Source organism: Alkalinema pantanalense CENA528 (assembly GCF_050753345.1).
Taxonomy (GTDB): Bacteria; Cyanobacteriota; Cyanobacteriia; order Leptolyngbyales; family Leptolyngbyaceae; genus Alkalinema; species Alkalinema pantanalense.
Genome location: NZ_JBLZFX010000004.1, coordinates 1 through 115,343 on the forward strand (window position 1 = coordinate 1; position 115,343 = coordinate 115,343).

At 50.2% G+C, this 115,343-nt stretch carries 102 protein-coding genes (1 of these 102 running past the window's edge); 48 read left to right on the forward strand and 54 right to left on the reverse strand.

Features of this window, described 5'->3' with window-relative positions; translation table 11 throughout:
- The 3 genes from ACN4EG_RS02065 to ACN4EG_RS02075 form a co-directional block, all read left to right on the forward strand.
- The coding region (locus ACN4EG_RS02065; RefSeq protein WP_431627487.1) for a circadian clock KaiB family protein at nucleotides 1–307 on the forward strand (307 nt) is incomplete at its 5' end.
- Nucleotides 308–381: 74 nt separating this feature from the next.
- A complete protein-coding gene (gene cofH, locus ACN4EG_RS02070) occupies nucleotides 382–1,530 on the forward strand; it encodes a 7,8-didemethyl-8-hydroxy-5-deazariboflavin synthase subunit CofH (protein ID WP_431627488.1) in 1,149 nt (382 codons plus the stop codon).
- Nucleotides 1,531–1,778: 248 nt separating this feature from the next.
- Entirely contained in the window at nucleotides 1,779–3,527 is a 1,749-nt protein-coding gene (locus ACN4EG_RS02075) for a DUF3352 domain-containing protein (RefSeq protein ID WP_431627489.1), read from the forward strand.
- Nucleotides 3,528–3,677: 150 nt separating this feature from the next.
- On the opposite strand, the gene ACN4EG_RS02080 is transcribed toward ACN4EG_RS02075, so the two are convergent.
- Entirely contained in the window at nucleotides 3,678–4,658 is a 981-nt protein-coding gene (locus ACN4EG_RS02080; RefSeq protein ID WP_431627490.1) for an energy-coupling factor transporter transmembrane component T family protein, read from the reverse strand.
- Nucleotides 4,659–4,802: 144 nt separating this feature from the next.
- Between ACN4EG_RS02080 and ACN4EG_RS02085 the strand changes: the two genes are divergently transcribed.
- On the forward strand, nucleotides 4,803–5,009 hold the full coding sequence (locus tag ACN4EG_RS02085; RefSeq protein ID WP_431627491.1) for a hypothetical protein: 207 nt from the start codon (nucleotides 4,803–4,805) through the stop codon (nucleotides 5,007–5,009).
- Entirely contained in the window at nucleotides 4,981–6,309 is a 1,329-nt protein-coding gene (locus ACN4EG_RS02090; protein ID WP_431627492.1) for a PhoH family protein, read from the forward strand. Before ACN4EG_RS02085 ends, ACN4EG_RS02090 begins: the two co-directional genes overlap by 29 nt.
- A gap of 271 nt (nucleotides 6,310–6,580) precedes the next feature.
- On the opposite strand, the gene cobA is transcribed toward ACN4EG_RS02090, so the two are convergent.
- The gene (gene cobA, locus ACN4EG_RS02095; protein WP_431627494.1) at nucleotides 6,581–7,360 is read right to left on the reverse strand and encodes a uroporphyrinogen-III C-methyltransferase; all 780 of its coding nucleotides are present in this window, start codon (nucleotides 7,358–7,360) and stop codon (nucleotides 6,581–6,583) included.
- Nucleotides 7,361–7,509: 149 nt separating this feature from the next.
- Nucleotides 7,510–8,517 carry a sirohydrochlorin chelatase gene (locus ACN4EG_RS02100; protein WP_431627495.1) on the reverse strand — a complete coding sequence of 336 codons (1,008 nt, stop codon included), beginning with the start codon at nucleotides 8,515–8,517 and terminating at the stop codon, nucleotides 7,510–7,512.
- 426 nt (nucleotides 8,518–8,943) lie between these two features.
- Between ACN4EG_RS02100 and ACN4EG_RS02105 the strand changes: the two genes are divergently transcribed.
- The 5 genes from ACN4EG_RS02105 (at nucleotide 8,944) to ACN4EG_RS02125 (ending at nucleotide 14,596) form a co-directional block, all read left to right on the forward strand.
- Nucleotides 8,944–10,875 carry a serine/threonine protein kinase gene (locus ACN4EG_RS02105; protein ID WP_431627496.1) on the forward strand — a complete coding sequence of 644 codons (1,932 nt, stop codon included), beginning with the start codon at nucleotides 8,944–8,946 and terminating at the stop codon, nucleotides 10,873–10,875.
- 124 nt (nucleotides 10,876–10,999) lie between these two features.
- Nucleotides 11,000–11,314 carry a DUF6825 family protein gene (locus ACN4EG_RS02110; protein ID WP_431627497.1) on the forward strand — a complete coding sequence of 105 codons (315 nt, stop codon included), beginning with the start codon at nucleotides 11,000–11,002 and terminating at the stop codon, nucleotides 11,312–11,314.
- A 54-nt stretch (nucleotides 11,315–11,368) separates the two neighbouring features.
- Nucleotides 11,369–13,060, forward strand: coding sequence for an ABC1 kinase family protein (locus ACN4EG_RS02115; protein ID WP_431627498.1), 1,692 nt, complete (start codon nucleotides 11,369–11,371; stop codon nucleotides 13,058–13,060).
- A 69-nt stretch (nucleotides 13,061–13,129) separates the two neighbouring features.
- On the forward strand, nucleotides 13,130–13,867 hold the full coding sequence (locus tag ACN4EG_RS02120) for a Stp1/IreP family PP2C-type Ser/Thr phosphatase (protein WP_431627499.1): 738 nt from the start codon (nucleotides 13,130–13,132) through the stop codon (nucleotides 13,865–13,867).
- A 525-nt stretch (nucleotides 13,868–14,392) separates the two neighbouring features.
- Nucleotides 14,393–14,596: an NblA/ycf18 family protein gene (locus ACN4EG_RS02125; RefSeq protein ID WP_431627500.1), complete on the forward strand. Its 204-nt coding sequence runs from the start codon at nucleotides 14,393–14,395 to the stop codon at nucleotides 14,594–14,596.
- Nucleotides 14,597–15,274: 678 nt separating this feature from the next.
- On the opposite strand, the gene ACN4EG_RS02130 is transcribed toward ACN4EG_RS02125, so the two are convergent.
- From ACN4EG_RS02130 to ACN4EG_RS02140, 3 genes are all read right to left on the reverse strand, one after another.
- Nucleotides 15,275–16,150 (reverse strand): lipase family protein, encoded by an 876-nt coding sequence (locus ACN4EG_RS02130; protein WP_431627502.1) that lies wholly within the window; start codon nucleotides 16,148–16,150, stop codon nucleotides 15,275–15,277.
- 286 nt (nucleotides 16,151–16,436) lie between these two features.
- Nucleotides 16,437–17,885 (reverse strand): Asp-tRNA(Asn)/Glu-tRNA(Gln) amidotransferase subunit GatA, encoded by a 1,449-nt coding sequence (gatA, locus tag ACN4EG_RS02135; RefSeq protein ID WP_431627503.1) that lies wholly within the window; start codon nucleotides 17,883–17,885, stop codon nucleotides 16,437–16,439.
- Nucleotides 17,886–18,011: 126 nt separating this feature from the next.
- Entirely contained in the window at nucleotides 18,012–18,701 is a 690-nt protein-coding gene (locus tag ACN4EG_RS02140) for a rhomboid family intramembrane serine protease (protein WP_431627504.1), read from the reverse strand.
- Nucleotides 18,702–18,907: 206 nt separating this feature from the next.
- On the opposite strand from ACN4EG_RS02140, the gene ACN4EG_RS02145 reads away from it, so the two are divergent.
- Together ACN4EG_RS02145 and ACN4EG_RS02150 are read left to right on the forward strand one after the other, a co-directional pair.
- Nucleotides 18,908–20,086, forward strand: a complete 1,179-nt coding sequence (locus ACN4EG_RS02145; protein WP_431627505.1) for an acyl-CoA dehydrogenase family protein — start codon at nucleotides 18,908–18,910, stop codon at nucleotides 20,084–20,086.
- Nucleotides 20,087–20,089: 3 nt separating this feature from the next.
- A complete protein-coding gene (locus tag ACN4EG_RS02150) occupies nucleotides 20,090–20,656 on the forward strand; it encodes a hypothetical protein (protein WP_431627506.1) in 567 nt (188 codons plus the stop codon).
- A gap of 78 nt (nucleotides 20,657–20,734) precedes the next feature.
- On the opposite strand, the gene ACN4EG_RS02155 is transcribed toward ACN4EG_RS02150, so the two are convergent.
- Nucleotides 20,735–21,238, reverse strand: a complete 504-nt coding sequence (locus ACN4EG_RS02155) for a bifunctional nuclease family protein (protein WP_190569886.1) — start codon at nucleotides 21,236–21,238, stop codon at nucleotides 20,735–20,737.
- Between the two features lie 438 nt (nucleotides 21,239–21,676).
- On the opposite strand from ACN4EG_RS02155, the gene ACN4EG_RS02160 reads away from it, so the two are divergent.
- Nucleotides 21,677–22,381 carry a riboflavin synthase gene (locus tag ACN4EG_RS02160; RefSeq protein WP_431627507.1) on the forward strand — a complete coding sequence of 235 codons (705 nt, stop codon included), beginning with the start codon at nucleotides 21,677–21,679 and terminating at the stop codon, nucleotides 22,379–22,381.
- A gap of 109 nt (nucleotides 22,382–22,490) precedes the next feature.
- Here the strand turns inward: ACN4EG_RS02160 and serS are convergent, their stop codons facing one another.
- Both serS and ACN4EG_RS02170 read right to left on the reverse strand, forming a co-directional pair.
- Nucleotides 22,491–23,768, reverse strand: coding sequence for a serine--tRNA ligase (gene serS / locus ACN4EG_RS02165; RefSeq protein ID WP_431627508.1), 1,278 nt, complete (start codon nucleotides 23,766–23,768; stop codon nucleotides 22,491–22,493).
- A 211-nt stretch (nucleotides 23,769–23,979) separates the two neighbouring features.
- Nucleotides 23,980–24,369: a winged helix-turn-helix transcriptional regulator gene (locus tag ACN4EG_RS02170; RefSeq protein ID WP_431627509.1), complete on the reverse strand. Its 390-nt coding sequence runs from the start codon at nucleotides 24,367–24,369 to the stop codon at nucleotides 23,980–23,982.
- Between the two features lie 120 nt (nucleotides 24,370–24,489).
- Here ACN4EG_RS02170 and ACN4EG_RS02175 point away from each other — a divergent pair, with 120 nt between their 5' ends.
- Nucleotides 24,490–25,074, forward strand: a complete 585-nt coding sequence (locus ACN4EG_RS02175) for a cupin domain-containing protein (RefSeq protein WP_431627510.1) — start codon at nucleotides 24,490–24,492, stop codon at nucleotides 25,072–25,074.
- A gap of 8 nt (nucleotides 25,075–25,082) precedes the next feature.
- Here ACN4EG_RS02175 and aat read toward each other — a convergent pair whose 3' ends face one another.
- A complete protein-coding gene (gene aat / locus ACN4EG_RS02180; RefSeq protein WP_431627511.1) occupies nucleotides 25,083–25,682 on the reverse strand; it encodes a leucyl/phenylalanyl-tRNA--protein transferase in 600 nt (199 codons plus the stop codon).
- Nucleotides 25,683–26,008: 326 nt separating this feature from the next.
- On the opposite strand from aat, the gene ACN4EG_RS02185 reads away from it, so the two are divergent.
- Complete coding sequence (locus ACN4EG_RS02185) at nucleotides 26,009–26,368, forward strand: hypothetical protein (RefSeq protein WP_431627512.1); 360 nt, start codon at nucleotides 26,009–26,011, stop codon at nucleotides 26,366–26,368.
- A 238-nt stretch (nucleotides 26,369–26,606) separates the two neighbouring features.
- Here the strand turns inward: ACN4EG_RS02185 and rpsN are convergent, their stop codons facing one another.
- The 5 genes from rpsN to ACN4EG_RS02210 form a co-directional block, all read right to left on the reverse strand.
- Nucleotides 26,607–26,909 (reverse strand): 30S ribosomal protein S14, encoded by a 303-nt coding sequence (gene rpsN / locus ACN4EG_RS02190; protein ID WP_190569872.1) that lies wholly within the window; start codon nucleotides 26,907–26,909, stop codon nucleotides 26,607–26,609.
- A gap of 157 nt (nucleotides 26,910–27,066) precedes the next feature.
- Entirely contained in the window at nucleotides 27,067–27,777 is a 711-nt protein-coding gene (gene nth / locus ACN4EG_RS02195; RefSeq protein ID WP_431627513.1) for an endonuclease III, read from the reverse strand.
- Nucleotides 27,778–27,916: 139 nt separating this feature from the next.
- The gene (rseP, locus tag ACN4EG_RS02200; protein ID WP_431627515.1) at nucleotides 27,917–28,993 is read right to left on the reverse strand and encodes an RIP metalloprotease RseP; all 1,077 of its coding nucleotides are present in this window, start codon (nucleotides 28,991–28,993) and stop codon (nucleotides 27,917–27,919) included.
- A gap of 207 nt (nucleotides 28,994–29,200) precedes the next feature.
- On the reverse strand, nucleotides 29,201–30,502 hold the full coding sequence (locus ACN4EG_RS02205) for a M23 family metallopeptidase (protein ID WP_431627516.1): 1,302 nt from the start codon (nucleotides 30,500–30,502) through the stop codon (nucleotides 29,201–29,203).
- Between the two features lie 71 nt (nucleotides 30,503–30,573).
- On the reverse strand, nucleotides 30,574–31,566 hold the full coding sequence (locus ACN4EG_RS02210) for a biotin--[acetyl-CoA-carboxylase] ligase (RefSeq protein WP_431627517.1): 993 nt from the start codon (nucleotides 31,564–31,566) through the stop codon (nucleotides 30,574–30,576).
- Between the two features lie 142 nt (nucleotides 31,567–31,708).
- Here ACN4EG_RS02210 and pgeF point away from each other — a divergent pair, with 142 nt between their 5' ends.
- The 6 genes from pgeF to ACN4EG_RS02240 all read left to right on the forward strand — a co-directional run bounded on the left by pgeF (nucleotide 31,709) and on the right by ACN4EG_RS02240 (nucleotide 36,614).
- Entirely contained in the window at nucleotides 31,709–32,530 is an 822-nt protein-coding gene (gene pgeF, locus ACN4EG_RS02215; RefSeq protein WP_431627518.1) for a peptidoglycan editing factor PgeF, read from the forward strand.
- A gap of 203 nt (nucleotides 32,531–32,733) precedes the next feature.
- On the forward strand, nucleotides 32,734–33,672 hold the full coding sequence (accD, locus tag ACN4EG_RS02220; protein WP_431627519.1) for an acetyl-CoA carboxylase, carboxyltransferase subunit beta: 939 nt from the start codon (nucleotides 32,734–32,736) through the stop codon (nucleotides 33,670–33,672).
- A 291-nt stretch (nucleotides 33,673–33,963) separates the two neighbouring features.
- A complete protein-coding gene (gene psbV / locus ACN4EG_RS02225; RefSeq protein WP_431627520.1) occupies nucleotides 33,964–34,452 on the forward strand; it encodes a photosystem II cytochrome c-550 in 489 nt (162 codons plus the stop codon).
- Nucleotides 34,453–34,726: 274 nt separating this feature from the next.
- Entirely contained in the window at nucleotides 34,727–35,242 is a 516-nt protein-coding gene (gene psbV2, locus ACN4EG_RS02230) for a photosystem II cytochrome PsbV2 (RefSeq protein ID WP_431627521.1), read from the forward strand.
- A 126-nt stretch (nucleotides 35,243–35,368) separates the two neighbouring features.
- The gene (gene petE, locus ACN4EG_RS02235) at nucleotides 35,369–35,773 is read left to right on the forward strand and encodes a plastocyanin (RefSeq protein WP_431627522.1); all 405 of its coding nucleotides are present in this window, start codon (nucleotides 35,369–35,371) and stop codon (nucleotides 35,771–35,773) included.
- A 346-nt stretch (nucleotides 35,774–36,119) separates the two neighbouring features.
- The gene (locus ACN4EG_RS02240) at nucleotides 36,120–36,614 is read left to right on the forward strand and encodes a c-type cytochrome (protein ID WP_431627523.1); all 495 of its coding nucleotides are present in this window, start codon (nucleotides 36,120–36,122) and stop codon (nucleotides 36,612–36,614) included.
- Here ACN4EG_RS02240 and ACN4EG_RS02245 read toward each other — a convergent pair.
- Nucleotides 36,586–37,281, reverse strand: coding sequence for a DUF1997 domain-containing protein (locus ACN4EG_RS02245; RefSeq protein ID WP_431627524.1), 696 nt, complete (start codon nucleotides 37,279–37,281; stop codon nucleotides 36,586–36,588). The genes ACN4EG_RS02240 and ACN4EG_RS02245 overlap by 29 nt on opposite strands.
- 354 nt (nucleotides 37,282–37,635) lie before the next feature.
- Between ACN4EG_RS02245 and ACN4EG_RS02250 the strand changes: the two genes are divergently transcribed.
- On the forward strand, nucleotides 37,636–38,295 hold the full coding sequence (locus tag ACN4EG_RS02250) for an NAD(P)H-binding protein (RefSeq protein WP_431627525.1): 660 nt from the start codon (nucleotides 37,636–37,638) through the stop codon (nucleotides 38,293–38,295).
- A gap of 33 nt (nucleotides 38,296–38,328) precedes the next feature.
- Here the strand turns inward: ACN4EG_RS02250 and ACN4EG_RS02255 are convergent, their stop codons facing one another.
- Nucleotides 38,329–38,778 carry a metal-sensing transcriptional repressor gene (locus ACN4EG_RS02255; RefSeq protein ID WP_431627526.1) on the reverse strand — a complete coding sequence of 150 codons (450 nt, stop codon included), beginning with the start codon at nucleotides 38,776–38,778 and terminating at the stop codon, nucleotides 38,329–38,331.
- A gap of 369 nt (nucleotides 38,779–39,147) precedes the next feature.
- Nucleotides 39,148–39,777 carry a hypothetical protein gene (locus ACN4EG_RS02260; RefSeq protein WP_431627527.1) on the reverse strand — a complete coding sequence of 210 codons (630 nt, stop codon included), beginning with the start codon at nucleotides 39,775–39,777 and terminating at the stop codon, nucleotides 39,148–39,150.
- A 404-nt stretch (nucleotides 39,778–40,181) separates the two neighbouring features.
- Between ACN4EG_RS02260 and ACN4EG_RS02265 the strand changes: the two genes are divergently transcribed.
- The 3 genes from ACN4EG_RS02265 to ACN4EG_RS02275 all read left to right on the forward strand — a co-directional run bounded on the left by ACN4EG_RS02265 (nucleotide 40,182) and on the right by ACN4EG_RS02275 (nucleotide 45,793).
- Nucleotides 40,182–41,453, forward strand: coding sequence for an HhoA/HhoB/HtrA family serine endopeptidase (locus tag ACN4EG_RS02265; RefSeq protein ID WP_431627528.1), 1,272 nt, complete (start codon nucleotides 40,182–40,184; stop codon nucleotides 41,451–41,453).
- Nucleotides 41,454–41,756: 303 nt separating this feature from the next.
- The gene (gene argF, locus ACN4EG_RS02270) at nucleotides 41,757–42,695 is read left to right on the forward strand and encodes an ornithine carbamoyltransferase (RefSeq protein WP_431627529.1); all 939 of its coding nucleotides are present in this window, start codon (nucleotides 41,757–41,759) and stop codon (nucleotides 42,693–42,695) included.
- A gap of 479 nt (nucleotides 42,696–43,174) precedes the next feature.
- A complete protein-coding gene (locus ACN4EG_RS02275; protein ID WP_431627530.1) occupies nucleotides 43,175–45,793 on the forward strand; it encodes a M1 family aminopeptidase in 2,619 nt (872 codons plus the stop codon).
- Nucleotides 45,794–45,905: 112 nt separating this feature from the next.
- On the opposite strand, the gene ACN4EG_RS02280 is transcribed toward ACN4EG_RS02275, so the two are convergent.
- The gene (locus ACN4EG_RS02280) at nucleotides 45,906–47,093 is read right to left on the reverse strand and encodes an NAD(P)/FAD-dependent oxidoreductase (protein ID WP_431627531.1); all 1,188 of its coding nucleotides are present in this window, start codon (nucleotides 47,091–47,093) and stop codon (nucleotides 45,906–45,908) included.
- A 223-nt stretch (nucleotides 47,094–47,316) separates the two neighbouring features.
- On the opposite strand from ACN4EG_RS02280, the gene ACN4EG_RS02285 reads away from it, so the two are divergent.
- Nucleotides 47,317–48,219, forward strand: coding sequence for a M23 family metallopeptidase (locus tag ACN4EG_RS02285; protein WP_431627532.1), 903 nt, complete (start codon nucleotides 47,317–47,319; stop codon nucleotides 48,217–48,219).
- A 57-nt stretch (nucleotides 48,220–48,276) separates the two neighbouring features.
- Here ACN4EG_RS02285 and ACN4EG_RS02290 read toward each other — a convergent pair whose 3' ends face one another.
- From ACN4EG_RS02290 to plsX, 7 genes are all read right to left on the reverse strand, one after another.
- Nucleotides 48,277–49,125 (reverse strand): helix-turn-helix domain-containing protein, encoded by an 849-nt coding sequence (locus ACN4EG_RS02290; protein WP_431627534.1) that lies wholly within the window; start codon nucleotides 49,123–49,125, stop codon nucleotides 48,277–48,279.
- Nucleotides 49,122–49,913, reverse strand: a complete 792-nt coding sequence (locus ACN4EG_RS02295; RefSeq protein WP_431627535.1) for a pseudouridine synthase — start codon at nucleotides 49,911–49,913, stop codon at nucleotides 49,122–49,124. The genes ACN4EG_RS02290 and ACN4EG_RS02295 overlap by 4 nt, the downstream gene beginning before the upstream one ends.
- Nucleotides 49,914–50,542: 629 nt before the next feature.
- On the reverse strand, nucleotides 50,543–50,830 hold the full coding sequence (locus ACN4EG_RS02300; RefSeq protein ID WP_431627536.1) for a DUF2288 domain-containing protein: 288 nt from the start codon (nucleotides 50,828–50,830) through the stop codon (nucleotides 50,543–50,545).
- A gap of 319 nt (nucleotides 50,831–51,149) precedes the next feature.
- Nucleotides 51,150–51,821 carry a lysophospholipid acyltransferase family protein gene (locus tag ACN4EG_RS02305; RefSeq protein ID WP_431627537.1) on the reverse strand — a complete coding sequence of 224 codons (672 nt, stop codon included), beginning with the start codon at nucleotides 51,819–51,821 and terminating at the stop codon, nucleotides 51,150–51,152.
- A 47-nt stretch (nucleotides 51,822–51,868) separates the two neighbouring features.
- Nucleotides 51,869–52,762, reverse strand: coding sequence for an ACP S-malonyltransferase (gene fabD, locus ACN4EG_RS02310; protein WP_431627538.1), 894 nt, complete (start codon nucleotides 52,760–52,762; stop codon nucleotides 51,869–51,871).
- 167 nt (nucleotides 52,763–52,929) lie between these two features.
- The gene (locus tag ACN4EG_RS02315) at nucleotides 52,930–53,937 is read right to left on the reverse strand and encodes a beta-ketoacyl-ACP synthase III (RefSeq protein ID WP_431627539.1); all 1,008 of its coding nucleotides are present in this window, start codon (nucleotides 53,935–53,937) and stop codon (nucleotides 52,930–52,932) included.
- A gap of 51 nt (nucleotides 53,938–53,988) precedes the next feature.
- Entirely contained in the window at nucleotides 53,989–55,026 is a 1,038-nt protein-coding gene (gene plsX / locus ACN4EG_RS02320) for a phosphate acyltransferase PlsX (RefSeq protein ID WP_431627540.1), read from the reverse strand.
- Between the two features lie 160 nt (nucleotides 55,027–55,186).
- Between plsX and ACN4EG_RS02325 the strand changes: the two genes are divergently transcribed.
- The gene (locus tag ACN4EG_RS02325; RefSeq protein ID WP_431627541.1) at nucleotides 55,187–56,599 is read left to right on the forward strand and encodes a DUF2079 domain-containing protein; all 1,413 of its coding nucleotides are present in this window, start codon (nucleotides 55,187–55,189) and stop codon (nucleotides 56,597–56,599) included.
- A 466-nt stretch (nucleotides 56,600–57,065) separates the two neighbouring features.
- A complete protein-coding gene (locus ACN4EG_RS02330) occupies nucleotides 57,066–57,548 on the forward strand; it encodes an FHA domain-containing protein (protein ID WP_431627542.1) in 483 nt (160 codons plus the stop codon).
- 226 nt (nucleotides 57,549–57,774) lie between these two features.
- Here ACN4EG_RS02330 and ACN4EG_RS02335 read toward each other — a convergent pair whose 3' ends face one another.
- The 3 genes from ACN4EG_RS02335 to rpmG form a co-directional block, all read right to left on the reverse strand.
- Nucleotides 57,775–59,805 carry a ribonuclease catalytic domain-containing protein gene (locus tag ACN4EG_RS02335; protein ID WP_431627543.1) on the reverse strand — a complete coding sequence of 677 codons (2,031 nt, stop codon included), beginning with the start codon at nucleotides 59,803–59,805 and terminating at the stop codon, nucleotides 57,775–57,777.
- Nucleotides 59,806–60,043: 238 nt separating this feature from the next.
- Nucleotides 60,044–60,259 (reverse strand): 30S ribosomal protein S18, encoded by a 216-nt coding sequence (rpsR, locus tag ACN4EG_RS02340; protein WP_190569818.1) that lies wholly within the window; start codon nucleotides 60,257–60,259, stop codon nucleotides 60,044–60,046.
- 184 nt (nucleotides 60,260–60,443) lie between these two features.
- The gene (gene rpmG / locus ACN4EG_RS02345) at nucleotides 60,444–60,638 is read right to left on the reverse strand and encodes a 50S ribosomal protein L33 (RefSeq protein WP_190569816.1); all 195 of its coding nucleotides are present in this window, start codon (nucleotides 60,636–60,638) and stop codon (nucleotides 60,444–60,446) included.
- A gap of 146 nt (nucleotides 60,639–60,784) precedes the next feature.
- Here rpmG and ACN4EG_RS02350 point away from each other — a divergent pair, with 146 nt between their 5' ends.
- Nucleotides 60,785–62,023 (forward strand): molybdopterin molybdotransferase MoeA, encoded by a 1,239-nt coding sequence (locus ACN4EG_RS02350; RefSeq protein ID WP_431627544.1) that lies wholly within the window; start codon nucleotides 60,785–60,787, stop codon nucleotides 62,021–62,023.
- Nucleotides 62,024–62,175: 152 nt separating this feature from the next.
- Here the strand turns inward: ACN4EG_RS02350 and ftsZ are convergent, their stop codons facing one another.
- From ftsZ to ACN4EG_RS02365, 3 genes are all read right to left on the reverse strand, one after another.
- Nucleotides 62,176–63,291 (reverse strand): cell division protein FtsZ, encoded by a 1,116-nt coding sequence (gene ftsZ, locus ACN4EG_RS02355; protein ID WP_431627545.1) that lies wholly within the window; start codon nucleotides 63,289–63,291, stop codon nucleotides 62,176–62,178.
- A gap of 408 nt (nucleotides 63,292–63,699) precedes the next feature.
- The gene (locus tag ACN4EG_RS02360; protein ID WP_431627546.1) at nucleotides 63,700–64,665 is read right to left on the reverse strand and encodes a cell division protein FtsQ/DivIB; all 966 of its coding nucleotides are present in this window, start codon (nucleotides 64,663–64,665) and stop codon (nucleotides 63,700–63,702) included.
- Between the two features lie 365 nt (nucleotides 64,666–65,030).
- The gene (locus ACN4EG_RS02365) at nucleotides 65,031–65,720 is read right to left on the reverse strand and encodes a response regulator (RefSeq protein ID WP_431627547.1); all 690 of its coding nucleotides are present in this window, start codon (nucleotides 65,718–65,720) and stop codon (nucleotides 65,031–65,033) included.
- Between the two features lie 754 nt (nucleotides 65,721–66,474).
- On the opposite strand from ACN4EG_RS02365, the gene ACN4EG_RS02370 reads away from it, so the two are divergent.
- Nucleotides 66,475–68,349, forward strand: a complete 1,875-nt coding sequence (locus ACN4EG_RS02370) for an ATP-binding protein (RefSeq protein ID WP_431627548.1) — start codon at nucleotides 66,475–66,477, stop codon at nucleotides 68,347–68,349.
- Nucleotides 68,350–68,385: 36 nt separating this feature from the next.
- Here ACN4EG_RS02370 and rsmH read toward each other — a convergent pair whose 3' ends face one another.
- Nucleotides 68,386–69,360: a 16S rRNA (cytosine(1402)-N(4))-methyltransferase RsmH gene (gene rsmH / locus ACN4EG_RS02375; RefSeq protein WP_431627549.1), complete on the reverse strand. Its 975-nt coding sequence runs from the start codon at nucleotides 69,358–69,360 to the stop codon at nucleotides 68,386–68,388.
- Nucleotides 69,361–69,759: 399 nt separating this feature from the next.
- Here rsmH and hemE point away from each other — a divergent pair, with 399 nt between their 5' ends.
- Both hemE and ACN4EG_RS02385 read left to right on the forward strand, forming a co-directional pair.
- On the forward strand, nucleotides 69,760–70,821 hold the full coding sequence (gene hemE, locus ACN4EG_RS02380) for a uroporphyrinogen decarboxylase (protein WP_431627550.1): 1,062 nt from the start codon (nucleotides 69,760–69,762) through the stop codon (nucleotides 70,819–70,821).
- 55 nt (nucleotides 70,822–70,876) lie between these two features.
- On the forward strand, nucleotides 70,877–71,836 hold the full coding sequence (locus tag ACN4EG_RS02385; protein ID WP_431627552.1) for an NAD-dependent epimerase/dehydratase family protein: 960 nt from the start codon (nucleotides 70,877–70,879) through the stop codon (nucleotides 71,834–71,836).
- 171 nt (nucleotides 71,837–72,007) lie between these two features.
- Here the strand turns inward: ACN4EG_RS02385 and petL are convergent, their stop codons facing one another.
- Entirely contained in the window at nucleotides 72,008–72,103 is a 96-nt protein-coding gene (gene petL, locus ACN4EG_RS02390) for a cytochrome b6-f complex subunit PetL (RefSeq protein WP_431627553.1), read from the reverse strand.
- 213 nt (nucleotides 72,104–72,316) lie between these two features.
- Here petL and aroB point away from each other — a divergent pair, with 213 nt between their 5' ends.
- Nucleotides 72,317–73,417 (forward strand): 3-dehydroquinate synthase, encoded by a 1,101-nt coding sequence (gene aroB / locus ACN4EG_RS02395; RefSeq protein ID WP_431627554.1) that lies wholly within the window; start codon nucleotides 72,317–72,319, stop codon nucleotides 73,415–73,417.
- 321 nt (nucleotides 73,418–73,738) lie between these two features.
- On the opposite strand, the gene ACN4EG_RS02400 is transcribed toward aroB, so the two are convergent.
- The 4 genes from ACN4EG_RS02400 to radA all read right to left on the reverse strand — a co-directional run bounded on the left by ACN4EG_RS02400 (nucleotide 73,739) and on the right by radA (nucleotide 81,639).
- On the reverse strand, nucleotides 73,739–77,755 hold the full coding sequence (locus ACN4EG_RS02400) for a magnesium chelatase subunit H (protein WP_431627555.1): 4,017 nt from the start codon (nucleotides 77,753–77,755) through the stop codon (nucleotides 73,739–73,741).
- A gap of 701 nt (nucleotides 77,756–78,456) precedes the next feature.
- Nucleotides 78,457–78,834, reverse strand: a complete 378-nt coding sequence (locus ACN4EG_RS02405; RefSeq protein WP_431627556.1) for a hypothetical protein — start codon at nucleotides 78,832–78,834, stop codon at nucleotides 78,457–78,459.
- A 459-nt stretch (nucleotides 78,835–79,293) separates the two neighbouring features.
- A complete protein-coding gene (gene apcD, locus ACN4EG_RS02410; protein ID WP_431627557.1) occupies nucleotides 79,294–79,779 on the reverse strand; it encodes an allophycocyanin subunit alpha-B in 486 nt (161 codons plus the stop codon).
- 201 nt (nucleotides 79,780–79,980) lie between these two features.
- The gene (gene radA, locus ACN4EG_RS02415) at nucleotides 79,981–81,639 is read right to left on the reverse strand and encodes a DNA repair protein RadA (protein ID WP_431627559.1); all 1,659 of its coding nucleotides are present in this window, start codon (nucleotides 81,637–81,639) and stop codon (nucleotides 79,981–79,983) included.
- Between the two features lie 210 nt (nucleotides 81,640–81,849).
- On the opposite strand from radA, the gene rpaB reads away from it, so the two are divergent.
- Entirely contained in the window at nucleotides 81,850–82,581 is a 732-nt protein-coding gene (rpaB, locus tag ACN4EG_RS02420; RefSeq protein WP_431627560.1) for a response regulator transcription factor RpaB, read from the forward strand.
- Nucleotides 82,582–82,777: 196 nt separating this feature from the next.
- On the opposite strand, the gene ACN4EG_RS02425 is transcribed toward rpaB, so the two are convergent.
- Nucleotides 82,778–84,373: a cellulase family glycosylhydrolase gene (locus ACN4EG_RS02425; protein WP_431627561.1), complete on the reverse strand. Its 1,596-nt coding sequence runs from the start codon at nucleotides 84,371–84,373 to the stop codon at nucleotides 82,778–82,780.
- Nucleotides 84,374–85,220: 847 nt separating this feature from the next.
- Here ACN4EG_RS02425 and ACN4EG_RS02430 point away from each other — a divergent pair.
- A complete protein-coding gene (locus ACN4EG_RS02430) occupies nucleotides 85,221–86,024 on the forward strand; it encodes a hypothetical protein (RefSeq protein WP_431627562.1) in 804 nt (267 codons plus the stop codon).
- A gap of 359 nt (nucleotides 86,025–86,383) precedes the next feature.
- On the opposite strand, the gene purB is transcribed toward ACN4EG_RS02430, so the two are convergent.
- From purB to ACN4EG_RS02445, 3 genes are all read right to left on the reverse strand, one after another.
- Nucleotides 86,384–87,679 carry an adenylosuccinate lyase gene (purB, locus tag ACN4EG_RS02435; protein WP_431627563.1) on the reverse strand — a complete coding sequence of 432 codons (1,296 nt, stop codon included), beginning with the start codon at nucleotides 87,677–87,679 and terminating at the stop codon, nucleotides 86,384–86,386.
- A gap of 218 nt (nucleotides 87,680–87,897) precedes the next feature.
- Complete coding sequence (locus tag ACN4EG_RS02440; protein ID WP_431627564.1) at nucleotides 87,898–88,698, reverse strand: SH3 domain-containing protein; 801 nt, start codon at nucleotides 88,696–88,698, stop codon at nucleotides 87,898–87,900.
- Nucleotides 88,699–88,872: 174 nt separating this feature from the next.
- Nucleotides 88,873–89,580 carry an SH3 domain-containing protein gene (locus ACN4EG_RS02445; protein ID WP_431627565.1) on the reverse strand — a complete coding sequence of 236 codons (708 nt, stop codon included), beginning with the start codon at nucleotides 89,578–89,580 and terminating at the stop codon, nucleotides 88,873–88,875.
- Nucleotides 89,581–90,050: 470 nt separating this feature from the next.
- Between ACN4EG_RS02445 and ACN4EG_RS02450 the strand changes: the two genes are divergently transcribed.
- The 6 genes from ACN4EG_RS02450 to ACN4EG_RS02475 all read left to right on the forward strand — a co-directional run bounded on the left by ACN4EG_RS02450 (nucleotide 90,051) and on the right by ACN4EG_RS02475 (nucleotide 96,491).
- Complete coding sequence (locus tag ACN4EG_RS02450; RefSeq protein WP_431627566.1) at nucleotides 90,051–90,398, forward strand: hypothetical protein; 348 nt, start codon at nucleotides 90,051–90,053, stop codon at nucleotides 90,396–90,398.
- A 109-nt stretch (nucleotides 90,399–90,507) separates the two neighbouring features.
- Nucleotides 90,508–92,028 (forward strand): stress-responsive protein Ycf46, encoded by a 1,521-nt coding sequence (gene ycf46, locus ACN4EG_RS02455; protein WP_431627567.1) that lies wholly within the window; start codon nucleotides 90,508–90,510, stop codon nucleotides 92,026–92,028.
- A 157-nt stretch (nucleotides 92,029–92,185) separates the two neighbouring features.
- Nucleotides 92,186–92,539 carry a DUF1257 domain-containing protein gene (locus ACN4EG_RS02460; RefSeq protein WP_431627568.1) on the forward strand — a complete coding sequence of 118 codons (354 nt, stop codon included), beginning with the start codon at nucleotides 92,186–92,188 and terminating at the stop codon, nucleotides 92,537–92,539.
- A gap of 160 nt (nucleotides 92,540–92,699) precedes the next feature.
- Nucleotides 92,700–93,542, forward strand: a complete 843-nt coding sequence (locus ACN4EG_RS02465) for a 3'(2'),5'-bisphosphate nucleotidase CysQ family protein (RefSeq protein WP_431627569.1) — start codon at nucleotides 92,700–92,702, stop codon at nucleotides 93,540–93,542.
- A 282-nt stretch (nucleotides 93,543–93,824) separates the two neighbouring features.
- Nucleotides 93,825–94,523 carry a Crp/Fnr family transcriptional regulator gene (locus ACN4EG_RS02470; RefSeq protein ID WP_431627570.1) on the forward strand — a complete coding sequence of 233 codons (699 nt, stop codon included), beginning with the start codon at nucleotides 93,825–93,827 and terminating at the stop codon, nucleotides 94,521–94,523.
- 90 nt (nucleotides 94,524–94,613) lie between these two features.
- Nucleotides 94,614–96,491, forward strand: a complete 1,878-nt coding sequence (locus ACN4EG_RS02475) for a M61 family metallopeptidase (RefSeq protein WP_431627571.1) — start codon at nucleotides 94,614–94,616, stop codon at nucleotides 96,489–96,491.
- Here the strand turns inward: ACN4EG_RS02475 and ACN4EG_RS02480 are convergent.
- From ACN4EG_RS02480 to ACN4EG_RS02500, 5 genes are all read right to left on the reverse strand, one after another.
- Nucleotides 96,451–97,152, reverse strand: coding sequence for a C40 family peptidase (locus ACN4EG_RS02480; RefSeq protein WP_431627572.1), 702 nt, complete (start codon nucleotides 97,150–97,152; stop codon nucleotides 96,451–96,453). The two genes, ACN4EG_RS02475 and ACN4EG_RS02480, sit on opposite strands and share 41 nt — an antisense overlap.
- A gap of 324 nt (nucleotides 97,153–97,476) precedes the next feature.
- Complete coding sequence (locus tag ACN4EG_RS02485) at nucleotides 97,477–97,776, reverse strand: YkvA family protein (protein WP_431627573.1); 300 nt, start codon at nucleotides 97,774–97,776, stop codon at nucleotides 97,477–97,479.
- Nucleotides 97,777–97,958: 182 nt separating this feature from the next.
- The gene (locus ACN4EG_RS02490) at nucleotides 97,959–99,404 is read right to left on the reverse strand and encodes a cytochrome P450 (RefSeq protein WP_431627574.1); all 1,446 of its coding nucleotides are present in this window, start codon (nucleotides 99,402–99,404) and stop codon (nucleotides 97,959–97,961) included.
- 357 nt (nucleotides 99,405–99,761) lie between these two features.
- Nucleotides 99,762–102,203 carry a Tex family protein gene (locus ACN4EG_RS02495; RefSeq protein ID WP_431627575.1) on the reverse strand — a complete coding sequence of 814 codons (2,442 nt, stop codon included), beginning with the start codon at nucleotides 102,201–102,203 and terminating at the stop codon, nucleotides 99,762–99,764.
- A 435-nt stretch (nucleotides 102,204–102,638) separates the two neighbouring features.
- Nucleotides 102,639–104,345, reverse strand: coding sequence for a DUF1565 domain-containing protein (locus ACN4EG_RS02500; protein ID WP_431627576.1), 1,707 nt, complete (start codon nucleotides 104,343–104,345; stop codon nucleotides 102,639–102,641).
- Nucleotides 104,346–104,539: 194 nt separating this feature from the next.
- Between ACN4EG_RS02500 and ACN4EG_RS02505 the strand changes: the two genes are divergently transcribed.
- Nucleotides 104,540–104,875 (forward strand): antibiotic biosynthesis monooxygenase family protein, encoded by a 336-nt coding sequence (locus ACN4EG_RS02505; RefSeq protein ID WP_431627577.1) that lies wholly within the window; start codon nucleotides 104,540–104,542, stop codon nucleotides 104,873–104,875.
- A gap of 26 nt (nucleotides 104,876–104,901) precedes the next feature.
- Nucleotides 104,902–105,537: an alpha/beta hydrolase gene (locus ACN4EG_RS02510; protein ID WP_431627578.1), complete on the forward strand. Its 636-nt coding sequence runs from the start codon at nucleotides 104,902–104,904 to the stop codon at nucleotides 105,535–105,537.
- A gap of 42 nt (nucleotides 105,538–105,579) precedes the next feature.
- On the opposite strand, the gene ACN4EG_RS02515 is transcribed toward ACN4EG_RS02510, so the two are convergent.
- Both ACN4EG_RS02515 and ACN4EG_RS02520 read right to left on the reverse strand, forming a co-directional pair.
- A complete protein-coding gene (locus tag ACN4EG_RS02515; protein ID WP_431627579.1) occupies nucleotides 105,580–106,134 on the reverse strand; it encodes an SRPBCC family protein in 555 nt (184 codons plus the stop codon).
- 290 nt (nucleotides 106,135–106,424) lie between these two features.
- Nucleotides 106,425–106,571 carry a hypothetical protein gene (locus tag ACN4EG_RS02520; protein WP_431627581.1) on the reverse strand — a complete coding sequence of 49 codons (147 nt, stop codon included), beginning with the start codon at nucleotides 106,569–106,571 and terminating at the stop codon, nucleotides 106,425–106,427.
- Nucleotides 106,572–107,107: 536 nt separating this feature from the next.
- On the opposite strand from ACN4EG_RS02520, the gene ACN4EG_RS02525 reads away from it, so the two are divergent.
- A complete protein-coding gene (locus ACN4EG_RS02525) occupies nucleotides 107,108–107,830 on the forward strand; it encodes a hypothetical protein (RefSeq protein ID WP_431627582.1) in 723 nt (240 codons plus the stop codon).
- 214 nt (nucleotides 107,831–108,044) lie between these two features.
- Here ACN4EG_RS02525 and ACN4EG_RS02530 read toward each other — a convergent pair whose 3' ends face one another.
- From ACN4EG_RS02530 to pgr5, 5 genes are all read right to left on the reverse strand, one after another.
- Entirely contained in the window at nucleotides 108,045–109,304 is a 1,260-nt protein-coding gene (locus ACN4EG_RS02530) for a dihydrolipoamide acetyltransferase family protein (RefSeq protein WP_431627583.1), read from the reverse strand.
- A gap of 203 nt (nucleotides 109,305–109,507) precedes the next feature.
- Entirely contained in the window at nucleotides 109,508–109,936 is a 429-nt protein-coding gene (locus tag ACN4EG_RS02535) for a hypothetical protein (protein WP_431627584.1), read from the reverse strand.
- Nucleotides 109,929–110,147, reverse strand: coding sequence for a hypothetical protein (locus ACN4EG_RS02540; protein WP_431627585.1), 219 nt, complete (start codon nucleotides 110,145–110,147; stop codon nucleotides 109,929–109,931). Before ACN4EG_RS02540 ends, ACN4EG_RS02535 begins: the two co-directional genes overlap by 8 nt.
- A gap of 103 nt (nucleotides 110,148–110,250) precedes the next feature.
- A complete protein-coding gene (locus tag ACN4EG_RS02545; RefSeq protein WP_431627586.1) occupies nucleotides 110,251–110,913 on the reverse strand; it encodes a Uma2 family endonuclease in 663 nt (220 codons plus the stop codon).
- Between the two features lie 411 nt (nucleotides 110,914–111,324).
- Nucleotides 111,325–111,522 carry a cyclic electron transport protein PGR5 gene (pgr5, locus tag ACN4EG_RS02550; RefSeq protein ID WP_431627588.1) on the reverse strand — a complete coding sequence of 66 codons (198 nt, stop codon included), beginning with the start codon at nucleotides 111,520–111,522 and terminating at the stop codon, nucleotides 111,325–111,327.
- Nucleotides 111,523–111,765: 243 nt separating this feature from the next.
- On the opposite strand from pgr5, the gene ACN4EG_RS02555 reads away from it, so the two are divergent.
- From ACN4EG_RS02555 to ACN4EG_RS02570, 4 genes are all read left to right on the forward strand, one after another.
- Nucleotides 111,766–112,683, forward strand: coding sequence for a DUF2459 domain-containing protein (locus ACN4EG_RS02555; RefSeq protein WP_431627589.1), 918 nt, complete (start codon nucleotides 111,766–111,768; stop codon nucleotides 112,681–112,683).
- Between the two features lie 243 nt (nucleotides 112,684–112,926).
- Nucleotides 112,927–114,279: an acetyl-CoA carboxylase biotin carboxylase subunit gene (accC, locus tag ACN4EG_RS02560; RefSeq protein ID WP_431627590.1), complete on the forward strand. Its 1,353-nt coding sequence runs from the start codon at nucleotides 112,927–112,929 to the stop codon at nucleotides 114,277–114,279.
- A 61-nt stretch (nucleotides 114,280–114,340) separates the two neighbouring features.
- Entirely contained in the window at nucleotides 114,341–115,237 is an 897-nt protein-coding gene (locus tag ACN4EG_RS02565) for a glycosyltransferase (RefSeq protein WP_431627591.1), read from the forward strand.
- On the forward strand, nucleotides 115,237–115,343 hold the beginning of the coding sequence (locus tag ACN4EG_RS02570) for a NupC/NupG family nucleoside CNT transporter (RefSeq protein ID WP_431627593.1). The gene runs 1,327 nt beyond the window's last position; only the first 107 of its 1,434 coding nucleotides appear in the window; the start codon lies at nucleotides 115,237–115,239; the stop codon falls past the right edge of the window. Before ACN4EG_RS02565 ends, ACN4EG_RS02570 begins: the two co-directional genes overlap by 1 nt.

Genomic DNA, 115,343 nt, shown 5'->3' on the forward strand with positions numbered 1-115,343 from the left:
CCCACTCCCCCAATCTGCCACCCACCCACTCCCCCAATCTGCCAATTACGTCTTCCACCTTTATGTATCCAGTCGCAGCGGTCATGTGCAGCGCATTTTGCAAAATCTCCACCGGTTGCTAGAGCAATGTATCGATCAGCCCTATACCTTAAAAATGATTGACATTACTAAGAATCCAGAACAGGCTGAGTTAGATCAGGTTACTGCAATGCCAACGTTAGTCCGAGTGAGTCCTTTACCCATGCGACGGATTGTTGGAGACTTGGAGGATACCGATCGGTTGCTGAGCCTGCTGAGCAATCCTTAAATTTCAGCTTGAATAATCTGCTTTCTAGCTCATGCTTTTCAAATTCAAAATTGATTCATAAATTCCTGTGAGCAATGTATTTAGAAAATGATCAGGTATCCTTAGATGCTGCTTTAAACCATGCGTTAGCAGGTCATGATTTATCCCCAGATGAAGGATTGTACCTGCTGCGCCAAACCAGCTCCACCGCTGTAGAGGCTATTCGTGAAACCGCCGATCGTCTGCGTCAGCAGCAGGTTGGCAATACCGTGACCTATGTAGTCAATCGCAATATTAACTACACCAATATTTGCGAACAGCATTGTAGTTTTTGTGCGTTTCGACGGGATGCCGATGAATCTGGAGCCTATTGGTTAGACTGGGACACAATTCTGTCAAAGGCTGCTGACGCTGTGCAGCAGGGGGCAACGGAGATTTGTATGCAGGGGGGCCTCAATCCCAGTGCTAAAATCGACGATCGGGCTTTGCCTTATTACGTACAGTTGGTCACGACCATCAAATCTGCCTTTCCTCACCTGCATCTCCACGCTTTTTCACCCCAGGAAATTCAATTTATTGCGCGGCAGGATGGCTTAACCTATGCCGATGTGATCACAGCGTTGCAGGAGGCGGGGGTGAATTCCATGCCTGGAACGGCAGCGGAGGTTTTGGATGACGCCGTGCGGCGCGTAATTTGTCCAGAGAAGATTAATTCGGCCACTTGGGTCGAAATTCTACAGACAGCCCATACCTTAGGCATGCCCACTACCAGTACGATGCTGTCGGGGCATATTGAAACCCCTGTCCAGCAAATTCAGCACCTAGAACAATTGCGTCAACTGCAACAAAAAGCCCAGCATCGAGGCGATCGGGGGATTACAGAATTTATTTTGCTGCCTTTTGTGGGGCAAGAAGCGCCGAAACCATTGCGTAGTCGGGTTGGACGGGATCAGCCAGACTTAGCTGCTTCGCTACAGTTAACCGCCGTTGCCCGGATTTACCTAGGCAATTGGATTCCTAACCATCAACCTAGTTGGGTCAAATTAGGGTTACCGGGGGCGATCGCCGCACTCACTTGGGGCTGTAACGACATTGGTGGCACGTTAATGGAAGAGCACATCACCACCATGGCCGGGGCGATCGGCGGTACCTGTCAAACCGTGGAGACGTTGACCCAAGCGATTTCGAGCCTCGATCGTCCGGCCCAACAACGGGACACGCTGTATCAACCCGTCACCGCGTAAGGATCAACTCATAGATCATGGGATGTTGATGCTGAGTGGAGCACCTACTAAGGTGGGAACCCACAGGCTGAAATGCTTGATTGATCAGAGTGTTGACTGATTTTGCTTGATTAAACTACCCCAAACAATCCTCAATCAATTTTAATTTTTTCCATGGAATTGCCATTCAAGAAGCATGCAGAATTGGCAGACTCTGCTACATTGGCTGTTGGTAGATTCCACAGGCATTGCTTGATCCCGGTTAGCGCATGAACGCCAAAACGCTGTTTCAGAAGAAATCTAATTCTCTGCTGCTGCCCTTAGCAGGGGCGGCCTTTCTGATTGTGGGTGGGGGATTCGCCTTCTGGACTTTAACACGACCGAATTTTGTACCGGGCACCTTGCCAACTGGGTCAACCGTGATTCCCCAAGATGCCCTAATGGTTGTTTCCTTCACCACCGATGCTAACCAGTGGGAAAAACTACGCAGCTTTGGAACTCCCAAAAGCCAAGCTGCCTTGAATCAAAATTTGGCCCAACTGCGCGATCGTTTCCTAACGGCCAATGGCTTGAATTATGAGCAGGATATTCAGCCTTGGATTGGCTCGGAAGTCACCCTAGCCATGCTATCCCCCCAGTCGGAACTGGAACCGCCTAAGAATGGTCAACCGCCTCAGCCTGCCAATGCCCAACCTGCCATTTTGGTTCTGCCGATTAACAACGCCTTAAAGGCTAAGGAGATCTTCGATCGTCCGCGCAATCTGCCGGGTCGCCAATGGACGGAGCGGACTTATCAAGATATTAAAATCCGCGAGGCTAAGGGTGAACAGCCCTCTCAGAACGTTGATATTGCCGCGATCGATGGCAAGTTTATCCTAATTTCCAACAGTGCAAGGAGCATCGAACGGGCGATCGAGACTTACAAAGGTGGCAAGTCATTAGCGGGGACTCCGGGCTACACCGACGCCCTCGGCCAAATCCAAAAGACGGGGCGGGGTTTTGCCAGTGTGTATATGAATCTGCCGGAAATGGTGATGTCAGGGAATGCCAACACCAACCGCAATCTGTCGCAACAGAGCCTTGACCAGGTGAAGCAGAGCCAAGGCTGGGCGACGGTGGCCAATCTTGGGGACGATGGGGTGACGCTCAATAGTGTGTTTTGGCTGAAACCGGATGGCGATCGTAAATTCTCCGTGCGCAATACGGCCAAAACGATGCCAACGCGCTTACCCGGCGATACGGTGCTGATGGCCTCTGGAGGCGATTTTAAGCAGTTCTGGACAGACTATACTCGCGACTTTGCCACGATGCCCGTCAAGCTCCTCGATCCGGTCAGTTTCCGGCAGGAGGTGAAGGGCGCGCTGGGTATGGATCTGGAACAGGATTTTGTCGATTGGATGCAGGGTGAATTTTCCCTATCGTTGGTGGCGGCTCCCCCAGGTAGCCCTCCCACAACGCCGATCGGATTGGTGCTGATGGCCCAGGCTAGCGATCGTCGAGCGGCGGAAAAAGCGTTTAAGCAACTGGATGAAACGATGGCGAAAAAGTTCAGTTTCACGGTAGAAGCTGGGCAAGTGGCTGGTCAGGATGTGGTTAACTGGCGTATGCCCTCGGCGGAAGTGGGGATTACTCGGGGGTGGCTAGACGGGAATGTGGCCTTTCTGACCCTCGGTGCACCCGTCGCTTCTAGTTTTCTGCCCCGTCCTACGAATACGCTATCGACGAATCCCTTGTTTCAAAAGGCGATCGTGCCGAGTAACGACGCGGTGAGCGGTAACTTCTTTATGGATGTGAAGCGGGCAGGTTCCTTTAAATCCCTCCCCCTCCTGCGTTTTCCTGAAAGTAATCAAGTCTGGTTAGAGGCCATTCAATCGATCGGGATTACCACCGTTGTGACTAGCGATCGCACGACCCGCTACGATGTCACCTTACTGCTGCAAAAGGGCGATCGACCCGGTGAACTGCCCAGTCCTAGCCTCCCGAGTCCCAGTGCTCCTTCCCCTAGCCCATCCCAGTAATTCGCCCAGTAATTCTCCAACGTCATCCGCTCCTGTGCAGGAGCTTGGTGAGCCAGCGTACCTAGCCTTGTTCTCCTTGCTGAATTCTGGGAACGAACTCTGGATGGTGCTATCTATTCTGAAAGCGCTGACCTAGCCAATCTCCCAGACCTAAACCTCGGTGCCCCAAACCAGTCTTGCTGCCCACAGTAGGGTCAAAACGCCTAGGGAGACCCAATCCCAGATCCGTAACTGTAATTCGTGCCATTCTACCCGGTGCCGATCGGGACTGGTAAATCCCCGGACTTTCATGGCGCTGGCGATTTGTTCTGCCCTCAACAGTAAATTTTCTAACAAACGTTCCGCCACCAAGACCCAGACTTTAATGGTTCGTTTCAGTCCTAGCTTTTTCCAGTCGATCGCCCTTGTCCGAATCGATCGCACCAAATTTTGAAATTCCTCCAACACCAGTGGAATAAACCGTAGTGACAACGTCAGGGTTAATGCAATTTCAGTCACCGGAATTTTAAACCGACGCAACGGCTCCAGTAAATCTTCTAAACCCGCTGTAATTTCCTCTGGTGCTGTTGTAAGCAAATACAGCGTTGTACTATACAGCAACGTAAACAACAGCGTCGCAAACCGCAGCGCCAAATTCAACGATCGCTGGGTAATCGTCACAACCCCCCAATTTGCGACCACGTAGTGATAGTCCGTCGGTTGAGGCAATTTTGGGGCTGTCTTCGTTTCGGACGATCCACCGCCCAGAAAACGACTATACCAAGGTTGTGCGGGGGGCAGCGGGGGCAATTGAGCGGGTTGCTGGGAGAAGACCAGTTCATTTTCCGGCAGCCGGGGCTGGGGATTCACGTTCAAACCATCCGGCGCGATCGCAATCAACAGGCCAACATAGACACAAAGCAACGTTAGCCAGCCCATTTGTTGCCGCCAGACCCGCAGGGGAATCTTGCCACTCACGGTTAACCCCATCAGGGCCACTACTAAGCCAACCCGCCATTCCAGCGTCGCTAGAAAGGGGGCGGCTAAAAAACTCATTAACCACGCTAATTTCACCCTAGGATCCAACTTGTGCATCCAGGTAATCGGCTGTTCTAGGTAAAGTCCCAGGGGTAAAGAGCGCAGCAGATCCATACAAGTAAGGTGATCTAAAGAAGCAATTGGACAGACATGTGAAGGTTAGGGAGGTGAATGCAGATGAGATGCACGGCCCACAATCGCCCACGATATCTTCAATTAGTGTAGTCGGGATTGTTCAAAATCTGCTGAGAGAATGGTGTGTTTCTGCCGGTTCTCGATGACTTCTCGATCGCCCCCGATCGCTCCCAATACAAGCATTTTGGTTACACCTGTCACCGGCTTGGATGCCGCCCCTTGCATGAACAAACGCGATCGTCCGTGCAATTGACAGATTCAGAAGGGTATACTGCCATCACACATACCACTCAGCCTGTGCATGAAGAAATCCTTTGTCCTGGACACTAATGTTCTGCTTCACGACCCTGCTGCCATCCACCGCTTTGGTGCCAACAATGATGTGGTTTTGCCCATTACGGTCATTGAAGAGCTCGATCGCTTCAAGAAACAACCAGAGACAACTGGACGGAACGCACGCCAAGTGTCCAGAATGCTGGATGAACTGCGCCAGCAAGGCACGATTATTCAAGGCATTCCCCTAGATAATGGGGGGACCTTGCGGGTGGCGCTCTGCCATCGGGAAACGCTGCGGGAACTGCCTCCGGAACTGGAGGGTGATCGGGCTGACAATGAGATTTTAGCCGTGGCGCTGGAACTGCGGCGGCAATGCCAATGCCCGGTCGTTCTAGTCAGTAAAGACACGAACCTACGGATTAAGGCTGATGCGCTGGGGCTGGATGCCAGTGATTATGAAACCGATAAGGTTGATATCTCCGACCTCTACACGGGCTCGGCGGAAGTGTTGGTCGATGCGGAGGTGATCAGCCAACTGTTCCGGGAAGGCGGTGTGACATTGCCAGGAGCGTTTTTCCCAAACCAAGCCATTACGTTGGTGAATCAACTCAATCCCTCCCACACTGCGCTGGCGATCGTTGATGGCAGTGGTAAAAAACTCGTTCCCATTACCAAATTTCCCCATTCCGGGATTTCCCGCATCCAGCCCCGCAACCGGGAACAGAGTTTTGCCTTTGATTTGTTGCTAAGGGACGATATTCAATTAGTCACGCTAGTCGGCTTTGCGGGTACCGGGAAAACGTTACTGGCGATCGCGGCGGGATTGCACAAAGTTGCCGATGAGCGCTTGTATTCTCGTCTATTGATTGCGCGGCCTGTGGTTCCGATGGGTCGAGACATCGGCTACCTACCCGGTGACATTGGGGAAAAACTCGCCCCTTGGATGCAACCGTTGTTTGATAACTTCGACCTAATTTTTGGCACCCAGGACAGCACGGGTAAACCTGCCCATTGGCGCAAAGGGCACGAAGAACTGATCGAACGGGGTTTATTGCAAATTGAACCACTGACCTACATTCGGGGTCGGACGTTGCCCCAGCAGTTCCTAATTGTGGATGAGGCGCAGAATTTAACACCCCACGAGGTGAAAACCATTCTAACGCGGGCGGGCGAGGGCACCAAAATCGTCATGACGGGCGACCCTGACCAAATCGATAATCCCTACGTGGATGCGGCGAGTAATGGGTTGACCTATGCGGTGGAACGGTTCAAATCCGAGGCGATCGCGGGTCATATTACCTTGGCACGGGGTGAGCGATCGATGCTGGCAGAACGGGCTGCTGCGCTGTTATAAAACCTGCTATAAAACCTGCTTAGAACCACTGGGCGATCGAACTGTAGCGCCAGACTAGTAATTGCAGAATTGAGACTCCAGAAACTCCAAATTCTCAATTCTGCTGCGTTAGTCTCCAACCTTGAGGGATTTGCTAAGGCATAATATCCCCGATTTATTCACCTACCCATCTACCCACCTACCCACCTACCCATCCACGCAAAATTTGATTGCTACGCTGCTCCCTGCTCTGAGGTTCCCTAAAGCTGGGTCTGCCTAAAGTTGGGTCTGCCTAAACAACCACAAGTTGCGGCTGTGCTTGCGTCACCACCTCGCGAAATTGCACGACATTGCCGATCACTGCGATCGCTGGGGCGGTAAAGCCAGTGGAATCCACCGCTTGCAAAACATCACCCAACTGACTGATCAGTTCCGTTTGATCGGGACGGGTACCCCAACGGACTAACGCGATCGGTGTTGCTTTTGGCAAACCCGCATCAATTAAAGCTTCGACAATATGAGGGAGATTGTGTATCCCCATATAAACGACAATCGTTTCAGCACTGTGGGCGATCGCTGACCAATTGACGGCAGGACGATACTTTTCCACGGATTCATGTCCGGTGACAAAAACCACGGAGGAACTGTAATTGCGATGGGTTAAGGGAATGTTTGCATAAGCAGGTGCAGCAATGCCTGAGGTAATTCCCGGAACCACTTCAACGGATATCCCTGCCGCCACCAGGTCTTCCATTTCCTCGCCGCCTCGCCCAAAGATAAATGGATCGCCCCCTTTGAGTCGTACAACGATCGCGACTTGCTTCGCTTTTTTAATCAGCAAGTTTGTCGTCTCTTCCTGCAATAGAGAATGCTGGCCTTTGCGTTTTCCCGCATGAATTTTTTCCGCTTGGGGATTGATCATCGCCAAAATTGGCGGACTGACCAATGCATCATAGACCACTACATCGGCACATTCCAGGAGCGTTTTCCCCTTAAGCGTCATTAAACCCGGATCGCCTGGGCCTGCACCCACAAGATAGACTTTACCTAAGGAGACAGAACAATGCGTCATAGAGCTATCACACTGAAAACACAACGGTGAAGAAGAAAGGCAAACTCAAAAAGTATTAGAAAGAAAGGGATGAATAACAAGCAATGAATAACAATGAATAGATCATTAACTTGATTGAGAATTCATGAACTCTCAAGTTATGGATCGACTCATTCGTTATTCAACCGTTTTAAAATCAAATCTACTAAAGCCGGGTTGGCATCTAAGGTGGGTAAAAGCTGAACCTGTGGCTGATTGAAAAGATTTGACCAAGATCGTACCTGTTGCACGATCGCATCTGTAATCCCTCCTTCGGACAAAAAGTAAGGAAGAATAACCATTCTCCTGATGGGTGCTCTAGGGGGGGGGGACAAAGGTGAATTGATGGCATTGCCCGTTCCTGGGTCGGTTGTTTCCCCGTTAAGTCCACCCCTGGGACAGGGGGGTAAGCAATTATTTAGGCAGTCATTTAAGCAATCTTCTAAACTAGGTGCCATTGACCAATAGGCTACATGGGCATCTAGGTCATGGGCTAATTGTTCGACGATTGCATTCCCCCCTGGACGGCGACTACCATGGGCCAGCAAAATTCGGTATGGTGGTGGTTCTAAGGTCTGGGGTGGTTCTAGGGTTTGGGGTGATAACTGTGAGCCCAATGGCGGCGTGAGAGGAGGGACTGAAGCTTGCTCAAATTGTTGTTGGAGCAAGGGCAATAACTCTGGATTGCTGCCCAAAAAGGGGATCATTTTGAGGGTGATGGGTGTCTGGGCCGTGACTAGGGCCTGTTGAGCGATCGCCATTTCCCGAGGCAAATCTTCCATGACATGAACCCCCGGCAGCAGAAACAAGGGCACGATCGTCACAGTCTTGCCCCCTGCATTGGCGACGGTCTGGGCAAAGTGACTAATCTGCTGATGTAAAGGCTCAGGCATACATTCTAAGGCTGCCGTTCCGATCATTGTCTGCTGATTGAGAGTGGCCGATCGCATTGCCCTACGGGAAGCAGAAATGGGTTCGGCCAAACTGGAAGTGACGAAATGGGGGCGGGCAAAATGGGCTTGCGCTAAGCGATCGCGACACCGTTCAGCTAACTGCAATACGGTGCGGTGAGGACGCGGATCACGGCTGCCATGGGTTACGAATAAGTAAGCGTTCAAGGATGCATTCAACCAAGACAAGGGCGTACTCAAATTAAACCAAGCAAGACATCTGAGAAAGGTTGTAATCCGGAAAAGTTCAGTTCAATATCAGCGTCATTAAACCTTCGGATACGTGAATAGGTGGACATGTCCCACATCCATTGGAGTCATCAATTGCATCTGTAATTCATCAATATCAATTGACTCTTCAATGGCTGAGATTGAATCGTCAAGCTAACGATTCAGCAACCAGATTCAACGGTCAAGAGGAATAAACAATCAATTAAATAGTCCTTAATGATACTGCGCGATCGCCCCTCACTGTGTAGCCGATTTAGCGATTGGCTATCAATTTTTCTAAAATTTTCGATATCCTACCTTTTGGGTGAGATTCTTACCCCGATCCCCTGGAAAGGGTGCGTAAACAGTTAGCATAGGTGGGAGCAATTTCAGAGAGGCTAGGCGATGCAACTCGGGGATACGCAGGTCGGTGGTGTGCAACGCAGTGGAATACAGCTGAATGCTGGAACAACCCTTCAAAACGGCAAATACTTACTCAACCACCCCTTGGATGGGCAAGGAATTGGTCTTACCTACCGTGCCACTGTCTCTGCAACCGGGCAAATCGTGGCCATCAAAACCTTCAATCCCACCCTGCAGTCCCATCCTAAATATGCCCAATTGCGCCAACGCTTTCTCGATCGATCTCGCCTCCTTGCCGCTAGCCAGCATCCCAGTCTAGTTCGTGTTCTCGATATTTTCTCGGAAGCGGAGCAACCGTTTGTTGTCATGGAATATATTTCCGGCAGCACCCTGGCTGATCTGTTTGCTTCCCAGGCGACCCTCTCCCCTAAGGCTGTTTTACAAGCCCTTTGCCAAGCGACTGCTGCCCTGCATGTTGCCCATTCTCATCATTTGGTGCATGGTAATCTGCATCCCCGACAACTAATTCAGCGCTCAGGAAGCAATGCAATTGTCCTTGTGGGTTTCAGTACGGGACTGATTCCAGCGGCTTCTAAGTCTCTGGATCCAGCGCGATCGCTCTATTGGGCTCCGGAAATGTTGACCCAAGGCGCGACTCCGCAAACCGATCTCTACAGCATTGCCGCTATGCTGTACCATGCCCTATCCAACCACCCGCCGCTGAGCGTTGCCTCTGGAGACTTAGCTGAGAAATTTCCCCTCCTGCCCTTACTCCCTCCGGCTGTGCAAAAGGTATTGCGCTACGCAATGGCAGCGGATCCCAAGCAACGGGTTCAAACAGCCGAAGCTTTACTGCATCTATTCGGCGGTGGATCGGCTGGCTCCTCTCAAGCAGAAAATCCAGAGCGATCGCAACCCCGCACTCAGCCCAGCTTAACAACCCCAACGCTTGCCCCATCCCCCCTGGTCAGTGCCTCTGCCGCTCCACTGATGGCCGTTACGGTCGCACCTACAGAACCGACGCTGGTGCCCCCTGTTGCCTCGTCGGAAGCCATGCCGATGGTCTCCGACCGACCGGAGGTCATCGCGAGTGCTGCCCCCGCCGTGACACCCAGCAGTTCTTCGATCATCCTCCCCCGTCTGCCCCAAACTCCGTCGTCCGCCGCTGAGCCGATCGCCCAACCCCCTGCATTCCCCGATGCTCCTGCCCGACCCCCGCTAGCTCCTGCCCTCTATCGCCACGAACCTCTAGCTGAACCCGATCCAACCCCAGATCCTTCTAACTTGGACTCCGCTTCCCCCGAATCTGCCCCAGATCTTGGCTATTCTTCTGAGGCTTCTCAATCTTCTACCCCAAAGTCATCCATGCTGATTGTTCCTAAATATCCCAAGCGAGCATTTGTCCTGATTGGCGCGATCGCTGCTGCTTTTGGTCTGAGCTTTGGTTTAGCACTCCGCTTCAGTGCAGGTCAACGGCCAGGATCCAGCTTGTTCCACGCAGGTCAGTCTTTCCCCCAACGGGAATGGAAAGGCTCCGTTGAAGCGATTGAAAACTCCGACGAGATTCCCAGTGAAACCCCTAGCACTACCAATCGCTCACCCAACTCCGGTTCAACCTCACCCACCAGTGAAGTCAATGATTTTCCTGAACCGATCGAATCTCCTTTGCCGCGCCGAGAAATCCCCTTCAATCCAGTCCCTTCTGTAGATTCAACGGCCCCAGATGCTAGAGATGAAACATCGCCCCCGCCCCCGGCAAAGCCCTCCCGTCGTCAGCCGGAGGACGCGCCTCCTGCGGCATCCAGTTCAGAACCTCCCGCTAAGGCTCCCCTAGTCGAGCCAGATTTGCCGCCAGCCGCTCCCTCCCCCGCCTCATCCAAACCTCCCCGTGGGGCTGATCCCCTGCCTCCCGCTGCTTCTCCTAAAGCTTTAACAAAATCAGCGGATCCTCTGCCACCAGAACCGACTCCTTAGGGATCTGCAAGCAACGAGGGGCTGGTCACTGGGATTCCGGTGATTCACTGGGATTCCGGTGATTCGTCGGACTCTGGAATGTTAAGCAAGTTATAATTTTTGCGAACGTCTGCAAAGCATTCCCATGAGTAGTCCCTTGGTTCATGCCTTTTTTGTTGGTCGCGCGATCGCAGAAATTCTTTCTGAGCAAGCCGAGAAAGCAGTCACAAATGCCCTAAGCGAGCTGGGCAAATTTGATGCTGAGCAGCGGGAGACCCTGCGCAACTTTGTTCAGCAGGTTACGGAACGGGTAGAAGTGAATGCCAACGCCCAAGGCAGCGCTGCTCCGACGCCAACTTCGCCTCGGGGTGGAGATTTGCAAGCTATCATCGATGACTTGCGGGCTGAGATTGCCGAGGTTCGCACAGAGCTTCAACGCTATCGCAATGGAGCCAGCTAATCCTGCTAGCTCCGTTTCTCTTGATCTGTTCCTCTCTACCCCGAGAATTGCTTCATGGGCAGCCAGTCCTATCCCGATCGAGCCTATCGCTGGAATCGTGACAACTATTCCCGACAGCGGCGCTTTGTAGATATTTGGGCCTTTGTGCTGCGGTTGCTCTACGAGCACTGGCTGTTTGAGAAGCCTTGGAGTTATCGCGGTGGCATCTCGGAATCGAAAAAAGCCGTTCGTAGACGGGCCTTGGCCATCTGGGTTCGGGAAACCTTGCTAGACTTAGGGCCAACGTTTATCAAAGCGGGCCAGTTATTTTCAACCCGCGCGGATTTATTTCCCAGTGAATTTGTTGAGGAACTCTCTAAGCTGCAAGATCGGGTTCCTGCCTTTAGCTATGAACAAGTTGCCGAAATTATTCACCAGGATCTGGGCAAAGCTATTCCAGAACTCTACCGGAGTTTTGATCCAGTGCCTTTGGCTGCGGCTAGTCTAGGCCAAGTCCACCGGGCGCAGTTGCAATCGGGTGAAGAAGTTGTTGTTAAGATTCAGCGACCAGGGTTACGCAAGTTATTCACGATCGACCTGGAAATTCTCAGAGGGATTGCCCGCTATTTCCAAAGCCATCCCAAATGGGGTCGAGGTCGCGACTGGATGGGTATTTATGAGGAATGCTGCAAAATCCTCTGGGAGGAGATTGACTACCTGAATGAAGGGCGCAATGCTGATACCTTTCGGCGCAATTTTCGGGACGAGCCAGGGGTTCGGGTTCCTCGAGTCTACTGGCGCTATGCCTCTCCTCGCACCTTAACCTTGGAATACGTACCCGGTATCAAAATCAGTCACTATGAGGCGTTGGAAGCAGCAGGGCTAGATCGTAAGGAAATTGCCAAACTGGGGGCACAATCCTACCTGCGGCAAATTCTAGACAAAGGGTTTTTCCACGCCGATCCCCACCCTGGTAATTTAGCGGTGAGCCCTGAAGGTCAACTGATTTTCTATGACTTCGGCATGATGGGGCAGGTCAAGTCGGTCACCCGCGAGAAACTGTTGGGTACTTTTTTTGGGATTGCTCAGAAGGATGCCGATCGGGTGATTCAATCCCTGGTGGACTTGGGTGCGCTGACACCGACGGATGATCCAGGGCCAGTGCGGAGATCGGTGCAGTACATGCTGGATAACTTCATGGATAAACCCTTTGAAGCCCAGTCGATCAACGCCATTAGTGATGACCTGTATGAAATTGCCTACGATCAACCCTTTCGCTTCCCAGCGACTTTTACGTTTGTCATGCGGGCGTTTTCTACGTTGGAAGGGGTTGGTAAAGGATTGGATCCAGATTTTAATTTTATGGAGGTTGCAAAACCCTTTGCAATGCAACTTATGGCCAATGAAAATCCCTATTCAGAAGCGGGTAACCTATTAAATGAGCTGAGTCGTCAAGCAGCCCAAGTGAGTAACTCTGCCCTAGGACTCCCCCGACGGATTGAGGATACCCTAGATAAACTAGAGCGAGGGGACTTGCGGGTGCGGGTACGATCGAGTGAAACCGATCGTGTGCTACGCAAGCTGACAGGGGTTAATATGGGAACCAACTATACCCTGTTGACCTGTACCTTTACCCTGTCTGCAACCATCTTGCTCGTCAACCACTGGGTTTGGGCAGCGGTATTAGCTGCTTTTGCGGCAGTGGTTACAGGGGGAGCGCTCGTGCGTTTGCTAATCAAGCTCGATCGCTTTGAGCGGCTGCCGTAATCATTTCAGATCTTAACGTCAAGCTTTGTTACGACTTTTTCAACCTTGTTTGCTGAGTGCTGTCTGTTCATGAAACGTTTTTTCGCAGGAATGACTGATCCGGGGCTAGTGCGCTCGGCTAACCAGGATGCCTATCATACGGATCCTGAGGGGAGGTTTTTTGTCGTAGCGGACGGCATGGGCGGACATGCAGGCGGCCAAGAAGCCAGTCGTCTGGCGATCGAAGCGATGTATGGCCATTTCCAACGCTTTTGGGATTCGGAGGACTCGTCCCAGGATTTGTTGGAGCAAGCATTTCTGAAAGCTAATCAAGCGATTCTCTACGATCAAAAGCTGCATCCAGAACGCAGTGACATGGGGACGACGGCGGTGGCGCTGCTATTTCGTCAGGAGGAGGTGTGGTGTGCCCATGTGGGGGACTCACGGCTGTATCAAATGCGGGGAGCCACACTGGAACAAGTCACGATCGATCACACGTGGATTGCCCGAGCCGTTAGTTCTGGCACCTTGACCTTAGATCAGGCGCGTTCCCATCCCATGCGTCATGTTCTTTCCCAGTGCCTTGGACGGGAAGAAAGTTCAGACATTGATATTCAGCAGATTGAAGTCAAACCGGGCGATCGGTTGTTGTTATGTAGCGATGGACTGACGGAAGAACTCAGCGACTCTTTGATTGCCAACCATCTCAAAACCATTCGGGCCTGTGATATGGCTGCCAATACGCTGATTAATGCCGCAAAAGAGCGAGGTGGACGAGACAATATCACTGTGGTAGTCATCACGATCGACCCAGCAAATAATGCTTAAACGCAGCCCAATTCCAGAACCTGAGCCCCAGCTTGGCGGCTTGGATGAAAAAGCTGGGCTTAAAATCTGAATTGGTTAACCTGATGTTGAAATCTGTAGCAATCCGTCTGATTGATAAGCATACCCTGGCTTAAGGCGTTGAAACCCCTGCATGGCTTTCTCTCGATTCACGTTAGATTGCGATATGCCTTACAGAATTATCCTTATACTCTCTACAGAATACTGTCTAAACTATAAATTGCTGCGAAATTTTGATAATATTTCGATCGATTTTTAGCAATTTTATCGATTTAGTAATGATTAGATTTATTCATGTTTTAATCAGAACTAAATTAGTTAATTTTACTTATCAGGTAAGTTGAACGAATTCATCAATTAATCTGAGGCCGAGTAATTATTCCACAACACGAGAATCGTTACTTTAGCTACACCAAATCTTAAGTTTGCCCATCATCCTGGAAAGGTGGAGATAGCATTTGTATCTTCTCCACATTACTACTCTCTCTTATTTCAGGAATGACCATTATGGATAAGTCAATCGAGCTAACGCTGGAGCAACAATTTAATCTACGATCGTTTGCTACTTTGGTGCGGGACATGAGCCGGGAACAGGCCCAAGAGTTTTTGGTCAGTCTTTATGAACAGATGCTGATCAAAGATGCCTATTACAAGCATTTTCTGCGCCAGGAATGGGGCGTGGAAGAGCGGGGATGGGAAGGCACAAGCTAATGTGCTAGGCATGATAAAACGAAGGCTATGAGTATTTTAGTCATGGGGGGTGAGTCAGTGGAAACATTCTTACTGAGTGAAAGAAACTGGCTAATCCCTCTTTTGCTGATTAGCATTTGTTTTGGCCTGTAAATATTGATTGTATGAGCCGTTACAGGGAGTGATTATCTTTTCCTCAATGGCTTGAATTTCTTGGCTGAAAATATCAGTGTTTCTAGCTTGACAGAGGATTATTAAATTCACAGATAGATGAAATACCATCACTGGCTTCAACATGAACTTTAATATGAGAATTGTTTCTCTTCGTCCCAGGTGAAGTCCTAAAGAAAATCCTAAAAGTAATGTCTTTTTTATTTGTAAAGTCTCTATCGAACATAAAAGTTAATTAAATATAGCTCTTTGCTCGACTGATTGATACAGCAGCCTACATTAGAACAGGAAACAGGTTTCAGGTGTTGTATCTGTTTCTTATCCTGAAGCAATTTGCTGTAGTTGATGTTCAGAACTCAAAATTTTCAACGTAAATGATTATTTGAATCACAAATTTGAATTACAAGATAATCTACATGTTATTTTCCTGGTAAAGCGAGATTAAGTTTCAACTCAATTTGAGCAAGTAAAATTGTTGAATTTCATTTGCTCAAATTGAGTTAGATATACGAAGCAGATCTTCCGGATTTACCAAGTGGCTGTTGTATTAAGATTGGCTGCTAAATTGTCGATATAGAAATCAATACAGTGATCGTTAATGCAATCTAATCCAGGTTTCATGAAGTCATCCATTCCACCTTGCACGCTGTCCAAAAATTGCAGCCAAAAATAAGGATCGTTTTTGATTTCTCCTTTGGCAGTGAAGTAGAGAAATGTACCTGCATGGCTGTAGCCTATCTCCCGAGGGGGAATTCGAGTGACGGTGTCATTGTTATTCACGAACCGAAAACTCTTGGATTTAAAATCAGCATTAAAGGTGCGTTCAAACGTACGATCGCCGACTCGCGGGGAGCCAAAAGTATACAACCCATAGACAGGAATATCTTTTTCCCGTAGCCTTGCTGCTGCTAAGGTCGCCAAAGCCCCGCCTAGACTATGCCCGGTAAACCATAACGATCGGGGTTTTTGTAATTGCAACTGCTTAGTATAATCCAGAAATCGCAATTCCTCGCCTTTGCTATTTTTACCATAGCTTTTTTGCCACAGGTGATCGAGGGCGTAGCGGAAACCGGGATGAACTTTCCCAAAGGCATCTGGTACTGGCATTAGACACTTAAAATTATCAAACCAGTCATCTCGTTCGGTAGAACCTCGAAATGCAACGATGATTACTTGATCATTCATCATCAAGTACGCTTGTGTTTCCTTTTCGTTTAAGAATTGACAATCGTTAAATTGCCAGTTCTGCTTCACAAATGGAATGACCTCATCAGGCTCAAAATAGGCTATTTTAGAGGCTTTGCTTAAAGTTAGTGCAATTTTAGGATGATACTTTGCTGTTTCGTATTGAAAGTCAAAATTAGATACTTTGGAAAGAATTGTGGAAAACTTAGTGGAGGGCATAGAGCATGAACCTTGAAAATACTGTGAGCTTTAAAAATACTAGGTACCAAACTGTGGAGTCTTCTATGCATCCATTCACAGGCTATTCCCTTGATTTCGGGAACCTTTGCAAAATTTGATAGTCTTTTTCCGGTAATCCTTTAGCCCCGATCGAAAAAACTCCCCAGTCCTGACTGAATAGCCATTTGGGGAGCTTTGCTAGACCCTACTATTTACCGCCATGCCGCCACAACTGTTCGCCAAATTTGAAGAGTTGTGGCCTGAGTCGTTTTAGTTACAGCACTGATTACAGTGTTGGCCGTTTCTGGTGCCAGTCTGTAGACTGCTCATAGGCATAGGCGGTGTGAAATACCTGATCTTCCCGCAATACATTTCCAATGATCTGCAAACCGATCGGTAAGCCATTGGAATCGATGCCACAGGGCAAGCTCAGACCGGGTAATCCGGCGAGGTTTACCGGAATCGTCATTAAGTCATCCAAGTACATGCTGAGCGGATCGGACATCTTATCGCCGATCTTGAACGCAGTGGTCGGTGCCGTAGGCGAAACCAAGACATCCACTTTTTCAAAGGCCGCTTCAAAATCCTGTTTAATCAAGGTGCGTACCTTTTGAGCCTTGAGGTAATAGGCGTCGTAATATCCCGCAGATAGGGCGTAGGTTCCAATCATGATCCGCCGCTTCACCTCAGCGCCAAAGCCCTCGGCTCTTGTGCGGGTATACATCTCCATCAAGTCTTCCGCATCTTCTACGCGGCGGCCATAGCGTACACCGTCATAGCGGGCCAGGTTAGCCGATGCTTCCGACGGCGCAATGATGTAGTAGGCCGAGATGCCATACCGGAAGCGAGGGCAGGAAATATCAATGATTTCTGCGCCCAGGTCTTTGAGTTGCTGAATGGCTTTTTGGATTGCTTCCGCCACTTCCGGGTTCAAGCCTTCCCCAAAAGTTTCTTGAATGACGCCAACTTTTTTACCCTTCAGATCGGTCTTGAGGTACTGGGTATAGTCTGGAACTTCGACTTTGAGGCTGGTGGAGTCCTTCGGGTCATAGCCCGCGATCGTCCCAAGCATGATTGCCGCATCTTCCACTGTGGTGGAAAAGGGGCCAATCTGATCCAAGGAGGAGGCAAAGGCGACTAGACCATAGCGGGACACTAAGCCGTAGGTGGGTTTCAGGCCGACAATGCCGCAGAATGAAGCGGGTTGACGGATGGAGCCACCGGTATCGGAGCCGAGGGACAGTGGGGCTTCTCCAGCAGCCACAGCTGAGGCCGATCCACCGGAAGATCCACCGGGAACTCGATCGAGATCCCAGGGGTTGGCGGTTTTTTGGAAGGCGGAGGTTTCCGTGGAGCCGCCCATGGCAAACTCGTCCATGTTAGTTTTGCCCACCATGACCATGTCTGCATCCAGCAGCTTCTGGTTCACCGTCGCGTCGTAGGGCGGGACAAAGTTTTCTAGGATGCGGGAAGCACAGGTGGTGCGTACGTCTTTGGTGCAAATGTTATCCTTGACCGCGATCGGAATGCCCGCCAGTAGCCCGATTTCTTCACCAGCAGCAATTTTGGCATCCACGGCCTTGGCTTGTTCCAGCGCCCGATCGCCCGTCACCATTAAGAAACTCTGGACCTTGCCATCTACGGCTTCAATCCGATCGAGAGCTGCTTGAGTGATTTCCACCGCCGATCGTTCTTTTTTGACAAGCTGTTCGTGTAGCTCACGAATGGATGCCATTGTTATGTCCTCTATCTTCTGATGCGCGTCCAGCTTACCAGTATAGGAGGAATTGGCCTGGAAGAATCGATGCAGAACGATAGGAAACCCACCCTAATAGGGACTATCTCCTAAGTCCGTCGTTGATTAACCAATGATGAAATTTTTCCAGAGAATAATTAGCTGTTTCAGCCAGTCCTTGAAGGGGAGTAGATAATAGGCCGTGATGACCCCTCCAAAGAAACCGAAGAGATGACTTTCCCACGCTACGTTGTTGGCGACGATCGGAGTCATTCCCCAAACCAGGGTGTTGCCAAAATTCCAAGTATTTTTTTCCCCGGTCAGTCGTGGGAAAACAATCATCTCTCCAAAAAAGAAAGAAAATACAATCAAACTAAAGAAAATAGCTGAAAAGGCATCTTTAGCGACCACAATCTGGGTAAGAAGAAAGCCCAAATAGCCTGTAATAACACCACTAGCACCGATGTAGCTTGCTTTGGCTCGACCAAAACACCACCCTAAAAAACCGGAGACTAACAAAGTTGTGATTGAAACAACAGCAAAATCGCTGGGGTCGCGAAGAACTACAAGTCCGCCAAGGAGTAGATAGTATTTGGTATTGCCCACAAGATGGGCCCAATCTCCGTGGAGAAAGGGGGCGAGGGGGATGCGAAATAGACTCCAAAAATCCCGTGGATAAACGCCGAAGCGGTTGAGCTGCCAATTAAAAAAGCCACCATTGATGATGCTGACGAGCCATGCAATCACAAGAAGGTCAAGCCACAGTCTTGCTTGGGCAAACCAGTCATTAAATGAGAGATAGATAGGATTATTCATGCTTGCACCCGCAGCAGCCAGAATCTTGAGTAGTCTTGATGGAGATTGGATGGGTTGCGCAGTTATCGCGCAATTATTGCGCAGTCATCAAAGGACGATTTATTTCTACAAGCTCTAGAGAAAGAATACCCTGGATCGGCTGAAACATGCTTGACAGGCAGAGGTTTTTTAAGATTGGCTTACCCTCAGTCGATCGTTGTTTTGCTATGCACCCGCTCCTAACCCGCACAAATCAACTCTGCCAGACCTATATTGCCCCCCAAGCCCAGATTTTAGACAGTAACCCTGACGCTTTAGCCCAGGCCCTAGCCCTCCTGGGACAACAGGATCTGTTAGCCCTCAAAGCGTTCCCATCCTGGCAGGGAGCGCCGATCGATGCCCTCGTATTTGCCCAATTTCAAGAACGCTTGGCCCGATCGTCCGGGGCGTTGGCCTTTCTGCAAACTCAACATCAAAGCGCTGGGGGAATGTTGGCAAATAGTGACAATCGATCGCTACAAGCTGCTTATCTACCCAAAATGGCCCAGGGCGAAGCTTTAGTCGGTATTGCCTTTTCCCATTTACGACGGGTAGACAATCCTCCGGTAACCGCGATCGCCTTAGCTGAGGGTGAGGGCCTGAATGGCGAGGGCCTGAATGGCTATGAGATTAATGGTTCCATTCCCTGGATTACGGGCTATGGCATTTTTCAGGATTTCATTCTGGCGGCTACTTTGCCCGATGGGTCGGCAGTCTACGGCTTGTTACCGTTGAAATCGACCACGCAAGGCACAGGTGGATCCTTGCTGCTGAGTGAACCGATGGAACTCGCTGCCATGGGTGCGGCCCAAACCGTGGTAGGGACTCTGACCCGTTGGATCTTGCCGCTGAAACGAGTGGTGACGATACGGCCTGCTGGGGCAATTCAAGCCAGCGATCGGGCCAATGTCCTCAGTCACAGCAGTTTTGCCCTAGGGTGTGCCCAAGCGGGGGTAGATTGGCTTTTGGAAATGCAGCAGCGTAAGCCTTTTTTACCGATCGCGCCGATCCATGATGCTCTCGTCACAGAACTCCACACCTGTCGCACGGAGATTTCCCAAGCTTTCACTAACCAAGACTCAAGACATGATTTAACCCAGGATTTTGAGTCACAATTATCCCTACGGGTTTGGGCGATCGATCTGGCGTTACGCTGTACCCAAGCGGCGGTGGTTGCTTCGAGTGGGGCTGCCAATCAGAGCAGTCACCCAGCCAATCGTCTTTATCGAGAAGCGTTGGTCTGGAGTGTTGCAGGCCAAACGCCAGATGTGATGACCGCGACGCTCCAGCGCATTGCTGAACGATCAACCTCAATTTCAGGTTGGCAAATTCCTGGAAATCACGCTGTCGTTGGGGGCGTTATCTAGCCCATGATGGATATCGACTTGGATAAAATTCCACTGGATAAAATTCAATCAGACGCTTGGGGCATGATGCAAAAATTGCTTGCTGGAATGGTCGGGATGGTTCCTTTCTTCCTCACTGCACAGACTACTCTTGCAGGCCCGATTTTGCCTGGGCGCTGCCACATGGGTACCTGCTGGGACAGTCAGTTCATCAGTAAAACGGTGATGGAGAAAACCGATCGCGGTACCCTGTACCGTATCCAGATTGCCCATCGTTCCTGGCCCATGGAAACCGAACCATCCGATAACTTTGGTGAACCGCAAACGAACTACGTCTACTGTTCTACGCAAAAGCCTGCCTACATCTTTGAAAGTGATGGCACCGTCTATGCCCACCTGCTGAATCCCGGTGGGGACTGGTTCGGCTATAACCAAGGCGATTATCCCGTTTACTGGGCCACCTGCCATAACTTCGTCGGCCCAGACTTTTTCTCCGACGAGATGACCGAAAAAGCCCGCAGCTTGGGCTATCCCTTAGACCTTCCGTCAGAGCAAATTGAACTCACCAAGGTGACGGACATTCTGGAGTAGCATCTAGTGCCACGTACCGACCTTAGCCGCTCTCATTTAGCCGCTTTCATGTAGTCACTCTGTCTTAGGGGCTCTGTCTTAGCCCCCACTGGCGTCAAAGCGACTCCGCTCAATCAATTGAGAGGGACTTAAGTTGGCTACAAAATCCCGGAAGGCTTGGCGTTCGGCTTCATCAGCATCCCGATCGACCGGAATTGAAGCATCTGCCACCACTTCTTCCATGACCCAAATGGGAGCCCCGGCTCGGAGGGCTAAGGCGATCGCGTCGCTGGGTCGTGCATCAATTTCCCGTTTCAGTTCACCCTGTTTGACAATCAGCAGCGCGTAGAAGGTGCTGTCCTTGAGGGCATGGATGACGACGCGATCCAATGCCATATCCCAAGCATCCAGCAAATTAACAAATAGATCATGCGTTCCAGGCCGGGGCGGTGTAATATTGCGCATTACACTCCCGATCGCCTTCGCTTGATCCTCCCCAATGTAAATCGGTAACGCTCGACGACCTGTACCATCTTCGAGCAGGACGATCGGACTTCGGGTTGCTGCATCCACCGCGATCGTCGTCACTTTCATTTCGATCATAGATCTCGCCTCAAGAACACCCGTCGCAAACGAAGCTTATCTATATAGACTAATTATCAACGTTGTCTGAATCTTGCGTTGGGGGCTACGCATGGAGAGATCCTTAGATGATGAATCTATTTTCCACATCCCAGAAATCCCTGAACTTAATCCTAAATGATTCCTTAGAGAATTTGCCAAAATAAAAAAGACTTCTTACTTTCATTAAACTAAATCCAAGAAATATCAAGCGATGACTTTCTTGGGTGTGACATTAGAGCGTAAATTAAACTTCAAATTGTTTGAGCGGCATTACCAAAAGATTACATTGCCTAGGGGGCGATCGCGAAGTGGAATCCCAACAGTAACCGCAGAAAGGTCACCACCAGAAATGTGATCAAAAAAACGTGATCAAAAAAAATTGCTACGCTATTCACCTTTTGGGATCAAATCAAAATTGTGTTTACAGGATTAATCCAGGACGTTGGCACGTTACAGACCCTTGACCCTGAGCATGTGGAAATTACTTGTTCAGAGAATTCCGTGATTCTCCAAGGCTTAGAACTGGGTGACAGTGTGGCCGTGGATGGCATTTGCCTGACAGTGGTGAAAATTTTGCCGATCGGGTTTATTGCCGATGTCTCTCCAGAAACGATGCGTCGCACCGCCCTTGGCCATAATGAGGGGCGGATCAAACGGGTCAATTTAGAAACTTCTTTGCGGATCGGCAGTAAGCTCGGTGGCCATTTTGTCACGGGGCATGTGGATGGGGTTGGGTATTTCCAATCCGCTGTACAGGCTGCCACCTCCTGGGATATTACGTTTACGACCGAAAGTGACACCGTTGCCCGATACATCCTTTCCAAGGGCAGTGTGGCGGTCAATGGCATTAGTTTGACCGTAGCCGATTGTAATTTGGAAGGGACGCGCTTTAGTGTGGCGGTCATTCCCCATACCTACACCGCTACAAATTTGTGTCACCTGCAACCGGGAAGTTGGGTCAATCTGGAAGGAGATATTTTAGGTAAATACGTCGAAAAATTTCTGCGTAGCGATCGCCTGTCTCCCAATACTGCGTTGGGCCAACGATCGGGAAATGGCCATGCCTTAACTAACGATGCAGCCATTTCCACCGATTTCCTAGCAGAACACGGTTATCTCTAGGTGATCGACCAAGCAAGATAACAGCAGGGGACGATCGCGATATGTATTCGATCGTCCCCCAGTTTTCTACCGGACTACGGCTAGAACTACAACTAGAAAATGTCCTGCCCTACAGGACTTCCCGCTTGAGATAGGGCTGTAATGCTTCGGGAACTCGGATGGTGCCATCGGATTGTTGGTAATTTTCCAATACAGCAGCCATGGTACGGCCCACCGCCAGACCTGACCCGTTCAGAGTGTGGACAAACTGCGTACCCTTTTGCCCCGATTCCTTAAAGCGAATGTTGCCGCGACGGGCCTGGAAATCACCAAAGTTAGAGCAACTAGAAATTTCCCGATAGGTATTATTCGACGGCAGCCAGACTTCCAAGTCATAGCACTTCGCGGCACCGAACCCGATATCCCCCGTACAGAGTTCGATCGTGCGATAGGGCAGTTTCAAGGCTTGTAGGATCGATTCGGCGCTGGCCACCAGTTTTTGGTGCTCTTCCTCGGAGGTTTCGGGCCGCACCAGCTTGACTAGCTCAACTTTATTGAATTGGTGGAGCCGGATTAAACCGCGTGTATCCCGGCCATAGCTGCCCGCTTCCCGCCGGAAACAGGGGGTATAGGCACAGTGGTGAATCGGCAACTGGCTGCTGTCAATAATTTCATCCCGATAGAGATTGGTCACAGGCACTTCCGCCGTCGGAGCCAGCCACAGGTCATCCTCCGCACACTTAAAGCTTTCTTCTGCAAACTTGGGCAATTGGCCCGTCGCCGTTAGCGATGTGGAGTTAATCAAAAAGGGCGGCAAGACTTCCAGGTAACCCGCTGCAATGTGTTGATCCAGCATGAATTGGATCAATGCTCGCTCCAGTGCCGCTCCTGCACCTAACAACGCCACAAAACGGGTTTGGGCGATTTTAGTGGCCCGATCGGTGGTCAAAATCCCCAATTTTTCAGCGATTTCGTAGTGGGGTAGCACGGCATGGCTGGGTTTGTACTCATCCCCCCAGCGTCGCACTTCTACATTTTCCGTTTCGTCTTTGCCGATCGGCGTGCTGTCGCTGGGCAAATTGGGCAATTGCAGAACTAGGGCTTCAATTTGTGCCTTAATGTCCTTTTCACGCGGCTCCAGATCCGCCAATTGAGCCTTAACTTGGTTGCCTTCTTCCTTTAGCGCCACAATTTCTGGATCATCAGGTTTGCTGCCGGATTTCATTTTTTGGCCGACGAGCTTACCCACTTCGTTGCCCCGTGCTTGGAGGGCCGATCGCTGTTGTTCTAGATCACGACGCTGCTGATCCAAGTCTAGAATTGGCTGGATGTCATAGTTTCCCCCTCGCTGGGCCAACTTTTGGGTTACCAGGTCTGGATTTTCTCGCAGGAGCTTTAGGTCAAGCACGGGTTTTTAATCAGTAAATTTGTCCATAGAACAGGATACAAGGCGATCGGGAGAAGGCGCACGCCACAGCAGGGAATTTTGAGATTCGTGGTTCAGGTACTCCCAGTCGCGGTGCTCCACACAGAAACGATCGCAGAGCCAAATGTCCCAATTAATGAGGTGCCCAAATAGCAGTTTATGCAACCCAACTAGCTGCTTCTCAGCCCTTACTTCACGTTTCCTCTCCTACCTCTCCAGAATCTGATGCAAGCTGAGGCGTTGAAGGAGGAAGCGTTATCTGCGTTTCTGGAATATGCTTCGTTCCCCAAACCACCATGGCTTTCAACACTGGCTTGAGACTTTTACCATAGTCAGTCAAGAAATAATTCATCCGGCGAGAATGGCTGCTGTAGCGGTGTTTTTCCACTAAGCCGAATTCTTCCAGCATCTTTAAACGGTTGGTCAAAATATTTGTCGAAATGCCTTCTGGTGATTCTAAAAACTCTTCAAATCGCTGCTTGTTGAAAAACAACATGTCGCGAATGATTAATAACGTCCAACGATCGCCAATGAGATCCAAAGTACAGGCAATGGGACAGGCCGATCGAGGCTCAGGTGGCATAGGCACAGACACAATTGAACGGGATTGAACGGTTTCAGGCAAATCGCTCTCAATGACTTGCATTATACAAGCTAAGTTGATAGAGTCTAACTTGTAAATTGCAATTCAAAAGTGATCTAAATGCATTCTTCCTCCGCCACAAATCAATCCCAGGCAGACTCCCCTGATGCAAGTTCGTCTCCTGCAAATGCGTCTCCTGCAAATGCGTCTGGTGCAGAAACGATGCCTAGTGCTGTGCAAATACTTCCAGAGGCAGCTCAAACTCTTCAAGGGGACAATTTTTCAGCGTTGCTACTCGATCGGTGGCAATCTTTGGAGCAAGCGACATTTAATTTGATAACCCGCAACTTCAAGGTGCAAGGCAAGTTATTTCTAAAAGAATTGCTGGGTCTGACCGGAGCAGAAATTTCCCTGAATGTGATGCCTCCTGGTGGAGCAGTGCCCTTCTACCACAAGCATCAGCAGAGCGAGGAGATTTACCTGTTCATCCAAGGTCAAGGAGAGTTTCAGGTAGATGGAGAGTGTTTTGCTGTGCAGGCCGGCTCAGTGGTGCGGGTGGCCCCAGACGGTGAGCGGTGCTGGCGAAATACGGGGGCCGATATGTTGGTGGCGATCGTGGTGCAGGTACTACAAAAGTCCTATGAATCTATTCACACGATCGTGGATGGGGTTGCTATTGACAAGCCAGTGGTTTGGACGGACTAGAAAGTTGATTAACCCGGTTTATGGACATTCTCGCTTAGAAACTGGCAGTCCTGTTGTAGTGCTTGGTTCAGAAGGACTTGGTATTGCCGATTGTTGATGATGTAGGATCCGAAGCGTTCCAAATGGGGGTTGGTCATCTGGGCGTCGAATAGGATAAACTGCCGATCGCGCAAATGTTCTACAAGCTTGACCATCGCCACTTTTGAGCCTTCAGGAATGCGATAGAACATAGATTCACCAATGAAGGCTCCGCGAATCGCAATGCCTAAAATCCCCCCTGCTAGTTGATCGCCCTGCCAGGTCTCAAAACTGTGGGCCCAACCCGCTTGGTGCAATTTGTAATACACCTGTTTGAGTTCTTCAGAAATCCAGGTGGTTTCCCGATCGGCGCAACCCTCAACAACCTCCGTAAAGGCCCGATTGATTGCGACTGCAAAGCGATTTTGATTCAGTGCTCGTCGGAGGGATTTGGGATAGCGAAAGCGATCGTCGAGGGGAATCAGCGTGCGTTGCCGACTGACGTACCAGCCTAACTGATTATCATCATCTGCCATCAAAAAGTAGCCCTCTGCGTAGGCTTGCACGATCGAGGGCACATCAAGTTCCATGATTCAGCGAGGGGGGAATCTCAAACAATTACCTCCACAGTACAACATGCGTAAGTACAACATGCGTAAAGACAACAGGCACAAAGCAACCAGGCACAGATTGTTCTATTGCGGGAATGGCAATCCCGAACCCTCAGTTTGGAGAACACGTCAAAATGTGCGATCAATTGCGATCAATAATGTGCGATCAAACCGCTCGATCGTTGCAACCTTGTTACAAACCTCTAATTTCCCCACAGTCACAGATTGGCTAGTGTATAGTTTGGATTAGCTATCTGCTTGTGGATGGGTGGCACTACACCGCCGCCTGAAAGGAACAACCGTCCATGACTTATTGGGAAACAAATACCGATCGTGTCGAGCCCATTCCTTCGGTTACGCTGCACACAGCGACTCAGCCTGAACAGGAAGGCGAATGGCTGCGGCAAAAACTTCACCGTTGGTTAGATGAGCAGTTTATCCCAGAAGCGGTGAATGGGGAGATTGCCTATCGGGCTTCCCAAATCTTTGTGCGACAGCGGATGGAAGGCGAGAACGACTTAATTACGCTGACCCTCGCGCTGGTGACTGAATTAGAGAATTTCGATTTTTCTAAAAGTTTCTTTGGCAACTTTGCCGTCGCCAATGCTGTAAGCGAGTTGGTCATGGAAAGTTTAGGCGTCAGCGATCTGTGTTGCGGGCAATAGCAGCAACCTGTGTTGCGGGCAAGATCAGTCACCTGTGTTGCAGGCAATAGCCGGGTAATAGCAATGTAGTTTAGGCTGCGAACAGTAGTATCGCTAGTATGACCTGAGCTTACCAGCCCAAAGCATAAAAATTGGGCTCCAAGCTAGAGAGGACTGAACCTGCAACGACATCCTTTTCAACTTAGAACCCAAGTTTTTCAAACCTAACAATATTCAACCAACCAACTAGCCAGATTAACTACCAGCTAGACTTCACAACGCCAGGAAGTAGACCTTGGTGTGCCATTTCACGGAGAACGTGGCGAGACAGACCGAAATCACGGTAGTAAGCATGGGGACGACCCGTAGCCCAGCAACGGTTGTGCAGACGAATCTTTGCACTGTTGCGAGGCAGTTGCTGGATCTTGCGATGCACTTCCAGCTTCTCCATGGGATCTTCGATGCTTTCAAATTCTGCCTTCAGCGCAGCCCGCTTTTCAGCATATTTGGCAACCAGCTTTTCGCGCCTTTTTTCGCGCTCAATCATGCCTTTCTTAGCCATGAAACCTTTTGAACCGTTTTATACAGCGTTTCTGATTATATCGAACAATTCCCGATCTGTAACCTGCGATTTGTCAAACAATCTTGATAGAAAGGGGTGAGTCAGGGTCTCAATTCTGGCGTCCACCCTAGACTCAGCAAACCTGCCGATCGCCCCACTATTTGCCACGCTTTGCCAGTTCCTTTTGGCGATTCACCTTACCTGCCGAGGGACATAGATCGGCCAGTTCACAGGCTTCGCACAGGGGCTTGCGGGCATCACAAATGGCACGGCCATGATAAATCAGGTGGATCGAAGTATTTTCCCATTCCGGTTGGGGAAACAATTTCATCAAATCCCGCTCGATTTTGACGGCGTCTTGGTGCTTGGTGAAGCCTAACCGATTACTCAAACGCGTCACATGGGTATCCACCGTAAAGCCCAAATTGACCCCATAGCCTACCGCAGAGACGACATTCGCTGTTTTACGAGCCACCCCCGGTAAACGGGTTAGGGTTTCCATGGTGCGGGGCACTTCTCCTTCGAACTGCTCCAGAATCATCTGGCAGGCAGCGCGAATATTTTTCGCCTTATTCCGATAAAAGCCCGTCGATTTTACAAGCGCTTCCAACTCGTCTAAATCCGCCTCAGCGAAAGCTTGGGCGTTGGGGTAGCGTTTGAAAAGGGCAGGTGTGACTTTATTGACCCGTTCATCGGTACATTGCGCTGCCAACATGGTTGCAACCAAAAGCTGCAAGGGATTGTCAAAGTCCAACGAACAGGTCGCCCCAGGATATAGACGTTTCAAACGCACTAAAACCTCTAAGGCCCGTTGTTTTTTGGCCGGGAGACGAGTCCGATCGGTGGGAGGCGTCGCTTCAGCTTGCATGGTAGGTCGCTTTCATTGCAATCAAGACCCAAACTGTACCACAGAAGATTAACGGTTCTAGAAGGCTGATTCCTCAGAAAAATTAATGGCCCGATCGCCCATTTAATCCCAACGATCGAGCCATTGATTTACCCTAAAATCACTGCTGGATCCAGTTTGCAGTATCCCGGATAATCAGAAACACGCCAAGACCGAGGAGCAACACCAATCCGGTTTGCATAAAGCTCTCTTCGATCCGCTTAGGCACTGGTCTACCGGACAGCGCTTCAAAGAGAATAAAGACCAATTGCCCTCCGTCTAGTGCTGGCAGCGGCAGAATATTGATGACTGCCAGGTTAATACTGATCAGTGCGGCAAAGCCAAATAGGCGACGCGGATCATCCTGTGCTAACTGGGCACCCTGACGAACGATCGCAACAGGGCCAGCGACTTGATCGGCCACTTGACTGAATTTGCTGACCAACATGCCAAATCCAGCAATGGTTTGAGTGGTAATCCGATTAAACTCATCGGCGGCTAGGGTCAAAGATTCGATCGGATTGCTGGGCTTTTTGATCTCTACTTTTTCCAGCATGGGAAATAGGCCAATTCCCACCCGACCGACTTTCTTCTTTTGGTCGAGTTCGGGGGTAATTGCGATCGTCAGATTTTCCTGCTTGCGCTGCACCTGTAACTGCAATTCTTTGTTAGGGCTGGTTTCGATCGCTTGCCGTAGGCGATCGGGGGAATTGCTTGCTGCGGGAATCGGGGTTCCGTTGATCGCCAAGACAACATCTCCTGCCTTTAACCCAGCTTTTTCTGCCACGGAAGCCTGTTCCACCTTCGGCAACAGAACCCCAGGTTTAAAAATGGGCGTGGGAATTCCGACGGTTCCTGCCTGAGCGACCAAAACGGCATAGGCAAAAATCAGGTTGGCAATTACCCCAGCACTAATGACGATCGCCCGATCGAACACTGGACGATTCCGTAGCAGGTTCGGGTCATTGGGCGGAATTTCACTATCCGGATCATCATCGGGAAACCCTACAAACCCACCCAAGGGCAAGGCCCGGAGGGCATATTCTGTCTGTTTACCTTGGTATTTCCAGAGCACTGGGCCAAAGCCGATCGAAAATCGGTTGGCATAGATTCCTTGGAGCCGTGCCGCCAAAAAGTGGCCTAACTCATGCACAAAGATCAGCAAGGCGAGAATCAGAATGACCTGAAAAATTGGCATAGATTAAAGGGGAAATCTAGGACAGACAAAACTTGAGCAATCCAAAAAACAGCAATTCTGAACTAGTACATTGCTGTCAATGTTGCTTCATTGTAGATTGCTGGGCTCAAGACTATCAAACGATCGCGCAAACGATCGCAGGGAAAATGCTACGCTGCGATCGTTTGCGCGATCGGGGCATGCTGGTATACCCCCTAATCAAAAAAACTAGGGCTTAGCAGGCTGACTCACCGTGCCAGATGGGTTGGATTGAATGGGTTGAAGATTGACTGGGAAATTGGGCTGCTGGCCTTGGGCAATCTTTTGGGGCTGCTGAGCAATTTGCAGCGATTTCACCAAACTGGCCATGGCAAACTCCAATTCCTGCCCTGCATCCTGCGCTACCCAAGAGCCATCTTCAGTTTGTTGCCGTAGTTCAAAGTGTAGGTGGGGCCCTGTGGAGTTTCCGGTGCTTCCTACCCGCCCAATCACGGTTCCCTTTTGAATCACCTCACCGGGTTTGACAAAAATTTCTGATAGGTGAGCGTACAGGGTTTGTTGGCTGCCGTTGTTATGTTCTAAGGCCACGGTCAAACCATAGCCTCCTAGCAAGTCCGCCAACAGGACTCGCCCGGTTAACGCTGCCAAAACGGGGGTTCCCATGGGTGCGCCCAGATCCGTTCCGGTATGCATCCGCTGATCACCTGTGATTGGATGGATCCGCCAGCCAAAAATTGAGGTGATTTCGGTGGGAATGGCTAGGGGGAAAATCAAGCCTAGGTTGCGAATGGGAACCAGTTTGGAGAGTTTGAGGGTTTGATTGAAGTAGGGTTTAAGGGAGGGGGGCGTGAACTGGACTCCAGCGCTACCGAAACTCACAGGGCCTAACCGGACTGGAGCCGCACTCATACTTTCTGGCGTGGCGATCGCGTAGGTGGATGGTGCATTGGCTCCGATCGCGGCTTTCCCGGTGGTCGATCGCCCAGAACCTTGGGAGCCAGATACATCCGCTCCACCACAGACACTTCCGGCTGTCTTACCCCATTTCACGGATTGTTCGCAGCCTGAAGAGCGCTCGGAAAAAATGATGGCATCTGGCGCAATATAGGGGGCTTCGTTGGCTTGGCTGGGTGCTGTTTCCACGGGGGACGGCACAATTTCCACCTGCGGCACTATTGCTCTCTCAGCTTGGTGATCTTCTGCCAGCGGAGCCGCATCGATACTTGTGGAATCTTGACTCGCCGATGAGGGAGCTAAGGATACCTGGGGAGAGGGCTCCGGCAGTTCAATCTCGATCGGTAAATCATCCGCTTTCGCAGCCGTTGGTCTATCCGCTTGATTTCCAATAGACGCAGCCAGCTCGGTTGGTGCTTTTTCAGAAATCAGTAGTTTTAAAGGATCCGAGGTTTGGGCTTGGGCCACGGTGGAACCCAGCATGCTTAGGCTCCCCAAACAAAAGCCGATCGTTCGAATCAGCGAGGTTCGGCCATTGCAGTTAGGGGATGGGTTCATAGGGGGACGCTGGGTCATGCTTGTTTTTACTCCTCTACCACAGTGGCGGGTTACCACAAGGGCTCGGCCAAATGATTAAATGATTGGGATTATCGTTGTCCAGAATAGCCTAACTGCACCATTCCTGGGGAAAGGTATCGGTCTTGACTGGTCTCTGGGGCTTGACTGGAATTGGCATTAACGGCCTGTGGGAGTTCCATTTGGACTTCCATTAGAGGCATCTCTGCCTTAGACTGCAAGCGAACGTGAAGGTTCCCTTGGGCCGTCACCCCAACCACGATTCCCTGATGACTTTCCCAGGTGACAGTTTGCCCAAGGTTGACCAACAGATTTAGGTATCTAGGTAACATTGCTGTCACGCCATGGGCTTGCCAAGCGGCGTAGCCACCAAGCAGGCCCATGATGACGATCGCAGCCAAACTTTCCAAGGATTCTAAACCAGTAACGGGATTGGTGTGCAAGACATCCTGCAAACATATTCCTGGGGGAGGGGGAGAATTGCACCAGTTAATTCCGACCCCAACCACTGCCTGACGGATTTTTCCCTCTCGAAGACGAGTTTCTGTCAAAATTCCGCCGAGCTTCCGTCCTTGCAGAACCAGATCATTGAGCCACTTGACTTGTACGGGAACTTGCACGGGACTGTCTAGGGGAACCTGCTTAGAAACTTGCTCAGAAACCTGTAAGGCATCCGGCCCAGCAACTTTCTTCGCGTCAGTGGCCAATAAAACCGGAAACTCCCGCAGGGCAGTAGCAATCCCCCAGGTACTACAGAGTGTGAGTTGAGCGGCATCTTCTACAGGTAGATTAGGGGCTAGGGCGATCGAGAGATACAAGCCGCCCGTCTGAGAGTCCCACGATCGACCCCATTGCCCTTTTCCTGCGGTTTGGGTTTCTGCTAGGACGATCGTGCCCTCCGGTGCACCCTGGGCCAGCAATTCCCACAGCTTACGATTGGTTGAATCTAATTCTGTAAAGCAATGCAGCTTAAGGGATTGCAGCAAAGATGCAGATGCGAACCCATGGTTGATCTGACGCAATTGATCAAACGTTGTCTCAAATTGGGACTGATTAAAAGGCACAGGCTAAAGGGCTCAGGCTAGGCGAAATTTTCTTGCGGGGGGCGGGGCGTTAGGGTCCCTAGGGAAAACTGCCATCAACGCTACCATATTTGTGTTTATCCCAGATTGAACCCTAGACCTTACCCTACAGAACTTTAACTCTATGCATACCTGGCATTGGCAAACTTGGAATGACCTGCCCTACTTGACTTGCAGTTTGCTGGAACCGTGGCAGCACGGTTGGTTTACCCAGAAATTTGCCCCCAAGACGCCCTTTGAACTTACCGCCGAACTCTATCCCCAAGCGATCGCCTATCGTGCTAAGCAAGTTCACGGGGACACCGTTTTAGCCCCTGCGGAGATGCCCTCCCCCCTGCACGCTGATAATCTGCCCGATGGGGACGGGGTGATTTCCCAAGATTCTCACCAAGCCGTTTGGGTCTGCACCGCAGACTGTACCCCGGTACTCATTGGCGATGGGCAAACAGGACAGGTAGCCGCTGTCCATGCGGGTTGGCGCGGAACGGCTAAAAAAATTGTGCCCGTCGCGATCGAACGTTTACTCCAGCAAGGGAGTCAGTTAGCGGATTTGCGGGTTGCCATGGGGCCTGCGATCGCGGGTGAAGTCTACCAAGTGGATGCAGAGGTCGCTGTGCAAACGGCAGCCACCATTGCCCCCGAAACGGCTGAAATGGCTTTGGAGGAGGCGATCGAGTATTTGCAAGCTCTTGCTAATTCACCCGTTTTGCCCGATCCACAGGCGGGTAAGGTGCGTTTGAATGTGCGCCAAGTCAATGCTTTGCAATTGGAGCAATTGGGCCTAGCACCCGAACAAATTGCTATCTCACCTCACTGTACTTACCAGGATCCAGATAACTTTTTTTCCCACCGTCGGGCACCGCTCAGAAAAGCCCAGTGGGCTGGTATCGTTAGCCGCCGGACATCAATTCCTCGCACACAGGCAAGAGCGGGGTGCTGTCTGTGATACAGTGACCCCTACGGGTATCCCTTCAAACGTCATGTTTTGACAACCATCCCTTGCGGTTATACCCAGTGAATGCCTAGCTAATGATCGGTTATGACTTGATCGCCATACTTTTGCCGTAATGCCCCGATCGTGTAGGTGGGGTTGTGCAACTTTCATCGCTTCGTTTGTTTATCCAGTTTCTACCCAGTCGGTGAATTTCCATGTCTTTGTTTGATTGGTTTGCGAATCGGCGCAAAGAAAATCCTTCCTCCGAACCTCAGCAGGAAAGAGAGATCGCAGATGGCCTGTGGACGAAGTGTGAGTCCTGTGGTGCGTTGATGTATACCAAGGATTTGCGAACCAACCAAATGGTTTGCTTGGAATGTAACCATCACATGCGGGTGTACAGTGATGAGCGGATTCGGCAACTGATTGATGCTGATACCTGGACGGCGATCGATGAATTCGTGCACTCTGTGGATCCACTTGGTTTCCGCGATCGTAAACCCTACATCGATCGATTGCGGGAAATGCAGGAAAAAACTCAACTCGTCGATGCTGTGCAAACTGGGGTTGGACAACTGGAAGGCACTGCGATCGCCCTTGGAGTGATGGATTTCCGCTTTATGGGCGGCAGTATGGGATCTGTGGTGGGTGAAAAACTGACCCGTCTGATCGAACGGGGAACGCAACAACGCCTGCCTGTGATTATTGTCTGTGCCTCTGGAGGGGCCAGAATGCAGGAAGGTATGCTAAGCCTGATGCAAATGGCCAAGATTTCCGGTGCCCTAGAGCGTCACCGTGATCAACGCTTACTCTACATCCCGGTTCTCACCCATCCCACAGCCGGTGGGGTCACAGCCAGCTTTGCCATGCTAGGGGATGTCATTATTGCAGAACCCAAGGCGACGATCGCCTTTGCTGGACGACGGGTCGTTGAGCAAACCCTACGGGAAAAACTGCCCGACGACTTCCAAACTGCAGAATACCTGTTAGAGCACGGCTTTGTTGATTTAATCGTGCCGCGAACCCAACTCAAAAAAATGTTAGCCCAGTTGATTAGTCTTCATCAGCCTGCTCCGGCTCCTAGCGAGTTGATGCGCCATCATTTAGCCAGCGATCGGGCCGATGTGAAACCACTCAGTCATATTGAAGGGTAATTGAAGGGGCGTTGCTCGATCGTCCTTTGGGCTAAGCTCCTTTGGACTGACCTTCGATGAGCACGGGTGACGATTGCTGTCCCAAGGTTTGTTTTGGGCAAGACTGACCTGCGAGTTTTGCCTAAAATTTTCGCTGGGATCCATCCCAAAAAATGTTAATTTTAGCTTTTTGTTTCAGTTTGTAAAGGTAACTCTAAGATTGCCATCAGCGATTGTCCAATCCCGTGATATTGGTATTAAAAGACATTGTTGTGTTGTGAATCTGATCCGAGCCACTTCTGAAGGAGAACCATGCTTAAGAGATTCTTTTGGCTGGCCGTAACCGCCGTATTCTTTACTTTTCAATTCATCCAAGGGGCACAGGCAGCCGAGTTGGACGCAAAGATTCGGACAGTTCCCCTCAATTCCTCTGGGGATACTGTTACTCTAAGCCTCAAGCAGGTTTCCCAAGGGAAGCGGTTGTTCCAGTATGCCTGTGCCCAATGCCACGTTGGTGGAATTACCAAAACGGATCCCAACGTTGGGTTGGATCCTGAAGCATTGTCTTTGGCAACCCCCAACCGTAATAGTATTGAAGCCCTGATCGACTACATGAAAGATCCGACTTCCTATGATGGGACTGAGTCGATCTCGGAAGTTCACCCAAGCTTGAAGAGTGCGGATATCTTCCCCGAAATGCGCAACTTGACTGATGATGATCTGTTTGACATTGCAGGTCACATCCTGTTGCAACCCAAGGTTGTTGGCGATCGTTGGGGTGGCGGTAAGATCTACTTCTAGGAATTCAGGTAGGAATTCAGTAATAGGTTTAGGCATTCTTCAACTTAGCAACGATAGTGTTTTCGTCTAGACCGTTAAGTTGAAAGCTGTTGTTAGAGTCATCATTCAATAATTTGGGAGGAAAGTCGATTTTTGCAGATGCAGAGATCGGCTTTTCTTTCAATTTGAGGTCGATCGTTCACTGGTCAAGCTCAATTCCAGATCCATTTCATGATGCACTGTTCGTTTTTCCACCCCCTCTCCGAACTGTTTCAACAGTTCGATGCAAAAAACGATGTTGATAACATTCACAAATCGCTTACGACGCAATTGTCTGCTAGGTATTTTGCTGGCATTGATTTTGCCAGGAATCGTCCTATTTGCAACTCCAGCTCAAGCCGCTTTGGATCCCTATGTGGCGCAATATCTCAAGGTTCTGCCGAGTGGGGCTGCCAGTTTACCGATCGATAGTACTGGAGCCACCCGAGAAGTCACCTACTCAGAGTTGTTACAGGGTAAAACACTCTTTTCTCAAAATTGCCAAAGTTGCCACGTTGGCGGTTCCACTCTCGCCAATCCAGTCGTTTCTCTGGCATTGCCTGCTTTGCAAGCAGCTACACCACCTCGGGATACCGTGAATGCCTTAGTCACCTATATGCGCCATCCGCTTGCCTACGATGGCAGTGATGAAAACTTCTTTTGCCGGGAAGTAGGTGAAAATTGGCTATCCCAGGCAGAGGTGGAAAGTATTGCTGCATTTATTCTGCGTGCTGCTGAAGTTGCACCGGGTTGGGGCCGATCGCCCATGTAGCCGATCGCTTAGACAGGCGATCGCGCAGCCCAAAAAACTCGAAAAAACCTACGACAACTTGTCCTACGACAACCTGTCTAAGATATGATGGCCTATGGAACGGTTTTAGTATCCGAGGGATCGATAATGAAAGCTTTTGCTAAGGTTGGTCGTCAGCTTGTCGTTGCAGCAGTTGCAGTAGTCCTAGTTGTCGGCAGCTTCTTCTTCAGTGCTGCTTCCGCCGAAGCAGCCAACACGACGGTGAAGATGGGCACAACGAAAGGTTTAGTATTTGAACCAGCTGTTGTTAACATCAAACCTGGCGATACGGTGACTTGGGACGTCGGACAATTGCCTCCCCACAACGTGCAATTTGATAAAGTTCCTGGTGGAGACAGCGCACTGGCTGCGTCTCTGTCCCACAAGTCTTTAGAAGGCTCTGGAAAAACCTTTTCCGTGACTTTCCCTTCTGATGCACCTGCGGGTGAATACAGTTACTTCTGCATGCCTCACCGGGGCGCAGGCATGGTAGGTAAGGTTGTGGTCAACTAGTGATCAGCCCCCAAAGCATTAGGGTTTGGTTGCGCTAAGTCATTTGCCTCAAAAACTATTTCCCTGAAAAAGTCTTTGCGGTTGGATTCAGTTAACGTAAAGCACAACAAGAAACTGAAAGAGTTCTATAGGTGTTCAACTAGGAATTCGAGCAAGAAGGGAGATGCTAATCACAGCATCTCCCTTCTTTTTTGATCTGGCACCTTTTTGATCTGGCACCTGTTGGCTGGTACCGTTGCTAGAGTTGTATGGTGTGCAGATGACAGAGTAGTCGCCAGAGTTCTAGGCGGAATACACGAGTTGGTATAGTGGTTTTGTGGATTTTTTGGGTTGTGGGAGAAAGGCTGTGGGACTCTTGAAAAGACTGATCACGATCGTGTTTGCCCTGGGGTGTTTCAGTCTTGGTTGGCCGTTATCCACACCCGCCGTAATGGGTTCTCCTGCTCCATCGCCAAAACCATCCGTCAGCCCCACTCCCTCCGCAACACCTTCCCTCGGCCAAAAAATTTTCAATTCCAATTGCTCGGCCTGTCATATTGGCGGCAATAACGTGATTTTGGCTGAAAAAAATCTCCACCTCGATACCCTGCAAAAGTACGAGATGGATTCGATCGTGGCGATTAAGAACCAAGTCATCCACGGCAAAAATGCCATGCCTGCCTTTTCCGATAATTTAACCTTAGAGGAAATTGAGGCAGTGGCCCGTTATGTTCTTAGCCAAGCCGCCCAAGATTGGAAAGATAGCTCGATCGACCTCCAATCGCTACAGATGGCTAGCCCACGGGACAAGGATAAAGACAAGCCCAGTTCCGCTAAAAAAACCAACGGCGTTGGGTCTTAGGCATCGTCAATCCGTAGGTGCTGTGAAAATCTGTTTGAACCTTATGGGTCAAGCGTCGAGACACTTGGCGAATAATTTGATCGAGCAAGTGATCACCCGTAGCCTGAATTAATGACTTCGGCAAAGCTTGGATAAACTTGGGAAATTGAAGATGGACTGTCAGATCCAAATGCCATTGCACACGGGTCATTTTGGAGATTTTATCTAATTGGGCTTCATTGCCTTGGGAGCCATCGCCTAAGCTGCTCTCTGATCCATGGGCTTCGCTAGGATCGTGCTCCACTAACTCCATGGAAGCTTTGAAATCTACCTCATAGCCAGGAGCTAAAAAGCCCGGAACGGGGATGGTTTCGATGCGATAGACCCCTTCTTCCTGGGGCAATAGGTCAAGGCCAATTTTAGGCTCGATTTCATAACCCAGTGCACCGTAATGCCCAATCGTTAAAATATAGCCCGTATTGCCGATCGGATCCGCTTGCATGGGTTGGGCACAGCGACGAAACCACTCTGAATGTTTGTCCAAATAGCTAGCTACCATGGCTGCATCGGCATACATTTCCATGCAGTCCACAAAAATCGTGTGAAATTTGGTAGTTGGCTCAATGGTTGGCTCGGCCACAATATCGACAAAGGAATCAAAGGTGCGATCATTCGGCTGGGCTTGCATAATCAGTTCCGCTCAGGACACATTGTCGGGGCAGCAACAAGATTCTCCTAGACGCGATCGATCAATTAAATTTCGATCGTCTGAGGTGACTTCTTGGAGGGTCACTCATGACATCTAGAATTGCATGACGCCAGTTATGCACTTTGTAAGCAACATAACCAGTGGGTCTCAACTATCCTAGCGGCTGCCTTACCGGGTACGCTACCAGCATAACTTGGTGAATTCCGCAACGAAGGTGGAGAAATCACCGAAAAACAACCTCAAGAATTCCTGCGGTATCTTGGAAATCGGTGAGATTGCCATACTAAATCAAGATCGCCATCTTAGCAGAGGAAATTAGTTAGAGGGACAGGTATGAAGGCATTTGTGGCAGGGGCTACAGGAGAAACCGGGCGACGCATTGTACAGCAATTGGTCGATCGCGGCATTCCTGTGCGGGCATTGGTGCGAGATGTGGAAAAGGCGAAAACAATATTGCCTGCTTCGGTAGAAGTGGTGACAGGGGATGTGCTGCAAGCGGGGTCATTAGCAGCGGCGATCGGAGATGCCACGGCGATTTTTTGTGCGACAGGGGCACGGCCAAGTTTGGATCCGACTCAGCCTTACTTAGTAGATTTTGAAGGCACTAAAAATTTAGTCAATGCTGCTAAATCCCAAGGAGTTGAGCATTTCGTTCTGGTTACCTCCCTGTGCGTGTCTAAGCTTTTGCATCCGTTAAATTTATTCTGGGCTATTCTCGTTTGGAAAAAATGGGCTGAGGAATACCTGCAGCGCAGCGGCTTGGTCTACACGATCGTGCGTCCCGGTGGGCTAAAAAACGAAGACAATAGCGATGCAATTGTGATGTCCAATGCCGATACGTTGTTCGAAGGGAGTATTCCCCGCACCAAGGTAGCCCAGGTCTGTGTAGAAGCTGCTCTGGCTACGGAAGCTAAGAATAAAGTTGTGGAAATTGTGGCAAAACCCGATGCACCGCACAAGTCCTTCGGAGAATTGTTCAGTGCGATCGGGTAATCCCCAATGGCCCAGCCTGGTTCTAAACGGCCTTTAGATCAAAAAGCGATCGAGGGCTGCTTTTAGTTCGTCAATCTCGGTTTCAATATCCCCTTCCTTGGCTGCACGGGCAATGCACTCCGTCAAATGTTCATCCAGAATGATCCGACCGACTCGATCGAGGGCACCCCGTACTGCTGCAATTTGTACCAGTACATCTGGACAAGAGCGATTTTCTTGCAGCATGGTCTTGATACCCCGAATATGCCCCTCAATGCGAGATAAACGATTAACTAACCTTCGGGTTGATTCTTCGCTATGAATGTGGCTGTGGGGATGGATAGGGCTGTGGGAATGGTCAGAGTTATGGGCGGGGGGACTAGGATGATGAACGTGGGGGGGAGGCAGTAATGAATCGTGAGAAGAAGAACGGTCAGTTTGGGTCATCGATCCTTGGAAGTTGGCTGGATTTATCCTCTTAGTGTAGTGCGATCGTCTGAGCATAGGCTGTGTTCATCCCATGGGTGAGGCGATCGTGCCTGCTGGCCAATTCCGGTGGGATTCAGCCTTCAAAAATGCGTATAGAAATAATGCCTATAAAAAATAATGCTTATAAAAAAACCTCTGGCTTCGTCACACCATGCACGATCGCAGAGGTTATTGAATGCAGTGTTTTCCAAAAGTTACCAAGTGACTAACCTGGTCAGGGCGCATTCTAACGTGATTCCCCACCCACGAGCTTCATCAGTAGTGCACTTTTTGAAAATGCTTTTCCAGACGGGCGATCTCGTTTCATGAATTGCGTATCCTTAATCGTGCGTATTGATCGCAATATATTGATCATGAGCTAACCAAACCAGATGCAGGAATCGTTTAACGATCGATGGGAGGTTTACTGGAAGGTGAAGAAAGTTGGGCCGCCGGGGATTTGCCCTGCATTTCCTGCCAGTAAAAATAGCCATTCCAGCCTGCTGCGGCAATAAACAACAGCAACGATAGCCAATAACCGATCTCATAGGTTGTACCAATCATATTTTCTAGACCGATGTTGGCACCGTTACCGTTACCTGACTTTTTCAGTTGCTCCGTTAGGCCACCGTCAATTCCCAACTTAAGAAACAGTAAGAGCACGGCTCCCAAGCCTCCGATCGCGGTTTGAACCAAGAGTTGCTGCTGGATCGCCACAAAGCCAACGGCCACACCCGCACAGGCCACAGCAAAAACCACCCCAGCTAAGGCATTGCCTGGAACCGACTCTCCCTTCTTCGTGGCCCGACTTGTTGAGGGGGAATTGGGTTGAGAAGGATTCGTTGTGCTGAGGGCATCCCAATTCGGGGTGGTAATTTTTTTCCCAGTGGCCACCTCGAACCCCGTCATCTTCACTAAAGGAATTTCCTGCCCTGGGCCTTTACAGGAAATTGTGACAAACGGCATGAAAAAGCAGATTAAAACAAGTGCAAAGAGAGCCGGAGAGACTTTGGTCAGTGGGTTTTTGAGGGCCATAAAATCTTGGGTTCCATTTCTAGGCTTCAAGGTGAAGACTTTTGATTAATTTGCCTCGATCTTACGGGTTCTGAACAGAAAGCCAGAAAAGTTTATGTCATCTGGGCGCGGTTCAACCCATGCGATTGACTTTTGTTGAATCGAACCATCTGTCAAGAACAATCTCTAACAATGCGCTTTAATCATGAGATTTAGTAACAAGGTTGAATAACAGGACTAAAAGTGAGTTTTCCGAACTACCCGATACTCTATGAACCTGCCAGAATGGGCATATGGTTGGGGTCGATCGCGGTATGGTCGATTGCGTTATGGTCGCTCGAGGTAGGCTTGATCGGCTGTGTCGATTCAGGCTTTCGATCTCTGTGTCGATTCGATCTCTGTGTCGATAAGTGTCTAAGATATCTATGCAATTCGTAAAGTCCCATCGGTTACTGCGTACCGTTCGATCTCTGCTTTTAGTGAGCTTAGTATGGTTCTCTTCCCTAGGGGGATGGATCCTGCCAGCTCAAGCAGCTTCAGACTTAGCAATCTCCCGCTCTGATAGTGAGATTGCCTCTGAACGGACTGCAACTAGCCAGAGTGCGCCTGATAAGTCGATCACTAATCCGTCGATCACGCAGTCAGAACCCAGCTTACGGGAACCTAAACCGATCGAACGAGGGAGCTTTGTAGCAGCAGCCGTGCGGCGTGTGGGCAATGCTGTGGTTCGCATTGACACTGAAAAAACGATTACCCGTCGGGCTATTCCGGATCCCATGTTTGAAGATCCCTTTTTTCGGCGCTTTTTTGGGGACGAGCTATTAGCCCCTCGGGAAGAATTATTGCGGGGTCAAGGTTCGGGTTTCCTGATTGATAAGTCTGGCGTGATCCTGACCAATTCCCACGTTGTCAATGGCGCAGATAAGGTAACGGTGACCCTGAAGGATGGTCGCAAATTGGAAGGTCGGGTTAAAGGCGTTGATCCCGTCACCGATTTAGCCGTTGTCAAAATTGAAGGGGGCAATCTACCGGTCGCTCCCTTAGGTGATTCTGGTGAAATTCAAGTGGGTGATTGGGCGATCGCGGTGGGCAATCCCCTAGGTTTAGATAATACGGTGACTCTGGGGATCGTCAGTACACTCAAACGCTCGAGCGCCCAAGTGGGCATGACGGACAAGCGACTGGAGTTTATTCAAACCGATGCGGCGATTAACCCAGGCAACTCCGGTGGCCCCTTGGTCAACGATCGGGGCGAAGTGATTGGGATTAATACCGCCATTCGTGCAGATGCCATGGGGATTGGGTTTGCGATTCCTATCAACAAAGCGAAGGAATTGAAAGACCAACTAGCGCGGGGTGAAAAGATTCGTCACCCCTATCTAGGGGTTCAAATGACGACCCTGACGCCAGAACTGGCGCGGAAAAACAATGATGATCCCAATGCTGTTTTCTTGGTTCCGGAAGTTAACGGTGTGATTGTTGTGAAAGTGATGCCTGGAACCCCTGCTGCCAAAGCGGGTATCCGTCGAGGGGATGTGATTACTGCGATCGATGGGCAGCCTGTGCGATCGGCTGAAAATCTGCAAGAAATGGTCGAAAATAGCCGCTTAGGGCAATCTCTCAAGGTGGAGATTCAGCGAGGCAACCAAACTCAACAGCTTACTGTCAAGACCGGAGAATTGCAGGAAACAGCCTAAGCCTGACCTGTCCCCGATTCTGTCCAGACTGACTGGCGCAACAGGTCTGCTTTCTGCGTAATATAAATGAATGCCCTTACCGTTATGGCTGGGGCATTTTTGTTTTTAATTTTTTGACTAGGTCTCGTGTTGCATCCCCAAGTCAGTGGCTCTGAGGGAGACTGAACCTGTTGATTGCCTGTTAGTTGGATGACCTGAGAATTTGATTGCCGGCTGAGATTGCTGGTTCAGATTGCGATTGCCTGTTAGCTGGTTTGTTAATCTGTTGATTTTGAGTGTGAATGCAGTCTACCGAGGTGGGGAATGGGTAGCTTAAGTGGTTTAAAAGGTCGGGATATTTTGAGTTTGGCGGATCTCAGTCCAGTCGAGATTCAGGCTGTGGTCAATCTCGCGATCGCGCTAAAGACGGGAACGATCAATCCTCGTTTCCAAGGAAAAATTCCCACCCTAGGTCTGCTGTTTTACAAAGCCTCAACCCGAACGCGCGTCAGCTTTTCCACTGCGATGTTTCAACTGGGTGGGCAGGTCTTGGATCTGAATGTGAATGTGACGCAAATTGGCCGAGGCGAACCCCTAGAAGATACGGCGCGGGTTCTCGATCGCTACCTTGATGCGATTGCCATTCGAACCTTTGCCCAAGCCGATCTCGATATTTTCGCCCGGTATGCCAATATTCCCATCATTAATGCGCTGACGGATCTAGAACATCCCTGTCAGATCTTGGCGGATTTGCAAACCATTCAGGAAGCCTTTGGCACGTTATCTGGTCTGACGCTGACCTATCTGGGGGATGGCAACAATGTGGCCCATTCTCTTTTATTAGGCTGCGCTTCTGTGGGCATGAATATTCGGATTGCGACCCCGGCGGACTATCAACCTGCTCCAGAAATTGTCCAACGAGCAGAGGCTCTGGCAGCGGGGCGATCGAAGGTTGTATTGACCCAAGACCCGATCGCCGCAGTCACAGGTGCCCATGTCCTCTACACCGATGTCTGGGCCAGTATGGGACAAGAAGCTGAGGCTGACTCGCGAATTCCTATTTTTCAGCCGTTCCAGATCAATGAGGCGCTGTTGAAGCAAGCGGATCCCAGCGCGATCGTCCTACACTGCCTACCGGCCCACCGGGGGGAAGAAATTACCCACGAAGTCATGGAAGGCCCCCAATCTCGGTTGTGGGATCAGGCGGAAAATCGGATGCATGCTCAAAAGGCATTGTTGGCTAGCCTATTTGGGTTGGTCTAGTTTGGGGCAGTGTAGGGAACCCTGATCTGGAAGCTGTTTGCAGTCCCGTGAACTGCCGTCAAGGCCCATCTCAACTGAGTTTGCTCTCAATTAGGATCTTCATGGAGAGATCTCGCCCAGTGAGTCAATCCTGACAGGTTCGTGCGATAGCGGTTCGCAAGATTGCGAGCAAATTGTCTTGGACAGCTTGTTCTCGACGGTTTGTCTAAGTTGCGCGTTCGCAGGGCGGTGCTGAATAATCTCCAACATCATTGGAGGGGGACTGAGGGGGGATCAAGTGGCATTGTCCCTAGGAAATTTACAAACTTCATTCCTATGCTCGTTGAGAGCGATGGTGTCAATCCGTTATCAGTTTGTCTATCTATTTTTTTCAGTGGCTTGTTTCAGTGGCTTGTTTCAGTGGCTTGTTTCAGTGGCTGGATATCTCGCTGAGATGTCTGTGGGAAAGTTCTCTGAATTTATCTAAATGACTTTATTTTATGATGAACCTCGGTTTGGATACTCAGAATCACCGTCGCTTTGAATTACCAGGGGCACGGCCCCAATACACGCCCGATCGGCCTGGGCAAGTTCACCACATCTTTTTAGACTTGGTCTTGGATCTGGCTCAACGCAGTTGTTATGGGCTGTGCAAAATTAAATTGGTGCCTATTCGCAGCGGTCTGACCGGGCTGACTCTGGATGCAGTCGATTTGCAAATTCAGTCTGTGCAGGTGGATGGCAAGACTCAATCTTTTGAATACGACGGTAAACAAATCCAGATTCAGCTGCATCCGGAAACACAGGCTGAAACGCCGATCGAGCTAGAAATCCACTACGCCTTGCAAAACCCTCAGCGGGGGCTGTATTTTGTCGCACCGAATGACTCCTATCCCCATAAACCTGTGCAGGCTTGGACCCAGGGTGAAGATGAGGATTCCCGCTATTGGTTTCCCTGTTTTGATTATCCCGGCCAACTCGCCAGTTCAGAAATACGAGTTGAAGTGCCTAAACCCTATCGGGTGGTTTCCAATGGAGAATTAATTTCTATTGAGGAAAAACAAGCAACGAAGGTTTACCACTGGCTACAGCAGGAAATTCATCCCACCTATCTCATGGCGATCGCGGTGGGAGATTTTGCTGAACTGCGGGCTGAATGGCAAGGCAAACCGGTGACCTATTATGTGGAAAAGGGGCAAGAATCCGCAGCACGGTTGACCATGGGCAAAACGCCGGAAATGCTGGAATTCTTTAGCCAAACCTACGGCTATCCCTACCCATACAGCAAATACGCCCAGGTTTGCGTAGATGACTATATTTTTGGTGGCATGGAAAACACCTCCATGACCCTGCTAACCGATCGCTGCTTGTTGGATGAACGGGCTGCGATCGATAATTTCTACAGTGAAACCTTAGTTGCCCATGAACTGGCTCACCAATGGTTTGGCGATCTGGCGGTTATTAAACATTGGTCCCATGCCTGGATTAAAGAGGGAATGGCGTCCTATGCGGAGGTGCTTTGGCTTGGCCACGCCTATGGAGATGACGTAGGACGCTACTATCTTCTGGGGCAAGCGGCGGAATATCTTGACGAGGATGCTTCCCGCTATCGGCGACCGCTGGTGACCCATGTCTATCGAGAAGCGATCGAACTCTACGATCGCCACATTTATGAAAAAGGCTCCTGTGTCTATCACATGATTCGGGCCGAGTTGGGCGATGCGTTGTTTTGCAAGACGATCGCGACCTTCTTGCAAGACCATGCCCACCGCACTGTGGAAACGGTAGATCTCTTGCGGGCGATCGAAAAAGCTACGGGGCGTAATCTGCTGTTCCTGTTTGACCAATATGTCTATCGCGGCGGTCACCCAGACTATAAAGTGACCTATAGCTGGGATGGCGATAGCAACCTCGCTAAATTGACAGTTCTCCAAACACAGGTCAGCGAGGGGGAAACCGACGGCTTATTTGATCTGAAAATTCCGATCGGGTTTGGCTGGCAGAAGGGCGCGCGCCAAGATTTCACGCATCAAACATTCCCCCAAACATTCACAGTCCGGATTCAGGAACGGGAACAAAGTTTCTATTTCCCATTGGCGAAAAAACCAGATTTTGTGCGCTTTGATGTTGGAAACGCTTTCCTAAAAACGGTGCAACTGGACTATCCGTTGCCAGAACTGAAAGCGCAACTCCAACACGATCCCGATCCGATCTCCCGGATTTATGCGGCGCGATCGCTGGGCAAAAAAGAGGGTCTGGAAGCGGTCAAAGCCCTCGCCACTGCCCTGACTGAGGATCCCTTCTGGGGAGTTCGGGTCGAGGTTGCTCGTAGCCTCGGCTACATCAATCTCGATCAGGTGGTCGATGCCTTAGTTCCTGGCTTGCAGGATCCCGTTGCTCAAGTTCGTAAAGCTGTCATCGAAACTCTGGCACAGGTCAAAACTCCGGCTACTTACCAAATTCTGAAGTCCTGTGTTGCTGCTGGGGATGCCAGCTATTACACGGAAGCGGCTGCGATCGCGAGTTTGGGGACGATCGCGGCCTCCGGTTTCGCCGATGCGCCTCCAGAAGGAGAGGTATTAGACCTGTTACGATCGGTGCTGACAACGCGCCAAGGGTGGAATGATGTGGTGCCAATTGGAGCCGTCCAAGCCCTGAGTCGCATGAAACAATCTGCTGCGGCCCTCGATCTTTTGCTGGAGTGTACCGCCTTAGGGGTTTCCCAATCCCTGCGCTTGGCCGCAATTCGCGCTTTGGGTGCAATTTCCCTCGGCCAAACTAGCGCGAATGTGGATCGCATTCTCGATCGCCTTCAGGACATTCTTCGCGAATCGTTTTTCCTGACCCGAGGGGCTGTAATTGTGGCCTTGGAACAAATGCAGACACTTCGCGCGATCGGCATTCTCCAAGGTCTGTTGCAACAAACGGCAGACGGTCGGCTACGCCGCATGGCGGAAGAAGCCATCCAAGCTGTGCAGGAACGAGTGGGTACCGATCCATCGGTGAAACAACTGCGAGATGACCTCGAGCAAATCAAACGGGAAAATCAAGACCTCAAAAGTCGCCTCGCTGCCCTGGAGGCCAAAAACACGCCAGTTGCTGCGCCGCAAGCAGATTAATCGGCACAGGAAAATTCGATGGGCTCGTGATGATGCGCGATCGTTGCAGACCGATGTTTGCGACAGAATTGTTGCAACTGACATTAGTGTTAGCGCTGCCGCCTGAATTTGTTCACGGGCTAAATCGCTGGGGCGATAGACGGGCGACCAGCGGATCGGGCTGGCTGCCAAACGTCTGGGCAAAGCGACGCGCTAGGGGGGGAACCAATACCAACGGATTACTAAAACCAGAAAAGAGCTGGATCCTAGGAGTCTCTGTGATTGGGCCAATGAGAGGTAAATGATCTCGGCTAAAGGCCACGGTGCAAACATTCCAAGTTCCCGGTAAGTCGGCGATCGTGGGGAGCATCTTGCGCACCCCGTCCCGAATGATTTGTTCGCTAGTTGAGGAATCTACCCTAGGCAAAGCATTGAACGGATGGGTGATTGTGGTAATTGTTCGGCTAATTTGACCGATGCGAATGGTTCCATCTAAAAATTGGATTGCACCTGCGTCCAAAATGGGTGGCGACAGTTGGTGATCAGCTTCGTCCCAGAAATGATCCAACTCTGCCGTACTGGCTTGGGCTTCAAGGCCAAATCGTTTGATGTCCGGAGCCATGACGATCGTCCGAAGTTGTAGGCCACTGGGCGGCAGTTCGATCGACTCGGCATAGCTGAAATATTGTGGCAAATGGATTCCCGAATGTCGTAAAAGCTGGCGACTGAAGGAACCTGCGCAAATCAAGGCATTGTCCGCTTGGAAAGTCTCCCCCGCTGTGATAACCGATACTCCCGTTCCATGGATTTCCACGCGATCGACTTGGGCAATTTTGTAAGCTCCGCCCCGCCGTACCATTGCCGATCGGTAAGCTTGGCTCGCTTTGACGGGATGCACTTGGGCATGGGGAAGTTCAAAGGCTGCAATCATGGGGTCGATCGCGAGCAAAGGTTCTCGTTCTTGGGCTTCTTGAGGCGTTAGGACGGCTGGCTGAATTGCGTAGGTTGCATAGCTAGCTAGCAATTGGGGAAGATCCTGATCCGGTGCGATCGGCATCAGTAACGCCCTCTCCTGAAACTCCGTTGGGGCTTCTAATTCCTCTGATAGCTGACGATGAATCGCAATGCCCTCACCACAGAGTGTTTGGGTGAGTTCGGTATCCCCTGCCCAGTAGGCAATGCCACCATAGCTTTGTCGGGTTGCACCTTGCAGATCTGGATATTGCTCGATTAGAAGGACTTGGATTCCTTGATTGGCGAGCTCATAGCTTAGAGCTGCTCCTGTAATCCCTCCACCAATCACGATCGCATCGTAGGACATGGATTCAGCATGACAAAAAGACCTTACCCATCATGCCATTAACCTCTCTCTTGAACGATCCCGAACCAGAGATTTTACCCGTGAAAAAGAAGTGAAACAGAGATGGGGTGTTTGCTCTAAATTGATCTCCCGATTCATCGTTGGATGTTTATAGTTGGGAGGTGTTTATCGTTGGATGGATTCGTTTTCCTCACAGGAGTCCCTGCCCATGAAGTTTGCGCCTATGAAATTTGTCAGATCCCGTGTTTTATACCTGCGATCGCCTTCGCGGCAAGCTGGGCGTCTGATGCTCAGTCTGCTGGCGTTGCTTGGAATGATCTCCGCGATCGTGATTGCTCAGCCATCGATTGCTTTCCAAGCTTCGGTTACACCGAATAATCCGATTTTGGGAGATACGCTATCAGTTGTGGTGCCGGGGGTTACGGAGAGTACCATTGTTCGTATGAATGACCAAGCTTTCCCTGCTTTTGACCTGGGGAACGGACAGATGCGAGCTCTGCTGCCAACCACGCCGTTGGATAAGCCCGGTCAGCGTAAGATTCAGGTGGAAGCGGTGGGAGAGACGCAGGTTCTAGCTGTGAACTTGAAAAATCGATCGTTCCCGACCCAACGCATTTGGCTGCCGCCGGGACAGGATGGCAATGTGAGTGATTGGGAATACGATCGGGTCGATGCGTTCAAAAAAATCGTCTCGCCCAAAAAATTGTGGAATGGCAAATTTCTGCGTCCCAATAATGGGCCTGTAACGACTGGCTATGGTGTGCGCCGCTACTACAATGGCGTCTTTGCCAATGACTATTATCATCGTGGCGTAGATTATGCCGGTAATTCGGGTTCGGCGGTGATTGCTCCAGCGGATGGCAAAGTCGCTTTGATTGGCTATGAAAAAGATGGCTTTAAAGTGCATGGTAATGTGATTGGCCTGGATCATGGCCAAGGCGTCACCAGTATTTATCTCCACCTCAGCAAAATCAAGGTGAAAGAAGGGGATTTTGTCAAAGCGGGCCAAACGATCGGGACTTTGGGGAGTACGGGAGCTGCCACTGGCCCCCACCTCCACTGGGGCTTGTATGTCCAAGGTCAATCGATCGATCCTGTACCCTGGCGAGAAACCGGGTTTAACTAGCAAAGCAAAGTGGCTAACCAGAAATGGTTAGCCACCTACGCTATTACGAGCATTGCCTTAGAACCCTAAACTATCACCAGCAGCTATGGTTCCCACGGGTAATGTGGCTAACTTAGGATCGGGGGGAAACGCGACTTCCTGCACCGTTCCAGGCTCACCTAGAGGCTTGGCTTGTCCTTCATTGAACGCAGCCATTACGCCACCAGCATTGCCTGCTCGGACAACCACTTGCTTTTCGGCAGCCCAGGTGCGAGCGGTCCCTTGGGGCAACACCCCTTCAAATTCTTGTTTACCATCGACTGAAATTCGGATCCACGATTGATCCTTGAAAACTAATCCGACCCGAACTGGCTTACCTGCCGCATCGGGGGCGATCGAGCTGGTAGCTGTTGGATTGGCAGCGCGTGCCCCCAAACTAGGCCCCATGGGGACTGGAGATACAGGGAGACTTTCTTTAAATTTTTGCAGGCTTTCAGCGGTGAGCTGTGGCTGGCTAGAAGACTGATTCATCAGGTAGGACAATCCCTGCACTGCCCCGACTACCAAGGCCAAGTAAACCAAGTAAAGATGGGCAGGCCGCAGTTGTCCAAACGGGAGCCATCCCAAATTAAGGCGTTGGGGTAAAACGACTGGAGTGGTCGAAAATTCACTGGCTAAGTGAACTCCATTTAGTCCTACCGCATTGCCAAATTGGCGAATGAAACTCTGAACATAAACGGGTTCAGGAAGATCTGATAGACGTCCTTCTTCGATCGCTAGCAGCAAACGTACCTGAATGTGGGTTCTTGCAGCCACATCATCCAGACTCATTTCGCGCTGCAATCTTGCATGACTTAAGCGTGTCCCCAGCTCTGCCAGCTTCTCGGCCTGCTGTTGTTTTGCTGCTTGGAGGACTTGCTTCCTCATAACCTCTGCTCCTTGCTCGTGGCTGTCGCCCTAATCGATAGTAAGTGAAGTTGGCGTTGTAAGAAAAGAATTTCAGCTTCCGTGAGAGATCGATACTGTCCGGGAGACAGGGGGGGCTGGGCCGGTGAATCTAAGGTGATTGTTCCGATCGCCACCCGATGCAGATGAATCACGGGATGTCCTAGGAGATCAGCAACTTTACGGATTTGGCGATTGCGACCCTCCGACAAAATCACTTGTAGGAGCGTGCGATCGGAACGCTGTTTCCGAACTTCCACTTTAGCAGGTAAAGTTTTGCGTCCTTCCAACATAATTCCCTCGCGCCACCGTCGCAAGCAATTTGATGACGGATGTCCTTCTACCCACACTTCGTAGGTTTTGGGAATTTGATGACTGGGATGGGTTAACCCAAAGGTTAACTCGCCGTCGTTCGTCAAAATCAAAGCGCCTGTGGATTGAGTGTCTAGCCGTCCCACTGGATGGATTCCTTGGCCACTCTGCAAGTCGTTAGGTAGCAGACTTAAAACAGTAGGCCGTTTCTGAGGATCCCAACAGGTCGAGACAACCCCGATCGGCTTATTCAAGAGAAAGTAGAGCAATTGGGGGCGTTGAATGGGCTGTAATAACTGACCATCGACTTGAATACGATCGAGGGTGGGATCAGCCTTTTGCCCTAACTGAGCCACTTTGCCATTGACCCGAACTCGACCTTCCAGAACCATCTGTTCAGCCTGTCTGCGGGAGGCGACTCCCCATTGAGATAGTAATTTCTGTAACCGCTCTGCCATGGCGAGTGCGTCATCTCAACGAACAAACAAGAAGGTTTTTAAGGGATCTCAGTAAACTAACCATGGGAAGTTTGAGAACTGACTAGGGGTAAAAACTAGGGAGGTAAAACGACGGGTTAAAAATTGGATGTGAGTTTGGCAACTCAGTATGACTGGGGTAAATAGTAACTTGCAATGATGCAATCGTTATGGATAACAGCACCAGTAAGTAGCACAGATTCCTACAAAATATTAGCGGAATATCTTCCTTATCTGGAGAGTTTTGAGAAAATCCATCGAATCTTTTAGATTTTCTCATCCCCGTTGCAATTATTCTCTATCCAAACTGAGAGCTACTCTGTTCAAACTTGGTAAACTAGTGGGCCGACACAACAATTTTGGGTGATCTTCAATGCTTGACTGTGCCAATCTATCATAGCGAACAACCCTAGGATTCCCAAAGTCATGCGCAATACCCAATCTCATAACCTAAAGTCACACTAGATACTAACCTCCTCCCTTTATCTTCAAGTAACGTTTTCGCTTGTACCCAAGATGCGATCGTTGATCTAAGCTATGAACCTCCAAAGGATGCTTTGTTATTTTGGGCAATGGGTTGATTGAAGTTCGTATCCAATGACACTAAAGTTTCAACTAGAAATTTCTTGAACAAGTACGTAGGGTTGAACAATGAGCGCTTGAAAACGCTTGGTTTGTGGCCAGGTTTCTAATTGCTCTAGAGAGGGTTTAGTCAGAAGTTGCTCCGTAACCCAGCGTCCAACGGCAATGGAATCATCCTGGGCGATCGCTAAGCCCACCTCAACCAAGCTCAGCCCCCCCGTCACCACAATCACCACATCTCGGGCCAGATGGGGAGCTAGCCAAGCCCACTCGGCTTCATCGATCGATTCAGTCAGTTCTTCTCGTAGGGTCGCCATAAATACCTCGTCAATAGATAGGTAGAAAAGCTTGGGTAATAGATAAGAAATTTATCAAGAAAAATAGGAACTAGATTTCAAACTGTAATGCTGGAATGATGATTGAAATGATTTTGATCAATTAATGAAGCTAATCGTTAAAGGGAATGATTAGCGCAATGATTGAGATTGATTAGAAAATTAAATCAGTCATGGCCCCCAATAAGGGGGTGTGACTGAGTAAGAACGAACCGAGAATCTAGGGGTATTGCTTTACAGGCCCCTTTGTCAGGAATTGAGTTCCCTGGGAGGTCTTAAATCCAGATAGCCTTAGATCTTCTTAGCGTCCTAAGTCATGGAGACAATTGATCACGGCTGCACATTGCTGTGTTACTGTCTCTAATTCGGCCCGATCGGTGCTCGTGGGCGGCAAAATAATTTCTCCAATCCGAATCGTTAGCGGAACCGATCGGGGCCAAGCGGATTCCAATTGAAAAATCTCATGACTGCCCCAAAGGCAGACGGGCAGAATGGGAGCCTGGGTTTTAGCGGCAATCCAAGCGGCCCCGATCTTGGGGTCTTGAATGCGGCCATCCCGAGTTCGCGTGCCATCCAGAAAAATTCCTGTGGCCCAACCTTTTTCGATCGAAGCAATGGCCGATTTCATGGCAGAGCGATCGGCGGAACCGCGTTTGACCGGATAGGCTCCATAGGCTTGGATCGCCTGTTTGAGTACAGGTACCCGAAAAAGCTCCTCCTTGGCCATAAACGCAACGGGTCGCCCCACGCAGTTAGACACGATCGGCGGATCAAAGTCGCTGGCATGGTTACTCACCACTAACAGCCGTCCCCGTTTGGGAACGTTCTGTGCCCCATAGATCCGTCCCCGAAAGTAAGTGTGCAGCACTGGACTGACCACCGACCACTTGAACAAGTGGTAAAGCATGAGGCTAATCAAAGGCTCGCGATCGGGAACTTGGATCGATTGAGGGGGAGAAAGACTGTCAGACATGGGAAAAGCTACCCAGAGGAGGAGCAACGAGAGGAATTAAGGGGGGGTTAGGCCAAGGCACTAGCAGCTAAATCTTCAGCAGTTCCCACTGTGGCAAAGGTGAGATCGCCGCAGGTGCGCTTGATGATGCCGACGAGGACTTTACCAGGGCCAACCTCGACCACTCGGGTAATCCCTTCCTGGGGCAGTTGCAGAGAAATTTCTCGCCACCGCACAGAACCCGTCATCTGTTTGCTCAAGCGTGCTTTGAGGACGGTTCCATCGGTGCTGGGAGTGGGGTCGGTATTGGACAGCACAGGGACGGTGGTATCTTGGAAGGCGATCTCGTCTAAAGCCTGGTTAAATTGCGCGGCGGCATCGGCCATTAAGGGCGAGTGGAAAGCTCCGCTAACATTCAGTTTGACCGCTCGTTTGCACTTGACCGAGGCAATTACTGCATCCACGGCGGTAGGGGTGCCTGAAATCACGACTTGGCCATCGTTGTTGTCATTGGCTAGAACAACCCCTTCCGTTTTACCGATCGCGGTTTCCAGTTGCTCGCGATTAAACCCTAGGAGTGCTGCCATTTGGCCATCGGAGGCACTGTCCATTAGTTGCGATCGGGTTTGGATCAACTGCAGGCCCGTTTCAAAGCTAAACACATCCGCCGCGTAAAGGGCAGAATATTCTCCCAGGCTGTGCCCCGCGACTAAATCCGGTTTTTCTCCTGCCAATTTGAGGCGATCGGCCAGAATGGTTTCAACAATGTACAGGCAGGGCTGGGTATACAGCGTTTTGGAGAGTTCAGCTTCATCCCCTTGGATACGATCGATGACTGACCAGCCCAAAATTTCGCTTGCCGCTTCAAATCTGGCTTTGGCGGCGGGAATATCCAACAAATCCATTCCCATCCCAACGGCCTGTGAACCTTGGCCAGGAAACACCCACGCGGTTTTAGTCATGGCTTTAACTGATGTTGTGAACAAATGGTTAACGGTGCTAGCGGTCAACGTTGCAGTGCGCAACGTTACTGATTGTGGATTAGGTAAATGGCGATTGGGAAACTTTCAAACCGATCGTGTCCCCTTCGCAAAGTCAAGGAGAAACCGTGACTCGCCTCAATCGGGGTTTATTTACCCCACTGGACGATCGCGGCTCCCCAAGTCAAACCAGCCCCAAAACCGGACATTGCGATTTTGTCTCCGGGCTGAATTCTGCCATCCCGTACCGCTTCATCCAGGGCTAGGGGAATGGAAGCGGCGGAGGTATTGCCATACTTGGCTAGATTGCTAATGACTTTTTCGCGGGGAATGGAGAGCCGATCGGCCACCGCATCTAAAATTCGCTGGTTGGCTTGGTGCATCACCACCCAATCGATATCTGCCGTATCCAGTCCAGCATGGAAACAGGTTTTTTCCATGACTTCCGGCACTTTGCGCACGGCAAATTTATAGACTTCCTGCCCATTCATGGTGATGGGGCGATAGCCGCCCTGGGCGATCGTCACTTCTTCGGTGAGGGGCTTGGCCTCGCCTTGGTAGGCCAAATTTAAGCAGGCATTTTGGCTGCCATCACTGTGGAGTTCAAAGCCCAATAAGCGATCGACGGTATCTGCTTGGATGACCACTGCCCCGGCTCCATCGCCAAACAGGACACAGGTTCGCCGATCGCTCCAGTCCACCCAGCGTGACAAAATATCGGCCCCGATCAACACGACATTGCGATAAGCGCCTGTGCGAATGAACTGCGCTGCTGTCACCAAGCCAAACACAAATCCCGAACAGGCTGCCGTCAAATCAAAGGACACAGCACGGGTTGCCCCCAAGCGCGCTTGAATCACCGATGCGGTTCCGAACAAATCGTCGGGCGTTGAGGTGGCTAAGAGAAGCAAATCAACCTCCCCTGGAGCCACCCCAGCCATGTCCAAGGCTTTGGTTGCCGCTTCAGCCCCCAATTGGGCTAGGGAATAATTGGGATCTGCTAAGCACCGCTGGCGAATGCCTGTGCGAGTGGCAATCCATTCATCGGACGTTTCAACGACCTGACTCAAGCCATCGTTATCCAGGGATGCTGCGGGGGATGCAGAACCACAGCCAGTAATTGCAAGTCCAACCCGTTCCAATGTTGTTGTCTCCATGCTGACGGGATATGTGCTGATGGGAGAATCGGTTGTGCCCTAGGATAGGCCCTAGGAATTTTCAGCGATCGCGGGTACAACCGTTTCTTCGTAGCTGGAACGAATACGCTCCAAAACCTGATTCTCCACCGCTTCTTTGGCAAGGCGAATGGCACTACAAACCGTACCTGCTTTAGAGCTGCCATGGCCGATAATGCAGATGCCAGCTACGCCGAGCAACAAAGCACCACCATGCTCGGCGTGGTCGATGCGCTGCTTAATGCGTCGAAGGTTATGGCGAAGAATGGCGGTTCCCAGCTTACCACGCTTCCCGCGAGGCAATTCTTCCTTGAGAATTTGCAGGAGAATATCGCCCACTGCTTCGGCAAACTTCAAGAGAACATTGCCCACAAAGCCATCACAGACTACAACATCAAACTGCCCGGAGAGTACATCCCGTCCTTCGGCATTGCCGATGAAAGGAATGTGGGGATTGTCTCGCAGTAATTGATTGGCTGCTAAAGCGACTTCATTGCCCTTGGAATCTTCTTCGCCAATGTTCAGCAAACCCACTCGAGGTTCGGGGTTTCCCATCACATACTGGGCATAGACTGTTCCCATCAGGGCAAATTGCTCTAGATATTTTGGGCGACAATCAACATTGGCCCCGACATCTAAAACGATGACAGGTTTATTGGGAATCATGGTGGGAAAGACGGCCCCGATCGCAGGTCGATCAATCCCTGGTAAACGGCCTAGGCGTAGTAGTGCTGCCGCCATGGCTGCCCCAGAGTGCCCCGCAGAAAAGACGGCATCCGCCTGCCCCGATTTGACCAAATTCATGGAAACATTGATCGAAGCCTTGGGTTTTCGCCGTAGGGCACGACCCGGTTCCTCCGACATCTCGACCACCCCTTCGGCAGGCACGATCTCTGGTTTCCGGCTATAGGTGTGGTTTGCCAAACACGCTTCAAGTTCCTGGGGGTCGCCCACCAGTAGCACATCGACATCCCAAGCTTCCTGGGCTTTCAAAGCGCCCGCGACGATTTCCGCCGGAGCATGATCACCACCCATCGCGTCAATTGCGATTCGTACCCGCGTTGATCCCATTGGTGAATAGTGATAAAAACCTAAAGAATTTTACCAGAAGGACTTCCCAACATATAGGGCACAAACCCAGTAGGTCATCAACCAAGTCGGTCAAGAACTAAGAATTTGGCCGAGATATTCAAAAGCTCTCCAAGTAAAGCACCAATAGCATAGGGGATTCATGGGGCCTAAGACTATTACTCTTCCAAAAAAACTCATTCTTCTGACGGTTGTCAGCACGATCGGTCTTTTCTGTTGCAGCAGTTTGCGCCATTCTCTGTTTCAGTCGGGGGCGTTTGATCTGGGCTATTTTGACCAGGCGGCTTATTTAATTAGCCAAGGCCAACCGCCGATCGTGTCCTTTTGGGGCTATCACTTTCTAGGCGGTCATGGTGATTGGATCCTCTACCCGATCTCACTTCTCTATCGCATCGTTCCCTCGGTTTATTGGCTGTTGGCGATCCAAGCGCTTTCCCTATCTCTAGGTCATCTCGCCACTTGGTTCGTCGCGCGGCAGGCGGGATTAAGTGAGGCAAAATCCTGGGCGATCGTGCTGGCCTACGGGCTCTATCCCTTGGTGTTTAATCTGAACTTATTTGACTTCCACCCTGAAGTCATTGCGTTGCCACTGATCTTGCTGGCAGTGTGGGCTGCCCGAGCCGATCGCCTTTGGTTGTTTGCGGCCTGCCTAGTGGTGATTTTAGGGTGCCGGGATGCGCTTTCCATTACCGTTGCGGCGATGGGCGTTTGGCTTTGGCTATTTGAAAAACGGCGGCGGGCAGGTGCGATCGCGATCGCTTGGGGGCTCGGCTGGTTTATTTTTGTCACGCAAATTTTGATTCCCTATTTCCGACCGGATGGCGTGGAAGCGGTGAGACGCTATGCCTTTTTGGGGGATTCTCTGCCGGAAGTGATTGCCAATCTATTTCTACAGCCCGGTTTAGTCTTGGGTCGCATTTTTTCCGGCGAAACGATCGGCTACCTAGCGCTGCTGCTCTTACCGTTGTTTTGGGCTTTGACGCCACGATTCCTCGCGCCGACGATCGTAGGCTTGCCGAATTTAATCATTAACATTCTGTCGAGTTCGCCTGCCCAACGGGATTTAGTTCATCAGTATTCTCTGCCGATCCTGCCGTTCTTACTTCTTGCCGGAATTGCCTGCCTAGCGGTCGATCGCCCTATCCTGCTGCGGAAACCTCGCTGGATTATTGCTTGGTCGCTCTTTGGATTCCTCTGTTTGGCGAAATATAGCTACTTTGGCTGGAAATTCCTCGATCGTTTGGATACCTCAGCGGCAGTGCAAGCTGCCATGGCTCAAATTCCACCTCAGGCATCGGTTCTGACTACCCATGACATCGTGCCCCACCTGACCCATCGGGCCCAAATTGACTTTACTAAGGGCGATCGGACGTTGCAGGTCGATCGTTTTGATGCGGTGCTATTGAACTTAAAACATCCTGGCTTTGGTAGCGATCGACACTATGCCCAGTTCCTTCTCCAACAGGTTCAAAAGAATCACTCCTTGCGACCTCTCTTGATTCAAAACGATACTCACAATGATGTTTATCTTTTTATCCGTAATTTTCCGGATTAGTCCTAACTTTCATGTGTCTAAAGTAACTATAAATTTCGAATAATTACGGACATGATTGGGAACCCGCCTGAAGGATGTGCGAACCTCTCTAGCGTTGATATGAAGCTTTCGCAAAGAACCCCGGCCCTACGGTTGTCATGCTCAGGGCAATTAGTGTTTACTCTGAGAGTGAGAAAAATACCACTTGAATAGGTGATTGACCTTTTCTGGGATTTTGACTAACTGTAAGTCCCCTTCTTGGGATGGAGGTTAGTTCTCAAGGCAAAGGTCTACAGTTTAAAGGCTGCATTTGCCAACTGCTACACCATCGTCAGGGATGAAGTCTTCAGAGATGAAGTCTCTAGCGTAAAGAACCTGAAAGTTGACACTCGAAAGTTAACGCCTGAATGTTGACAATTGTGTTTCACTGCAAATGCATTGGGACGGAGAAGAAATGTTAAATTTAGAGTCCTCGCAGGAGGGGTACGTGCCAGAAGCCCAGTCGCTTCCAGCTTCAATTCTTAAAGTACCGAACCTCTTAAACGAAGAGATTTCTACTTTAGAGAAATCTGCGACCTACATTGGAGAAGAAGGCGATCACGACCAGCCGCTAGCTTCTGAACTTCGCTACTCCTATTACATCCAAGCTACTCGGATTGAGCATCGTGCCTTTCTGACTACTAATCTGCCCACTATGGGAGAAACTCAGGTTACGGATGTTGGTTCCACCTGGCTCATTGGTCGCAGCCGCAATTGCGCGATCGTGGTACCCGATCGATCGATTTCCCGCTGCCATGCTGTTATCAGCCATGACCCTCAGTATGGGTTCTATGTGATGGATGTGGGCAGTAGTAATGGCACATTCCTCAATCAACAGCGTCTGGCTGTGCTGAAGCGATACCCTATCAAAGATGGCGATATTTTGACGCTGTGTCATCTGCGGGCTGAGTTTTTTATGAACCCTCGCTAGTGGTCTGTTGTGAATTTCCCGCGAAGGCTTTCTATTCGACAGAATATTCCAGGCGACTGAGCGTTCGTTGATCATATTGGCAGAATTAACAACTCAGTCTCCCGAGACCTAGTTTCTCGAGACTCAGTGCCCTGAGATCCATACTCAGTATCTGATACTCAGTATCCTGATGCTCAGGGGCCCAATGCTAAGGGGTCTGATCGAGTTAAGTTAATCCTGAAGCAGGCTAACCTGCTGCTATCTGTGTAGCTTCTATTCCAGAAACTTCCTGAAGTTGGATCATATCTTCCCGAGGATCTGATCTAAGCACTTTAACCTGAAAGCGATCGCCCAGTTCGATCGTGCGGTTCAAGCGCATCGCCAGTTCCAGTCCCAAATCTTCCAGCAGAACTAAGCACAACCCTTCATGTTCGCGGAGCCAGCGTAGCATGAGGGCAGACCAGATTTCGTGGGTGTTGCGCCGGAGATACTCCAATCCCCAGTAGCGATTGGTTTGCCGCTCAACCAAGGCTGCCTCTTGCACATTGCTGGCAATGCTCAAGACTAGATCCTGCATTTGTTCCACAGAAAATGGTAGGGATTCTCCTCGCAGATGGGCCTTGATTTGGAAGTGAGCCAGCAAATCACTGTAGCGTCGGATCGGTGAAGTGACCTGTGTATAGGTATCCAGTCCTAAACTGGCATGGCGAGAGGGCGTAACGCTCAATTCACTCCGAGGCATGCAGCGACGAAGCGCACAGGCTCGAGCAGGCCCTGCTGGAACTTGCAATAGTTCTTCGTCGGAAGGGAGTTCCGGTTGCGGTTGGTTGCGGAATAACAGCGGCAGGTTATGGGCTTGACCGTAGCGAGCAGCCACTTCTCCTGCCAAAATCATCATTTCTGCCACGAGCTGCCGGGAGAAGCGATCGTCCAGTACCTGAATAATAATTTCTTCCCCATCATTTTCAACTTTGATGGTGGATTCTGGCATGTTGATGCTAATAGCCCCCTGGGACTGTCGCCAAAGTTGCCGTTGCTTAGCCCACTTTGCCAGGGTTTCCAGCTCTGGTTCTGCCGTCACTCCCAATTCCAGCATCTCGTCCACATCCGCATAGGTGAGGCGATAGGTAATTTTGATGTGGCTGGCGTGGATGCTGAAATCTTGGACTGCACCATTGACATCTAGCAAAACGCCGAAACTCAGGGCACAACAAATGACTCCTGCATTTAGACTCATAGGGCCCGTCGCCAGTTCCGTTGGAAACATGGAGATCATGCCCGTAGGCAAGTAAAGGGTTGTGCTTCGACGACGGGCTTCTAGATCCAACGGATCACCGGGCAGTAACCAACGAGTTGGATCAGCAATATGGATCCAAACCCGCTCACTCCCATTGGGTAGATACTCCACACTCAGACCATCATCAATTTCGCGCGTACTTTCATCATCGATCGTATAAACCTTCAGGTGGGTGAGATCCAACCGTTCGGAATGTAAGTCTTGCGGCGGGGAAAGGAGGTACTGATGTGACAACTCTAGAACCTTTGGCGGAAAGTGAGTAGGAATTTGACTATGGCGTAGGAAAAGGTTTTCGTGGGGACTCCATAATCCTAATTCAACCAGAAGCCGAAATGCACCTTGCGCCGTTTCAGGACGTTTGAGGGCAGCTAAAACTTCGATCGCAGCGCTTCGATTGGGGGCTTCATCGCCGAAGGCCGCAAATTTTTCTAAGGCATCTAATCTGGGCCGATCGCTCGGTTGCCAATCTTCAGCACTGTTTCCAGCCATTGCTTGCTGTAACCGCACCAAAAATCCTTCCCATTCCTGCTGGCGTTGGTTTGCAATCTGAATTTGTCGCTGAATTTCTGCAACTTGATTGGCGGGGCGAGGTTCGTAGCGATCGCCCTTCTGCTTGAAGTAGAGACGATCTTCTGCCAGGAGAAGATGGGCCGTGTAGCAAAATTCTGGCTCAGTGGAGGAGAACAATAACGTGGCCAAGGCTACTGGATCGGTAGATTCGCCCTCTTCCACTAGCAGTTCCCACGCCACTTCTAAACTCGAAGGATCTAAGGTAGACCGAACTTGCTGAGAAAAGGCGGCAATTTCGGTCGGTTTAAACGTCTGACCGCTCACTGTATATTCAATCTGACGTGGATGGATGGTCGAAGCTTGACCTCGTTCATCGATCACGACCCAATGCTTTTTGCCTTCTGGGCGATCGATCACTGCAAGTCGGCGTTCTCCGTTCACAACAAATTCAATCAGCGTTCCCTTTTCCATAGGAGGGCTTCATCCAGGCGAGCATATACGACTTGAGCAACCGAACCCGAACAGTCCCGGTGAATTGTGGGTTGGAATGCATATAACAAATGTGTTGAGCAAGCGATGCGCTTATAAGCAATACGCTTAGACAATCGGAGTAACAGTCGAAGGCAATGACCGAGGCTATAAACAGGACGAGGGATGATGGACTGTTCGATCGCTCCCATCACCCCTCCGATCTATGCCTAAGACTCGCTTAGCCTTCTTGGTTGATGAAGGGCAGCAATGCCAAAATTCTAGCTCGCTTGATGGCAACCGTCAGATCTCGCTGCTGTTTAGCGGTTAATCCTGTGATGCGCCGGGGCAAAATTTTACCGCGCTCTGTAATAAACTTCCGCAGCAGGTCTACATCTTTGTAATCGATCGGGTCGCCCGGTTTAATGGGAGAAATGCGACGACGAAAATAAGCCATGGTGTTTCACTCGATGAATTGGACAGAACGGAGATTCTGAGTTTTGTTTGGAGCGATTGCTCCCTCAAAACTTCCAAAGGATTTGCCAGGAGAACTTGTGGATCAAATCCGAGAGTTCGCTAGTTTTGCGAATCTCTAATCGTCAAGTTTGCTTCGAGAGCACTTAGGACGACTAATCTCACAACTACTTAATTTCGCGGTGAACGGTATGCTTGTTGCAGTGGGGGCAGAACTTCTTGAGTTCTAGCCGGCTGGTGGTGTTCCGACGATTCTTCATCGTGGTGTAACGGGACACCCCTGCAGAACGCTTATCTGGATTGGTACGGCATTCCGTACACTCCAGCGTAATGATGATTCTTACGCCTTTGTTTTTAGCCATGATTCACAACCTAAGGGCTGGTATTTATTCAGACACAAATAACCATTATTTCACAGGAAGGTCTAGTTTGAAAGTAATCTAAACAAGGTTTTGTCTGTTTTAGATGAATATTTTCTAGGGGTCTGTTGTCTAATCTTGTGTGGCCTATGTTGTCAGTGGAAACGGCTGAGTCGTTAATTTTTCAAACAGTTCTAGCGCCAGATGCTGCGATCGCGGTTGAATTTGTGTCGTTGGTCGAAGCCGTCGATCGGGTGCTGGCAACTCCAGTGAGCAGTGAATTAGATTTTCCCCATTGGGATAATTCTGCAATGGACGGTTACGCAGTGCGCTATGACGATGTGGTAACCGCGCAGGCCGATCGTGAAGTCGTACTAGAGGTAATCGAAGACATTCCTGCGGGGGGAGCACCCCAGCAGACGCTGCAACCTGGACAAGCTGCCCGCATTTTTACCGGAGCGATGTTACCGTTGGGAGCCGATACGATCGTCATGCAGGAGCATACCCAGCGTCAGGACAGGCGAGTAACAATCCTATCTGTTCCGCAGCAACGGGGAGAATTCGTCCGGCGGCGGGGCAGTTTTTACCAAGCAGGGCAACCCTTGCTAGCTGCGGGAACTCGTCTAGGGGCAGCGGAAATTGCGGTTCTCGCAGCTGTGCAATGTACTCAGGTGCCAGTTTACCGTCGTCCCAAGGTGGCGATTCTCTCCACTGGGGATGAACTGGTGACCCCGGAGCAACCCTTGCAGCCGGGACAAATTGTGGATTCTAACCAATATGCTTTAGCTGCATTGGTGCAACAGTCGGGAGCGGAGGTGCTGCGGTTAGGTATTGTGCCCGATGATCCCGATGCTTTGAAAGTAGCCATGGAAACGGCGATCGCCCAAGCGGATATGGTTATTTCCTCTGGAGGGGTCTCCGTCGGCGATCATGACTATGTCGATAGGATTTTGGAGGAACTGGGGGCTACGATTCAGATTCGATCGATCGCGGTCAAACCGGGTAAGCCCCTCACCTTTGCCACCCTGCCTAACAAGCTCTATTTTGGCCTTCCGGGCAATCCCGTATCCGCTCTGGTCACATTCCTGCGGTTTGTCCAGCCTGCGTTGAAAAAGCGATCGGGGCTCTCAACTGGCTGGCAACCTAATTTCATTACGGCCAAAACAGGCGGAGATCTCAAGGCCGATGGTAAACGTGAGTCCTACCTTTGGGGGCAAGTAACGTTCCAAGCAGGCGAGCTTTGCTTTTCTGCCGCTGCCGGGGGGCATAATTCGGGTAATTTGATTAACTTGGCGGGCTGCAACGGCCTCGCGATGATCCCCATTGGCACAACGGCGATCGCGGCAGGGCAAAACGTACAGGTGTTATTAATGCAGAGCATTGTCTGAGACAGACGCATTTGGGGGTGGGGAAAAACAGCCTCCACCCCTTCAGCAGATCAACAAAAAAGAGCAGATCAACAAAAAAGGCACCCTCTAGGGTGCCTGAAACCAGAACAGAAAACTGGGAAACGCAGTTGTGTTGACCCTGCGTGCTTTTCCTAGCCCCGAGGCGGACGGCGACGTTGGAGAAACTCAGGAATGTCTAACCCCCCTGGTGTGGGTGGGGTAGGTTTAGATTGTCGGGGTTCGGGCAAGGGCAATCCCCCCGCATTGGTTTCAGGTTTCGCGATCGAACGCTTTGGAGCTGTCGTAGGTCGAGCGGCTGCTTGGGCTTGGGTTTCACCGGAGAATCCCGTCGCAATCACCGTAATCCGAACTTCGCCTTGCATGCGCTCGTCAATCACCGCGCCAAAGATGATGTTGGCATTGGGATCAACCACTTCGTAAATGATCTCAGCAGCAGCGTTCACCTCATGGAGAGTGAGATCATGGCCGCCGGTAATGTTGAAGACGACGCCCCGTGCCCCATCGATCGAGGCTTCCAGCAACGGCGAAGAGATGGCTGCCATCGCGGCTTCTCGGGCCCGAGATTTGCCGGAGCCAATTCCGATCCCCATCAAGGCGGATCCCGCGTCGGCCATGACAGCTCGGACATCGGCAAAGTCTACGTTAACCAGCCCCGGAATGGTGATGATATCAGAAATCCCTTGTACCCCTTGGCGTAGCACATCATCGGCAGTGCGGAAGGCTTCTTGCACGGGGGTTGATTCCGAAATGACGGATAGCAATTTATCGTTGGGAATGATGATGAGGGTATCCACTCGCCCTTGCAACGCTGCGAGTCCCTCTTCCGCTTGATTGGTGCGCCGCCGCCCTTCAAAGGTAAATGGACGGGTTACGACGCCAACGGTCAGTGCTCCAATCTCCTTGGCCACTTCGGCGACGATCGGGGCCGCTCCAGTGCCTGTACCGCCCCCCATGCCCGCTGTAATAAAAACGAGGTCAGACCCTTCTAGGGCCGCTGCGATTTCATCCCGAGACTCTTCGGCGGCCTTCTGCCCGATCGCGGGATTCCCTCCGGCACCTAACCCTCGGGTAAGTTTTTGACCAATTTGCAGTCGTTTTTGGGCAGAAGATTGGGTCAAAGCTTGGGCGTCAGTATTAATTGACCAAAATTCAACTCCAGTTACTTCACTGGCGATCATTCGATTGACAGCATTACCGCCACTCCCGCCAACGCCAATTACTTTAATTCTGGCAATACTGCTGGGCACGATGTCACCACTCCTTAATTCCTCTCCGGGCACCACGTTGACATTTCCCCCTGAATTACTGGATGAACTGATACTGCGGAGAGAGTTGGAGCTATCCCCTACCGACGCAAACTTCGAGACTCCGTCCTCATGGGAGTCTATGTCCTCATGGGAACGAATCTGATCTTGCTCAAGCGACTTGTTGAGGATCAGTGGAGTGGAATTTGACTCATTGTTAAGCGTCATTGGAACTACGGGCGGAACTTATAAACAATTTTTTGACTCCAGGTAGCACCGCATCACCAGGGGGTAACTGGCTAACCGGAACACCAATTCTACTAAATCTTCAACAGCAAAACCGTCGATTCGCCATCAAGTTCGGTTTAATTGTGCCATGAGATTACGGGAAATTCTGCCACAGTTCGATCGCTATGGGGTACTAATTTTTCCGGAGTTTGTTGTACCTCGCAGTTTCAAGATAGGTGTATTGGGGTTCCGCAAATCGAGATACTCCATGGAACTAGCGGTTTTGTTGCGAGGAAGCTCGCGCACACGATCGAGGACTCGAATCTGGTTGGCGAACTGATTCCCGTAGGCTCCGAGGTGTACAACGCCAATTTCAGTCGTCAGAATTAAATTCCCAGGATTTTGCCAATCAATGGCCTGCACGGTGACAGGACTACGGCTGATCATGGGATAGAAGCGATCCCAGTGAGGGCGATACGTATCAGGATTCCCAATGACTTTGAGGGGCGGTAATTGGAGATTCTGTTCAACCGCTGCATAACTTTCTAAGGGGATCCATCGCCCATTTTCATCCAGCAAGCCAGAGGGTTTGCTGCTTCCCGCTCTTTTTGAGGAAGCTTCTGAGGAATTGCTAGGGCTGGAAGGACTACCTTCGTTGGAAGCTGATGCGGAATTGGTCGGTGCAGGATTTGTTGTCTCATCGCCATTGCGGCGGGAGGCTGGGCTGGATTTCCCTTGAGGGGGTAGGGTTAACCAAGCTTGGGCCACGGGCTTGCGTTCACGGATACGCACTGTCAATCCAGGCGGAAACAGATGACGTTCCACACTGACCTCAGCAATGGGCGCTTTGTCCTTCAAGGTTTCTGCAATTTTGGCAGGTTGCACCTTGCTGAGGGACTCGGGATAGTTGATTGGCAAGAGAGAACGTATTGTGTTGGCTGCGAGGAACTGGTTGCCTTCAATCTTGACTTGGGCTGCATTCCGGATGACCCAATTGGGCTGAGTCACTGCCCAAACTAAGGTGCCGGCTATTCCCAAAACCACCAGCGATCGCCAAGACATTGTCAGGATGCGGTTACGCCGTTGTCGCCGCAGTTGTTGCCGTCGTTGAGAAAGTTCATGCCGAGAAACAGGAGCAATGCCAGCCATGGTGTATTGAGAAGGAGCATGAGCAAAACTGCGATCTGCACTGCGAATTTAGATTCAGTGAAGTAAATTTAGAGTCTGTGAACCTAAGAAGCACGATCGGGCTACCAGAAACCAGTTGCCAGGAAAAATTCGCCCCTATATTTAAGCATGGTCAGCCGAAATAGCACGGCTGAGATTATTTAGTTTTTTATGCAACTGGTTTGCTATACAACAAGCTCTGTCAGCACTTAGGTCAAACCTCCCAACTCAGACCTCTGATGATGTCTGCATCCTGCATGATCTCTTGTCCTGGGCTTAATTGTTTTGACCTGTTTTTATTAACAAGCTGGTTTTCTAACAAACTGGTTTTCTAACAAACTGGTTTTCTAACAAACGATGCCAGAGCGTAAAGCCCGTACAGCGGCTTGGGTGCGATCGTCAGCGCATAATTTATTCAAAATATTGCGGACGTGGGTTTTGACCGTACCGACGGTGATGAAGAGCTTATCGGCGATCGCGGCGTTACTGTAACCATCCACAATCAGTTGCAGGACTTCTAACTCCCGTTCTGTCAGGGGGTAGGACTCTGTGGGTTCCGTTGGAGTGGGAAGGTGGATTGAATTCACGGCTGAAACGCTAGTCTGTTGAGACTGACGCAGGACAATCCGCGCGATCGCTGGATCAATCCAAGAATTTCCTTCATGGGTGACCCGCAAAGCCTCGACCAATTGATCAAGGCTGACATCCTTCATACAGTAGGAGTCGGCACCCGCCGCAAAAGCTGCCATCACTACATCTTCCGTATCTTGAAGGGTCAAGATCAAAATCTTCGTGGGCGAAGTTTCGGAGACTTGAGCTTGCTTAAACCGTTTGGTTAACTCGATGCCATCCATATCGGGGAGGCCGATATCCACGATCGCAACATCGGGCTTAGCAATGGTTAGCAACCGCAGTCCATCTGCTGCATTGGAGGCTTCGCCAATCACCCGAAAACCTGATCGCTGTTGGAGCGCGGTTCGCATTCCAACACGAGTTAAATCGTGGTCTTCTATCAGCGCAATTCGAATGTCGTTCATTAGAGTTAACTTCCACCCATTTGCATAAGGATACTTACCCAAAGACTGCCCTGAATTCTGCCATCTGCATCACTGTGGTAACCAGTTACTTCAAAAGTTTAAAGATGCCCTAGTTCTGAAGCTCCGATTACGCAGACACGTTTGATATCATGGTTAAGTACTTATCGGTACTCAATTGTAGCCGTTCATTCTCGCCTACCACACCCTTCTGGGTGAAGGAATTGAGAGCAAACTTCACAAGTCTGCTAGAGATTAACCGAAAGAGAGGCTGAATTCGTGATTTAGGGCAGAATCGTTGCCGTTAAGTCAACTAGTGTTGAATCTCGAACGATCGACCTCCTCAAAATCCAGGCCCATGAAATCCAGCGATTATCTGGATGATGATGCTTTGATGATCGTAGTTTGGGACACTCATCTCTTAGGAGAATCAGCGAGTTTATCGAGGCTAACCCATTGGTTAGAACCAGCGGATGCTCTTTTAACCTAGTGATATCCGGGAGAGTGCTATCTTCGAGACTTTCATATTTAGCGGGTAAACTCACATCCACCCTAGGAGATAAACCCAGTGAATTTTGAATTATTCTCTAGTTTTTTGAGCAGTAACTGGGAATGCCTGAAATAATGGTGCTTGACATCCTCCGCAACGCGAATGCGTCGCAGCCCACACGGTACTAACCAATATAGTGGCAGCCAAGACGGTAGTGATGGATGCAGGGGTGATCGATGCAGTGGTAACAGATATACGTGAGATGCCATGGATGGGAATCTCAAGTTGCTCATGGCAGGGGCAAGTGCGGTTAATCGCATGGCAATTTGCCAAGCTTGGCAATTGGCGGGGATGCGAGTACCGATCGTTGAAGTAGAGAGTCAGGCGATCGCGATCGCGACCTTAGAAAATGAGCCGTTTGATTGCTTAGTGATTGATGAACAATTACTCGATGGATCCGGTCAATTACTTTTAGATATGATCCAACTCAAACGGCTTGCCGTTGGGATCGTGATGCTGATGCACGAGGCTAACCAAGAGACAGCCTGGAAACTCCTGGGACGGGGAGCCGGAGATTATCTAGTGCAGTCTGAGATGACCCCCACAACCCTCTGTCATCGAGTCTGGAATGCGGTAAGACTGCATCGAATGGCGGGACATGTGCAAGGGATGCACCATCAAGTCCAAAAAATTTTGGCTGAAAATGAACGGTTAGCTCAGTCCGCTCAAGAAGCTGAGAAAATTCGCAATCGGGTGGTCTTGACCTTAGGCCGTAATCAGCAACAACTGCGAACACTGCAGCAGTTGACCGATCTGTTAAATCAACGGTTAACGAACCTGCCAGGGCTATTGCAAGCCATGATTGATGCTGTATGTGAAGCGATTTCCGATACGCAATTTGGTCTGATTGTTCTGCAAAACGCCCAAACTCAGGATCTGGAACTGACGGCAACCGTTGGACTGCATCGTAGTGATTTTCTTCAAGAAACGTTTTCGTTGAAAAAAGGCCCACTAAGTCAAGTCTTTTTGACGGGGGAATCCCTATTGCTGCGAACCCACAAGCGCGATCGTCGAATGCCCGCGATCGATGTGCAGACGCCCTTGGAGTACACGCCCGCCGCCCTATGTACAGTCGCGATCGCATCGGCTCAAGCGGGGCGATTGGGGGTTTTGGCCGTCGGCAACTGGGAAAATCCCCAAGCCTTTGATGATGATGATTTACGGCTGTTGATCGCCTTTGGGGAGCAAGCCGCGATCGCCCTGAACAATGCGCAGTTGATCAACGCGTTGGAAGAGCGAGAAGAACGCCTCGCCCTGCAAAACACGGTGCTGTACGAACAAAATCAAGAACTGGAAAACCAGCGGCAACAGATTCAGATGCAAAACTTGCGGCTGCTGGAAGCGGCGCAAATTAAGTCTCAATTTTTGGCTACGATGTCCCACGAATTACGGACTCCCATGAATGCCATCATTGGGTTCTCTCAGCTACTGCTGCGGCAACAGCAACAAATTTCGCCGCAGCAAGCGGACATGGTGAGTCGTATTCTGAACAATGGTAAGCATCTTTTGGCCTTAATCAATGACATTTTAGATCTGTCACGAATTGAAGCGGGTCGCTTAGAACTGAAACTAGAGGCTTTCAACTTGCCCGAATTGCTCCAGTCTACGATCGAAGAATTACGATCTCTGGCGGATCAAAAGCAATTGAATCTACAGATTAACACCCGCTTACTGGAGCCTGTGGTGGTCAATGATATGGCACGGGTACGCCAAGTGCTGGTCAATTTGCTATCCAATGCGATTAAGTTTACGGAAACGGGGGGGGTTGTGGTTGAAGTGCAAGATCTCCATCTCGATCGGCTAAGAATTACTGTGCAGGACACCGGAATTGGCATTGCAGCAGAAAATATTCCCCACATTTTTGAAGAATTTCGGCAGATTGATCAAACAGTGACCCGTCGCCATGCTGGAACGGGATTGGGGTTAGCGATTACAAAATGGCTGGTGAAAATGATGGGGGGGCAAATTAACGTGACTAGCCAATTGGGGCAAGGCTCTACCTTCCAGGTTGAAATTCCTCGGGAGGTTGTCATTCGGCCTCCTGCCAAGCTGCAACCGCTGATGCAAGGCACAGATTTCTAGCAATGGTTCCCTTGCAAGGGGTAGATCCCATCGGAACTAGGCAATGCGTTCGGCAATGCGGAATTTAGCCGATCGCGATCGACTATTCCCCCGGATTTCCTCCTCGGTAGGTAAAATTGGTTTTTTCGTAATGACCTTCAGTAACTCCGATTCCCGCATCCGGTGCTTGACGATGCGATCCTCCAAGCTGTGAAAGCTAATAATGGCCAGTCGTCCACCCGGTTTGAGCCAGAGCGGAGCTTGGGCAATGAAGGTTTCCAGCACTTCTAACTCTCGATTGACTGCGATGCGTAAGGCTTGAAACACGCGGGTTGCTGGGTGAATTCGACCATGGCGATATTTGCCGGGAACGCATTGGGCAATGGCCTCCGCTAATCCCGTCGTGGTCTCAAAGGGGCGGCGTTCGACAATTTGTCGCGCAATGCGCCGAGACAGCCGTTCTTCGCCATAGGTGTAAAAGATATCGGCCAGTTCCTTTTCATCCCAGAAGTTAATAATCTCCGCCGCAGTTAATTCCTGCTGTTGATCCATTCGCATGTCTAAGGGGGCGCTGTGGCGGAAACTAAAGCCCCGATCGGCAATGTCAAACTGGGCAGAACTGACTCCGAGATCCGCTAAGATGCCGTCAAATTTCAGATCCCCAGGATTAAACGCAGCAAAATTAACGTGATGGAAGGTCACTTGGTCACGGAAATCGGCTAAGGTCGCTTGGGCTGCCGCGATCGCCATGGCATCTTGATCTAAAGCCACAAGTTCCACCTGGGGAGCGGCTTGTAGAATCAGCCGACTGTGACCACCCCCGCCGACCGTCGCATCCAAATAGCGTCCTCCCGATTGCTGCACTTGCAGCCCGTCGATGACCTCTTGGTAGAGCACGGAAATATGGACAAATTCCGGGCGATCGGCGGTGCTACCAACCTCGCTGCAATCAGTTTCAATCGGCGGTTTCAGCTCGATCGAGGGTTCCAGCGGTGAGGAAGGTTGGGAAATATCTTGGGAGGGGTGGGTCACAGGTTGAATTGGAGTTGCTAGCGGATGGGCAAAAGCATGCGCAAAACTGCTGTTCTATTGTCCTCAACTTTGGCTCAGCCTGGGCAGTTTTCTAGAAAATGTTGAATCCACGCGCTGCTGTCTGGGTTCGAGCTGCTGTGGAATTCCGCCAATGACTAATGACCCGCAAAATCAACTAACCTACAGAACAATCGTGAAAAATATTTTTTCCACAACACATAAACTTCTGTAACTGTAATAGCGTTAAAACGTTAACGCTTTGCAAGAGTTGCTGGAAAAAATCGGTGATCTAGATTACAAAACCTTTACAAACCAAGGGTTTCGCACAAAAGCGTTACATCCCGGTGATAGTCTAGCTTTTGTATTTATTGTGAAAACGCAAGATAGCAAGAGGCGGAAATGACCGGGGCAAACGATATTCCATATCTGTTACGCGCTGCGAAGGGAGAAGTGCTGGCTCGTCCGCCCGTTTGGATGATGCGTCAGGCAGGTCGGTACATGAAGGTCTACCGGGATCTGCGCGATAAATATCCATCCTTCCGGGAACGCTCTGAAAATCCCGATCTGTCGATCGAGATTTCCCTGCAACCTTGGCGTGCCTTTCGTCCCGATGGCGTCATCATGTTCTCCGATATCCTGACCCCATTACCGGGCATGGGGATCAACTTCGACATCATCGAAAGCCGGGGGCCGATTATCGATCCGCCGATTCGCACCATGGAACAGGTCAAACAACTGCGCCTGCTCAATCCGGAAGAGTCGCTGCCCTTTGTCAAAACTGTTCTGCAATCCCTACGCCAGGAAGTGGGTAACCAAGCAGCGGTTTTGGGCTTTGTGGGTGCGCCTTGGACTTTGGCTGCCTATGCTGTGGAAGGGAAGAGCTCTAAAGATTACGCCGTGATTAAGCGCATGGCTTTCTGTGAGCCGGAAACCTTGCATGCGCTGCTGTCTCTGTTAGCGGATTCGATCGCGGAATACGTGCGCTACCAGATTGACAGTGGGGCGCAACTGGTGCAAATGTTTGATTCCTGGGCCGGACACCTCAGCCCGATCGACTATGATACCTTCGCCCTGCCCTATCAGCAGCGGGTCTTCCAGCAAGTCAAACAAACCCACCCCGATACGCCCTTAGTGCTTTACATCAGTGGTAGCGCGGGTGTTCTGGAGCGCATGGGGCAATCTGGCTGTAACTTTGTCAGCGTAGACTGGACAGTGGATATGGCCGATGCCCGTCATCGTCTAGGCCATAACATTGGAGTTCAAGGCAACGTTGATCCGGGGGTTCTGTTCGGGTCTAAGGAAATTATTCGCGATCGCATTTTAGATACCGTTCGCAAAGCCGGAAACCGGAAGCACATTCTGAACCTAGGGCATGGTATTCTACCCGGTACTCCAGAAGAAAATGCTGCCTTTTTCTTTGAAACCGCCAAGCAACTAGATCAGTTGATGGCAACTGCCTAAGGGGTATAGGGTACGGCGTGACCCTGTACTATCCATTCCGTACCCACCCACATCCATGACCCATAAGCGTATTTTTGTGACTGGTGCCAGTGGCTGTATTGGTCACTATATGGTGGATCAGTTGATTCGTCAGACGGAGCACGAGCTATTTTTGCTGGTTAGAAATCCTGACAAGCTCAAGTTTGACTACAATGCCCGTCCTGGAATCAAGCTGCTGGTCGGGGATATGAAGGAGATCGATCGGTTTTCGGCACTCCTGCAAACGATCGATTGTGCAATTTTGGCAGCCACGTCTTGGGGTGGTTTTGAAGAAGTTTATGCCGTCAATGTCACTAAGACGCTGGAACTACTCAATCACCTTAATCCAGCGGTCTGTCAACAGATTATCTATTTTTCCACGGCCAGTATTCTCAATCAGCAAAACCAGCCGTTACCTGAAGCGGGACAGTTTGGTACAGATTACATTCGATCGAAATATCTCTGTCACCAAGAGTTGCAAAATTCTCCTTGGCAGGACAAGATTACTACGGTCTACCCCACGCTAGTTTTTGGCGGGGACGATCGCTTTCCAAAATCCCACCTGTCTTCTGGATTAAAAGATGTTGTCAAGTGGATTAAGCTGATTCGCTTTTTCCGAGCCGATGGCAGTTTTCACTTTATCCATAGTCGGGATATTGCCCAGGTCGTTTGCCATTTGGTTGATCATCCACCTGCATTGGGAGAACGGCGCGATTTTGTGTTGGGTAACGATCGCCACTCCGTCGATCGGGTCATTGCCGAAGTGTGTGCTTATTTAAAGGTTCCTATTTACTTTCGTATTCCACTCTATACTTGGCTAGCGGATCTGATCATATTTCTCTTTCGGATTCAAATGGCTGATTGGGATCGTTTCTCTTTGCGCTATCGCCACTTTACCCACCAATATGTTGTGAACCCCCAAACCTTTGGGCTGGTGCCCTACTGTTCTACCTTAGGGGATGTGTTGCGGATTACTGGAATTGCCAAACCGTTATAGGATTATCGGGGTTGGCTGGGTTGAGTGGATTGCCGAGTTTAATTATCATGACTGAGCCATAGCAAAAGAGCCGCTTCTACAAAAAAGGCGGCTCTTTCCAATGTCAATGTTTCCAATGTCAATGTGAGGTTCAAGCAATCTGAAAATCCAATCTAAGAATTGGTCGTTGTTTTAGATCAGCTTGATGCCACGGAATACTTTGAACAGGCTAATTGCTACAACAAATGCGCTACCCAACAGAGCGAAGTACAACACTACGCTACCCATGTCTTCTCTCCTCAATAAATTCTCGCTGTTAGCAATATACACCGATTTTGGCACTGATTTTGGCACTGATTTTGCCGTCAATTATTGGTGTCAATGCTTGGGAACCGATGGAATGGCAAACCTCTCCTAAGAAAGGGATGGGGCATGGCAGAATAGATAGTCTGAGTAATTCTGAGTTGGATTGATTTTTGTTCTTCTGCCATCGTAATGACTATGCCATCTGTAATTCCTGTCGAGTTGCCACAAAATCCCTATGAAATCGCGATCGAAGCAGGCTTGCTCGATCGCCTAGGCGCTTGGATGACGGATGAAAAGCTGAAAAAGATGGGCAGAAAGGCGTTGGTCGTTTCCAATCCCACGATTTTTAAACACTATGGGCAACGGGTGGTTGATTCACTCCAGTCAGCGGGATTTTCGGTGGGTCAAGTGATTCTCCCACCAGGAGAACGGTATAAAACGCCGTCGACGCTGCAAAAGATCTACGATGCGGCCTTAGAAAATCGCCTAGAGCGATCGTCGGTGATGGTGGCGCTGGGCGGCGGCGTGATTGGCGATATGACGGGCTTTGCGGCGGCGACTTGGTTGCGGGGCATCAACGTGGTGCAGGTTCCGACCAGCTTACTCGCCATGGTGGATGCGGCGATCGGTGGAAAAACGGGCGTCAATCATCCCAAGGGCAAAAATCTGATTGGGGCGTTCCATCAACCCCGCCTCGTGGCGATCGATCCGCAGGTGCTGAAAACATTGCCTGTGCGAGAGTTCCGGGCGGGTATGGCGGAAGTGATTAAGTATGGCGTGATTTGGGATGCGGAATTATTCCAAAAGCTAGAGGATGCTAAACGGCTAGATCAGGCTCGCTATGTGAGTGACGAGCTGCTCCAGGAGATTCTGGCGCGATCCTGTGGAGCCAAGGCCCATGTTGTCGCCAAGGATGAAAAAGAATCGGGACTGCGGGAAATTCTCAACTACGGTCACACGATCGGCCATGCGGTGGAAAGTTTGACGGGCTATCGACTGGTCAACCATGGGGAAGCGGTGGGCATTGGTATGGTTGCTGCTGGGGAAATTACGGTGGCGATGGGGTTGTGGACGCGGGAGGAGTGCGATCGGCAAAATGCCTTGATTGCCAAATGTGCCCTACCCACCCAGTTGCCGACGACCATGGACTTCGATGCCATTATTGCCTCCACTCAGAATGATAAGAAGGTGCAGGCAGGGCAGGTGCGGTTTGTCTTACCAGACACGATCGGGCATGTAAATGTGACTGATCAAGTGACGCCGGAGGTGATTAAGCAGGTTTTGCAAAAGATGTAATTCTGCGGTGAATTCGGGGTGTGGCTCGATCGTCGGGGCTGCTCCGCAGCGAAGATCGGGGAACTTCTCCCCGCGCCCCTGCAATGTCAGGGGACTCTACTCCCCCGACACCCCCCGAAAGTGTATTCTCCGTCCCAGGACAGGGGATCGGTGAGGGACACCTGTGTTGATCGAACTCATCTATCAAAATCAAGGGAGTATCACTAGACTGTGATACTCCCTTGATTTCTGGTATTTAATAGAAGTTTACCGGGAGGCAAGCTTACTGGTAATCTCCAGCCGTTTCAGACTGAAGATCCCAATCTATATCCCTCAGAAAACTTACTCAACGCCTTCAATGCGATCTTCTACTTCTTGGTAGAGTTCGCGTAGGCGATCGAGATTGTCCTCCGAGGTATCCCAGTAACCGCGCCCGTTGGCTTCCAGCAGTGTGGTCACCATCTTACGGAAGGAGTTGGGGTTAAGATCCATTAACCGCTTACACATCTCCTCATCCTTGATGAAGGTAGAGTTGGTGTCTTCGTAGATCCAGTTGTCCACCGCATCTGCCGTCGCTGACCAACCCATCGTGTTGACTAAGCGCTTCGACAACTCCCGCACCCCTTCGTAGCCGTGGGACAACATGCCCTCGTACCACTTGGGATTCAGCAGCTTCGTCCGCGAATCCAAGCGAACCGTTTCCGATAGCGTCCGGATTTGAGCATTGGCTGTTGTGGTATCCGCCATAAAGGAGGCTGGAGCCTTGCCGTCATCCCGCAGCCGCGCCACGATCTTAGTCGGGTCAGAATCGTAGTAGTGGGACACATCCGTCAAGGAAATTTCCGAGGAATCCAGGTTTTGGAAGGTCACATCGGCAGTCTTCAGCGCCGCCCGGAAGACTTGCTCATTCTGCGCCATCACCCCAGGGTTGTCCGCTGAGAAGGCAAAGCCCTTGCGGGAGAGGTACATGTTTTGCAGTTCCTCTTCGTTTTCCCAGGTGCCATTCTCCACGGCTAGGTTGATGTTAGAGGAGTAGGAACCAGAAGCATTGGAAAAGACGCGGGTCGCGGCTTCCCGGATATTCACGCCCAGTTCTTCCGCCTGTTGCAAGGCATGTTTGCGAACGAAGTTCATTTCCAGGGGCTCATCCGCTTCCGCTGCCATTTTGACTGCTTTGTCCAACAGCGCCATCTGGTTGATAAACAAGTCGCGGAAAACGCCGGAACAGTTGACCACTACATCAATCCGAGGACGACCGAGTTCATTCAGCGGAATCAACTCCAACTTGTTGACACGACCAAAGGAGTCGGGAATCGGTTTCGCACCCACCATCCAGAGGATTTGTGCCAGGGATTCCCCATAGGTCTTGATGTTGTCCGTTCCCCAGAGGACGCAGGCGATCGTTTCCGGGTAGGCACCATCATTTTCAGTTTTCTGCCGATCGAGCAGGCGATCGACCACGACTTTTGCAGATTTAACTGCTGCTGCGGTGGGAATTGACTGCGGATCAAGGGCGTGGATATTTTTACCCGTCGGCAGCACATCCGGGTTGCGGATCGGGTCACCGCCGGGGCCAGGATTGATGTATTCCCCATTCAGACCCGTTAGCAAGCCGCCTAGTTCGTTGTCGGCCACCACTTGCTTCAAGCAGAACTGCAAGAACTCAAACAGCGGCTTTAGCGCGTCGGGATCCACGTTGGTGTAACCCAAATCGTGGAGTGCCTGTACCCAAGGCTCTTTCTTCTGGGCTCCAAATCCTGCAAACAGATTGGAGAACATAGAGGTTTTGGAAACCCGCCCTTCTTCGTCCTGCTGGGAGCGCACCATGGCCGTGACGGCTGCACGGGTAGCCTGTTGAACGTCGTTGAGCAGTTGCACATCCGCCAACACACCCAGATCACTGTTTTTGAAGATCTCGTCAATGTTGCGGTAAACGCTATTGGCAATGACGCGGGGCAGGCTGAGGATTTCCTCCTCCTCCCGATCGAGGCTAGCAATGTTCACCAAGGTCGCGATCGCTTCTTCGGCAGTGGGAGGTTTGCCAATCACATGCAAGCCGCAGGGCAGTAGCCGCGACTCGATCTCCATAATCTTGATGTAGATCTTGCCAACGATGCCATCGCGATCGTCCTGAGTCAGTTCCGCCGCCGAGCCTTCCGGCAACACCACATCCTTATCCAGGTTACAGATGCGGGCCTTGTCCATAATCGTGTCTACGATCTGCACACCGCGCCCACTGTCCTTCATTGTTTGGTAGGAGCTGATCAACTCGCTCAGTTCCTTCAAGCCCTTGTAAAGCCCCGCATTTTCCGCCGGAGGGGTGAGGTAGGAAATCGTTTCCGCGTAGCTGCGGCGCTTGGCGATCGTGGCTTCTGAGGGATTGTTCGCCGCGTAGTAGTACAGGTTCGGAATAGAACCAATCAAGCTATCGGGATAGCAGGTGTCGGACATCCCCATCTGTTTCCCAGGCATGAATTCCAGGGATCCGTGGGTTCCGAAGTGCAGGACAGCATCGGCCTGCCACACCTTTTCCAGATAGGTGTAGTAAGCAGCAAACCCGTGGTGGGGACTAGCCGATCGGGAGAACAGCAGACGCATCGGGTCGCCTTCGTAGCCGAAGGTGGGCTGTACCCCGATGAAGATATTGCCAAACTGCTTACCAAATACCAGCAGATTTTGGCCATCGGTATTGAGATGACCGGGAGGGGGACCCCAGGATTCGTGCAGGCGTTCTTGGTAGGGTGTCAGGCGTTCGTACTCCTCGACCGACATGCGGTAGGCGATGTTCAGTTCGGGGCTGTTGTACTGGGCTTGAGCATCGTGCAGCACTTCCAGCATCAGGGCCTTGGAATCTTCGGGCACGCCCTCGATCGTGTAACCATCGGCTTTCAAGCCTTCCAGCACCTTGTAGATGGAGCCAAATACATCCAGGTAGGCCGCAGTTCCCACGTTGCCCTTATCCGGCGGGAAACTGAAGACCGTAATGGCTACCTTCTTGTCAGCCTTGGCTTTGCGGCGCAGGTTGGCCCACTTCAAGGCCCGTTGCGCGATCGCTTCTACCCGATCCTGCAGGGTAATCGCTTTACCCGTTGCGCCATCGCGACCGGACATGATGATCGGTTCGATCGCTCCATCCAGTTCCGGCAAGGCAATTTGCAAAGCCACCTGAATCGGGTGCAGCCCCAGCTCACTTTCCTGCCATTCCTCAGTGGTTTGGAACACCAGCGGCAAGGCCACCATGTAGGGACGGTTCAAGCGCTTGAGAGATTCCACGGCCTTGGGATGATCCTGTTTCGCAGGGCCACCCACGAGGGCAAATCCCGTGAGGGAAACGACCACATCGACGATCGCTTGATTCTGATCGATCGGGTCGTAGAAATAGGCATCGACAGGTTTGGAGAAGTCTAAGCCGCCCGCAAACACCGGAATCACCCGTGCACCCAGGGCTTCAAATTCCGACAATACAGACACGTAGTGGGCATCGTCTCCGGTCACGATGTGGGTTCGCTGGAGTACCAATCCCACCGTTGGGCAATCGCCCCGCCGTTGGGCGTCCGGCAAATCACTGCGGGAGGCGTACCAGTTGAAATATTCCTTGGCATCTTCGTACATCGTCGGGGCCAGGGGATGCCAAATGCCCATATCGGGATAGGTGACCGGCTCGCTGTATTCCAGGTTGGGGGAATCTTTAGTTGCACCAGCGATCGCCTTTTCGCCCTTGAAGACATAGCGATCGGCCAACATCAGAAGGAAGTTTTCCAAGTTGTCTTGGTTACCGCCCAACCAGTACTGGAAGCTCAGCATGAAGTTGCGAGCATCCTGGGCTTTTTCCACGGGCAGATATTTCAGGACCGTCGGCAAGGTGCGCAGCAGCTTCAACATGGCGTCTTGGAAGCCAGCACCAGACTTCTCTTTACGCTTCTTCATGAAGCTGGAAATGACGCTCTTGGACTGGCCAATCTGCGCCAGGGAGAAGCTGCCCATTTTATTGAGACGCATCACCTGTGGCATTGAAGGGAAAACCACAGAAACATCTAGATTGGCTTTAACCGGCTCCACAGCCTCGACAATCTTGTCTGCCAAATCTTCCAGGAAGATCAGTGAGGCAATAAAGACATTGGCGTCCGCAACGTCCCGTTTAAAATCTTCGTAGTTACTTGCATCCCGCAGTTCTTCGATCAAGTAGCCACTGATTTCAACGGCGATATCAGGGTTGCTGGCGTTAATCGATCGCACGGCTGCGGACAATGCGCTCTGGTACTGGGGTTCCAACACGACGTACACCACCTTGACCAAAGAGCGACCATTGAGGTCATCGGGTTGAATGTGGCGGACAGAAGGTTTGGTGTAAGTGAACATGCGGGTCAAGACTCCTTCGATGCGTGTTCTCCTCTGCTAGAACGACAGACCTAGCAGCGATCGAAAATTATGAGGAAAAATGCACAGTCAAAAATGGGTTACTACAAATCTACGGCAAGCTACAGAGAATTCACGGCAAGCTAGTAGAGATTCTGCCAGCACCCGGAAAATTGCTAGGGTTTACCCAAACAGATCAACTTAAATCGTGAAACTGATGGGAAAATTTGCAATTCTCGATTTTCATCTATAACAAATGGTTTTTACCAGAAAACCAGACCAGAACTGCGTTTCAGGCAGCAACTGACACAATTTGATATAAACTCTGTGATTGTCATTAATTTTTTTTAACAAAAATGAGAGTAATCACTCCAATAATATTTACAAAAGTTAAACATTCAGTCAACTACTCTCACAGTTAACTACTCTCAGCTCAATTGCAAGCAGCTACTAAAAGCCATCCCAAGGCAACTGCCCCAGGCAATGTAGCGAAATATCTGGAAAAACAAAGTATTGACAGTAAGTGTTGACAGTAAGTTGATTGTTGAAATCGAAGGCTCAGAAACGCCTTGGGGGAACCCACACCTTGATGAAGCACAATGAAGGCGGTAATCCCGCCTGAAAATTGACTGATTACAGCCTGCTAGCTTCACAAAAGTTCAAAAAAATCTTTTTTCCGTTGCCCAAATTCTAGTTTGTAAACTTTACTGGCGTGGCGGAGCTTGGGTATTTTGCTCGATCGGAAAGCTGACAAAAAACTTGCTGAGGTTGCCTGAGTAAGCTGTAGTGATGCCTAACAGGAATAAGCTCGCGATCAATGCCATGGCGGAGGATGGAGTCTTGAGGCCAGAATCCCGTACAAGTCGCGAAAGGGGATGACTTTGGTGGCGCAGAATTTTGACTGATGGTAGCTGCCAACGAAACGGATCCCTAACGTAATGCCCGCTACCGCTGACCACTAACCGAGCTCCACAATGGGGACAAACCTTAAGACCGCCGATCGCTAATCCTTCGCAGACGAGGGTCGATCCTTGGCAAACTGGGCAATGGGAATAGCTACGATCGAAAAACTCAGCGCTCATGAGTCAAACTCTGGCAAAGATTCGTAGAAACAAACGTTACTGTCATAACCTATTTTTAGGGAACTGTACCCTAAAAAATAATTTACCCAGGTAGACAGAATTCAATCCTCTAAAATCCTATGACTCTAGTCTAGCGATCTTCGGTTGTGCCTGGGTAGACGGAAGCATGAATAAATTTTGCGACTCAACTGGCTGCTCAAAACCTAGCCCTCTAGCCCAAAATGAAATGGCTAATCCCTCTTCATTCATAAGCTACCCCAAGCGACCTTAGCAAAAAAAGGAACGACCGATGCCGTTCCCTGAATAAAATGTTTTTCGATAACCCCAATGAGCGACCTGATGGAAAGTTTCCAGGAAATCAGGACTCAAAACTTAGTCGCACTCAGTATGTGAACTCAAAAACTCAACCTAGACCTTCAATCAAAATTTTTAAACCGAAGACCTAGGGTCGGGTTTGAATTAGGACATCGCCTGAATGATGATGTCGAAGTAGGGGGCAGCGGCAGAAGCGTCTGAGTCACTCAGTAAATCCAGCGCTGCAGCCTTCAGGCACTTAATCGCATCGGCCATACCTGGAACCGGAACTCCCAGGGAGTTGTACATTTCCCGGGCTCCCACCAAGCCGATCGATTCGATTGGCTCTTGGTTGCCTGCAATAACCCCATAGGTGACTAGCCTGAGATACCAGCCATAGTCTCGCAGGCACTGGGCCCGTTCGCGGCTGCCATAGGCGTTACCACCGGGGGAAATGTAGTCGGGATGAATCTTCCAAAGGTTTTTAGAAGCTTCGTCTACAATCTTTTTTTCATTTTCAGCGAGGATTTCAGCGATGCGGGTGCGCTGCTCGCCGGTTTTAAAAAACTCTGCTACGCCTTTGAGTTCACCGCTGGTTAGATACCGGAGTTCGTCGTCGGCTTTAAGGATGACTTGGCTAACTACGCTCATATCGATGGAGGTTTGATTTGCGGTCTTTCAGAATTCTCCTTGTAGTTTATCCAGTTTAGGGTGCATCCAAAATGGAAAAGGCATGATTTCTGGGAAATCGTTTACAAAAGTTCATTAATTTCATCCTTTGCGATCGGCTGGGAATTGCAGATATAGGAGCCAATCATTACCCCAAAATCCCCGAGAATCAAAGCGATCCGGTTACTCTGTCTCCCACTGATCGGTTTCTGCTTCACGGGTGATTTCTGAATTGGAGCGGCTGGCTACGAGGGCGATCGCAATGGCATCCATCACCCGGGCGACGGGAATAATTTCTAGGCCAGCGGAATTGTAGTTGCCCTTGGGCACGATCGCCCGCTTGAATCCTAGTTTGGCCGCTTCCTTTAAGCGCAGCTCCATCTGGGACACAGGCCGCACCTGTCCGCCTAACCCGACTTCCCCAATCAGTACTGTCTGCGGATCAACCGTGCGATCGCGAAAACTGGCGGCAACGGCAATCGCGACGCCTAGATCCGCCGCAGGTTCGCCTACACTTAGCCCTCCGGACGAAGCTACATAGGCATCCAGCTTAGACAGGGGAATACCGACGCGCTTTTCTAGCACGGCCAAAATTTGCAGCAGGCGGTTGTACTCAATCCCTGTGGTGGAACGGCGGGGCGAACTGTAACTGGTCGGAGCCACCAGTGCTTGCAATTCCACGACGATCGGTCGAGTGCCCTCACAGGCCACAATCGTGGCAGTGCCAGAAGAGGGTTCCTCCCGGTTGCCTAGGAACAATTCGGAGGGATTCAGGATTTCCTGCAAGCCTTGATCGACCATTTCAAACACACCGACTTCATGGGTCGCTCCGAAACGGTTTTTGACCGATCGTAGTAAGCGGTGGCTGGCAAAGCGATCGCCCTCAAAGTACAAAACCGTATCGACTAAATGTTCTAGGACTTTTGGTCCTGCGATCGCGCCCTCCTTGGTGACATGCCCCACGATGAAGAGCGTAATGCCTAAGCGCTTCGCCAACTGCATCAGCAAAGACGTACATTCCCTCACCTGGGCTACGGAACCGGGCGCAGAGGTGAGGGCGGCGTAGTACAGCGCTTGGATACTGTCAATCACTGCTACCCGAGGTCGCAAGGATTCCAATTCCGTCAAAATCGCATCTAGATCAATTTCGGGCAAGAGGTACAGGTCGCCTGTGGCAGTCGCTGCTCGATCGCCCGTGGGATTCACGACCTCGTCGGAAGGGGCTGTAATCTCTGGGATTTCTGTTTTCTTGGTGCGGGGTTGTTTGCTGCGGGTGGATTTAGGGATCGAGGAGTCTGAGGTACCCAATTGCGGAGTTTCCCGGCTTCGATCGCTGCTGGAATCCAGATCTAATTGCGACGAACTTACGACTCCAATGCCCAACCGCTGGGCTCTCAGCTTCACCTGCTGTCCCGATTCCTCCGCACAGACGTAGAGAATGCTGTGGGTTTGTGCTAAACGGTTGGCGGTTTGCAGCAGCAAGGTGGATTTGCCAATGCCCGGATCGCCCCCAATCAGCACCAGGGACCCCGGCACAATTCCTCCACCTAACACTCGATCTAGTTCACTATAGCCAGAGGCCAACCGGGCTTGGGGATGATCTTGAATTTGACTCAGGGTGAGGGAGGAAACGGGGCGAGGTTCGCTAGTGGAGTCGCGCGATCGTCGCCCCCGACTGAGTTGCAGCAGGGGACTTTGGCTGAGGCGAGGGTTACTGCTTGTAACCGATGAAGCTTGCTCCTCTAAAGCGTTCCAGGCATGACAAGCCGGACAGCGACCAAAATATTGGGGAAATTCTGCACCACATTGATTGCAAACAAAGAGCGATCGTGCCTTCGCCATGGAGTTGAGTGATGGGGCAAGGTGGAATAAAACAGCAGTTCTTTACAATTCCTAATCTTTACAATCCCTAAAAGTCTTAAGAAAGCCTGAAGCTTCGTAATAATCAGGATCTTAGGTTATCAAATCAAATACATGTTCTATTATTGTTAATCATAGAGTATGAAAACTTAACTCATTAAGGATTGCCTCTTTTAAGGAGCGTTACCCAAATTGGAAACTCATAAAGAAAAAATCCTAGTTGTGGATGACGAAGCTAGCATTCGTCGGATTTTAGAAACTCGCCTTTCCATGATTGGTTATGACGTGGTAACCGCTGCCGATGGAGAGGAAGCTCTGGACACCTTTCGCAATGCCGATCCAGACCTAGTCGTTTTGGATGTTATGATGCCCAAGCTGGATGGTTATGGAGTTTGCCAAGAGCTTCGCAAAGAATCCGATGTTCCTATTATTATGCTGACGGCGTTGGGTGACGTGGCCGATCGCATTACTGGACTGGAACTAGGGGCTGATGACTATGTCGTCAAACCCTTTTCCCCGAAGGAATTGGAAGCACGGATTCGATCTGTGCTGCGCCGGGTTGAGAAAAATTCTGCAACGGGAATTCCTAGCTCCGGTGTCATTCAAATCAACACTATTCGCATCGACACCAATAAGCGCCAAGTTTACAAAGGTGATGAGCGCATTCGGCTGACGGGCATGGAATTTAGCCTGTTGGAGCTATTGGTCAGCAAATCCGGTGATCCGTTCTCGCGGGCAGAAATTCTCCAAGAAGTTTGGGGCTATACCCCCGAGCGTCATGTCGATACCCGTGTGGTGGACGTACATATTTCCCGGCTACGGGCCAAGCTTGAGGATGATCCAAGCAATCCTGAGTTAATTCTCACTGCCAGGGGTACCGGTTATCTTTTCCAGCGCATTCTAGAACCCGGTGAAACCGAGTAATTCGATGAAATGTGTCTTCGTGAACTGATTTCCAGTGAACTGACTCTCAATGCCTGAAGGTTTGTGAAAAGGGAAAGATCCTTAGCTCTTTAGAACCTTACTGAACATAACAAATTCTGGCATAGCAAAAGCCTGCTAGAAATGCAGCAGGCTATGATGCTTCAAATGTGATGCTTCAAATATGCCTGGAATTAAATTACGGTTGTATGACTCGAAAATCTCGGGGTTGAGAATTCGAGCCTTTTTTGTCTGCGCAAAATCCTAAGTCCATGGTTTGTCTGGCCGCCAAGGTTTTTCCCCAGTCGGCGGGCTGCACTTGGTAGTTACCTAAACCCTGTGCCATAAAACTGCCATTCCAAGATTGGTTGATTGCAGCATCGGTCATGGTAAAGCGCAGAGCCCAGTTGGAAATGGATTGCTGCGTTGGATTGCTGACTTGGATACCTATGCAAAACCCTGTTTCCCAATCGGATTGTTTCTGCACTTGAACTTGCAATTGTGCTCCAGTACTGGGCGGGGTAGCAGGCAGATTGGGTGTGTTGCGGGGGTGATTTCTAGGGGATGGCGTTGGTAGGGGGACAAGCTGGGACGAGGGGATGGGGGTTGGCGATGCCGGAGCAGGCATGACCGGAGGATTATTCCCTACAGGCTGCATTGTGAGGGTCGGCAGTAGTGAACTCAGGAGTTTCTGTTTGTTAAGGTCGATCGTTTTCCAATCGTCGAGTAAGAGACCACCCGTGTCACCACTGTTGGGGTTAAGGCTCCAGTAGGCAAAACCGAGTCGATTTTTCTGAAGAAACTGCACCAGTTGCTGCTGCCAAATCCCTTCTTTGGATCGGTTATCTGTTTCTCTGCCACCAAATTCCCCGACCCAAATGGGGGCGATGCCTCGCTGGGCAATGTAGTAGAATCCTTGATTCCAGCGGGGTACTAAGTTTTTGGGGAAGCTTTTTTCTGCAAACCACGGTTGGGCAAAGACCCCAGGGCCATATTCGTGGGGAGAGTACACAACACGATTTGGTACTGAGAGTCTGACGGGGAAGCGATCGACGCCCTCCAAATTACCCCCCATCCAATGCTTCAGCTTCTGACCGGGAACGTTATTTTCGACGCCTTCTACAATAATGAGCCAATTGCGATTTACTTTCAGAATCGCATTGCCTGCCCGCTCGGCGGCCAGTCGCCAATCCGTGGCCCGATCGCCCGTTCCCCAACTAGCTTTCCCATGGGGCTCATTTTTTAAGTCCGCTCCGATGACATTCGGCTGATTTTTGTAGCGCTCCGCTAGCATCGTCCAAGTATTAATCCAATCCGCTTCCGTAAAGCCGTCACCGTACCAGAGTTCGGGAATGCGCTGGTCATTCAAGCGATGGCTATCTAACACGATGAATAGACCCTGACGGCCTGCTTCTTGCACCACGGCATCCATCACCTGTAAAGGTGTCTTGTGTCTCAAAGTGGCATTTCCGGGCAGATCAAAGTTCACGCTGGAGAAGGTTTGAGATTTTAAGCTGGCCAGGGAATAGGGCAAGCGAATCACGTTGTAACCCATTTGTTTGATTTGGGTAATGACATCAACGTAATCTCTTTCCCAGAGGCCATGGGGTGCATGGGTTTCTGTTTCGAGGCCAAACCAGTTGACGCCTCGCAGGAGAACGGTTCGCCCTTGGGCATCCAAAATTTCACTTTTACGGGTAGAGAGTGGAGCTTGCAATACCGTAGTTGTTTGGGCCTGGGCGACATTAGAAGCTTGACTTCCGATCGGCCATCCTAGGTGCAACCAGACTGACATGATGGTGGTGCAGAGAGCGAGGATTAGCATTCTGAGGCCGACAGCCGATAACCTCTTCCTGGAATGGTTGTAGGGCAATCTAACTGTGTGATCGGGATTTGAGCTAGTCAAGAATCGAACACCGGGTTTAGGAGACATATTTGCCATGGGTCACAGGAGAAAGGGGTTGCAAACTGGGGGAGAAATCACCTGACTAATCGATTAGATACAAAGGGGCTACGCTGCCGTCGGGATTCTATGACGTCATGATTGGGGGTAGAAAGTTCCACGATCGGCCAAAATTATGAACTTGCTTCTGGGCAAGCAAGGCTATGAACATGTAGTGAAAATGCATTCATTGTCTGGGCTTTACCTTGGCCTCTGATATTCAAAAAGATGGGTCTGACCCTGTATTTCTGACTAAATAAATCCTGCTACATTGCTAAAATCCCCAATCTTAGGGGCCTAGATACCAGATACAGTTCTGAAAGTCCTGTAAAGTCCTGGGAAATCGCTGATATGAAATGCTTTCAACCTAATTCATCAGTATTGTTAAGTGAGTGTAATCCGGGAATTTACATAAACTTGTCTATGTTGGAAGGATTCTTCATCGGATTTACAACATATACCTAGGCATTAGCCCTTAATCTGGTATCAAAGGTTAAGCGTCATTCCAACAGGATTCTGGGCTGAAATGTTCTGACTTGGACGTTGTTCTTAGGGTGTTCATCGGAAGCGCTTTTCTCTTAACAGTTTGTCTCCACCTTGCTAGATACCTAGATACTCAGAGTTACCCATTATGTCTAGAACTTTCTTCGGCAACATCCTAGTTCCTGCTGTTTTGCTGTCTGGTGCAAGTGTTGCGTTCATGTCTGTTTCTCCAGCTATCTCCAGCACTGAGTCCGTTGAGGTAACCTCTAAAAGCGCTCCTTTGATGGGTTCCCTGACGCTCCCTGAGATCCAAAATTCTGCTGCTTCCTATGCAGGTTTAGCAAGTGTAGCCATGGTAGGGCTGGGAATCTCAGGTTTAGCGGTTAGTGGCTGGCGTAAATCTGCTCGTAAAGTGAACTTGATGGAGCAGAAATTGCAGACTTTACAAACAAATTTAGAAGTACGCGATCGCCAATTGCAGCAATCCCTTCTCTCAGATACGCACCTGTTAAAGTCTGGTTTAGACTTTTTCTTGGAAGATGATGCCGCATCAGTGGCTCCGTCAGCAGGAACCCCAGCGCTTCCAGTTGCCAAATCTGGTAATTCAGCAGCAACTGTGACCTCCGCTCGATCGTTTGCTGTAGCGGATGCTGAGGTTGATCTGACACCCATCAAGATGCCGCCAGTCAATGTTCATGCTGCGGTATCGCCTCTGCATGCTGCCCAAGGTTTCCTGAGCTTTGCTCGAGTTGGCTACGGGGCATCCCACATAGCGGCTGTTGAGCCTCAAACCCTGACTGCACAACCAGAAGAAGCAGTGACTCAAATTCAAGATCTGCAACTGCAATTACAACAATTGGTTGCTCAACTTGAAGTCCTGCAAAGCAATTTACAACCGATCGAGAAATCCAATGCAGGTAAGTTTGAAGTGGCTGCAATGCCAGAAAACAAGTCTGTCTCGGTTATGCCTCAACGGACGCAGACCTTAGAACACAACTGGGTGATGCAACGCGCTGTTTAGATTACCAGCCTTGTGATCTAAATGATTGAGTTAAAGAGTTGGTTGAAAATTTGAGTTGTCCATAGGTCGCAATTTCACGATTGCGGCTTTTTTATGGGCGTGGGCTTCTTTATATAGCTGTAGCTAAGATTGTTAGGACAATCATATTTTTACTCGCCAGACTTCCGTCCCCCCCTAAATTCCCCTATGTCTTGCGGAGAGGCTACGCCAAGAAAAAGGGGGACTTTGAAAGAATTTGGCCGAATTCCCCCCTTTTTTCTAGCGTCAGCGGCGCATAGCGCGGGGGCTAAGGAAGATTACATCAAGACAGTGCAATCTCCCTTTATCTCCGATTTTTCGACTAGCCGGTGCTGAACGGTCTAAATTCCTAACCGTTGATAGACTTGGTCAAGATTTTTTAAGTGATGCTTCGCATCAAAACAGTCGGCAATTTCTTCAGGGGACAACGCTGCCTTAACTTGCTCATTAGCTTCAATCTTGGCTCGGAAATTCCCCCCTTCCACATTCCATTCCGTGTGGGCACAACCTTGAACGATTGCGTAGGCGTCTTCCCGTTTTATCCCTTTGCCCACCAGCGCTAGCAGTACCCGTTGACTAAAGACGACACCGCCGTAAAGATTCATATTACGAGTCATGTTGTCTGGGTAGACCAGCAAGTGCTTCACTAGATCTGTGATTTCAGCCAGCATAAAGTGCGTCAGGATGCAAGCATCGGGAAAGGCCACCCGTTCAACGGAACTGTGGGAAATATCCCGCTCATGCCAGAGGGCCACATTTTCCAACGCAGCCACCGCATAGCCACGAACTAACCGTGCCATTCCTGTTAAGCGCTCCGATCGAATCGGATTACGCTTGTGAGGCATGGCTGAGGATCCTTTTTGCCCTTTGGAGAAAAATTCCTCTACTTCCAAAACATCTGTGCGCTGTAGATTGCGAATTTCCACCGCAAAGCGTTCGATCGATGCCGTGACCAAGGCCAGCCCATTCATAAACTCAGCATGGCGATCGCGGGAAATCACTTGAGTCGAAGCCGCATCCGGCTCTAAGCCCAGCTTCTGACAGGCCAGTTCTTCAATTTTGGGATCGATGTTGGCATAGGTGCCGACTGCGCCGGAAATTTGACCTACAGCGATCGATTTTTTGATGGCACAGAGGCGATCGCGATTGCGCAACATTTCTGCCAGCCAGCCAGCTAGCTTAAAGCCAAAGGTCATGGGTTCCGCATGGATGCCGTGGGAGCGGCCAATCATCACCGTATCGCGGTGTTGCTGCGCTTGATAGCGGATTGCTTGGATGCATTCTTCCAGCTTTTGCATAATCAGATCCAAGCTGGCGACGATCTGTAAAGCTAGAGCTGTGTCCAGCATGTCAGAACTTGTCATGCCTAGGTGAATATAACGACCAGCATCGCCCACGTACTCATTGACATTGGTTAAGAAGGCGATGACATCGTGCTTGACTTCCTTCTCAATCTCCAGAACGCGGTTGATATCAAACTTTGCCTTGGCCTTGATCTCGTCTACCGCATCTTGAGGAATGTAACCCAATTCAGCTTGGGCTTCGCAGACTGCGATTTCCACTTGCAACCAGGTTTGTAGCTTATATTCGTCACTCCAGATTGCGCCCATTTCGGGCAGTGTATAACGCTCGATCAAGGTCCTGTCTCAGAAATACAACCGTCACATTGTAAGGCAATGGGTGCCCGAAATTTGTCCGAGGTTGTATCCAACCTGCCCACTCACTGCAAAGGGGATAACTGTAATCTGCTCAATAAGCTCCACGATCGCTCACAAAGTTTCGGCTTCTTCCAGATCTGCGTCCTGCCAGATAGATGCTCATCAGATGCATACTTAACGGCACTGTTTACAGCTAACTATTGCGCTTCCACTTGGAAACGGTATTTATAGCCTTTGAAATTGGAATCCAGAATAATTTGATAATCACCCCCGATCGTCAGTTTCTGCGACCAAGCGGTTTGTTGATCTTCCATCCCCGTAATAAATTTACCATTCGGATCCGAAACGGCTGGGAGGGGGCCTTTCTGGCTGGTAATGGTTAGGGTTTGTCCTTGAGCCAGTTGAAACCGATAGATATGGCTTCCAGATCCGATAAATTCATCACTAATTTCTGCGCGGGTACTCCCCTTGGCAAAACTGACTCGCTCAGTTTTCTCATTGCAACCACTTTGCACTACAGACTTCGAGATCCAACCCTTAGCTGGGGTAGAAATTCGGAACCAGTTATTTTTTTCTTCTACCACAGTAAGAAAAGTCCCATTCTTCAACTGGCCTACGATCGTGCTTGAGGCGTCAGTATTAGGTTGCGATCGTAGATTGCTAGGCGGATTGGGATCGTCCACCTTGGCCATGGTGACTTTACACTTTTCAAGCTGGCGAATGGTGGCCTCTGTCGATCTAGGTGGCACCGAAGACGGCAGCACAGTGGGATTTGCTGTGGAATCGGGAGCCAAAGTGCCTGTACTCGCACTGGCAGAGGGGGATGGAGACAAGTTAGGAGAAATAGAACCATCGCGATTCGCTGGTGCAGATTGCAGCGATGTTGGATTGGGTGTTGACGAAGGTTCGGGTTTGGGTTGAACCAACGCTAATGTGCCTACAGTTACTGCTGCAATCCCCGTTAGCCCCGCAGCAACTAAGGTAGATTTAGATGCCATATTTCAGCCTTCCTAAAAACGATCAATTGAAGAGCTCTATCGCTATGGTAGGGAGGATATTGTCTTCCGAACCTTGAGACGACATGAAGTTTTGCCCTTTACTTGATCCTTCACACTGAGGCAGCTCAATCTCGCAAGTTACGATAGAGAGATTTAACGATCCTGCGACCCTAGTTACGGGTTAATGTCCGAACGAGTTATGGGTTGTTGTTCGATCGCCTGTTTCACGAGAGGAGCCATTTTGGAGCGCCAATAGCGAATATCCGGCAAGTCGTTCATCATGGACAACACCATTTGAGGTCGTCGTTTCGCGATCGCAACCTCGGCTTTGCTGTAAGCATCCTCCGCTTGTTTCCACTTCACAGTCATACTTCCCATCAAGTTTTCTGCTTGAGTGTAAGCGGGATCCTCTACAGGGACTTGGCGGAGGCGGTTGACGGCTCCCGCAAGGTTGCCGGCGTGCCATTGCTCTTGGGCTTCCACGATGAGTTGACGGCTGGAAGACGAGCTAGATAATTCTGAGCGTTTACTTGATGTATCACAGGTTGTCACCGTCAAGTTCCGGTAAACCCAACCCGGCATGGGTGAATTAATTTTTAACCAACCATCTCGCTCGTCCACTACAACTAAATTGACCCCATTTTTGACGGTTCCCACAATATTGCTGGGCCCAACGGCAGGGGTCGATCGCACATTCAACAATGGCTGAGGATCAGCTGCTAAGGTCTGACAATCGCTGAGTTTTCCCAGTTGGACAGGGGAGGCGTTTCTAGGATCAAAGGATTGGGATGGCTTCGGACGTAGAGTCGCATAGCCAACTCCCAACATTGTTACGCCTGCTGTAAACCACATCCCAACAATCAATGGCAGTTGCAATTTCATGTTCACCCTGTCCTAACTGTGACGAATTCATACTGTGACGAATCCATTCGAACTAGCCTGTGAGCAATCTATTCGAACCAATCAACCCACCGAGCTGTTCCAATGCACTAGAAAACTGTGCTCAGTATGCCCAAAGTTATCGGAAAACTCGAACCTAGAAACCGCCTATTTCCTCACGCAATCGCTAAGAAAGTTCGGTACCTCTACGGAAGGAGAGAAAATAATGTCGCCAATTTATCCGCTAGCTACCTGTCAGAAAATCAGGTTCCTAATTTGGCGTAGACAATTAGTGTCGAGAAAGCCTAAGCGTTGAGAAAAGGTCGAGTGAAAAATCAGGTATCAGCCGTTGTTTAAACGGGTTTTGTAAACATATGTTTCGATATTGACGTCAAAACGGTATTCTGTCTTGACAGCTTCCTGTACAATCGATAGGGTAATATTCATACCCGGGTAAAACGATTTGAAGTTATATGCAAGATAAGCAGAAAGTTACGTTATATCTCCCCTCTGACCTGCATCGCCAACTCAAAATCCGTGCTGCTGTCGATGCTGAACCCATGTCTTCCCTGGCAGAAAAAGCGATTTGTTTTTACCTGACCCACCCTGAGGTGGTGGAATCGGTGGAAGCAGTTCAAGGTCAGACTCATCGTGTGTACGCTTGCCCAGAGTGTCAATCGTCTTTGGTCATGCGGGAAGGGGAAATGGTGACTCTAGGGCAACAGCCTGGAGCTGTTCAGGAGACTGCGCTTTCACTTGATGCAGTTACAAGTGCCGAACTTGTTTCAGGTCAGAGTGAAGAGGCGTTGGTACCCTGTTAGTGCGGAGGATTCGACAGCCTCGGCTTTGTTGAATCCTTCCAAGGTCTAGTCTGGGTTGCTTTGTTCATTGCATTCTCTGCAACATCCCTAACTTTGTGGTGGATCGTCTATGCAAGAAGAACTCAGTGTTCTCATCCAAGCTCAATACCCGCTCATCTATCTTGTAACTTCCGAAGAGGAACGAGCGGAGCAAGCAATTTCAGAGATTGCTCAGAATAAGTTGGAGCGAACAGTTTATAGCTGGACGTTAACCCAAGGGATGGTTCAGTATGGACGTGCAGGTCAACCGCCTCAACCAGGTACCATTCCCCCCCAGCAGGCGATCGCAAGTGCAATTCGCCAATCCGACCCTTCTATTTTCATCTTTAAAGATCTCCACCCCTTTCTCCATGACGGTACGGGTAGTGCAGAGGTTGTCCGTTGGATTCGGGATGCAATTGCAGCCTTTAAAGGAACCCAGAAGACCATCATTCTCATGTCTCCGGTACAGCAGGTGCCGATCGAGCTAGAAAAAGAAGTCGTGGTCATCGATTTTGCTCTTCCCTCCATGGCAGAGTTAAATGATGTTCTCTCAAGGCAATTGGTCTCCCCTCGCGATCGACGGCTCTCCACCGAAAGTCGGGAAAAGCTACTGAAAGCAGCATTGGGGCTGACCCGAGACGAAGCTGAAAAGGTTTACCGTAAGGCTTATGTCACAGCGGGTCGAATGACTGAAGAAGAGGTTGACATTGTTCTGTCTGAGAAAAAGCAACTGATTCGTCGTAATGGCATCCTTGAATATATTGAGGAAGATGAAACGATTAGCGCGGTGGGTGGCTTAGAAGAGTTGAAGCATTGGCTGAAGCAACGCTCCAATGCTTTTACTGAGCGAGCTAGAGAATATGGTTTACCCCAGCCCAAAGGGATGCTGATTTTGGGAGTTCCAGGTTGCGGAAAATCCCTCATTGCGAAAACGACGTCCAAGCTATGGGGATTACCCTTGTTGCGTCTTGATATGGGACGGGTTTATGACGGTTCGACGGTGGGTAAGTCTGAAGCTAACCTGCGCAGTGCCCTGAAAACTGCGGAATCGATTTCGCCAGCCATTCTATTTATCGATGAATTAGATAAAGCCTTTGGAGGGGCGGGCGGATCTGCTGATTCCGATGGGGGTACCTCTAGCCGGATTTTTGGCTCCTTTTTAACTTGGATGCAGGAAAAGACTTCTCCGGTTTTTGTGATGGCCACTGCCAACCGAGTCGAACGGCTGCCCGGTGAGTTTCTCCGCAAGGGCCGCTTTGATGAAATCTTCTTTGTTGACTTGCCCAATGCGGACGAACGGCAGGATATTTTTCGAATTCATCTCCTTAAACGTCGCCGAGACATCGATCGCTTTGATCTAGAACAACTCGCGAATGTGTGCGAAGGGTTCTCCGGCGCTGAGATTGAACAAGCTTTGATTGCTGCTATGTATGAAGCTTTTGCTCAGGATCGAGAGTTTACTCAGTTGGACATCATTGCGGCCTGTCGCGCTACGATGCCGCTGTCCAAGACGATGACTGAGCAAGTGACTGCGCTTCGGGACTGGGCTAGACAGCGTGCCCGTCCGGCAGCAGCCTCCATCGCGGAATACCAGCGATTGGAGTTCTAAAAGCTTTCTCCTGGTTCCCAACAGGAGGGAGGCTAGTTCACAAGAGCTAGCATGTAACAAACAAAGCCACTAGCTACTTCCCAATAGCTAAATGCTTTTGACACTGTTCCTTTGACACTGTTGTCGTTGTTTGCAAATTTCCACGGAGGAAACTCTCATGTCTCACTTTAGCACTCTGCGCACCAAGATCACCGATGCTGAAATCCTGAAGAACTCTCTGCGCGACCTCGGCATCAACGTGAAGAGTGAAGCAGATGTTCGCGGATACAATGGTCAGCGGGTTCGGGCAGACATTGTGGCTGTTCTGGACGGTGAGTATGACCTTGGCTGGTCTCGGAATGCTGATGGCACCTTCGATCTGATTGCCGATCTTTGGGGTGTAGCCAAGAAGCACAACCAAACGGAACTGATCAATTCCATTAACCAGAAGTACGCTGTCAATAAGACCCTTGCGGAAGTTAAGCGGCCTGGTTTGAGCAATGCCAACGTTAAGTTGGTTCTGCAAAAATAGTTTCTCTGCGCGTTCCCAAGCTGACGGGTTAGCCAATGGTTAGCCCGTTTTCTCTGGCGGAGATGCCCGATCGGGTGTCTCCGCTGTACTTTGGGCGATGGAATGTTAGGGTTAAACAGTCAATGTAACGCCTACCCTTTTTGAGTTTGGGATAGTCATCATGCAACCATTAACTGAGGATCTCGTTGCCAGAATTAATCAGATTGTGCGGGACTGTGGTCAATCTGCTAAACACTTGGCGGCTCAAGGGTTTGAAATCTATCAAAAGGGGCCAGGAGATTATGTGACCGATGTCGATCGGGCTTTAGATGAGCAACTCACTCAAGCATTTGGTTGCCTTCTGCCAGAGGACAGTCTAGTCACTGAGGAAAATACAGCCTCTCTGCAAGGTTTTCATAATTTGACCCAACGAATCTGGTGCGTGGATCCCTTAGATGGAACCCAGGACTTTATGAATGGTGATCCAGACTATTCGGTGATGGTGGGAGCATTGCAAGGTGAACCCTTGGCTGGCTGGATTTATGCCCCAGAATACGACGTGCTGTATTTTGGGGGACCGGAACTGGGATTGTGGCAACGCAAAGGAGATCTCGAAAAGTATCCCTTGATGCCCCATCCCGTGCAACAAAGTCAGCGACTGATTATTGGCTATAAGGATTTACAGAATTATGGTGCGGCCATTCAAATCCAGTTACCCCAAGTTGAATTCTGGCAACGTCCTGGTAGTTTTGGACTGAAGGTTCTAGAAGTGCTTCAGGGACAGGCGGGTGCCTATGTCTACTTTAATCAGCGGGTTAAGGTTTGGGATACGGTTGCACCCATCGCGATCGCGCGGGCGGCTGGATTGCAATGTTGTGATTTATCTGGACAGTCGATCGGGTATGCGACTGACCAAATTCAGCCAGAGACTTTGGCACATCTGCAACCGATCGTGATTGGTTGGCCTCCAGTGGTAAACGGTTTGCTGCCTGCTTTGGCAGGGGCTGTTAATGCTAGCGTTTGATCCTAATGGCTCACCCGATCGGGTGGACTTAGGGGCAATGCAATTTTTATTTGGGATTCGGGGCACAATAAAGTCAGGAGCAGCCTGTATCGACTCATAACTGAGGATCCGTAAATTCTCAAGCATGGGATTGATAGGATGACTGCCATCCTAGATAAAGTTTGCTCAATGCAACACAGCCACGGTTTCCTCTGTTATGCAGAGACCCATTGGTTGTTTGTAGTGAGAAAATTAACTTTGATTCAGGCCCCACATCCGCTTTTTTCGCCCTGAACCGCTTCCATGCAAACCGAAGTTATCAGTGAATTGTTTCCCCTTCTCGCCGCTGCTAATCCGGAAACTTTGGATTGGTTGCTGTCTGTTGCTGTTGAGCATGAATATCCTTCAGGTCGCGCTGTCTTGATGGAAGATGCCTGGGGAAATGCCGTCTATTTTGTCCTGTCGGGATGGGTCAAGGTGCGGCGTCACTCGGGTACTGGAGAAGATGTTGCCACTTTAGCGATTCTAGGTAAAGGGGATTTCTTCGGAGAAATGGCCGTTTTGGATGAGTCCCCTCGATCGACGGATGTGATTGCACTCACTCCGGTTAAGCTCCTTAGTATTGCAGCGCAGCGGTTTATCCAAACTCTGTTTAAAGATCCACAATTGCATCATCGGATGTTGCAACTGATGGTGCGTCGGCTGCGCCAAACCAATCTTCGGTTCCAATTGCGGGATCAACCCCCTGCAATTAAGCTGATCCATACGCTGGTGGCACTGGCTGAAGCCTATGGGCAACCGTCGGGGACGGGAATGGAGATTTTTAATATTGCTGCTAAGGATTTAGCGGATGTTTCTGATATTAATGCCGATGAAGCGGCCAAAATTCTGGTGAAGCTGACGGAGAAGGGTTGGGTCAAAATTGATGCGGAACGGCATACGATGCATCTTCCCAATTTGAAGCAGTTGCACCAAGTTTTGCAAAAGGCTAATGGAGGCTAGGGGTAGATACGCTAAGGGGTAGGTGATTGGCGTGGAAGAAATCTTGCGGTTCTTCCTTAGAACGGTAGCCACGGAGGAAATCCCTGCGGCATGATGGATACATATATTCGTCTTGTCGGAGTGTTTTTCATGGGTCAAGAAGAACTCGTCTACACCTCAATGCCATGCTGTTGGGAAACGAAGGCCCAGGATCGAAATCCCGCAGACGAGTTTCCGATCGGAATGGTTTCGCCATTAAAGCTGCACTACCAAGTGGCGATGCCCCAGCCTGCCAATCACTTATTTGAGGTGACATTAAAGGTTACGGGGTGGGGGCAGGAGACTTTAGATGTGAAGATGCCTGTGTGGACTCCCGGTTCCTACTTGGTGCGGGAGTATTCTCGGCATATCCAAAATTTTGAGTCAGTAACGGACTTGGGCGAACAATTAGCGTTTCAAAAATTAGCTAAAAATCATTGGCGAGTTCAGACTCAATCTCAATCTTCGATCGTGATTCGTTACCGGGTTTATGCTAACGAGTTAACGGTTCGTACCAATCATCTCGATCGTACCCATGGATACTTTAATGGGGCAGCTACATTTTTCTATATTCCGGGTTATCAAACGCAGGCGATCGAAGTCACTATCGTGCCCCCCAGTCCGGATTGGCGAGTAGCAACGGCATTGCCTGCGATCGCAGAGAATATCTATCTGGCACGGGATTTTGACACGTTGGTTGATAGTCCCTTCGAAATTGGATTGCAGACACAATTTGACTTTGAAGTCTTGGGCAAACGTCACCAATGGGTGATTTGGGGCAAGGGAAACCTAAATCCTGAGCGATTAATTGCAGATACCCAAAAGATTATCGAAACAGAAGCCAAGATGTTTGGAGGGTTGCCCTACGATCGCTATGTGTTCCTTTTGCACCTCACCAAAGGCTATGGTGGCTTAGAACATAAGGATTGTTGTTCACTAATTTATGATCGTAATGGGTTTAGGAAGCAGAAGGATTATGAATCGTTTCTACAATTAGTGGCCCATGAATTTTTCCATCTTTGGAATGTCAAGCGCATTCGGCCTAAAGCATTGGAAAACTTTGATTATGATCAGGAAAATTACACGCCTTCCTTATGGTTTTGTGAAGGTGTTACTAGTTATTATGACACCCTATTGCCATTGCGTGCGGGCATTTATGGTGCCAAAACCTACCTCAAATATTTGAGTCAAGAGATTACCCGCTATCTCACAACGTTGGGACGATTTGTGCAACCGCTAAGTGAATCAGGGTTTGATGCCTGGATTAAACTGTACCGACCAGATTCGAATACGCCCAATTCTCAGATTTCTTATTACTTAAAGGGGGCAATGGTAACGCTGTTGCTAGATTTAGAAATTCGTAAACGCCATCATAATCAAAAATCTTTTGATGATGTGATGCGGATGATGTGGGAACGGTTTGGTAAAGATGAGGTGGGCTTTACACCACAGGATGCAAAATCGCTGATTGAGTCGGTGACGGGAGCTGATTTAACGGACTTGTTCGATCGCTATCTGCATGGACTAGATGAACTGGATTTTGGGGCTTATTTTCAAGACTTTGGCTTACAGTTAGAGTCTAATGTGGAGAAAGGACTCGCGCCAACTTGGGGGGCGCGGATCGTGACGGAGCAGAATCGGACGATCGTCAAGTCGGTAGCATTTAATTCCCCAGCACAGTTAGCGGGATTAGATGCGGGTGATGAACTAATTGCGATCGATGGGCTGCGAGCAACGGTAGACGAAGTTAACGATCGCCTCCAATCCGCGCAGGCAGGCGATGGCATAGAAGTCACATTCTTCCATCAAGATGAACTACAAACGGCGCAAGTGAGGTTAGCTGAACCCCAACCGACCCAGTTTAAAATTGTGCCAGTTGAGTTGCCGACAGAGCGGCAGGAGACCTTATTTACAGGTTGGCTGGGGGAATCTCTGGGGGATTTGCAATAAGGGCATTGGCGACGACTGTAATAGCTGATAGGGGGGGATTGATGATCGGAATAGGAGGATACAGGCAGGGAAATTGCATGACATCTGCTGGAGTCTGTTCAGAGGGATTGATGCTAGCATCGATGCGGTGGACTCGTTGGAGAGCATAGGTCACAAGTTCTGAGCAAAACAGAGCGGATAAATCTTGAACATTGCCTCCGCAGATTTCATCCATGACATCCATGCCTGCTCCGATCGCTTGAACAAAGTCGTAGGGGATTTTTTGCTGTTCAATCTCCCATAACCAGGATTGCAGATGGAGAATTTCGGATTCTGTCAAAGGAGGATGGAGGGCTGCCCAGCGTGCCGGAGTTTGACTAGCGGCGATACGATGGGACAGCCATTGTAGTTGGGCTCCAAAGTTCTGTTGACCTGTCCCAACGCTGGGGAGACTGGTATCAATGTGGGATTCGGCAATTAGAATGTTATCGCCTTCATCATTAGTCCGATCGACTGAAAAGACAATAGCAACATGAACATGGTCGGATTGAGTTGCAATTTTAACAACATTGGAGGGAATGTCGCTACCCGAAAAGACTAAAACATCACCGGGTTGAATTGTAAGTTGCAGTGCAGCGTAGGAAATTTCGCTGGGGCGATCGAGCTCGTTGTCCAATGACATATCACCATTCTGATTCATCTCTGGTGAGATTATAACTGGTAAAGGATTTGCCACGAAATAATATCTCTGATTCATTCACCTACCCATCCATCGACGAACCCATCTACAAAGAAGTCATTGTGGGAAACGACTGAGGGCCCGTAAGTTTTTGCTAAAAGTCTGTCAAATTGTCTAGTTTTGTCACCTAGCCCGTGAACCCATAAAAATCCCCCTCATCTCCGGCAGTTCATGGCCTAGAAATTAAGGGGGCGAGATCGTATTCAGAAACTTTATTTGCTAATCGTGATTGAAATTACGATCGCAGTGTACCCATCAATCATTGACCTACTTCACTTCTACTACTTCTGCATCTACTACAGCGTTGGCAGCAGTGGTTGCTTTCTCCGCCTTTTGTTGTTTTACCTTAGCAGCGCGATCTTTCAACAATTGTGCCATTTCCGTTGCTAGCAATGTGATCACCACTGCATCATCAATCTGACCAATGAATGGCAGGAAATCCGGTGCAATATCGATCGGGCTGAGGAGATACAGCATCGTTCCGCCAATCACCCACCAGCGATATTTAGGATTTGCGACTAGATTGCGGTACCAGTTGTAGATAGATTCTAGGGAAAAGCTGGCCATCGATGAAATCCTTGGGTTGTGTTGTTTGCTTACACCGTCATCTTCGCAAACGTACCCAAGAATTTCGAGGAATTTCCGGGCGGTTCTCCGTAGGCATTCCGGTGTAGAAAACCTCACTGGAGTAGTTAGGGCTTGATTTTCCTCCCCATGGCTCGATCGACCAGCCCCTCAAACTCTTCTCACTATAAGCGAGCCGAGCTAGCAGAAACGGGGGTAGACACCTTTCGACGGCTTGTTACCACCATGCCCACATCGGTTTGGGGTGCAAAGGTGAAGCCCCGTCGATGGATTTTGACTGGAAGCGGATCGGTGACCAGCATTTCATAACGCTGTACCATATGGGCGAGGGCTAACTTCATTTCCATTTGGGCTAGGGCATAGCCAAGGCAGCGACGATTGCCACCGCCAAAGGGTAAATATTCCGATGGAGAATATTGTCGCTCTAAGAAGCGCTCTGGGCGAAACTCGTTGGGGCTAGGGTATAAATCTTCGCGGTAGTGCACTAGGTAAATACTAGGCACCAGAGGCGTTCCTTCGGTAAAGGTCTGGCCAGCGATCGTGATGGGTTCTTTGGGAATGCGCGGAAATAGTAATGGCGCTACTGGATACATCCGTAGGGTTTCCTGACAAATCGCGGTTAGATAGGGCAACTGCGCGATCGCGAGTGGATTGGCATTGTCGCCTAAGCTAGCAATCTCTTGGCGAAGACGATCGAGGATGGCAGGATTTTGATAGACCTGGTGAAACATCCAAGCCATACTGATGGCCGTGGTTTCATGGCCGACTAGCAAAAGCATGAGCAACTCATTCCGCAGTTCCTCGTCATCCATACCTTGACCATTTTCATCCCGTGCGGCCATCAATAGGCTTAGGATATCCGACTGCCCGGTATCCCCTACCGCACGACGCTCATCAATTTCGGCTTGCAGCAAATCATGGAGTTGGCGTTGCCGTTTCTGAATCCGTCCCCAAGGCGACCAAGCCCCAAAATCCTGTTGCAAAAATTTGAAGAAAATTAGACTGGCTCGCAGGGGTGAATCCAGTACATGCAGCCATGCTCGCAGGAGTGGTTTCAACTGTTCGTAGCGATCGCCTTCCCGTAGCCCAAACACCACTTGGACAATAACCTCTAGGCTCATCTGACGCATGGCCGTCAGCATTCCAAAAGGTTTTCCGGGTTGCCATTGCTGGGTGATGTTGGTAATGATGTCTTCAATCTGCTGGGAATAGGTTTGCAGACGTTCGCCATGGAAGGAGGGCATTAACAGTTTGCGTTTATTGCGATGGGCCTCGCCATCCAGCATCAAGAGGTTACTCATGCCCAACAAAGGCGCAATGATGGTGTTCCCGCGACCAATGTCAAATTTATTAGCATCGTAGCTCAAAATTTCTTGAATCATCTTGGGATCGCTGATGATTACCATGGAGCCTAAACCACTCAGAGTAGCGGTAAAAAAATCTCCATACTGCTGACGACCTTGAACTTGATAGAGCACTGGATCAATAATCCAGTCAAGAAGTTGCTGGAGAGGTGCGCTGGAAACGCGGTTGAGTGAAGAGTTGTTTCCGGCTGTATTTTCTAGAGTAGCGCTGCTTACTGTAGAGTCGTTCACACTCTTAAGTTCCATGCAAAAGCCTTCCTACACTGTGTCATGTGTCATCACTATATCAATCAAGACTCGATTCCTTCTCATACTCTAGTTAGAGGTTAAAAAATTTTGGTTAGGACTATAAGTTTGACAATTAAATCGATCGGGATCCATTAACAAGCTTGACATCAGTTCCCGATTGTTATTTTTCGGGGGCTGCTAGTTTTTAGCAGTCGTTACTTTACAGCTAGCTTGATTACTGCCCTCTGTTACAACCGTTGGGCATCCACGGTCGGATTAGGCAGTTATTAGCTAGGCTCAGCCTGCATCTGCTGTTTGAGTCCTTAGGATCCCCCGTTTTCTAAACGGGGGAGTATGTCAAGATAACTTGCTGGGCTATAGCTTACGGCCAAACCTCGCCTTCAGTGCTTCTAGGGAATTGGCCTGACTGGGATTTTCCGGTTTCTCGTCTGGTTTCGGTTCCGTAGCCTTCTTGGGTGTTTGAGCTTTAGTGCCCCCTTGGGCAGTGCTTCCTTGGGGCTTCGCTTGGTCTACTGCTTTGGATTGATGATGGGATTGAGCCTGCGATCGTGGTTGCGGACGGCCTGGGGAACGATCGCTAGGTGGTTGAACTTTCGATTGCCGATCGTTCGCTTGGCGATCTCTATGGGGTTGGTTGTTCGTGCCGTCGGGAGATCGCATCGATAGCCCGATTCGTTTCAACGCCGGATTTACCTCTAAAACCCGTACCTTCACCACCTGTCCCACCTTCACAATCTGTTTCGGATCACTAACAAAGCGATCGGCTAACTGCGACACATGCACCAATCCGTCTTGGTGTACTCCAATATCGACAAAGGCTCCGAAATTGGCAACATTGGTGACAATGCCCTCCAACTCCATTCCCACTTGCAAATCGGTAATTTCCTTAATATCTTCCCGAAATGTTGCGTATTTGAACTCTGCGCGGGGATCTCGACCTGGTTTCTCCAACTCGCTGACGATATCTCGCAGGGTCGGCTCCCCAATGGTTTCGGTGATGTATTTCTTCAGGTTAGCTTGCAATTGTCCTGCAATCTTACTCGTTTCCGTCAGTGGCACGCCTAAATCTTTTGCGATCGCTTCTACCAGTCCATAACTTTCCGGGTGCACTGCTGTGTTGTCTAGGGGATTGCTGCCCTCGCGAATTCGTAGAAATCCGGCTGCCTGTTCATAGGTTTTTGGGCCTAATTTTGCAACCTTGAGCAGTGCCTTCCGATCGCGGAATGCGCCCTTTTCATTACGATAGGCCACAATGTTGTTAGCAATGGTTGTAGAAATTCCAGACACAAAGGTGAGTAATTCCTTGGAAGCGGTATTTAGGTCAACTCCAACATAGTTAACGCAACTCTCAACGGTTTCATCTAGCTTACGTTTGAGTAGTTTTTGATCGACATCATGTTGATACTGTCCCACCCCGATCGATTTGGGGTCAATCTTCACCAGTTCCGCTAGGGGATCCTGGAGTCGCCGACCAATGCTAATCGCGCCCCGCACCGTCACATCGAGGTCAGGAAATTCCGCGATCGCCACATCACTGGCGGAATAAATGGACGCGCCGGATTCATTCACGATGACTTTGATCGGTTTATGTTCCAATTCGCCAATCACTTCACCGACGAATTCATCGGTTTCCCGGCTAGCGGTTCCATTGCCGATCGCGATCAATTGAATCTGATGTTCCTGGATCAGTTGCTTCAACATTATCGCGGCTTGTTTGCGTTTTTCTGCACCCGTATGGGGAAAGACCGCTTGGTATTGCAGAAATTTACCTGTGGTATCCAGGACTGCGACCTTACAGCCCGTCCGGAATCCAGGGTCGATCGCTAATGTTGGCTGCATTCCTGCCGGAGCTGACAGCAGCAATTCCCGCAGATTCGATTCGAAGGTCTTAATGGACTCGATATCTGCTTCCAATTTTTTCTGCGATCGGACTTCGCTAATCAGCGAATTCTTCATCAACCGATTAAAGGCATCCTTAATCATCGATCGATAAAAGTCCCGCAGTGATCGTACCTTAGTGCGAATCACTTCCGTTTCTAAGTAAGCCAGAACTTGCTCTTCTTCAAAAGTCAGTTCAAAATCGACAATTCCCTCTGACTCGCCGCGATACAGCGCTAGCAAGTTGTGGGGCGCGATCGCTTTCACCTTGGCTTGATAGCTCCGGTACATTTCAAATTTCGTCGTGCCTTCGGGGTAATCGTCCTTCACGCGGGAAACCAATACCCCCGTATCCAGCAGGAATTCCCGGACATAGACGCGGTAATCCGCATTTTCCGCCACTTCCTCCGCTAAAATATCCGAGGCTCCTTGTAGTGCTTCCTCAGCGGTTTTGACGCCCTTTTCTTCTGAGAGGTATTTGGCTGCTTCCGTCAGCATATTCTGTTCTGCCACGTTGGGCTGATTCAGGGCTTTAACCCACTCAGCCAAGTCTCCCAATCCTTTTTCGCGGGCGATCGTGGCGCGGGTGCGGCGTTTGGGCTTGTAGGGCAGGTACAAATCCTCTAGCTCATTCTTTTGTAAACAATTGACGATCTTGGTGCGCAGTTCGTCCGTCAGCTTGCCCTGGGATTCGATCGACTCCAGAATTGTTTGTTTGCGATCTTCCAATTCCGTCAAGTAAGTAAAGCGGTCAAAGAGATTCCGCAATTGAATTTCATCCATGGATCCCGTGCGTTCCTTGCGATACCGCGCAATGAAGGGAACCGTTGCACCTTCATCAAACAGTTCTAGGGCGCTCTCCACCTGTTGTAGACGGAGGGACAACTCTTCGGCAAGGAGCTTAGGAATCTCGATCATAAAAAACGCAAGTTGAAAACTGACAGTCTAATACATCACTATAGCAACCGAATTGCGATCAAGCTGAATTCGGCGATCGCGACATTAATAAGCCCCTTTCCTGTCACCTAGACAAGAAAGGGGTAAAAAATGCCTGATGCTTGATTAACGAGTGATTGACCTGATTGACTGATCCAACTTGATCTGCCGTCACCCCAAACCCTTTCCCAGAGCAGGATGCGGGCTTTCGACCCGACACTTTTGTTCCGAGTTCCTTGGCCCTAGTGAGAAAAGGAATGGAAGAATGAGGGCCTGAGGGATGGGGGAAAAAGAGCTATCAGTTCACCAGAGTGATTGAACAGTCTGATGGGCAAGCCTGATTTGAAAAACATAGAAAACTAGCCAGAATCTAGCTTTTATTTCAAGATTCTAGGCGATTTTAGCGGGCAGTGTATTTTAAGGATTGACGATGAATGTCGAAGAAATGGGCTCTGCCTTGCCTGCATTGACCAATGCCTGGTAAACAAAGGCGGCTACCTCTGCACGAGTCGCTTCTCGATTGGGGTTCAGCAGGTTGAGGTTCGGATGGTTCACCACAATTCGCCGCTGGGTTGCCGAAGCCACAAACTTCGTGGCATAACTGGGAATCGTATTGCCATCCTGATATTTTGCCAAGATGGATACGTTGCCCTCGCCGTATTGCAGTCCATTAGCCAAGGCCACTAACACTTGCACCCGAGGAATGCGTTGTTCCGGTTTGAACAAGCCACCGGGATAGCCTGCCATAAAGCCTCCCTTTGAGGCTGTTTGAATCGCTGAATAGCCCCAAAAACTGGTTGAGACATCGCTAAATTCAACCGCATTCCGGCGAGGGGCAGGGCTAAAGGCTTTGTTGATAATGGCCGCAAACTGAGCACGGGTTACAGGGGCTTCCGGCTTAAAAGTCCCATCGGGGAAGCCCGCAATGATATTTTTAGCTGCCAGTTGTTTGATAAATGCCTCTGCCCAGTGACCTTTGATGTCTGTGGGGCCTGCGATCGGGTCGTCGATCGGAACACCCGTATCCTTTGCCAACAGAATCACTTTGCCACTAATCTTCTTCGGGTCAATGTTGTTGCCAATGGCAGAAATTTCTTGACTCCCAGCATTATTCACATCCAACTTAGCGTTGTTGCGAACGGTGTTGTTGCCATCATCGCCATTAATTCCCAGATCTGGCTTTGCATTAACCGTTGCGACAATTCCATCCCGTTGATTATTCAGGATGCTGTTGCCCCGCAGGACGGGTTGAGCCGAGTCATTTATGTAGATTCCGTCTTGGTTTTGGGTAATTTGGTTGTTTTCCAATCGAGGTGTGGAAGTCCCGCCGATCGCCAGCCCAAAGCCTGTATCCTGCATGATGTTATTGCGGATTAAACCTTGGGCAGTCCGCGCGATCGAAATCCCGTTGCCCTGGTTCTTCAGAAACACACTATCGGTAATCGTGGGATTGGCGGTGCCAGTGATAAAAATTCCTTCCCGCGCACTGTAGGTGAAGGTGCAATTGGTAATGGTGGGATTGCTGGACTCCACCCAAATGCCTGTACCGCGACTCAGGGGGTTCGTCACATTGACCCCGCGAATCTCACTATTTTCAGCTGCAAGAATCGTAATGTTTTGGCTGGCAAAGGTGGGACTCACGAAACTGCCGCCGCCGATGATCGTCGTGGTGGTTCCCTTATTGGGTTCATCCCCCCGCAAAATGATTCCTGATTTCAACCTTAGCGGAAAGACCTCGCCGCTATCTTTGGTGTAACTGCCGGAGGACAGTTGGATGACCGTTCCTGGCTGCGCCTGTTGCAGGGCATAGGTGATGGTTTTGAAGGCCGTCGCATCGGTTTTGCCCCCCGTGGGGATATCCTGCCCGAGGGCGGAGTTGACGTAGAGAATGGGAGCACTAATCGGAAGTTGTGCGGTCAGTTGCGCTGGAGTCAATGGTAACGGGAGCGGATTGGCCAGTACCGGGGCGATCGCCGAGAGGGTGGTCAATCCTGCAAGACCCGCGAGGACGATCCAGCGCAGGGATATTCCAGAGTTCGATGCTGGGATAGTACCTCTAAAAGAGGGTTGAGATGGTTGTTGCGCGATCGCGGTTGCGTCGATCGACTTACCCTGATTCGCCATAGGTTTCTAAATTTTTCTACAAGCTGGAGTGGTTTCGTGGTCAATGACCCGACAAAAAAGTCTGGGTTCCCCATCAGGATTCTGGATAGGGATTCTGAAGAAATATACCCCTGATCTCACAAAAGGCTGCATTCTCCATCAAAATTTGAAAGGGAATGACTGCTTCCCCACGCTTCATTTTTGGAGGGAACCTTATGCAAGACTTTCGCGACTGTTTAACCCATAAGCTCGCTCGGGTCACGATCGCTGAATTCCAACCGGGCAAATTTGAAGAAGCCCAAAGGCTCTACCAAGAGGCGGTAGATACCTATGGGGAGGGCTTTTGTGGAGCCTATTTGCTCCGGGAGCAAGGCAGCGATCGGGGCATCTCGGTGATTTTATGGGATGACGAAGCGGCGATGGCGGCCCATGATACGGCGGTGCATCAAGCGATTCTCAAGCAAATGGCTCCGCTGTTTGCCAGCCGCCCAGAAAATCGCGAGTATGAAGTTGTGAGCGAGGTCGTCCCGTCGGAGGTGTTGGCCTCCTAGCGGTGTTGTTCTAGAGAGGTGTCAGCATGATCGGACAGCAGAAACCCATCGTTCCCTTGCCCGTTGTAGCCCGTGACAGGAATCTTCCTGGAAGGGTACAACGGAACCAATTGCAGGGTTGGGGGCGAATCTTAGCACTGGTATGCGGTTGTCCGATCGGCTTCAGTCTATTATGGGCAGGGAGCTTTCCAGCACAGGCCGCAGAAACGGCGATTGTGAAGTACAGTATCCTGCGGGAGTCGATCCCAGTCCAGGACTTAAGTGAATTTGGCAAAACGGGTACCCAGTCCCCAGCCCTCGCTGCACACCTGAAGTTGGCGAAACGCGATCCGGCCCAAGTGCGTCAAAGCTTGACGGATACGGTGAAGCTGGATAAAAAATTGGCCGATCGGGTGTTGAATAGCCCGATCGGAGATCGTTTGCTTGATGAACTGAGTACTGCGATCTACAATCCTGCGGGAGTGGCCGATCGCCAAGCCCTACGAGCCGCGTTGACCCTATCCGTCCAGGATGATGGCAAACTCTCGGTCTTAGAAGTCTTGGAAAAATATCCGACCAAAGAAGTGCTGATTGATGGCGATCGGATTTCTGAGGTCTACCAACGGTTACGAAAACTGGAAAAACAGTTAAAAAACCCCCTGAGCCTGTTAAAGCTGGGCTAGTTGAAGCTGGGGTTGCTGCTATTCAGTCCCATCAACGGAAGATTACCGTTTACAAATGACCCGGCGCATTTGCTCCATGTTGTTGGGCAAATCCATCTTGATGGCTTCTTGGATAAAGGCACTGGGGACGGGGATCGTCGGTGTTGCTTGGACGGAATAGGTGACGATCGTGCCTTCTCCCCAAGCTTGTAGTTCCAAGTCTGCACTAAAGTCGTTAAAATTCCCCGACTCCATAAAAAACTGAATGCGCTGGTGATGGGTTTCCAGGACTTTCAGATAAACTTCCACCTGAGCCGTAAAAAATAAAAAAGCTTTGCTGGCGGCTTGGTAGAGGCGCTTGATCTGCCGCTTGACTGTTGCGCCACTGGTGTTGATCCCGTTGTGAATCACTTCACTGCGATGGATATCTGGGAAATAAGCTGTCCAGCGGGAATAATCGGTCAACTGCTGCCAAACTTCCGTATAGGGAGCAGGGATGTACATCTTTGCCGTGACTGCACCGCCCCAGGCAGAGTAGGGACGGGTTTCCAGCAGAATCTCACCTTGTAGCAGCGCAGACAGTTTGTCAGATGTTGAGGAAACAGGTGTAGCAACCATGCAGGTATCTAATCCGATGAATGAAGAGTGGATAATCTCTTAATGGATCCATCTAGAGCTGATGGGGATTGAGGTATCCATTAAGACCGTAACGATCCGATGATAAAAAGTGCATCATTCCTTCGTTAAGATTTGAAGAATTCCGAGAGTCTAAGCCTAGATCTCTCGATCACACCTCTCGATCACATTACGAATTCGAAGCGACTTTAAAATTTAAAGCTAGTTTAAAAATTCAGTACGTTTACTGAAATGATCTAAAGTATATCGCCATATTATTACAACTTTTTTACCTACCCCACATCATGGCAACCCTTGAGCGATCGTGCATCCGTAAAGGTATTGTCGGTTAATGTAGAGGATGTGCGAGGATGAGCAATTTTGCGGAGGATCAGTATGGCGCGGGCCCAGAATTCTAGGATTTTTGTCTTTTGGTTCACCTTAGGGCTAACCGCTTTTGTTTGGTTATTACGGGGGATCGGTCTCGTTACCTTTCTTCCTGGCTTTATTTTGGGATTCCTGATCATCGTCTCCCTCGCTTTGTTAATCATAAATGGCTTGATCGAAACCCGATGACTCTCTACGGAGGGGCTGTCAAGATTTGCTGACTCGTAGTGAATCAAGAAATGCTGCTAGGGACTGATAACGGCGCGATCGGGCAGATCTGATCTGCGGCCATATTTGCATCGGAACGCGATCGTGGGGCTTGAGTAACATTGATTGCAATGATTCCTAGCCGTGATTTCTTTGCAACGATTGTTTGCAACGATTTTCCGGACTGTCTGCATAACCTGCTTGTAAGGATAACTATTGGTGGTCACAGGTTAATTGGTCACAGGTTGGTTGGTCATAGATTTGCTAGATGCTCGTCTTCGTTAGATGCTCGTCGAAGAATTAGCCAACATCCCATCTTTGTCAATCGTTCACCTAGTTTATTCCTACAGAGTTCGGTAGCTTACCGGGAGGATAAGTCATCATGAGTCGTGCAGCCAGTGTCGGTGGAATTGTTATTGCAGCAATAGTTGGAGTGGGAGTGAAGTTTGGGGTTCCTGCCTTGCTGAACGAAACCAGCATTGCAATGAACAACCCCTTTCCTAATTCTTCGCCTTTGCATGAACCGTTTTATCGCATGACTAAGAAAATTGCCGATTCCCCGACGATGAAGGAGCAATTTAAGTCAGTCTCTAAGGATCAGGCGGAACAACTGGGCTCAAACCTAGCTAAACAGGGACTCAAGCGGCTAGATGACACCTCTTTGGAACGACGAGCCGTTATTTTATCTAGCATGTTAGCCAAGATGGATACCAAGTCCTGTGCCAGTGTTGTGACAGGGCAACCCCTGACGGGCGATGACCAAAACAATCCCATCTTTATGGCCTTGGAAAAATTAGATCCCCAGTCGATCGACGATTGGTTCCAACTATCCTACAAGGCGATGGAATTAGAAGCCCAGAAAGTCCCTGCTCCAGCCTTTGACCAATCTAAGATGCAGCCCGCGTTGAAAGCTGTTCTCAAAACCATGCCCGAAGACGACGCCCAAAAATTTATTAAAGTCATGCAGTCTATCAGTTCTCCTAGCGGGGCTGCTACGACCTCTTCGGAAGATTCTTGCTGGGCCGGTCGCAAACTCTATGATTCCATGAAATCATTGCCTCAAGAGCATAAGGTGGTGCTAGCGCGTGCCTTGGCCCAAGAGTAGTCGTTATTCCTAGTGCTTCAACGATCGTTGCGTCCTTGAGAGAAGCGATGGTGCCCAGGATTTTCAAACTTGCATAGTCGAAACTTGCATAGTCAAAAAGGACTGAGTGTCTCAAGGCTCAGTCCTTTTTCTTTACACGATTGTTTTCTCTAAGCGATTGTCTGGAGTTAGATCGGATCGAGTTGTTCGCTAAATGAGCCCGCTAGCCGGGGAACTACAGCGTTAACGACTGTATGTCCGTTTCGATTAACTTCGCCAAGTCTTTCAGGAAGGCTGCGGCATGGGCACCATAGATAATTCGGTGATCACAGGTAATGTTGACTTGCATTTGCCGCTTGACGCCAATCATGCCATCTTCATTGGCGACCACCGTGGGACGGGCCGCCCCGATCGCGATAATGGAACCTTGGCCGGGAGGCAGAATGGCATCAAAGGTATCGACGCCAAACATACCTAGGTTAGAAATGGTAAACGTCCCAGTGCTGTACTCGTCCGGCGTCAGTTGCTTGGAGCGGGCCCGATCGACCAAATCCTTCCAACTGCGGGAGAGGCTATAGAGATCCTGTTGGTCAGCGCTGCGCAGAACGGGGGTGATCAAGCCACCATCGGGCATCGCCACTGCAACGGCAATATTAATGGAGCCATTGTAGTGAATGCCATTTTCGACATAACTCGCATTCAACAGCGGATGCTTCTGCAACGTCATAGCAACGGCTTTGGCCAACAGCGCACTCATTGTGACACCCTTAGATTTCACCTGCTTGTAAAGCTTATCCAGGGCATCGGTCGTAATGGTATAGCCGACGCGGAACACAGGCACTTCCAGCGTAGCCACCATGTTTTTCACCACGGCTACTTGCATGGTGTTCATGGCTTGGACTTGCCCCGGAGTGGGGGGCGCAACGGGAGCCGCCGGGGCTTTAGCTGCAACGGGTTTGGCTACCGGAGCCATGGGAGCGGCAATGACCGGAGTCGCAACCGGGGCTGAAGGCTTGCCTGCGGCAGCTTCCACATCTTCCGCCACAATCCGACCGTGGGGGCCAGTTCCGACTAACGTTTCTAAGCTAACGCCTAAGTCCTTAGCCAGTTTCTTAGCTCGAGGAGAGGCCACAATGCGACCGGATGGACGGACAGGAGCCGCTGCACTGCTGCCATTGCCAGAGGCTGCTGCGGTGGAAACTGCAACAGGGGCTGCGGCGGCAGGTTCAGGCGCACTGGCAGATCCACCACCAGCTAAAGCGGCTGCTTTCTGCTTAGCTTCTTCAATTTCGGCTTCGGTTTCAGCAAGCAGTCCCAGGGCAGAACCGACGGGCGCAGAGTCTCCTGCTTGTACAACGATCGCTGCAAGAATTCCTTCGTTGAATGATTCAACATCCATGTCGGCTTTGTCCGACTCCACAATGAGCACGGTTTCGCCCTTTTCGATCTTGTCGCCGGGGGATTTAACCCAAGCGGTGATCTTTCCTTCAGTCATTGTGGAACTGAGCGCGGGCATGAAAATTTCGTGAATCATCGTGGTGGCATCCGAGAAAGTCAGGGTGTTTTGACGGGATTCGCGGACTTAGCTTCCGATCGCATGGATCAGACCTAAATCAGATTTGCGAATACGCAGAATCAAATTTTATCGGAATTAGGTGCCAAGAAATACTTGAGTTCTGGTTGATTCCCCCTCGTTGATTACACATCAGCCGTTTTCTTTTGAGAGTCTAGCCATTGCTGATAAGCCGTTTCGTCTCCGCCAAAGGAATCTACCGAAACCTGGCGTTCTGGCATAGGCTTGAGCGGGGCATTAATGGGGTTGTATTTGCAGTAGCAGATCACCACCATGTCGTAATCCCCCCTGGGAAGATCAGGTGTATAGGTTTCCACCCGCGTGACCTCCCAATCCCCCTTCCGATAATGGGTGCTGTAGCCATGTTCTTTGGGGTCGTGGAGCTGATCGACACGGATAAATTCAGTGGGTCGATAGCCCGGTTCTGGAATGGGTTTATCTGAGCAATCGTAGTGTTCTGCGAGAATGTCGGTGAGTGCTTGAGTATGCTGTAGCTTACGCTCCTTCCAATTAGGTGAGCGCCGCTCTGCTCGAAAGACAATGTATTTACGCATCGTCGCCATCCTCGTTGTCGGTATCGTAGTAAGACTTTGGGAATTCGGTTTTGCCTGCAAACACACAATCAGCCTCAAGAACGGAATCACTGGTTTCTTCCACACCAACCAGTTGCCATCCATACTTTTCTGCCATTTCCTCACAGTCTGCTTTTTCGGCAGCCGCGTGCCTTGAAACGTTTTCGTCTTCGTCGTATCTGGGTTTTGGCATACTTGCTAAATTAAATGGCTTCTTTCTCGGATATGTAATGCTGAGATAAGTTAGCTTGGTTGAAGATGCTTACTAAGTGTATTTGTACTTATTAGAGCACACTTCACCCTTGGGTTTTGACCCACGATCGCAGTAGTGTGAGCGCTCTTGCTAATCCTAGGGTTTCGCTTTCGGCTAGAAATTCTGTGACTTTGGCGATCGTTAAAAAATCGTAGGCGGGGCTGATTTGCACAGGTCGATATCCCCCACGATCGAGGGCCCAAATTTTCAAGTCTCCCTTCAGCACCTCTTCGCCTACGGTGGTGACGTACTGCCAGATTTCGGGCACGCCCATGGTTTCGTAGAAAGACAGCCGCTTAGGACTATCCGACTCTTGCAAAGCGATCTCGATCGCGATGTCCGGCGGGGGCACTTGAGTGACATCCAGCTTGCCGGATGGGGGGATCGCTGGTGCATTTTCTAAGTAATAGCAAGCCATAGGTTGTATCGCCCGTCCGATCTCCGGCTGCAGCAGCAGGACATTGCCGGGACTGACTAGGGAATCCCCCATTTCATCGGCAACCACCAGCAAGAGGGACTCCAATAAGCGATTGCAGCGATTGTGCTCTTCTAAAGGCGTCATCATCTCCAACCGCCCCCGATCGTAGGTCAAATGCGCTTCCCGATTGCTGCCCAGTTCTGCCAGTAATTCTTCTAACTTTGCCCAGGAAATATTTTTCAGCAGAATACGCTTTTCTGTAGCGACAGGCTTTTTGCGAAATAGCATAGGGCAACTAACCTCGTGGGCAACTAACCTTAGCAGCGATCGTGTTCTAGCCTACCGTACTGTGCACTCCCGCTGCGCGATTGCTGAAAGGCCCATAAGCAATAAAAAAGGACTGAGCTACCTAACCTTCCGAATCGCGACATTGCACGGGGAAAGCCCAGAAACCCAATCCTTTGGAATTAACAATCAGCCAAATCTATCGACAATCAGCCAAACCTATTGCAGCGAAGTCGTTGCGAGTCGTTGCAAAGCCTATAGAACTCTTCCTCTAGCATACCCACCTAACGAGGGTCTATGCATATTCGTTGATCTCAAGTGCCTAAAATTTACAAATCTTTTAAGTTACCTGAGATCCCATGCCCCAGAGGTCAGCTTTGAGTCACCACGCTCTAAGCGGTATCACCCACTCACCTAGGCAAGTAAACCAAGACGTTTGCCATTGTCACGCGCCAACCGAATCAGGTTTTGCCGTTGGGTGCGATCGATACCCAGAGCGTTGCAAACGTTGGTGATCACCTTGGAATGTTGCGCGATCGCCTTGCCCCGTAACGCTACGAAACGCTCACTACCTAAAAAGTTACGAACCAAAACCACGATCGGTGCAAACATAACAAGTCTCCTCAAGTCAAGTCTAGTAATCATTCAACTGTCCCCAAGCTCAAGGATTTGCCTCACCCATCCTGTCTCAAACCTTTTCTAGAGGCTTGCCTCGAGACTTGTTAACTTATGTAAATTAATGTAAACAATTTGTTACAAAGTGTCAAGGGTTTTGCCAAGAAATTTTCTTTCCTGCCGTCAATAGCCTGTTTCGATGAGTGCATCAGTAAAGGTACGGTTGGGAAAGTGCCCCTTTTGTGCAGGAAAGCGCCAGCGGAATGTGCAACGATCGGGAAACTTTTGCATAACGCCTTTACAATCACGCCTACTCAGGCCAATGCGTTGCCCTGGGAGGCTGAGGAGTTCCTGTTGATCATGAAGCGATTACAAAGAGTAGGTTTACAAAGGCTGGATATTCAGAGAGTCGGGTTTCACCCTGAAATGGATTTGCCGACAATGAGCCTCCATCGGCTAGAAATGAACCGACGGGTACTGCGCCGATTAATCAAGTGGGTTGGGATTACCAGTGGGACGATCGTCACCCTTGTTTCCTTGGCCGCAGTGCTTCCCCGCCGTTGGGGTTACCAGCCTTTGCGCTGTGAGGCTAGTCCCTATCGGGTTTATGTGGCGGGAGAAGCGTTACATGTCAATCTGATCCTGCCGGTGGAAAATGAAGCATTTAACTGGCGTGGATTCCTGGATTTGAAAACGATCGGTTCCGACGCTCGGGGCAATTATCAATATTTAAAATTCGGCTGGGGCGATCGGGACTTCTACATGAACACGCCCAGCTTGCAGCAACTGAAAGTCAGTCGAACGCTGCGATCGCTGTTTTGGCCGGGAAATCCCACGACGATGCATGTGCAGGGCTACGATCAACTCCCCAACGAAGCCGGGGTTGATCTACGGTGTATCGGCGTTAGTCGATCGGATTACTTAAACCTTGTGGCCTACCTCAAAGGCTCATTCAAACTAAACCAGGGCAAACCTATTCGGATCCAAAATGCTTTTTCCCCTACCAGTGGTTTTTATGAGGGTACGGGGCATTATTCCCTCGCGAGAACCTGTAATACCTGGGCCGCCCAGGGCTTGGACGCTGCCCAAATTAACGCGCCTTGGTGGTCAGCCATTGCCCAACCTGTGATGTATCAACTACCCAAACCATCACCCTAGGCTGAATTGAGGTCGTCTACGAAGAAATAACCTTCCCGGTTTACCCATCTACCTGCCTACCCGCTTATCCACTCACCCAGCCACCCCTTGGGATTTCATTTGTACGTTGTTCTTTGGCTTGACCCGAGAATTCCCCTGCTTCTCACAAAGTTTGTCCTTCCCCCTGTCCCCCAAAAGCCCTATCCTACTGATTAGCCTTTTTTTAGGTACATCCGTCAGACTGGGAAGGACGCTAGTTAGAACATGCAGTTTTCCAAAATTTTGATTGCTAATCGGGGTGAAATCGCGTTGCGGATTATTCGCACCTGCGAAGAGATGGGGATTGCCACAGTGGCCGTCCATTCCACGATCGATCGTAATTCGCTGCATGTCCAGTTGGCTGATGAAGCCGTTTGCATTGGCGAACCCCCCAGTAACAAGAGTTATCTCAACATTCCCAATATCATTGCAGCGGCCCTGACCCGCAATGCCACGGCAATTCATCCTGGTTATGGTTTTTTAGCGGAAAACGCTCGGTTCGCTGAAATTTGCGCCGATCACAAAATTGTCTTCATTGGCCCATCGCCGGATTCGATTCGATCGATGGGGGACAAGTCCACCGCCAAGAAAACCATGCAGCGGGTAGGCGTTCCCACGGTTCCCGGCAGTAAAGGCTTGGTGGAAACGGAGGAAGAAGCCCGCACCATTGCCCAATCGATCGGCTATCCCGTCATTATCAAAGCTACAGCGGGGGGCGGCGGACGGGGGATGCGCCTCGTGCCCAGTGATGAGGAACTGTCGAAATCCTTCTTCGCGGCCCAAGGCGAAGCAGAGGCAGCCTTTGGCAACTCCGGGGTTTACATTGAAAAATTTGTGCAAAATCCCCGCCACATCGAGTTCCAAATTTTAGCGGACAGCCACGGCAACGTGATCCATCTTGGTGAGCGGGAATGTTCGATTCAGCGGCGGCACCAAAAGCTGTTGGAAGAATCGCCCAGTTGTGCCCTGACGCCGGAATTGCGGGAAAAAATGGGAACGGCTGCCGTCCTAGCTGCTAAAGCAATTAACTATGTCGGCGCAGGTACCGTGGAGTTTCTGCTGGATCAGTCCGGGGAGTTCTACTTCATGGAAATGAATACTCGGATTCAAGTGGAACACCCCGTCACGGAAATGGTGACGGGGGTTGATCTGATTGCCGAGCAGATTCGCATTGCCCAAGGGGAAAAGTTGCATTTTACCCAGGATCAGATTCAACTCAAAGGCCACGCGATCGAATGTCGGGTGAACGCGGAGGATCCGGAGCACAATTTCCGGCCCAGTCCCGGACGCATTAGTGGCTATTTGCCCCCCAGTGGTCCCGGTGTGCGGATGGATTCCCACGTTTACACCGACTACGAAATTCCGCCCTACTATGATTCCCTGATTGGCAAACTGATTGTTTGGGCGGAGGATCGCCCCTCAGCAATTCGGCGCATGAAGCGAGCCCTGCGGGAATGTGCCGTGACAGGCTTACCCACGACGATCGCCTTCCACCAAAAAATTCTTGACACACCCGAGTTTCAGAAGGGTGATATCTACACTAACTTTGTGGATAAGGTCATGTTCCAGCGGGGCTAGGCAGGATTGTCCAGCTCTCCTGAACCAGATGGGACGTGAATGGAGGGATGGGGAGGACTCGATGAAAAATATGATCCGTCGCTTGCAATCTCGATCACGCCATGCCCGCGATCGCATGGCTGACATATCGTTGTTTGCTCCGATCTCGGCCTCTCCGGGTGATGTTTTGACCGCGCCGCCGCCGGAGAGTTTGCTGGCACCCTCTGCTCTGCCCTATCTAGCCGAAGTGGTCATTGTGCTTCCGGTGTATAACGAACAAGCTTGCATTGAACGAACCCTCAACGCGATCGAGGCTTATCTAGAAAACCATCCCAACTACATTTTTCTGTTTGTGAATGATGGATCCCGCGATCGAACTGCCGCGATTCTGACGGAGCATATTCGCACTGTGGATCATCACCAGATTCAACTCCTGTCCTACCAGCCCCAAGGTGGCAAGGGGCACGCCATTCGCACGGGCATGCGCTGTAGCCAGTCGGAGCTTCCTGGCAACTTTTTCTGCTTTTTAGACAGCGATCTAGCCTATTCCTTGGATCATTTAGATTTGCTGATTGAGCAACTTTACGAAGACGAGGTGGTGATTGGTTGTCGCAATCAAGTCGCAGCCAGTCTGCAACGGGTCAGCCCCCTGCGCAAGGTCGCGGGCAAAATTTACAATTGGTTTTCTCGAGCCATCCTAGGACTGAGTTACCGAGACATGCAGGCGGGTCTCAAGGGCTTCCGCCGGGAGGCCGCCCAAGTGTTGTTTGCGAAACAACGCCTGACGGGATTTTCCTTCGATGTCGAGCTGATTTACCTCGCCCACAAGTGGGGCTTCTCGATCGGGGAAATTCCTGCTACAGTGTCCAAGTCTCATCAGGCCAAAGTGTCTAAGGTCAACCTGTTGCAGGACTCGCTGAAGATGCTACTCGACCTGCTGAAGATTCGTTGGAATGACCTGTTAGGACGATATTGCTAGTGTCTGGGTTAAATTTCCTGTCGTTTGTGGGTTTATTCGCCCTCTGCGGCATTGCATGGTTGGGATCGGAAAATCGCCGCCAAATTCCCTGGAAGGTGATTTTGTG

Bases quoted from the DNA above. Each gene is read 5' to 3' on its own strand.
- cofH (WP_431627488.1), top strand. From the start codon at position 382: ATGTATTTAGAAAATGATCAGGTATCCTTAGATGCTGCTTTAAACCAT.
- ACN4EG_RS02075 (WP_431627489.1), top strand. From the start codon at position 1,779: ATGAACGCCAAAACGCTGTTTCAGAAGAAATCTAATTCTCTGCTGCTG.
- ACN4EG_RS02080 (WP_431627490.1), bottom strand. From the start codon at position 4,658: ATGGATCTGCTGCGCTCTTTACCCCTGGGACTTTACCTAGAACAGCCG.
- ACN4EG_RS02090 (WP_431627492.1), top strand. From the start codon at position 4,981: ATGAAGAAATCCTTTGTCCTGGACACTAATGTTCTGCTTCACGACCCT.
- cobA (WP_431627494.1), bottom strand. From the start codon at position 7,360: ATGACGCATTGTTCTGTCTCCTTAGGTAAAGTCTATCTTGTGGGTGCA.
- ACN4EG_RS02105 (WP_431627496.1), top strand. From the start codon at position 8,944: ATGCAACTCGGGGATACGCAGGTCGGTGGTGTGCAACGCAGTGGAATA.
- ACN4EG_RS02110 (WP_431627497.1), top strand. From the start codon at position 11,000: ATGAGTAGTCCCTTGGTTCATGCCTTTTTTGTTGGTCGCGCGATCGCA.
- ACN4EG_RS02115 (WP_431627498.1), top strand. From the start codon at position 11,369: ATGGGCAGCCAGTCCTATCCCGATCGAGCCTATCGCTGGAATCGTGAC.
- ACN4EG_RS02120 (WP_431627499.1), top strand. From the start codon at position 13,130: ATGAAACGTTTTTTCGCAGGAATGACTGATCCGGGGCTAGTGCGCTCG.
- ACN4EG_RS02125 (WP_431627500.1), top strand. From the start codon at position 14,393: ATGGATAAGTCAATCGAGCTAACGCTGGAGCAACAATTTAATCTACGA.
- ACN4EG_RS02130 (WP_431627502.1), bottom strand. From the start codon at position 16,150: ATGCCCTCCACTAAGTTTTCCACAATTCTTTCCAAAGTATCTAATTTT.
- gatA (WP_431627503.1), bottom strand. From the start codon at position 17,885: ATGGCATCCATTCGTGAGCTACACGAACAGCTTGTCAAAAAAGAACGA.
- ACN4EG_RS02140 (WP_431627504.1), bottom strand. From the start codon at position 18,701: ATGAATAATCCTATCTATCTCTCATTTAATGACTGGTTTGCCCAAGCA.
- ACN4EG_RS02145 (WP_431627505.1), top strand. From the start codon at position 18,908: ATGCACCCGCTCCTAACCCGCACAAATCAACTCTGCCAGACCTATATT.
- ACN4EG_RS02150 (WP_431627506.1), top strand. From the start codon at position 20,090: ATGATGGATATCGACTTGGATAAAATTCCACTGGATAAAATTCAATCA.
- ACN4EG_RS02155 (WP_190569886.1), bottom strand. From the start codon at position 21,238: ATGATCGAAATGAAAGTGACGACGATCGCGGTGGATGCAGCAACCCGA.
- ACN4EG_RS02170 (WP_431627509.1), bottom strand. From the start codon at position 24,369: ATGCCACCTGAGCCTCGATCGGCCTGTCCCATTGCCTGTACTTTGGAT.
- ACN4EG_RS02175 (WP_431627510.1), top strand. From the start codon at position 24,490: ATGCATTCTTCCTCCGCCACAAATCAATCCCAGGCAGACTCCCCTGAT.
- aat (WP_431627511.1), bottom strand. From the start codon at position 25,682: ATGGAACTTGATGTGCCCTCGATCGTGCAAGCCTACGCAGAGGGCTAC.
- ACN4EG_RS02185 (WP_431627512.1), top strand. From the start codon at position 26,009: ATGACTTATTGGGAAACAAATACCGATCGTGTCGAGCCCATTCCTTCG.
- rpsN (WP_190569872.1), bottom strand. From the start codon at position 26,909: ATGGCTAAGAAAGGCATGATTGAGCGCGAAAAAAGGCGCGAAAAGCTG.
- nth (WP_431627513.1), bottom strand. From the start codon at position 27,777: ATGCAAGCTGAAGCGACGCCTCCCACCGATCGGACTCGTCTCCCGGCC.
- rseP (WP_431627515.1), bottom strand. From the start codon at position 28,993: ATGCCAATTTTTCAGGTCATTCTGATTCTCGCCTTGCTGATCTTTGTG.
- ACN4EG_RS02205 (WP_431627516.1), bottom strand. From the start codon at position 30,502: ATGACCCAGCGTCCCCCTATGAACCCATCCCCTAACTGCAATGGCCGA.
- pgeF (WP_431627518.1), top strand. From the start codon at position 31,709: ATGCATACCTGGCATTGGCAAACTTGGAATGACCTGCCCTACTTGACT.
- accD (WP_431627519.1), top strand. From the start codon at position 32,734: ATGTCTTTGTTTGATTGGTTTGCGAATCGGCGCAAAGAAAATCCTTCC.
- psbV (WP_431627520.1), top strand. From the start codon at position 33,964: ATGCTTAAGAGATTCTTTTGGCTGGCCGTAACCGCCGTATTCTTTACT.
- psbV2 (WP_431627521.1), top strand. From the start codon at position 34,727: ATGTTGATAACATTCACAAATCGCTTACGACGCAATTGTCTGCTAGGT.
- petE (WP_431627522.1), top strand. From the start codon at position 35,369: ATGAAAGCTTTTGCTAAGGTTGGTCGTCAGCTTGTCGTTGCAGCAGTT.
- ACN4EG_RS02245 (WP_431627524.1), bottom strand. From the start codon at position 37,281: ATGCAAGCCCAGCCGAATGATCGCACCTTTGATTCCTTTGTCGATATT.
- ACN4EG_RS02250 (WP_431627525.1), top strand. From the start codon at position 37,636: ATGAAGGCATTTGTGGCAGGGGCTACAGGAGAAACCGGGCGACGCATT.
- ACN4EG_RS02255 (WP_431627526.1), bottom strand. From the start codon at position 38,778: ATGCTCAGACGATCGCACTACACTAAGAGGATAAATCCAGCCAACTTC.
- ACN4EG_RS02260 (WP_431627527.1), bottom strand. From the start codon at position 39,777: ATGGCCCTCAAAAACCCACTGACCAAAGTCTCTCCGGCTCTCTTTGCA.
- ACN4EG_RS02265 (WP_431627528.1), top strand. From the start codon at position 40,182: ATGCAATTCGTAAAGTCCCATCGGTTACTGCGTACCGTTCGATCTCTG.
- argF (WP_431627529.1), top strand. From the start codon at position 41,757: ATGGGTAGCTTAAGTGGTTTAAAAGGTCGGGATATTTTGAGTTTGGCG.
- ACN4EG_RS02275 (WP_431627530.1), top strand. From the start codon at position 43,175: ATGATGAACCTCGGTTTGGATACTCAGAATCACCGTCGCTTTGAATTA.
- ACN4EG_RS02280 (WP_431627531.1), bottom strand. From the start codon at position 47,093: ATGTCCTACGATGCGATCGTGATTGGTGGAGGGATTACAGGAGCAGCT.
- ACN4EG_RS02285 (WP_431627532.1), top strand. From the start codon at position 47,317: ATGAAATTTGTCAGATCCCGTGTTTTATACCTGCGATCGCCTTCGCGG.
- ACN4EG_RS02290 (WP_431627534.1), bottom strand. From the start codon at position 49,125: ATGAGGAAGCAAGTCCTCCAAGCAGCAAAACAACAGCAGGCCGAGAAG.
- ACN4EG_RS02295 (WP_431627535.1), bottom strand. From the start codon at position 49,913: ATGGCAGAGCGGTTACAGAAATTACTATCTCAATGGGGAGTCGCCTCC.
- ACN4EG_RS02300 (WP_431627536.1), bottom strand. From the start codon at position 50,830: ATGGCGACCCTACGAGAAGAACTGACTGAATCGATCGATGAAGCCGAG.
- ACN4EG_RS02305 (WP_431627537.1), bottom strand. From the start codon at position 51,821: ATGTCTGACAGTCTTTCTCCCCCTCAATCGATCCAAGTTCCCGATCGC.
- fabD (WP_431627538.1), bottom strand. From the start codon at position 52,762: ATGACTAAAACCGCGTGGGTGTTTCCTGGCCAAGGTTCACAGGCCGTT.
- ACN4EG_RS02315 (WP_431627539.1), bottom strand. From the start codon at position 53,937: ATGGAGACAACAACATTGGAACGGGTTGGACTTGCAATTACTGGCTGT.
- plsX (WP_431627540.1), bottom strand. From the start codon at position 55,026: ATGGGATCAACGCGGGTACGAATCGCAATTGACGCGATGGGTGGTGAT.
- ACN4EG_RS02325 (WP_431627541.1), top strand. From the start codon at position 55,187: ATGGGGCCTAAGACTATTACTCTTCCAAAAAAACTCATTCTTCTGACG.
- ACN4EG_RS02335 (WP_431627543.1), bottom strand. From the start codon at position 59,805: ATGGAAAAGGGAACGCTGATTGAATTTGTTGTGAACGGAGAACGCCGA.
- rpsR (WP_190569818.1), bottom strand. From the start codon at position 60,259: ATGGCTTATTTTCGTCGTCGCATTTCTCCCATTAAACCGGGCGACCCG.
- rpmG (WP_190569816.1), bottom strand. From the start codon at position 60,638: ATGGCTAAAAACAAAGGCGTAAGAATCATCATTACGCTGGAGTGTACG.
- ACN4EG_RS02350 (WP_431627544.1), top strand. From the start codon at position 60,785: ATGTTGTCAGTGGAAACGGCTGAGTCGTTAATTTTTCAAACAGTTCTA.
- ACN4EG_RS02360 (WP_431627546.1), bottom strand. From the start codon at position 64,665: ATGGCTGGCATTGCTCCTGTTTCTCGGCATGAACTTTCTCAACGACGG.
- ACN4EG_RS02365 (WP_431627547.1), bottom strand. From the start codon at position 65,720: ATGAACGACATTCGAATTGCGCTGATAGAAGACCACGATTTAACTCGT.
- ACN4EG_RS02370 (WP_431627548.1), top strand. From the start codon at position 66,475: ATGGATGGGAATCTCAAGTTGCTCATGGCAGGGGCAAGTGCGGTTAAT.
- hemE (WP_431627550.1), top strand. From the start codon at position 69,760: ATGACCGGGGCAAACGATATTCCATATCTGTTACGCGCTGCGAAGGGA.
- ACN4EG_RS02385 (WP_431627552.1), top strand. From the start codon at position 70,877: ATGACCCATAAGCGTATTTTTGTGACTGGTGCCAGTGGCTGTATTGGT.
- petL (WP_431627553.1), bottom strand. From the start codon at position 72,103: ATGGGTAGCGTAGTGTTGTACTTCGCTCTGTTGGGTAGCGCATTTGTT.
- aroB (WP_431627554.1), top strand. From the start codon at position 72,317: ATGCCATCTGTAATTCCTGTCGAGTTGCCACAAAATCCCTATGAAATC.
- ACN4EG_RS02400 (WP_431627555.1), bottom strand. From the start codon at position 77,755: ATGTTCACTTACACCAAACCTTCTGTCCGCCACATTCAACCCGATGAC.
- ACN4EG_RS02405 (WP_431627556.1), bottom strand. From the start codon at position 78,834: ATGAGCGCTGAGTTTTTCGATCGTAGCTATTCCCATTGCCCAGTTTGC.
- apcD (WP_431627557.1), bottom strand. From the start codon at position 79,779: ATGAGCGTAGTTAGCCAAGTCATCCTTAAAGCCGACGACGAACTCCGG.
- radA (WP_431627559.1), bottom strand. From the start codon at position 81,639: ATGGCGAAGGCACGATCGCTCTTTGTTTGCAATCAATGTGGTGCAGAA.
- ACN4EG_RS02425 (WP_431627561.1), bottom strand. From the start codon at position 84,373: ATGTCAGTCTGGTTGCACCTAGGATGGCCGATCGGAAGTCAAGCTTCT.
- ACN4EG_RS02430 (WP_431627562.1), top strand. From the start codon at position 85,221: ATGTCTGTTTCTCCAGCTATCTCCAGCACTGAGTCCGTTGAGGTAACC.
- ACN4EG_RS02440 (WP_431627564.1), bottom strand. From the start codon at position 88,698: ATGGCATCTAAATCTACCTTAGTTGCTGCGGGGCTAACGGGGATTGCA.
- ACN4EG_RS02445 (WP_431627565.1), bottom strand. From the start codon at position 89,580: ATGAAATTGCAACTGCCATTGATTGTTGGGATGTGGTTTACAGCAGGC.
- ACN4EG_RS02450 (WP_431627566.1), top strand. From the start codon at position 90,051: ATGCAAGATAAGCAGAAAGTTACGTTATATCTCCCCTCTGACCTGCAT.
- ycf46 (WP_431627567.1), top strand. From the start codon at position 90,508: ATGCAAGAAGAACTCAGTGTTCTCATCCAAGCTCAATACCCGCTCATC.
- ACN4EG_RS02460 (WP_431627568.1), top strand. From the start codon at position 92,186: ATGTCTCACTTTAGCACTCTGCGCACCAAGATCACCGATGCTGAAATC.
- ACN4EG_RS02465 (WP_431627569.1), top strand. From the start codon at position 92,700: ATGCAACCATTAACTGAGGATCTCGTTGCCAGAATTAATCAGATTGTG.
- ACN4EG_RS02470 (WP_431627570.1), top strand. From the start codon at position 93,825: ATGCAAACCGAAGTTATCAGTGAATTGTTTCCCCTTCTCGCCGCTGCT.
- ACN4EG_RS02475 (WP_431627571.1), top strand. From the start codon at position 94,614: ATGATGGATACATATATTCGTCTTGTCGGAGTGTTTTTCATGGGTCAA.
- ACN4EG_RS02480 (WP_431627572.1), bottom strand. From the start codon at position 97,152: ATGTCATTGGACAACGAGCTCGATCGCCCCAGCGAAATTTCCTACGCT.
- ACN4EG_RS02485 (WP_431627573.1), bottom strand. From the start codon at position 97,776: ATGGCCAGCTTTTCCCTAGAATCTATCTACAACTGGTACCGCAATCTA.
- ACN4EG_RS02490 (WP_431627574.1), bottom strand. From the start codon at position 99,404: ATGGAACTTAAGAGTGTGAACGACTCTACAGTAAGCAGCGCTACTCTA.
- ACN4EG_RS02495 (WP_431627575.1), bottom strand. From the start codon at position 102,203: ATGATCGAGATTCCTAAGCTCCTTGCCGAAGAGTTGTCCCTCCGTCTA.
- ACN4EG_RS02500 (WP_431627576.1), bottom strand. From the start codon at position 104,345: ATGGCGAATCAGGGTAAGTCGATCGACGCAACCGCGATCGCGCAACAA.
- ACN4EG_RS02505 (WP_431627577.1), top strand. From the start codon at position 104,540: ATGCAAGACTTTCGCGACTGTTTAACCCATAAGCTCGCTCGGGTCACG.
- ACN4EG_RS02510 (WP_431627578.1), top strand. From the start codon at position 104,902: ATGATCGGACAGCAGAAACCCATCGTTCCCTTGCCCGTTGTAGCCCGT.
- ACN4EG_RS02515 (WP_431627579.1), bottom strand. From the start codon at position 106,134: ATGGTTGCTACACCTGTTTCCTCAACATCTGACAAACTGTCTGCGCTG.
- ACN4EG_RS02525 (WP_431627582.1), top strand. From the start codon at position 107,108: ATGAGTCGTGCAGCCAGTGTCGGTGGAATTGTTATTGCAGCAATAGTT.
- ACN4EG_RS02530 (WP_431627583.1), bottom strand. From the start codon at position 109,304: ATGACTGAAGGAAAGATCACCGCTTGGGTTAAATCCCCCGGCGACAAG.
- ACN4EG_RS02535 (WP_431627584.1), bottom strand. From the start codon at position 109,936: ATGCGTAAATACATTGTCTTTCGAGCAGAGCGGCGCTCACCTAATTGG.
- ACN4EG_RS02540 (WP_431627585.1), bottom strand. From the start codon at position 110,147: ATGCCAAAACCCAGATACGACGAAGACGAAAACGTTTCAAGGCACGCG.
- ACN4EG_RS02545 (WP_431627586.1), bottom strand. From the start codon at position 110,913: ATGCTATTTCGCAAAAAGCCTGTCGCTACAGAAAAGCGTATTCTGCTG.
- pgr5 (WP_431627588.1), bottom strand. From the start codon at position 111,522: ATGTTTGCACCGATCGTGGTTTTGGTTCGTAACTTTTTAGGTAGTGAG.
- accC (WP_431627590.1), top strand. From the start codon at position 112,927: ATGCAGTTTTCCAAAATTTTGATTGCTAATCGGGGTGAAATCGCGTTG.
- ACN4EG_RS02565 (WP_431627591.1), top strand. From the start codon at position 114,341: ATGAAAAATATGATCCGTCGCTTGCAATCTCGATCACGCCATGCCCGC.